This is a genomic window from Methylobacterium nonmethylotrophicum (assembly GCF_004745635.1).
In the GTDB taxonomy this organism is placed as follows: domain Bacteria; phylum Pseudomonadota; class Alphaproteobacteria; order Rhizobiales; family Beijerinckiaceae; genus Methylobacterium; species Methylobacterium nonmethylotrophicum.
The window spans coordinates 166991-257564 of record NZ_SRLB01000012.1 but is presented as its reverse complement, the minus strand read 5'-3'; the positions used below and the strand labels follow the sequence as shown (position 1 = coordinate 257564).

Genomic DNA, 90574 nt, shown 5'->3' with positions numbered 1-90574 from the left:
TGCGGCAGTACCGGATCATCAGCGACAACGCCCGCACGATGCTGGGGACGATCTACCTGCCGGCGGGACGGCTCATCGTCGACAGCAGCAAGCCGGTCGCCGACCAGTCGGCCTATACGGTGATCGTCGCCCGGCAGATCAACCTCTACGAGGGCCCCAACCTCTACCTCAACGCGAATTACGGTGCGACCTCGGTCCCGGTGCCGGACGGCGTTGGACCGAAATCCGGGACAGCGGCCTTGCGTAGCTGAGGCGCACTTCAGGCGACGCCCGCCGTTCCTCAATCGTCCGGTGGATCCGGTGCCACGATAGACAGATAGCCCGATCTTTCCTCATCCACATCGGAACTGCTCGACCCCACAACCGTTCTTACTTACAGTCAAGCAGTTTGTTTCCCTCAGCACCGAACGCCCGCCAAGGTACTAACCCTCCGGCGGGCGTTCTGCTGCCAGAAACACTGCTCTCGACCCTGAGGAGCCAATTGATACGCCATGAACTAAGGACTGCTAGCCGAAGAGAAGCAGGCGTTCATGATCTCTGCAAGCATTACTAATTGGTTTTATGCTCTCTGGAACACGCCATTCAAATATAACAGTGAGCTTAGCACGAATTGCGACTGAAAATCCATTTACGTTTGCTGTTCCCGAAGCGAGAGGGGCTTGCGCGCCGCCAGATCGCGTGTGCGATGTCCATCCGGATCCGCAAAAGCCAGGACTGAAAAAGCTAGGCAGCCACCCTTAGGTTGGGGGACAGCTTGCCCTCGAACATGCGCACGCAGTTGCGCCCGCTCGACTTAGCCGCGTAGAGCGCTTCATCCGCACGCTCGATCGCGCGATCAATATCGTCGTCCGCCAAGTCAGCGCAGGCCACGCCTATGCTGATCGTCGCCGTGAGGCACTGACCATCCGGTTCAAATACGGTGCTGGCGACAGTCTGGCGGATCCGCTCCGCGAAGATCGCCGCACCCTGCATATCGGTCTCACGGAGCAAGACCACGAATTCCTCGCCGCCAAACCGTGCCACCTTGTCGGTGGTCCGGATCGCGTCGCTGATGATCTGGCCGACCTGGCGAATGACCTGGTCACCCGCCGCGTGGCCATACAGATCGTTGACGCGCTTGAAATGATCAATGTCGATCATCAAGACGCAGATGCCACGCTGGTAGCGCTTGAAGTAGTTCATCGCATCGTTGGCCAGGGGCATGAACGCCCGCCGGTTGAGCAGGCCCGTAAGGCCATCCGTGTCTGCCAGGACCTGCATGGCGTGGAGATCAGCGCCGAGGCGCCGAACACGGTCCTCTGCAGCATGCACAGCGTCCGATGACTCGGCCCGGATCTGCCGCACGTCTTCCTCGGCCGTGCCGATACGCCTGAGGAGTGACCGAACCGTGGTAGACAGGCGCAGAACCTCGGGAGAGCCGTGCACACGGTGCGTCATTCGCGCGTCTGGCTCCCGTCCAACGCGGTCGACTGCTTCCGTCAGCCGCGTCAGGGGCCGGCTCAACCGCCCGGCGATCAGCCCCATCCCGACCATGCCCAGCACGGCAGCGCAGAGGCCGAGCAGAAGGATCAGGAGCGTCAGGCGGTTGGCGCCCGCCAGCGCCGTGTCGACTGGCTGCAAGGCGACGACGATCCAGCCGAGGCCTACGTAATCGCCCCGACCACGGGTGGAGGCTGCCGTAGCAAGCCGATCACTGCCCACTCGACGATCTATGAAGCGACCGGAGGCAAGCTCCGCGGCAGTATAGGGTGTTGCTCCAAGGTCTGGTCCAAGCAGAACTCGGCCAGAACGATCAAGAACGATGATGTCTTCCTTCAGCTCCGGCTTGCGGGACGACAGCACTTCGCGCCGAACAACTTCGGCCCAGCGCCAGCTAAGATGGGCCCCAAGCACGCCGACGATCCGGCCCGAGCTGTCGCTGACTGGGGCCGCCACATCGACAAAGCGGAATGGCGCGCCATCGGCGTGCGGCTTGAGCAAGGACTCCAGCAGGACTGCCGCGTGAACGTCCTCGACAGCGGCTTGCCGGATGCCGTTCAGGAACCAGGGGCGGCTTCCGACGCTCGCCCCTTCAAGGATACCGCCGGTGGCCGCGCGTACCCGGCCATCACGTTCGGCAAACCCGATCCAGGCATAGTCCGGCAGCGTCCTCTGCATCGCGTCGAGCACATTGCGCAGGCTGCCGGTGTTCTCCAGCCAGTGCGGCTGCAGGGGTTCGAGAGCTGCGACGTTACGGATCTCGCGTAGGCGTTCGGCCATGTCCTGGTCGAGGCGGTCAGCTACGGACCGCGCCACCTGTTGAAGGGCGTCCTGAGCCATGACGATAGCCTGCCCGCGGGCGAGCAGGGCGGACCCGACGGTCGTCACGCCTACGATCGTGAGGCCGATGACCCCAGCCAGCAGGCTGATTTGACGTTTGAGTGGAACTCTGTCGGCAAGCCGAAGCATCTGGGGCGCTCTCATCAACGATGCTCGTATGCTGCGATGGGTGAAACAGTGTAAATTTCTTCAGTTAAAATTTTCTAAACGTTGGCCTCGATACTGATATATGGGGTTATTAGATGTATAGATTCACATATCAACGATGGTGTTTTTGTTATTAATCATAATTATATGACATATCGTACTGAAAACAGAGATCATTTGATGAAACTATTGTTTAATATGAAGATATTTATTATACATAAATTTTAAACATCACTTTGCATCAAATAAAATGCCGATTAGACGCTAAATTATTGTAACAACAAGTAATATTTTGTAGCGTATGTTAATTTACGAACATGTTTCCGCACTATTATCTAGCCAAGACGCGAATTTTGCAGTCGTTTAAATTGGAATGGCGGTGAGCAGGCATCAAGATTGCAGCCACGGATTTATGAAGACGTCATTCTGGAGCTTTCAGCCCACCGCGGGCTCCACTCAGAATGCTATTTCTCTAACCCTCAGCAGTTCTTCGCAAAATCAAGCTTACTAGGTTTCAACCGTAGCGGTCGAAGGCATTCTTCGCAGCCGCCACCTTCAGGCAGGCCCGGTGTCGGCGGCGGTCGAAGGTGCGGCGGTTCCAGCCCATCTCCCGGCAGAACGCGGCGATCGACCCGCCGATGTCGCCCTCGGTCACGATCGCCCGGGCCCAGACGAGGAGCGCGCGGCGCTCGTCCGACCGGTCGCCGAGCACCGTGCCCGTGAACGCGATCATGTCGAAGGTGGCGCTCGGGACCCTCTTCGGATCAGCCGAGGAGAGAGTGTTGCCTCGCGGCGCGTAGATGGGCGTGAACGGCATCTGCCTGAACGCGACCTTGAGCCAGCGCTCCACGTCGCGACAGGTCCAGCCGGGCGGCTCCGGACCACCCAGTGGTGCGGAAGGCTCCTCGCCCGTGCTACGCCCGGGATCGTCGTCGTCCTGGTCCAGCACGCGCGAGGAGGCCTCCCAACCCTCTACTCGGTCTTGCCTCGCCGGGCCGGCTTGCTGCTGACCGCGGTGTCCCGGCTTGCGCGGGCAGCCGCAGCGCGGGCGCGCGACTGGCCGAGGCCGCTGCTCTTGGCGAGTTCGGACCGCTGCGCCGCGTAGTTCGCCGCCACCATCGGGTAATCAACGGGCAGGCCCCATTTCCGCCGGTACTCGTCGGGCGTCATCCCACGTCCCGCCAGGTGCCGCTTCAGCGCCTTGTAGGGCTTGCCGTCCTCGAGGCTGATGATGTGGTCCGGGGTGACGGTCTTGCGGATCGGGACCGGCGGCTCGAGCTTCACCGGCTCTGGCTCAGCCGGCGAGCCGAGGTGCGTCAGCGCGGCGTACGTCGAAGCGATGAGCCCTGGCACTTCGGCGGCCGGCACGGGGTTGTTCGCCACGTAGGCGGACACGATGTCGGCGGTGAGGGCCGTAAAGTCGTGATCGCCCGTCTCGGTCATGTCGGTCATGGGAGGCCTCCGGTTAGCTGGGGGTTAAAAGGGAATATCGTCCGTGATGTCGATAAAATTTTTGCCGTCGAACTCGTGTACACGCTTGGTTGCGGTCTCGACAGCATACTCAGAGCCGAACACGTAGAATTGTACGCCTGGGTTAACCCGTGATAGCCGGTTTGCCTCGGCTCGCGCGGCTTCGACTGTGTGATGCCGCTTGGTCGGCACGCCTCGGTCCATCCCGTAGACCATCCAAAATCGGCACGGCTTTTCGGCAACCGTCATGGCTGTGCTCTCCTCACGCTGCGGGCTGGCCGCTGGTGCGGCGTGCGGGACTGGCCGGCAGGAACCGCCCGAGCGCAGCCGCCCCGAGCGCGCCGGGCTTGATCGGCGGGCCGGCGAGGATGGCCTCGCGCTCCCGCTCCTCGGCGTCGGCCGCGCGGCGCTGGTCGTGCTGCTCGCGCATCAGCTTGCCCGCGATGGCGTCGCGAGCGGCCTGCCGAGCGCGCTCTACCGCCTCGGGGTCGGGGGTCGGCAGGATCTCGGCGTCTAGGACGTCCCGGATCTGGATCTGCTGACGCCGCAGGTCAGCCAGCCCCTCGCGCACCTCGTCGGCGAACTCGGGCGGGGTCGGCCGGAAGGCCTTGTTCCAGGTCAGCAAGGTCTCGCCGGTGCGGAAACGGTCGGCCGCCTCCATGATCGCCCAGAGCGGCAGGCCTTCGAGCGCTGTCAGGTACTCGCCGTTCCGAGCTTGCGTCGCCTGCGCGTTCTGCCGGCCGTTCTCGAACCCGAGGAGGAGCTTCCCGACCGCAGCCTCGACCATGTCGGCATCCGTGCAGGGCGCCAGGGCCGCGAGGATCCGATCGCGCCACACCGCCATCGCCCTACGCTCGGCCGCCGTAGGCGCGTCGGTCTGCAATAAGCAGTACCTCAGCGCTCGGCCGGGCATCGTCGCCAGACGTCCATGGCACCGGCTGACCGCTGCCGTAAGAGCCTCGGGTGCCGTAAGCACGGCGTTGGCTCGGCTGAGAGCCGGAAGCGCCATCGGATCCTCCCTGGAAGTTCGAAGCGAGCTGGGCGAGGCGGGCGGCCTGGCCGGTGAGCGGGGGCTGTCGGCCGGGTGCGACCAGCGGCGCGGGGCGGTCCTCGTACCGGCGGTCGGCGAGGAAGGTGTCGGAGCCGAGCCAGTTGCGATCGTTCGGCTTGGCAGCGACGTACCGGGCGATTCCCTCGAGGATGTCGTCGAATCGGGTCTCGCCTTCGGCCTGGATCTGGCGAAGCAGGTTCAGCGTCGCTCGAAGCCGAACCAGGTTCGGATAGGCCCCCTGGAACCGCTCCCAGAAATCCTGCGGCCACGGGCCGGCACGCGAATCCGGTTCGTTTGACGGTTCCTGATGGAGGTTAGATGGAGGTTCAAACGTAGTGGGGGCGGAACCACGTTCCGCCTGTGAGGAATGACGTTCCGCCTGTTGGGAATACGGTTCCGCCTGTGAGGAACCACGTTCCGCCTGTTTCTCAGCCGGCGGAACCGTATTCCGCCTGTCCACCCAGGCGAAGTTCAGGAAGATGATGTCGGCTGCCTGAGTGCCGTCCTTCCGGCGCTGCTCCTCACGGGAGATGAGCCCCATCTCCTCAAGCTCCATGATCGCCTTGCGCACGCCGCGCACGGTGAACTCGGTGTCCTCGGCGAGTCGGGCCTGAGACGGCCATGCCTTGCCGTCCATGTCGGCGTACTCGGCGATCGCGCGCAGGACCGCCTTCCGGGTCGGGCTGCCGGTCTTGACCGAGCGAGCCCATTCGAGGGCCTTGAAGCTCATGCCGCCCTCGCTGCGCTGAACAGGTCCGACTGCGCCGCCGGCGGAGGCTCCGGCTGCGGGGCGATCACCGGCACCGGCGTGTCGTGGTAGGCGTCGCGCCACCACGCCTCGACCGCGGCCCGGCAGGCGGGCTTGTCGCAGGACCATCGCTGCCCCTCGGGGCGCTGCTGGCCGACGCCGGGCTGGCCGTAGCCGCGGCTGGCGCCGAAAGAGCCGCACTCGTGGCAGGTGCGCTCGAGGGCGGCGCGCGCGGCGCGCTCCTCTTCGCGCAGGTGCGGCGGGGTCTGGCCGAAGTGCAGGCCGGTCCCGGGGTGGCGGCCGGTGAAGACCGGTTGGCGGCCGGTGAGGCGCGGGCGGGCCATGGCGCTACTCCGCCGCCAGCGGCAGCGCCGCCGTGTCGAACTTCCCCGCCTCGTTGCCCCAGACCTCCCAGCCCGGCCGGCTCTCGCGCGAGAACAGCTCGAGGTGCGGGCCCGGGCAGAAGCGACGGATTCGCTCGTACGCCGCGTCCGGCTTGCGGCTGTGCTCCCGGATCGGCGAGAGGATCACCTCGTGGATGTCGGCCGCCTGGCGCTGCGGGGCGCCGCGCCGGAAGAGGAGGCAATCCTCGGCGTTCTTGCGGGTGGTGTAGCCGGTGCCGGTGTGGAGGCCGTCCCGCGGGAAGACAATCAGCGGCTCGGCCGGCGCGCGCTCCGTCTTGATCCAGACGAAGGCGCGGGCCGAGTAGCGGAAGCCCCAGGCCTCCGCTATGCGGAAGGCGACCGGGAGCTTCGGACTGGTGATCCAGAGGAACAGCCAGCAGCCGTCCGGATGCGCCAGCTCCTCGACCGGGAGGCGGGCGAGTTCGCGGTCGGTCATCCGGGCGTAGTGCTGGGGTCGGCCCTTGGTGCCACCCGAGAACGCCCAGGGCGGGTCGGCCGAGATGGCGCGGAACGAGCGGGCGGGGAGGGTGCCAAAGGGCCACGTCATGACGGCGCCCGCCAGGTCTGGGCCAGGGCGTCGGCGAACAGGCTGTCGCCACCCGGCCGGATCCGATGCTCCCGGATCGCGCGATCGGCCACATCCGCGCGCACGACGCGGTTCGAGGGATGGAGGCGGTACACCTTCGGCGCCTCCGTCTCTCCGGTGAAGGTCAGCACCAGGATCTGACCGGTCTCTTGGCGGGCCAGGAGCTTCTTCACGCCGCGCGTCATGGGCGTGGCTCGTCGCGGGGGGGGGCCGGGCATGGCGCTAAGCCATCCCGAGCGCCTGGAGGTACAGCTCCAGGATCGCCTCTTCTTCCTGCCGCTCAGAATGGTCCTTCTTGCGCAGGCGCAGGATGGTGCGCACTGCCTTGGCATCGAAGCCGCGGCCCTTCAGCTCCAGGAAGACATCCTTGATGTCGCCCTGGAGGCCGGTCTTCTCCTCTTCCAGGCGCTCGATGCGCTCGATGAACTGCTTCAGTTCTGCCGCCGCGACGCCGGACGAAGCAACGTCCGCATCCGGCATGGATGCACCTTGCGGAACGGGACCATCTGCGGGCATGATGGAGGCCTCCAAAGGTTGTCGAGATCGCGATCCGCCCGGGCTCCTGCTGCACAGGCCCGGGCGGTGTCGTTTGGGCATCAGACCGGGTGGTGCGGCACGTCGGCCGAGCTGGTGACGGAGGCGGCGCCCTCGACGCGGAAGGCGTCCTTCAGCCCCGCCACGCTCGAGAGCGTGTTGCCGCCGCTGAGGCGGTCGCGCAGCAGGAAGCCGAACATCGGCCAGAGCTTCCGGAAGGCGTTGTCGAAGGCGTAGCGCTCGCCGACGGCAGCGTCGTAGTTCGCGGGATCGGCCGGCGCGCTCATGCCGTCACTGAAGAACCCGTTCTTCAGGGTGATGACGCAGATCGTTAGGTGGCGCAGCTTGGCGTACTCGACAGTTGCGATCTGCTCCCGCATGAGGTCTTCGGTGATCCGAGGCGCCGTCTTGGTCGCCACAACCGCCTGAGCTTCCGGCAAGGTGAGCGCCGGCAGGCCGGTGGTGAGCACGGGCTCGGCCTCGATCGTGAACTGCTCGGCGATCCGGCTGGCGACGATCGGATAGAAGTCGTCCTCGGCCGACTTCGCGACCCAGTCACCCCGATTGACCGGAAGGACGCCGCTCGGTGTCTGCACCAACACCGTCAGCGCACCGCCGTCGGCCGCCTCGGTGACCTTAATGAAGCTGCCGCCGAACGAAGCCACGCGCGCAGCGCCGGCCGGCGTCCCATCGAACGGCTCGGCCTGGAGCTTCTGGGCCTTCCTCACGAGTGTGGGCATGCTCTCTCTCCTCTGCTGCTCGGCCGTCAGCGCGGCGCGGCGGGGTGCTGCCACAGCGGCAGGTCGTTCAGTTCCAGGGAGGCCTGGGCCGGGCCACGCGTGCGAGGTGACGCGAAGGCCAGTGCGGGTGCGGGAGGCCGCGCTGGACGGATCGGAGCCGCCACTTCAGCCGCGGGAGCGCTCGCCACGCGCGCAGCAGGCGCGCCAGCAACCAGAACAGCGGCATCGATCTGCTCCTGCACGAGGGCGTTGCGCGCCTCGGCGGCATCGGCCGCACGAGCGACCCGGACGCAGAGGCGGTCGTGGAGGTCGCGAAGGCGAAGGGCGACGTGGTGATCGACGCGGATGGACTCGCTACGCCCGGCGAGGCGGCGCACCCAGCGTTCAGATGCTTTGATCCGACCCCCGATCCACCGGTAGGTGGCCATCTTCGAGCCGTGCAGCGGCTTGAGAGCCTCCGTCAGCTCGCGCACGAAGCGGTTCTCCTCTTCGAACGCGTACCCTTGCGTAGTCATTGAACCGTGCGCCTCGTCTTTGGCCGCGCAAGACCGTCGCCGTGCCGCATAAGACGAACATCAGCACGGACAGGGCGCGGGAAATGGACAGGATTACGCACGATTACGCAGGCGGGATCGACTGCTTGCGGGCGACGACGATCACGCGAGAGGGAGCAGCCCGGCCGGGAGGCTTTGCGATGACGCCGGCCGGGCGCCTCAAGCCGCGATCCTACGAAGGCGCGGCGAGGGGAGGGCACATCAATCGCGAGCGCGGACCAGCACTCGCTCGGACGGCTAACCCATGTTACCGCACAAATTGGGGCACTGTGAGCATGAATGAGCATGCCATTCTTCGGAACAGCCACGCTCATGATGCCCGGACCAGAAATAACCTGTCCGTACCTTCGCGATTTGTATATCGCTATGGAGATGAGCTTCAGCGACGATGCGCTGACGCAGGCAGAGAGCCTGTTCAAACGTCTGCAGCTTCTGGAGAAGCGCGCCGAGGAGAATGGAGCCCCCAAGGAGACGCTCGCTACGATTGCCGCAGCGCGGAAGGCCGCTGGCTTCGCAGCGCAGAAGCCACGTCCGCAGAGTATCCGCTGACACTGACGGGCTACCGTGCGGGTCAGATAAATCGACTGCATCGCGTAACGCCCCGCATGCATGGCGATCGCACGGGCGACCTCAGCCGGCGCGATGGCGAGCGTCTCATTGAGGCTCCTGAAGGGCAGGCCAGCAGCGAGTGGGAGGGCGGTCGCGCTCACCGGGTGATCTCCGTGAGCATGAGGGCAACCGGCCGATCTGCCGTGCACAGATCGGCCGGTGCCGCTACCTTGGTCGATGCAAAGCGAACCAAGGAGCCAAGAGGATGTCTGACGTCGCAGTGCCGACGATCACTACCCAAGCAGTCGAGCGGGCAACTAATCCCGCTACAGGGGAGAGCGAAGTCCGACTGCGCCTCGCCGTTCGATCGCCCAATGGCTACGAGTGCGAGTGGGCAATCTGAATACCGAAAGAAGACGACTTCCGAAAAGCCGAAGAACTGGCGCGGGCGGAGCTTCATCGGATTAGCTCACACATTGCGAGCGTGTCGCTATCACAGCCCTCAACTGCTCCTGAAGAACAGCTTCCTTCCGAGCCAGAGCAAGATCGATCTCCCGGTGAAGAGCGCGAGCGGAAGTGGCAGCAGAACCAGCGCGGTCCGTGGTCGTGGGCATAGCTGGGCCTGCATCGGGAGCCCGCTCTCGCCCTGCGGCCTCGAACGCGACCGCCAGGAACAGGGCGTCACGCTGACCGTGCGTCGCGCAGACGTAGGCCGAGACCACGTCCGCGTAGGCCTGGGAGCAGGGGCCGCCGTACTCGTGAAGGGCGCGAGCGACGATCCCTTCTTCGGGCTGCTCAGACTCCACTCGACCGACCGCGCGAAGCTTCGAGGCGACGGCGTTGGCTGTCGCCTCGATCTCGCAACTGGCGCCTTCTGGCAGCGTTGCCGCCAGATCAGCGATGAGGCCGCGGACCTCGTCTCCGGTCAGAAGAACGGCAATGCCGCGCACGCGATCTGTGATGTGAGCCTCGACGGAGATCTCCGTCATGCCATCGCGGAGGGCCGCGACATGGAGGGGCGCTGTGATCGGACGCGAGATCATGCCGCGCTCTCCTCCGGGAGAGGGGCGGGGGCTGGCGACTGCGGCGGACGCACGATCTCCTCGGGCCATGCCACGGAATCGGGCCAATGATCCGAGAAGAACTGCATGGCGCGCTCGAAGCGGCCGAGGAGGAGATCTCGACCACCCGCGATGACGTCGAGCTTGTTGGTGTCCTGGAACAGGCGCCAGCTGACGGTGGTACGCTTCAGGCCGAGCGCGCCGCCGTACAGGTCCGCCAGCCTGAGGATGTTCTCTCTGCCATTCATGCGAAGGGGTCCGATCTCACTTCCGCAAGATCGGTAAAAATACCGGGCAAGTCAATGGCCTTCTTACCGGTATCCCGGCTGAACCGTAGCGGTCAGATTACCGCCATGGAGTTGGCCGACATTCTCTCCCGCATCGATCGCCGCCTGCAGGCTCTGGGCATATCCGAACATGCCGCAGGGATAGCGGCCGGGAAGCCGGACGCCATCCGCAATCTGCGCCGCGCGATCGAGAAGGATGGGCGGCAAGGCATGAGCACGGCCACGCTGAACGCGCTCGCACCCGTGCTACGCACGACGCCTGTCTGGTTGTTCGCTGGGGTCGGCAGAGAGGATTTGGACGCAACAGTAGGAAACAAGCCGTCCAGTCTCGCTCCGGTGGAGGAGATTGTCTCCGTCGACCAGAGGAGCGTTCGTGTCCTCTATGGCGGCTTCGTGGAAGCCGGATCATTCCGTGAGATTTCGGAGTTCACGGATGTTGATCCAGAAGAAATATACCTTCCTCCGAACAAGGATCATCCTCGAGTTCAGCAGGTCGCCTTTGATGTAAAAGGCGACTCCATGAACGATCTCAAGCCGCGTCCGATACTTCCTGGAGATCGGGTGATAGCTCTTGATTATGAGGGGCTCGGCGGACGCGTCGCGCTGCACACTGGAATGATCGTGGTTGTTCAGCAGTCGCTTGAGGGCGGCCACTTAGTTGAACGGTCCATCAAACAGCTTGAGGTCTACGAAGATCGATATGAATTTCACCCGAGATCATCGGTGAAGCGTTACAAGCCTATAATCGTAAAGCACGATATGGAAGCAGATGACGGGCGCGGGGTTCGGATCCTAGCTTGGGCTAGGAATGTGCTGAACTCTTTGTAGCTCTTCTTCACGACCAGCGGCAGTTTCAAAGTACGAAAGCAGACGCGAGACCTTACCAGAGCACATTTCGCACTCGAAAGGAATGTTCTTCGCCATATGTTTCACACGTTTGTCGATCTCCGAAATATTTTGGCGAATGCACCCAAGCGTAATTATAGGGTTAGCTTCTGAGAAGCATCCAACACAACGAACCCTGAGCTTGAGCCGGACTTCTGACAGGCCACCAGCATCCTGCGGTGCTCCCCACATCATCAATGCCTCAACGTTAGATGTTCCCATTACGTTCCATTTCGAGAGCGTGTGTCAAGGTGGCGTGCGCAACTTTCCCGTTCAGCCTGATCCATATCATTTTACGTCCAGTTTTTTTACCGGATCGGCTTGACGCGGTATAAATACCGAATCAATCTCCCTCCATCGCCTCCCGCGATGGAGCCGCCCCGTGCAGACCCCCACCTACACCCACGTCGTCGAGACCTCCGCCGGCCAGTTCTTCCAGGTGCGTCAGGCCGGCTCGGCCGACCTCGACCACGTCTGGAACGGCGTCGAGGTGAAGAAGGCCAAGGGCGGCTTCGTCCCCAAGGCCCGCGCTCGCGAGATCCTGGTCCGCAAGATCGGGTCCCGCGTCGTCGCCGCCCTCGCGTCCTGAGGGGAGGCGTCGATGCTGCGCCCAGCCCCACTCCCCGCGGCCTACGACCGCCGCACCCATCCCGCCCCGCGCGGGCCCTTCCTCGTCGAGATGCGCGAGATCGGCACGCCCGAGACGGCTTGGATCGAGGAGACCAGCATCACCGGCACGCTCGCCGAGACGATCCGGTTCCTGGCCGGCGACGAGCGGCCCGGCGCGGAACTCGTCGAGGTCTACGAGCTGAACGTCGCCGACCGGCTCGCCCCACAGGTCACCAACGTGACACCCCTCGTCCTCGGCATGATCGTCGATCGGATCGACCGGGACGACGAGGCGGACGGCCTGCCGGCCTCCCTCGAGGACGCCTGCCGGCGCCACCGCGTGCCTGGCCCGGCCGAGAAGGCGCCCCGCGTCGAGATCCCCTTCGACCGCCTGACGCCCGCGTGCGTCGGCATCCGGACCGGGTGGTGAGGGCGCCATGGCCGCACACGACACCACGCCCGAACCGATGGTCCGCTTCTCGACCCTGATCGAGACTCAGCAAGCCGTGCTCCGGGTCATCCGCGACATGGTCAACTTCGAGCGCGATGCGCAGGACCTGCGCCGGGCTCTCGAGACCGCAGCGGCCGACATCGCCCGCGGCGAGATCGCCTTTCGCGACGTCCTCGCTGCCCGGCCGGATCAGGTCCGGCAGATCGCCGATGAGGGCGCCCGGGCCCTGCGCGCCGCTCATCGGGCTGCCCTCGCGCGCATCGAGGAGATCGACCGCATCTCGGCTCGGCAGCGCGAGCAGTCACCCGCCGCGAACGTCGTCCCGTTCCCCGGGAGGCGCGCGTGAACGAGGCCAGCACTCCGGAGACCGGCGCCGAGCGCGTCACCCGCGAACTCGCCGAGGCCCTGGACCGGGTCACGGCCGGCGCCGCCGACGAGGCCGACGCCCACGCCCGTTTCACCGCCGACATCTCCGCCACCATCGCCCGCCTCAAGGCGCGCGAGTCCTCGACCACCGAAAGGACCGCCTGATGTCCGTCCCCGCCACCCATCACGCGCCGATGCCGGCCGAGCAGGACCGGCACGCATCGCCGGTCACCGCCGAGGCCGCTGCGATCCTGTCCCTCGTCGAGCGGGCCGCCCGCGATCCCTCCATCGACCTCGACCGCATGGAGCGGCTGATCGCGATGGGCAACGAGGCCCGGCGCCAGGCGGCCGAGCGCGAGTTCAACGCGGCCCTCAGCCGGGCGCAGGCCGCGATGCCCCAGGTCTTCCGGGCCGCCACGAACGCGCACAACAACTCGCGGTACGCCCGCCTCGAGGACATCCACGCCGCCATCACGCCGGTCATCACGGCGCACGGCTTCTCCCTCTCGTTCGACACCGAGCCGTGCGACGTCGCGGGCCACTACCGGATGGTCTGCACCGTTGCGCACGCCGGCGGGCATTCTCGCCAGCACCGGGCCGACCTGCCGTCCGATGCGGCCGGCGCCCAGGGCCGCGCCAACAAGACCGCGCTCCAGGGCTTCGGCTCCACCATGAGCTACGGTCGCCGCTACCTGACGCTGCTTATCTTCAACGTCGCGCTGACGAACGAGGACAACGACGGGCAGCCGATCAAGCCGCGTGCGCCCGCTGGCTGCGTCACCGAGGAGGAGGCGTCCTTCCTCGCCGAGCTGGCGCAGGAGGTCGGCGCCGACCTGCCGGCCTTCCTCCGCCACATGGGCGTGCCGAGCCTCGCCGACGTGCCGGCCGACCGCTACGACCAGGCCGTCGCCGCGCTCGAGGCGAAGCGCCGCCGCGCCGCCACCCCCGGCACGGGAGCGCGGTGATGGCGGAGATGATCCAGGGCACCGCCGCGTGGTTCGAGGCCCGCTGCGGCAAGGTCACGGCCTCGCGTGTCGCCGACGTGATCGGGCGGCTCAAGGGCGGCGGCTGGCGCGGCGAACGCGCCCGCTACCGCGACCAGCTCGTCGCCGAGCGGCTGACCGGCCAAGTCGCCCAGCACTACGTGACGGCCGAGATGTACTGGGGCACCGAGCAGGAGCCCCGCGCCAGAGCCGCCTACGAGTTCCTGTTCGACGCGAGCCCGGTGCAGGTCGGGTTCGTCGACCACCCGGCGATCGCGATGGCCGGCGCCAGCCCGGACGGGCTGGTGGGCGATGTCGGGCTCGTCGAGTTCAAGTGCCCGAAGACCACGACCCACCTCAGCTACTGGCTCGCCGGCACGCTGCCGGAGGAGCACCGACCCCAGATCCTCTGGCAGCAGGCCTGCCTCCCGGCGCGCGCCTGGACCGACTTCGTGTCCTACGACCCGCGGCTGCCGGCCGACCTGCAGCTGTTCCGGGTCCGCGTGCCGCGTGACGACGAGGCGGTCGCGGCGATCGAGCGCGACGTCACGGAGTTTCTGGCCGAGGTCGACGCGCAGGTCGCGCAGCTGCGGGCGCTCTGCCGCCGGGAGGCAGCGTGATGTCGGCCGCTCCCCTCTGCTGCGGGCAGCCGGCCCGCCTCACCACCGGCGCCGAGGTCTACCCGCACCGGCCGGACCTCGCCGACAAGCCGATCTGGCGCTGCGACGTGTGCCCCGACGCCTATGTCGGGTGCCACCCGGGCACCACCGACCCACTCGGCACCCCGGCGGGCCCCGATCTGCGCCGCGCCCGCCGCCTGCTCCACGAGCGGATGATCGACCCGCTTTGGCAGACGGCCGACCGGAGCGGCGCCTACGGCCCGCTCGACGAGGAAGGTCGGCGTGTCGTGCGTCAGGCTGCGCGGGGCCGCGTCTACGGCTTCCTCGCCGAGCGCATGGGGCTGACCCGCGACGAGACCCACACCGGCCTGTTCGACCTGGAGCAGTGCCGCGCCGCGTGGCGGGCGCTCTCCGGCGTGACCTACCCCGAGATCCGCCAGTGGGCGCAGAAGCGCCCCTCCAGCTCGAAGAGGAGGGCCGCGTGATGCCCGCCATCTCCGAGGCACGCAACCTCGCCCGACCCGGCTGGACCGAGGAGCACGAGGCTACCGTGCGCACCATGGCGGCCGAGGGCGCCTTCGCCAGCGAGATCGCCCGCCAGGTCACCGAGGACGGCTTCCCGGTCTCCAGGAACGCGGTGCTCGGCAAGGCCATGCGCCTCGGGGTCAGCCTCGGACGCCCGGTATCCGTTGAGCCCGAGCCGGAGCAGGTCGGGGCAGTGGCGCCGCCGGCCGCCCCGGAGCCGGATCCCGAGCCGGCCGCCGAATCGGTCCTCGCGCTCGCCTTCGTCCCTCCCGCGGGCCGGCCGCTCGTCGAACTCGGGCCGTTCACCTGCCGCTACGCCGTCGGCCAGGACGACACCGGCCGGCACCTGTTCTGCAGCGAGCGGGCCACGCGGAAGAGCTGGTGCGCGGACCACGCCGCCGTCGTCTTCGTCGCCCGTGACATCGCCGGCATGACGCTCGCCCAGGCGAGAGCGTCGGGGCGGGTCAGGTCATGACCGCCCGCGCCCCGAAGCCCCTCCCGCCCCCGACCATGCAGGAGCGCGCCGCCGCGGCGATCGCCGCCCAGGCTCTCCGCGCCGTCATCGCCGACCACACCAAGCTCGGGACCCGCAGCGTGATGCACGTCGACATGAGCCGCCCGCGCAGGGGTGTCTGGATCGAGTGGTGGTCCGGCGTCCCGGGCTTCCGCCGTGAGAACGGGCGGTACGAGCACGACCTCCTGCCGGGCTGGTCCTACACCCGGGCCGAGATCAAGGCGGAGATGATCCCCGACCTCGAGGCCCTGGCCGAGCGCGGCGAGCGGCCGACCGTGGCGACGAGCGGGGAAGGGTCTCGCTGATGGCTGACCGCAGACCTAATCGGGAGCCGCTAACCCTCAGCCTTACTGCGCTGCCCCTGCTTCGCTCCGCCATTTGGGTCGGTCGCATCCTCGCCGGCAGCTTCCGGGTTCTCGCGTCCCTGTGGGGTCAGACGGGGAGCGGAGATGTCGGCCTCAGTCGCCTGAGACTTGGGCTTACCCTTCCCAGCGTCGTAGGTGGACTCGGCCATCTTTCCATTGTCCGTGTTCATGGCGTCCCTCTTGCTGGAGGCACGCCAACGCTCTTGGCCTGTTCTAGTTCAGGTCGGGCTCAGGCCACCTTTCTCAACCCTCGCCAACATCGACAGCCTGCCGGAGCCGGTGGCGGGAGGGCGGGCGTGATGGCCGCGGCTCCCAACCTCTTCGCCGCCGGCGCCGAGCGGCTCGCCTATGGCCTGGCTCGAAACTTAACAGTTAGCCGAAATCGTCTCCTCGGCTGTCCCATTCGATCAATTCCGCTGAACATCACGGGATCCAAGCGTGGCCAAACGGCGAACGCGGCTCTCGCCGAGGCCCTGGTGGCTGCGAACTACCGCGAGGCCAATGTGCGCCCGCACCGCCGGCTCGCCCCCAACCTGCCCCTCTTCGCCGCGGAGTGAGTGCCATGCCTGAGACCGCACCCAAGCCCTTCATTTCCACCGACCTCGGCGAGTTCCGCAACATCTACCGCCGCGCCGACGGCACCGAGCGCCACGGCTGCACCTGGCGCGACCGCGCGACGGCCGAGGCCATGCGCGAGGTGCTGCCCGGCGAGACGTTCGTCGAGCTGCGCGACATGCGGTTCGCGTCGGACCTGAGCCCGACCGGGACCGCTCCGGCGGGGAGGCTTGAGCGATGAGCGGGATCGACTTCATGTTCGTTGAGCGGCGACGGGTCCACGTCTACCGCCTGCCGGATCGGCTCACCCACGGGTACTGCTTCGGCGGGGGCCATCCGATCGCATTTCAGAACGTCGATTGGTTCGATGTTCCTGCCGGCGAAGATCGGGGTCATCTCGTCAGCTTCATCAAAGAGAAGCCCTACTATCGCCCCGACGCGCGCTTCCTGGTGCTTGGCGACGTGCCGGAACTGACTTTCGTCGTCGAGCGAGAGGCCCGCGTATGACGCTCGCCCCAGACCACCCCCGCATGATCCCGCTGGCTGGAAACGACCCGGCCGCCGAGCGCGCCGCCCGCTGGGCTCGCACCAGCGTCACGGAATTGGAGAAGGAGCACGCGGACCTGAGCCGCACGTGGCCGACATGCCCGATCCTGCCGGAACTCGAAGCCGCGATCTCCGCGGCCCGCCAGCGTGCCCGCGTCTACGAGACTGAAAAGAGCCCGGAGGTGACAGCGGCGAAAGAGGGCGGGAGCGATGCTTGACCTGCACACCCCCGACCTGCTCGGCGACACCTTCGCCGCCACGATCAAGCGCTCCGCCACGCTCTCGCGCTGCGGGGCCTACCGCTTCACGCTCACCCGCACCTGGGGCGAGGGCGAGCACGTCTGCTTCATCGGTCTGAACCCCTCGACGGCCGACCACCGCAAGAACGACCCCACCGTCTGCCGCTGGATCCGCTTCGCGCGCGGCTGGGGCTACAGCGGCTTCACGGCGGTGAACCTCTACCCATTCCGCTCGTCCTCGCCGGCCGAGTGCCGGGCGTGGTCACGCTGGCAGCACAACGGGCCGGACTGGCACGCGCGCGACGTCATCCAGGAGAACCTGGGCGCGGTCGTCGAGGAGGCGAAGAGCGCCGCCGCCGTCGTCGCGTGTTGGGGCGCCGGCGCCTGGGATCCCGAATGGGTCGAGCACCTATGCGAGCAGGTCCAGACCGGGGAGGCGCCCTGGCCGGACCTGATGTGCTTCGGGATCACCGCGGACGGCAGCCCGATCCATCCGCTCGCCCGCGGCCGCGCCCGGGTGCCGGATGGGGTCGCGCTCAAGGTGTGGCGGAAGGGGGAGGGGTGACGTGGAACGGACACAGATCCCGGGCGCATGCGAGATCCTCGGCGTGTCCGCGCGGACCATCCAGCGGCTCGCCTCGTCCGGCCAGTTGCCGAGCGCCGTCAAAGTTGGTCGGGTGTGGACGTTCGACATCCAGGTGCTTCGGACCTGGCTCGTCGAACAGGAGGTGAAACCATGCCAGCGGATCGAAAGAAGCAAGCCCCGGAGGGCTGCTACTGGCGGGGCGAGGTCTTATGGGCCCGCTTCGTCGTCGGAGGGAAAGAGTACCGTTTCAGCCTCAAGACAGGCGATCCGGGCGTTGCGCGAAATCGCGCGGCAGCAGAGCACGCCAAGATAGTGGCGGCCCATAGCTACGGGGAGGACCGCAAGCTATGGGCCGACGCCGTAACTGCCTGGGGGCAGTACATGGTGGCGCAAGTCGGCAGCCGGACGTTCGATCGGTATACCAACTCACTCGACACCATAGACGATCACTTGGCCGGGCTCCACGTCGATGAGGTGTCCGACGACACGGTGGCGGAGATCATCCGTGCCCGGCGCGCGGCCGGCGTGTCTACGGCCACGATCCGACGCGACCTGACGGCGCTGTCCAGCGTGCTCGGCTTCGCGGTCGACGAGAAGTGGCGGAAGGGCAATCCGGCGCTCGACGCGATGCGCAGCCGCCGGATGAAGGAGCGCCGCGATCCGATTGTGCTGCCGGAGGATCGCGACATTGAGCGCGTGATCTCCCGCGCCCCTGGTCTGTTCAAGCACCTGATCCGGGCAGCGCTCCTGACCGGCTGTCGGCAGGACGAGTTGGTGACGCTGGAGCGGCGGCACGTCGACCTCGCCCGCCGGGCCATCAGGGTCCGAGGCAAGGGCAACAAAGCCCGGGAGGTGAGCTTGACGGACGAGGCTGTCGCCCTGTTTGCCGACATCCCAGCCAACCTCGCGACCCGGGCCGTGTTCTGGCATCCAGGCACGAAGGGGAAGCCCAGCGACCGCGCGAGGGATCAGCCCGAGCCGGGGCCGTTCCTCAACGCCGCGAGTCGTTTCGGGCTCTACTGCCGGGACGTGGTCGCGGCCGAGGCCGAGGAGATCGCCGCGGCGGTCAAGCGGGGACTGAGGATCGAGCCGACCTTCCGGCGCTTCCGGTTCCACGACCTGCGCCACCGCTTCGCGGTCGACTACCTGCGGTCCGGCCGGGGCGGGATCTACGACCTGCAGCAGGAGATGGGGCACACCAGCATCAAGGTGACCGAGGCCTACCTGGCGTTCCTGACCGCCGAGGAGAAGGGCAGGGCCAAGAATGCACCCGCACAAAACACGGCACAGGTGCATCGGTTTCCCGGCTCGACGGGAGCCTAAGATATTGCGACACCTATGGAAAAGATGAGTTAGGCTTTTGTGATCTACTGGTTTTGTAAACCGAAGGTCGGGGGTTCGATCCCCTCCGCCGGCACCATCTCAATCACTGGAGAATCGGCGGACGAGGGTGTGTCAGGGGCGCCTCCAGGCACTGGATGCCCTCTTCGTCGGCACGAAGTCCGGCACAGCCTGTTCCGCACTCGTTCCCGTCTCCCTTCGAGGAGAGCGGCAGGCTGGTTCCGGGCTCAAATCCGGGGCCGCACGCAATCCGGCACGGCACCATGCCTCGCACAACCCCAACCGTCTGACATCACATCGTTTGCTGGATAAGACGGTGAGCTCGCCACCGCGCCCGGCGAGAGCGCGAGCCGCCATGCCTCGTCGTCGGGCGGAATGTCCCGTGGACGAAGGGTGGGGCTGAGGCAGGGCCTAAGAGAACCGAAGCCAGGACAGAGGGGACCTTGCGCCGATGCTGCTTCAAGACCTCCAACGGGCCGAGTTGATCCAACCACCGAAAGGGCTGGTCGACAATTGCCAATACCTCACCATCATGGGATCGGTGTCCTATGGCGTCTCTTCGGACACGTCGGACATGGATCTTTACGGCTTCTGCGTGCCACCAAAGGACATCGCGTTCCCGCACACGACAGGCGCCATTGAAGGCTTCGGTGAGCCGCCGCAGAAGTTCAACGTGTGGCAGCAGCATCACGTCAAGCGAAAAGACTCCGCGCAGTTATATGATTTTCAGATCTATTCAATAGTATCGTATTTCCATCATTGCATGCAAAACAACCCGAACTTGATTGACTCGTTGTTTACGGCGCCAAATCTTGTGGTTCATGCAACGCCGATGGCGCAGCGCGTCCGGGAAGCCCGTCGGGAGTTCCTGCACAAGGGGGCGTGGCACAAGTTCAAGGGGTACGCCTTCGCTCAAATGCACAAGATTGAGGCCAAGACGAACTCCTCAAATCCGAAGCGCGCCGAGACTATTGCAAAGCATGGCGTTGATACGAAGTTTGCATATCACGTCGTGCGGCTCCTGGGAGAGGTGGAGCAGATCATGGTTGAGGGCGACCTTGATCTCATGCGCAACCGTGAGCAACTGAAGGCCATCCGCCGTGGCGACATGACCCTTGATGAGATCAAGGCGCACTTCGTCGCCAAGGAAAAGGAGTTCGAAGCGGTCTACCTCGCCTCGAAACTCCCGCACCGACCCGACGAGGCCCGCATCCGTTCGATCCTGCTGGAGTGCCTGGAAGCGCATTACGGCTCGCTGGACAACCTCGTCGCCCGGGACGCCTCTGCCGGAGCACTGGTGCGCGACATCGAGGTCGTTCTCGCCCGCTACCGTGACAGGGTTTGACTGCGCGAGTCGGCGGGCGTTGCGGACCGGATAGCCTGCGCTCAGAGAGAGCCTCGGCTACCGGTTTCCATAGGCGACAGCCAGATAAATTGATATTTCGAGACGAGATATAATAATTCTGATTATAAACCAATTCAATTACTTGAATATTACACTCAACCGGATGCTCCTGCTTTCTCAGAATTCTGGACGAGGCATGACGACATTGGCCTGGCCGATGAGTGGTCTGGATAGCTTGCAAGGAGTCATGCGGAGCCATTTTCGGAGAGTGGCTTGACCGGGCTGCAGTCTCTTGTGAGAGCATACGCGACAAGTCGGACGACATGGCCGAAATGCCCCGCTCGGCGGCTGCCGGCGGGGCTGAAGGTCGGGTCTCGGGTGCCGACGGAGGATGCCGATCCGCCAAGAGGTCGGCGTCGGGCGCGGGAGGTTGGCATGGTCAGGTGGGTGATCGGGGCCGTCGCCCTGTGCCTTGCGGCGTCCGTCCGGGCGGACGTCTTCCCGGTCGGGGCCGGCACCGAGGGCCGCCGATGGCTGCCGGAGGCGCCGACCGCCGAGAACCCGATCAGGCGCTACCCCATCACCCTCGAGGACGGGGTGATCGTGACCGCGCGGGACGGCGTGCGGCTCGAGGGCCGCCTGTTCCGACCCGCGCTCGCCTCGGGCGAGACGGCGACGCCCTGCGTGCTGATGACCGACGGCTACGGACGGGCGAGCAACACCGGCGCGTCCTTCGACGGTCCGCTCTTCGACATCGCCAGCCGCGGCTACGCGGTCCTTCACCTGTCGCTGCGCGGATCGGGGAAGTCCGAGGGCAAGGCGGACCTCTACGCCCATTTCGGCGAGGACGGGTACGACGCCGTCGAGTGGATGGCGGCGCAGCCCTGGTGCAACGGCCGCGTCGGCATGGTCGGCCCCTCGCTCCTCGGCATCAGCCAGTGGCTCGCCGCCAAGGAGGCGCCGCCGCACCTCAGGGCCATCGTCCCGGAGGTCGCCTGCGGCGACTGCTACGGGGCGCTGTGGTATCCGGGCGGCATGCGGCCCGGGCCGGGGCGGGAGGCGCGCAAGCTGTCGCCGGGGGCGGAGGCCGAGTACGCCACCGCCATCGCGCATCCCGATTTCGACGCCTGGTGGAAGGCCCGCACGACCCTGGCCGAGGCGGCCGCCGAGATCGGGAAGCGCGGGGTCGCGGTCTTCGTCGCGGGCGGCCAGGACGACTACATCTCGCCCGCCGCTCTGCGCCTCTACACCCAGCTCGGCGCGGGCGCGCGGAAGCGCCTGTTCTTCGGCCCCTACGCGCATGGCTGGCATATCGGGCTGATCCAGGAACTGCAGGTCCAGTGGCTCGACCGCTGGCTCAAGGACGCGGCGAACGGGGCCGACACGGGCGCGCGCGTCATGCTCTACGTCAAGGGGGCGAACCGCTGGCGCTTCGAGGCGGACTGGCCGCTGCCGGACGCCCACCCGACCCGGCTCTTCCTCTCGGGCCAGCGCAGCGGCTCCGCGCAGAGCCTGAACGACGGCTCGCTCACGACGCAGCAGGCCGCCGGCGAGCCGGTCACGGTGGCCTATTCCCCCGAGACGGGCCCGTTCCTGCCCGTGCTGCTCAGCGCCACCAAGGGCCGGTCGGTGCAGGACCAGCGCACCGTCGAGGCGAAGGTCGCGACATGGACGACGGCACCGCTCGCGGCGGCGACCGAGGTGACCGGCTATCCCCGCATCTCGCTCTGGGCGAGCGCGAGCGCGCCGGATGCCGACCTCGTCGTCAGCCTCAACGACGTGGCGCCCGACGGGACGTCGCGGCAGGTGATGCAGGGCTACCTCAACGCGCGCCACGCGCCCGACCTCCAGGCCGCCCCGACGCCGCTCACCCCCGGGGAATTGAGGCGCTACGACCTCGACCTCTATCCGGTCGCCTACGTGTTCGGGGCCGGGCACCGAATGCGGCTGGCGGTCGCCGGCGGGGCGGAGCCGCCGGCCGGGCTGCCCTTCCCGCAGGGACCCGGCAAGAACCCGGTTCCCAACACCTGGTCGATCGCGATGGATGCCGAGCACGCCGCGACGCTCGACCTGCCGGTCATCGGCACCGGCTGGCAGGACCTGCGGTAGACGCCCGTGACCGGGGGAGGGATATCGGGTGACCGGGCGCACGGAAGGCCGCTCGCGGCGATGGTCTGGCCTTCATCCCCGGAAGCGGCCTCCACGTCCGCGGGCGTGGCGCCGGGCGCGCCCCGGACCTGGTGTCGAAGATCCTCGTCCACGTCACTCCACGTTGCACACTCAGAACAGGTGCCGATCATGAACAGAACAGCGCTCGCGGCCTTGATCTTCCTGTCCGGCACGGCCTCCGGACTGGCGCAATCCTGCGACGAGTTCTGGTATCAGCGAAACATGATCTACAAGGAGGCGGGTTACTGCTTCAAGACCGCGAGGGCGATCCGGAACTTCGGCAATGCCGGCTGCCGGTACGACGATGCGGCCGACCTGCCCCTGTCCGCCCGGGACAGGGCGGAGGTCGCCAGCATCCGGTCGATGGAGCGGGCCATGAACTGCCCTCCGTAAGGAGCGCCCCGGGACCGGCGCGGCGGGCGGCAGGATCGCGCCGTCCAGATGCCGGCTCAGGGGAGGCCGTCGGCCTCGTCGGAGGTCAGGCCGACCGCGGGACCCGGGCGCGTCGCGCTCTCGATGATGGCCTCCCAGGACTTTCCCTGTCCCCTCAGGAGGTCGATCGAGGGGCCGTGCGGGTTTCCGTAGACCCGGACGGTCCGCTCGACGATCCGGGTCCGGACCGGCTCGGGCGTCAGGGCCTTGAAGTGGGCGGAGAGGCGTCGGCGCTCGGCGTGCACCGCGCGCGCGATCGCCTCGGCGGGCAGGCCGGCGCGCCGCATCCCGGCGGCGCGCTCCGCGAGGGCGCGCACGGCATTCTCGTAGCGGGCACGCAGGGTCATCGCCGGGGCCACCGTGTCACGCTGGCCGGAGGATCGCGCCGGCGGCGTCACCGTCGGGGCCTACCGCGGCGCCGGCACGCTGGTCACGGCCTGGATCACGGGAGCGGGTCGCAGCGCCCGCTCCAGGCGCGCCTGGGCGTCCCGGTCCGCGATGCCGGTGATCGCCAGGGTGATCAGGCCGATGCCGATGGCAGTCAGGATCGCGGCGCGCAGATTCTGCATGGAGGAGGCCCTGGATCGGTTGAAGCGCAGCGATGGCCGGGCAGGGTGGCCGCCATATGGCCCAGTTCGGGCCGAGTCATGGCCATCCCGTCATGGCCGTCGCGTCATGGCCATCCCGTCTCCGGACCGCGCCGCCGGGCATCGCGGCCGGCTCGCGCGCGAGCCGCACCGTCACGGCCGACCCTGCGCCGGGGCGCGCAAAACCGAACGGCCCCGCTCGCGCGAGGCCGTTCGGTGATGGAGCGTCGTCCGATCGCGTCGGAGCGCCGGCCCTGATCGGCGGCCGGCACCGGCCGTGCACGGCCGGCGGCAGGCGCCTCAGAGGCCGCGCCCGCCCCGGCGCGGCGGCAGCGGCTGCGGGTTCAGGCCGCCGGAGGCCCGGGACAAGGCCGCGTCCGCGAGGGCCGGCGCGTCGGACGCCGGCTTGCGGTCGGACGATGCCTTCCTTGACGATCTTGAGCATCGCCAGTCTCCGCGGCCGCCTGTGCCGTTGACGGGGCCATCGGTACGACGGCTCCCGCCGGACGGATGTGCCGGGCCGCGCGGGGCTGCCCGCGCGGACGCGGCCCGTCGGCCGGCCCTACAGGAGCTGGCGCTCGGCGAATTGCGCGAAGACGCCGGGCGCGGCGCTGAGCTCCGCGTAGCGGCCGGACTGGACGATGCGCCCGTTGACCAGGACCACGATCCGGTCCGCCTCCCGCACGGTGCTGAGCCGGTGCGCGATGACGATCCGGGTGACGTTGAGCGCCCCGAGGGACGCGCTCACCACCGCCTGCGAGGCGTTGTCGAGGGCGCTCGTGGCCTCGTCGAGCAGGAGGATCCGCGGGCGCCGCGCGATGGCGCGGGCGATGAGGAGGCGCTGGCGCTGGCCGCCCGAGAAGGTGTTCACGCCCTCCGCCACCATCGTGTGCAGGCCCATCGGCAGGGCCTGGATGTCGGCCTCGAGCCCGGCGAGGCGGGCGGCCTCGAGCGCCTGCTCCATCGGCAGGGGCACGCCGCCGCAGATGTTCTCGTAGAGGCTGCCGGTGGTGAGCCGCCCGTTCTGGAGCACCACGCCGAGCTGCCGGCGCACCGTGCCGACGTCGAGCGTGTCGAGGGCCTTGTCGTCGTAGAAGACGGCGCCGGCCTCGGGGCGCTCGAAGCCGAGGAGCAGGCGGAACAGCGAGGACTTGCCGCCGCCCGACGGGCCGACGATCGCCACGTACTCGCCCGGCGCCACGCTGAGCGACACGTCGTCGAGGACCGGCGGGCCCGCTGCGCCGTACCGGAACGTCACCCGCGACAGCTCGACCGCCCCGGTGAGGTCGCCGGCCGGCTTGCGGTCCTCCGCCACCTCGGGCTCGGCGGCGAGCAGCGGGCGCAGGCGCGCGACGTGCGGCACCGCCACCAGGAGCTCGCTGATCCCGCTCGCCCAGGCGCCGATCCGCGCCATGGCCTGGCCGAAGGCCGCGAAGAAGGCCAGGAACGCGCCGAGATCCCGGGTCAGGCTGCTCCCGCCCTGCATCGCGGCCGCGAAGATCGCGAGCGTCGCCAGGGTCGGGAAGGCGGCCTCGACGGTGGCGAGGCGGTTGGCGACGCGCTGGGCGGCGACGTGGTGCGCCTTCTGGGCGGCAAACAGCTCCGACCAGACGGCGAGGGCCCGCGTCGCCGCGTTGGCCACCCGCAGCTTGGGGATGCCGGCGAAGAGCTGCAGGATGAAGCCCGATTCCCGCCCCTGGACCTCGAAGTGGCGCCCCTCGTGCCGCAGCCGGAACCCGGCCGCGGCCGCGATGAGAAGGCCGCGCAGGAGCGCGAGGCCCAGGCCCACGAGGGCGAGCCGCGCGTCGTAGTAGAGCATCAGCCCGATGCTGATCGCGCAGGACAGGCCGGCGAGCAGGTTGCGCAGGGTCTGGCCCGTGAGCACGCGCCGCACGGCGTCGATGCCCATGACGCGGCCGACGAGGTCGCCGGCGGTGTAGTCGCGAAACAGCTCGGCGCGCAGCCTGAGCATCCGGTCGATGAGCGCGGCCTGGAGCGTCCAGTCGATGAGGCCTTCGAGGCGCAGCATCGCCAGGGTCTCGGCCGCCTGGATGGCGGCGCTCGCGATCGCCGCGACGGCGAGGGCGGCGGCGCAGACCGCGACCTGGTCGAGCTGGCTGCGCGGGACGGCCGAGTTGACCAGCACCTCGGTGATCAGCGGCACTACCAGGGCGAGGGCGGCCAGCATCAGCGCCGCGAGGGCGATACGGGCGATGTTGCCGCGGGCGGGGCCGGCCGCGAAGGCGAGGAGGTCGGTGAGCCGCAGCACCCGGGCCGGCAGCGTCGCGTAGAAGGTCACGGCCTCGGGGGCGATCCCGGCCGCGAGGCTCGGGTCGACGCGGCGCCGGTGCCCCCTCGCGGGATCGACCATCACGTAGCCGCGGCGGTCCGGCAGCAGCGCGACCGGATCGGCGGCCTCCCCGTGCCAGGCGAGGAGCGCGCCCTGATCGCCCCGCCACCACGCCCCACGCAGTAGCGTCCGGCGCACCCGCAGGCGCGAGGCCCGGGCCAGCTCGAGCACCGCCGCGAAGGGATCCTCGGGCTCCTCGGGGCGCCGCGCCCGGCCGGCCCGCCGCGCCAGCCGGGCCGGCAGCGTCGCGGCGACGAGGTCGCAGGCGGCCAAGAGGGCGTCGCCGTGGAAGTGGGCGTCGCCGCGGGCGTCGCCGCCGTCCCGGAGCGGGCGGCCCGCGGCCCGCCGGCGCACCACCAGCCCGGCGAGCCGCTCGAGGAGGTCGGAGGCGCGCGCGGCGTCGACCTGCCGGCGGCGCGCCAGGCGAGCCCGCTCCGCGGCGAGCCGCGCCGCCTCGGCCTGCGCGAGGCCCGCGAAGGCGCAGGCGTGGAAGCGGTCGAGCGCCTGGTGCAAGGCGGGGCCCGTCGGCGGATCGGCCTGCGCGAGCGTGCAGCCCTCGTCGCCGGCCTCGAGCCAGAGGCCGGCCGCGAGCGGGATGCAGGGGTCGCCGGCCTCCGCATCGGGCCCGCACCCCATCGGCCGCGCCGTGCCGGCCGTGACCGCGACCCAGCGCACCGACCGGGCCGGGCCGCGGCGGCGCTCGCCCGGCTCCAGGCGCTCCGGCGCCCCCGCGATCTCGCGCATCTCCCAGGCCGGATGCAGGCCGACGACCAGGGCGGAGACGCGCAGGATCCAGGCCTCGAGGCGGTCCTCCGGCAGGGCGTCGGGCTCCTCCGCCAGGGTGCCGGGGACGCCGAGGGCCACGATCCGGCTCGCGCCGTCGGGCCAGGCCGGCAGCGGCGGGAGGAGGTCCCCGGCCTCGGCGCGCAGGAGGTGCCGGCGCGCCTCGCCGGAGGCCGGGACCAGGAAGACGTCGGCGTGGCCGCGGGCGATGACGAGCGGCCGGTCCCGCCCGTCGAGCCGCTCGGGCCGGCGTCCGTCGAGGGCGATCCGGGCCGTGGGCGCGGCGGAGGGCGCGGCGGGTTCGACAACCCTCTCGTTCATCGCTGTGCGACCAGGTGGGCGTAGAGGCCGGCCTGCGCGATCAGGTCCTCGTGGCGGCCGCGCTCGGCGATCCGGCCCCGGTCGAGGACGATGATCTCGTCGCAATCGCGGATCGTGCTCAGGCGGTGGGCGATGATGATGCAGGTGCAGCCGCGCCGGCGCAGGTTGTCGTCGATCCTCCGCTCGGTCACCGGGTCGAGGGCGGCCGTCGCCTCGTCGAGGACGAGGACCGCCGGGTTGCCGACCAGCGCCCGGGCGATCTCCAGCCGCTGGCGCTGGCCGCCGCTGAAATTGGCGCCGCCCTCGATCGTGGGGCAGTCGTAGTTGCCCGGCCGGGTCACGATCTCGGCGTGGATCGCCGCGTCCTTCAGCGCCTCGGAGAGGTCGGCCTCGGAGACCGTCGGGTCCCACAGCGTCAGGTTGTCCCGCACCGTGCCCTCGAACAGCACGATGTCCTGGTCGACATAGGCGACCGAGTTCGCGAACACCTCGGGCGGGATCGCCTCGAGGGGCCGGCCGTCGAGGAGCACCTGCCCGGACCAGGGCCGGTTGAGCCCGCAGATCAGCCGCCCGAGGGTCGACTTGCCGCTGCCCGAGAGGCCGACCAGCGCCACGCGGGTGCCGGGCTCGACCGTGAGCGACAGGTCGGTCAGGAGCGGCGGCTGGAGCGGCGCGTAGCCGAACGACACGCCGACGAGCTCGACGCGCCCGCCGAGCCGCGGCGCGGAGGGCTCGGCCGGCGATGCCGGGGGGGCGTCGACCGGGTAGTTGTAGACGTCCTCGAGCCGCTCGAGGCCGCCCCGCACCACCTGGATGGCGCCCGCCTGCCCGACGAGGGCGCCGATCGGCTCGGAGAAGCTCGCGGTGAGGGACTGGAACGCCACGAGGCCGCCCAGCGTCAGGGCGCCCTCGATCACCCGCACGCTGCCGAATCCGAGGATCGCCGCGGTGGTCAGGCCGGTGAGGAGCGCGGGGGCGACGTCGAGGAGCGTGGACGCGGTGCCGAGCGCCTGCTCGGCGTTGAGGGCCCGCGCCTGGATCCCGGTCCAGTGGCCGAAGGCATCGTCCTCGAGGCCGTTGGCCTTCAGGGTCTCGATGCCGCGCACCGCCGCGACGGTGCTCGCCACGAGCTTGCCGCGCTCGACCGCGAGGCGGCGGCTCAGGTCCTCGCGCCGGCGCCCGATCAGGCGCAGGACCACGAGGTTGAGGAGGGAGAGGCCGACCGCGATGCCGGCGAGCGGCAGGTCGTAGGCCGCCATCGCGGCGGCGAAGAAGGCGACGGAGACGAGGCCGAGCACCTGGCCGGCGAGCCCGCCCGAGAGCAGGCGGGCGACGTCCTCGTTGACCCCGTTGCGGCTCGCGATGTCGCCGGCATGGCGCTGGGCGAAGAACGCCATCGGCAGCCGGGTCACGTGCCACAGGAACCGGCTCGTCATCACGACCGCGAGCTTGGTCTGCAGCCGCAGCGTCAGCGAGAGCTGCAGGGCCGTCACCCCGGCGCGCAGGAGGGCCGTGAGGCCCATGCCGATCAGGAGGGGCACGAGCCAGCCCGTCGCGCCCTGGATCAGCACCTCGTCGACGAAGACCTTGGTGAGGCCCGGGATGACGATGCCGGGGACCACCAGGGCGAGGCTCACCGCCGCGACGAGGCCGAGCGCCGCGGTGGAGCCCCGCAGCTCGCGCAGGAGGAGGCGCCAGCCCTGCGGCCGGCGGCCGACCCGGCGGAACTCCGCATTCGGCTCGAAGGTGAGGACGACGCCCGTGAAGGCGAGGTCGAGCTCCTCGGCGCTGACCCGGCGGCGCCCCTCGGCCGGGTCGTTGATGAAGGCGTGGGCACCGCGCACGCCTTCGAGCACGACGAAGTGGTTGAAGTTCCAGTGCAGGATGCAGGGCATCGGCAGCTCCCGCAGGGTCGCGGGCTCGCGGCGGAACCCCTTGGCGGTGAGCCCGTAGCCGCGCGCGGCCCTGACGATGTTGCTCGCCGTGCTGCCGTCGCGCGAGACGCCGCAGGCGACGCGCAGCTCCTCGAGCGGCACCCAGGCGCCGTGGAAGGCCAGCACGATGGCCAGGGCCGCCGCGCCGCACTCGACGGCCTCCATCTGCAGCACGCCCGGCGTCGCCCGCACCGGGGTGCGGCCGAGGAGGAGCGCGTCGCGCGGGGCGCGCGCGCCGGCCGGGTGGTCGGTGGCGCCCGGCACGGCGTCAGCCGGACAGGCCGGTGAGGCGCCGGAGCATCGGCAGCGCGAGGTCGAGCGGCCGCTGCTCGCGGGTCGTGATCTCGGCCCGGGTCAGGGTGCCGCTGCTCAGGCGCTGGTCGGGGCCCTGGCCGACCGCCCAGCGGTAGCCGCTCGCGGTCGCCGGATCCGGCTGCAGGCGGATCAGGGCGGCATAGGGCGCCCCCTCGCGGGAGAAGCGCGAGACCAGCGTGTCGTTGTGGAGCACCGCCAGCATGCCCTGCGGGGTGATCGGGAAGTCGGAGATCGACATCACGGTGCCGATGAGCGTGCCGTATTCCTCGCGCTTGACGGTGCTCGGCTCGAGCCTCGCCTCCATGCCGGGCCGGATCTGCTTGCCCTTGTCGGCCGGGATGTAGACGATCGCCTCGAGGGAATGGCCCTCCGTCTCGACCGCGACGACCGGGGTCCCGACGCCCAGGACGGAGCCGGGCGAGACCTTGATCTCGAGGATGCGGCCGGCGATCGGGCTCACCACCCGGGTGTTGCGCCCGAGCTCGGCCCCGACCTGCTCCATCTGCCGGCGCGCCTCGTTGAGGCGGAACTGCGACTCCATCAGCTCGCGCTCGCGCTGCGTCTCGAGGTCGGTCTTCTGCGCCCGGAGCTTCAGGAGCTCGTTCTGGGCGTCCTCGCGGCGCTGGCGCGCGTCGATCAGCTCGCGACGGCGGTCCTCCACCGCGCGGCGGGTGGTGATGCCCTTGGCGAGCAGGCCCTCGAGGTTGCGCACCTCGGTCGACAGATAGTCGATCCGCTGGTCGGTGGCCTGCACGATCTGGTCGAAGGCCCGCTCGACCTTGACGAAGTTGGCCGCCTTGGTCTTCAGCTCGCCGGCGATTTTCGCCTTCAGGTCGGCGTGGTCGCGCTCGCGCTCGCGATACACCTCGGTTGCGCCGCGGTAGCGCTGCTCGATCTCGTTCTGGACGATCTCGGCGATGGGCTGGCCCTGCGCCACGCGGTCGCCGACCGCGACCGCGATCGCGCCGAGGCGGCCGCCGGCGCCCGAGACGGCATCGACCACCTGGCCGCCGACGCCGACCAGGATTCCCTCGCCGGCGGCGCGGGTCGGGATCCGCCCGACCAGGCTCCAGGTCACCGCGGTCGCGAGCACCAGGGCGATGACGGCGGCCAGCACCCAGTCGGCCGGCCGGGTGACGCGGACGAGATGGTCGAGCTGCTCGGGCGAGGCCATGCGCTCGAGGGCGCGGGCCCGGAAGATCGGCTGAGGGGATGAACTCATGCGATCTCCACCCGGACACGGTCGCAAGGCTCTTACGAATGGGACGACCCGACTGGCAAGCCGCGCGGCAAGTGTATTAGAAACACTCGCGAAGGCCAGCACGGTGCGCGGCCGCCGGATGCGGTCCGTGCCCGGTCCTCGACAAGTCACCGCGATGCCGATCGCACGCCGTCTCCCCCCGGTCGCCGCCCGCCTCGCAGGGCCGCCTCCGTCGTCGGTCTGGCGGCGCCTGGTCGCCGCCGCGGCGGCCGCCGCGCTGATGCTTCCCGGACCGCCGGCCTCGGCCCGCATCCTGAGCCAGGCCGACCGGGCCACCATCGCCCAGATGAAGCCCCGCTACGCGGAGGTGGTGGGCGACGTCGCGCGGACCGCCGAGCGCGCCGATCTCCCGGCCGCTGACGGCGAGTGCGTCCGCGATACCCTGCGCGCGCTCACGCAGATCTCGGACGAGCTCGGCGGCTACGAGTCGCTCATCACCATCGAGGGGCAGCTCGTCGAGACGGGCGACGACGCCGCGGTCAAGGACGCGATCCGCTTCGCGGTCGCGAACGCGCTCAAGATCCTCGACATCGAGCAGCGCCGGCTGGACGACCTCTCGACCCGCTGCGCCCGCCTGCCGCTGGCGGCCGAGAAGGTCCGGGCGGCGCTCCGCTTCATCGAGAGCACCGCCGCGATCCTGCGGGCCGTCCAGCCGCAGCTGTGAGGCGGGTTTCGCTTGGACGGGTCATGTCGGTCTCGAGCAGATCTCCGCTCTCCCGCACGGATCAGGGTCTGCAGACTAGCGGACTCACACAATCTATGCTTAGCGCGATTAAATAAATATTGAGCGCGTCTCTCCTCTCCAGGCGATCCCGCGTTCTATCTTTATCGAATTAGATCGAGCGGAACGCGTATCAGAGCGTGTTTGACGCGCCCGACAGGAACGACACCCACTGCGTCGTTCCGGGGCCGCGCAGCGGAGCCCGGAATAACCCGGTCGGCATGATATCGTCGGGCACCAATCGAACAGGCCGCCAACCTGAACGACAGCCCGCCCCGACGGCGATCGCCCGGCGTGTGACCACGCACATCACCGCGATGTCCATGCGTCTATACAGAGCATGCCCATCGCGGGCGTTCCTCCTCGACTTCGGCCGCTCGCAAGAGCGGCCTTTTTGTTGTCCGGGAGGGCAGGGACGGCGCCTCACACCTTCTCGAGCGCCATCTCCAGGAAGCCGAGCGCGTCCTCGACGGCGCAGCGCCGGACCTCGGAGCGGCCGAGGTCGCCGTAGCGGCGCTCGATGTGCCGGGTCGCCCGGCCGGCGGCGACGAGGCCGAAATGCACGAGGCCCACGGGCTTCGCCGGCGTGGCGCCGCCCGGCCCGGCGATGCCGGTGATGGCGAGCGCCACGTCGGCGCGGGAATGCGCGAGCGCCCCCTCGGCCATGGCACGGGCTACCGGCTCGCTCACCGCGCCGTGGGCCGAGATCAGGTTGAAGTCGACGCCGAGGATCTCGGCCTTGGCCTCGTTGGAATAGGTGACGAAGCCGCGCTCCACCACCGCCGAGGAGCCCGCCACCTCGGTGAGCAGGGCCGCAACCAGGCCGCCGGTGCAGGATTCGGCGGTGACGAGGCGGCGCTTGCGCTCGCGATAGGCGGCGATCAGCACGCTTGCGCGGGTGATGAGGGCGGTGTCACCGATCATGGGGCGCCTCCGCGGGCAGCCGGACGGTCGCGGCGGCCTGGGCCGCCAGGCCCTCGGCCCGGCCGACGAAGCCGAGTTTCTCCGTCGTGGTCGCCTTGATCGATACCGCCGAGAGCGGCACGCCGGCGATCGCGGCGATCCGGGCCCGGATCGCCTCCCGGTGGGCGCCGATGCGGGGCGCCTCGGCCAGGACCGTGATGTCGAGATGGTCGATGACGCCGCCGCGCTCGGCGACCCGCCGCACCGCGTCGGCGAGGAACCGGTCGGAGGAGGCGCCGCGCCAGCGCGGGTCGCTCGGCGGGAAGTGCACGCCGATGTCGCCGTCGGCGAGCGCGCCCAGGATCGCGTCGGTGAGCGCGTGCAGCACCACGTCGCCGTCCGAATGGGCGAGCACGCCGCGATCGGCCGGGATGCGCACGCCGCCGAGCCAGACGTGGTCGCCCTCCGTGAAGGCGTGCACGTCGAAGCCGGTGCCGAGACGGGTCAGAAGGGTCATGGTGTCGTCCTGGGCGCCGGAATCGGGCGAGAAGGCGCGGTCCGCCTCGACGAGGTCGGCGGCCTGGGTGATCTTGCGGTTGCGAGGATCGCCGGGGAAGACCGCCACGGGCAGGCCGGCCCATTCGGCGAGCGCCCCGTCGTCGGTGAAGCCGTCGAGCCCTTCCGCGGCGGCCCGCCCGTGCGCCTCGCGCAGGAGCGCGAAGCGGAAGGCCTGCGGGGTCTGCACCGCGCGCAGATCCTCGCGCTTGGGGGTCTCGCGCACCCGCCCGTCCGGCTCCACCACCTTGATCGTGTCGCTCACCGGAACGCCGGGCACGGCGGCGCCGTGGCTCTGCGCCGCCGCGATCGCCCGGTCGATCAGGCCGGCATCGACGAAGGGGCGGGCGGCGTCGTGGACCAGCACCAGGTCGGGCTCGCGTCCGCCCCCCAGCGCCTCGAGGCCGGCCCGCACCGACGCCTGGCGGGTAGCCCCACCCTCCGTCGGCCGGGCGAGCTTGACCCGCGCCTCGGGCGCGAGGTCACCGAGGCACTCGTCGTAGAAGGCGGCGGCGTCCGCCGCGATCACCACCTGGATCCGGGTGATGCCCGGATGGGCCGCGAGCGCCGCCAGGGTCCGGGTCAGGACCGCCTGGCCGCCGACGCGGCGATACTGCTTGGGCGTGTCGCCGCCGACGCGGATGCCGCGCCCCGCGGCGACGACCACCGCGGCGATCTGGGGAAAGGTCAAAGAGGTCGCTCCCGGGGTTGCCCGCTCCTTAGCGGCGGCGGACCGGGGAGGCAAATGCACCGGGAGAGGGGCGGTGCCGCGTGGGAAGGACGGAGCCATGGTCGTGGGGGAAGGTCGGTGCCTGCTCCAGCGGCAGCCGGGATCCGGGGTTGCGCGCGGCGCATGACGCGGCCTCATCTGATCTTCGCAAAACCAGGATGTCGCGGGATCCCTTCTTCCGTCCGGGAGAGAGGCAGGGGTGAGGGCGATACGGTTCTAATCCAAGCTTTAAACGGACCGTTGCCAGCACGACGGTTTGCACTTGAATCAGAACCGTATCACCCTCAACCCCCAGCCTCTCTCCCACACGGGAAAGGGGAGGTGATATATCTACTCAATTCAGTGCGACCCGAATCGATTGTTTTGCTGATTATCGATTCGAACCAAGCCCTGATCACTCGGGCGCTCTGAGAGAGCGCCCACCCGGGCAATCTCGGCCCACGACCATCCCGCAGGGCAGCAAGACACGATCCCCGCCGCTTCCATTCCGTCGCAACGCCCCGCTATCCTGCCTGGACAGGCCGTAACCGGCGCGGGACGTCACCGCGCGCGAGAGACCGCCGGCGCCGCCCGGGCGCCCATCGGCCCGGGGCAGGGCCCGACGCACCGGTCATTCGTGGGCAATTCGGGGATCAAAGGCCGAACGGCGCTTGCGTATGACGGCGTTTTGGCTATTTGCTGTGCACAATGACGACTGACCATTATTTGAGCGCCGAGGCGCCGGGGGCCGAGCCGGCAGCGCTGCCAACAGCACGGGCACCGGGCACGCCCCTGCACGTGCAGGGTGCGCTGCTCGCGCCGCTCTCGGGCGTGCACGGGGCACTGCTCGCGCCCCTTTCGGGCGTCACCGACCTGCACATGCGCCGCATCGCCCGCCGGCTCGGCGCCACCGCGACCGTGTCGGAGATGGTGGCGGCGGAGGATTTCGCCCGCGGCACCGAGGAGGCTCGCTTGAGGGCCGAGGGCGAGGGGGTGCTGCCCCACGTGGTGCAGCTCGCCGGCTGCGACCCGCGCTGGATGGCGGAGGGCGCGCGCCTCGCCGAAGCGAACGGCGCCGACGTGATCGACGTCAACATGGGCTGCCCGGCCAAGGCCGTCACCGGCGGCCAGGCCGGCTCGGCGCTGATGCGCGACCTCGACCACGCCGAGCGCCTGCTCGCCGCGGTGCGCGCGGCCGTGTCGGTGCCGGTCACCGTCAAGATGCGGCTCGGCTGGGACGACGCCACCCGCAACGCCCCGGACCTCGCCCGGCGCGCCGAGCGGCTCGGCTACGCCGCCGTCACGGTGCACGGCCGCACGCGGCAGCAATTCTACACCGGCCGCGCCGACTGGGCGGCGATCCGCGCCGTCTCGGAGGCCGTGGCGATCCCGGTCGTCGCCAACGGCGACGTCGCCGGCCTCGACGACGCCCGGGCCTGCCTGCGGGAGTCCGGCGCCGACGCGGTGATGATCGGGCGCGCCGCGGTCGGGCGGCCCTGGCTCGTCGGGGCGGTCGCGGCGGGGCTCGCCGGCGCGGCGATCGCGGAGCCGGATGCGGCCGCGCGGGCCGAGCTCGCCGCCGAGCATTACGAGGGCCTGATCGCCCTCTACGGCGCCCGGATGGGCGTGCGCCACGCCCGCAAGCACCTGGCGGCCTATGCCGACCATGCCGGCGGGCTCGACCCGTCCGAGCGGGCCCGGCTCGTCACCACCACCGACCCGGCCGAGGCCGCGCGGCTCCTGCGGCGCGCCTTCGAGGCACCGGTCGCCCGGTCTGCGCAGCAGGCCGCACGGCCTGAGTCTCAGGCCGCACGGCCCGCAACGCGGGCCGCATGAGGATGAGCGATGCGCCCGCACCCCCTGCCTCCCGCGCCCGTCCCGGGAGAGCGCCGGCCAGAAGCCCGAGCAAGAGCCCGAGCCCGATGAGCGCGCCGACGAGCGAGATGATCATCAACGCCCTGCCGCTGCCCGTCCTGACCATCGGCCCGGACGAGCGCATCCTCCAGGTCAACATGGCGGCGGAGCACTTCTTCGACTACTCGCGCCGGATGATGCAGCGCCAGCGCCTGCGCGACATCATCCCGTTCTCCTCGCCGATCATCGCCCTCGTCAACGAGGTGCGGCGGCGCCGGGCCAGCGTCAGCGAGTACCGGGTCGAGCTGGCCTCGCCCCGCACCGGCATCGAGCGCAGCGTCGACGTGTTCGCGACCCATCTCGACGACGACCTCGTGGTGCTGATGCTCCAGGAGCGCACCATCGCCGACAAGATGAACCGCCAGCTCACCCATCGCGGGGCCGCGCGCTCGATGGTGGCGCTCGGCGCCATGCTCGCCCACGAGATCAAGAACCCGCTCGCCGGCATCCGGGGCGCCGCCCAGCTCCTCGAGCAGTCCGGCACCGAGGACGACCGGCTGCTGACCCGGCTGATCTGCGACGAATCCGACCGCATCGTGCGCATCGTCGAGCGGATGGAGCTGTTCGGCGACGAGCGCCCGGTCGAGCGCGGGCCCGTCAACGTCCACGGCGTCCTCGATCAGGTGAAGCGCTCGGCCCAGTCGGGCTTCGCCCGCCACATCCGCTTCGTCGAGAACTACGACCCGTCCCTGCCGCCGGTGCTCGGCAACCGCGACCAGCTGATCCAGGTCATCCTGAATCTCGTCAAGAACGCCGCCGAGGCGATCGGCGCCGACGCGGTCGACGGCGAGATCACCCTCTCGACCGCCTTCCGCACGGGGCTTCGCCTCCAGGTGCCGGGCTCGCGCGAGCGGGTCAGCCTGCCGATCGAGGTCGCGGTGCGCGACAACGGCCCGGGCGTCTCGGCCGAGCTGCTGCCGGACCTGTTCGACCCCTTCGTCACCACCAAGGCGCAAGGGTCGGGCCTCGGCCTCGCCCTCGTCGCCAAGATCGTCGGCGACCACGGCGGCATCGTCGAATGCGACCCCGCCCCCCGCCGCACCACCTTCCGGGTCCTCCTGCCGATGTCGCATGCCCGCGACGGCCGCGAATCCTCCGCCGACGCCGAGTAGCCCCCGCCAAGTGAGCCTCGCACCAATCCAGCCTCGTACCGAGTGAGCACATGCCGAACGGACACATCATCGTGGCGGACGACGACGCCGCCATCCGCACCGTGCTCAACCAGGCGCTGTCGCGCGCCGGCTACGAGGTGCGCTCGACCGGCAACGCCGCCACCCTGTGGCGCTGGGTGGCGCAAGGGGAGGGCGACCTCGTCATCACCGACGTGGTGATGCCGGACGAGAACGCCTTCGACCTCCTGCCGCGGATCAAGCGGGTGCGGCCAGACCTGCCGATCATCGTGATGAGCGCGCAGAACACCTTCATGACGGCGATCCGCGCCTCCGAGCGCGGCGCCTACGAGTACCTGCCGAAACCCTTCGACCTGAAGGAGCTGACCGCGATCGTCGGACGCGCCCTGTCGCGCCCGCGCGGCCACGCGGCCCCGGGCGCGGCGCCCGAGAACGAGGACATCCCCCTCGTCGGCCGCTCGCCGGCGATGCAGGAGATCTACCGCTCGCTCGCGCGCCTGATGCCGACCGACCTCACGGTGATGATCACCGGCGAATCCGGCACCGGCAAGGAGCTGGTGGCGCGCGCGCTGCACGATTACGGACGGCGCCGGGCGGGTCCCTTCGTGCCGGTCAACATGGCGGCGATCCCCCGCGACCTGATCGAGTCCGAGCTGTTCGGCCACGAGAAGGGGGCCTTCACCGGCGCCACCGCGCGCTCGGCCGGCCGGTTCGAGCAGGCCGAGGGAGGCACGCTGTTCCTCGACGAGATCGGCGACATGCCGATGGAGGCCCAGACCCGGCTCCTGCGCGTGCTGCAGCAGGGCGAGTACACCACCGTCGGCGGCCGCGTGCCGATCAAGACCAACGTCCGGATCATCGCGGCGACGAACAAGGACCTTCGGGTCTCGATCCAGCAGGGCATCTTCCGCGAGGACCTGTTCTTCCGCCTCAACGTCGTGCCCTTGCGCCTGCCGGCCCTGCGCGAGCGGGCCGAGGACGTGCCGGACCTGGTGCGCCACTTCTTCGTGCTGGTCGAGCGCGAGGGCCTGACGCGCAAGCAGCTCGACGGCGACGCGATGGAGAAGCTCAAGCGCTACCGCTGGCCCGGCAACGTGCGCGAGCTCGAGAACCTGGTCCGGCGCCTCGCGGCGCTCTACCCCCAGGAGACGATCACCGGCCCGGTGATCGAGGCCGAGCTCGACACCCTGCCTCTGGCCGCGCCGGCGCAGGGCGGCGCCCGCAAGGGCGGGGGGGAGGCCGAGGGGCTGTCGGCGGCGGTGGAGCGGCACCTGTCGGAGTACTTTTCCGGCTACCGGGACACCCTGCCGCCGCCCGGCCTCTACCACCGGGTGTTGCGCGAGATCGAGGGCCCGCTGATCGGCGCGGCGCTCGCGGCGACCCGCGGCAACCAGATCCGGGCCGCGGAGCTCCTGGGGGTGAACCGCAACACCCTGCGCAAGAAGGTGCGCGACCTCGACCTCCAGGTCTTCCGTACCCCCCGCTGAGCATCGCGCCCCGGGCCGGGCGGTGCCGGCTGGAGCGTGGACAACCGATCCCGGCACGTGCGGCATTTCCGCACATCCGTGCGTGCCGCCCTCCTGCCGGCGGCGTTCTGCGGGATACTCACAGGACAATTCGGCAAGGACGACGCGGCAGCGGGCCGGACTGGTCCGTTTTTGGCCTGCCGGACGGCGCGGCCGCGCGACCCGGCGCGCCCCCTTCCTGCGCCGCACCGGTGCCCGAACGCGGTCCCGGGCGACAGCATCCCCGATGTTGCAGGGAATTCGCAGCCAACCAGGATGTTCTTCCGGCGTCCAATCCATTTGAATCATAGTCATACCGAGCGTATTTTTGCGTTAAATATTTCGCATTACGCTGATAAACTGCTGAACGTCTCTGCACGGCGTGCCGCGCCGATCCGATCGCTGCGCCGCAAGAAGCTTACTGACGGTCAAGGCCGGTCGCGCCGGGTGGCACGCGGATGCCTGGATTGGTTGTCTGCGGGCCGGACAGCAAGGGGGGAACGTATTGGATCGCAGTTTTTAGTCATTATTAAGTGATGATCGACGGGGCACCCCGCGCCCCGGCGGGCGGCCCGAAATCCGGGCCGACGGCGCGCCCCGCAGCGCCGGCTTCCGGCGCAAGGTCTTGTCGTGAAAAGATCTTTTCGGCAGCATGGCGGTGCCGCGGTCCGGCCCGGCGCCGGCGGCCGGCCGCCACGGCGCGCCGAACCGCCCAGAAACAATGACGTTACGGAACCAGGGCCGCCTAAAGCAGATCCGTCTCTTATGTTAATCCGGACACCTTGCGGTTGACGGGAACTGGCGTAACATCCATCACCTCGGACGGGGGCCCGCACTTATCGAGGACCGCAATGAGTTCAGCTGACCACGTCGAAACGCCTCAGATGATTGGCTTGGTGTCCGACATTGTGTCGGCCTACGTGTCGAACAACAGCGTGCCGGTCGGCGAGCTGTCGAGCCTGATCCGCAGCGTCCACGAGGCGGTGGCCCGCCTCGGCACGGCCGCTCCGGCGGAGCCGGAGCGGCTGACCCCGCCCGTGCCGATCAAGAAGACCGTCACGCCCGATTACCTGATCAGCCTGGAGGACGGGCGCCGGTACCGGACGCTCAAGCGCCACCTCGCCGGGCGCGGGCTCACCCCGGAGGCCTACCGCCAGAAATGGGGCCTGCCGCCGGACTACCCGATGGTGGCGGCCAACTACGCCGCCCAGCGCTCCGAGCTCGCCAAGAGCATCGGGCTCGGCCAGAAGCCCGTGATCCGCCGTCCGCGCTCGACGCAGGCGGCCTGAGGGCGCGCCGCGCGCGGGGCTCCCGGCCGACCGGCCGGGGGGCGACGCGGCGAGCCGGAGCGGGCCCGCTCGCCGCCGGCGACCCTGCGCGCGGCCGGCGACACTGATTGCCGCCGCGCCGGCATCCGTATTAATTTCGCCACACTGTAGTGGCCTTGCACCACGGATGCTGTTCACACGACGCCCCCGGGATTCGGCGCTTCCCTCCGGCGCGGCCGGCCCAGGTTCCGGATCGGTCCCGCCCGGATCGACCCGGCCGGGGCCGGTCCCGGACGCCCCGCCGCGGGGTCCGGGCTGGTTCGGCGCCCTGACGGTCATCGTCGCCCTGGCGCTGGCGCTCGCCACCTTCCTGATCCTGGTCGGCGCCACCGCGATCGCGCCGACCCACACGGTGGTGGTGGCGCTGCTGCTCAGCAACGTCGCCCTGGTGCTGCTGCTCGTCGTGGTCATCGCCTGGGAGGCGCGCGTCTTCCTGCGGGCGCGCCGCACCAACGCGGCCGTCGCCCGGCTGCACACCCGCATCGTCGGCCTGTTCAGCCTGATCGCCACCCTGCCGACGGTGCTGCTCGCCGTGGTGGCGTCGATCACCCTGGAGCGCGGCCTGTCGCCCTGGTTCTCGGACCGGATGCGCAACGTCGTGCTGATGTCGGTCGACGTTGCCGACGCCTACCTGACCAACCAGTGCCAGAGCCTGGCCCGCGAGGCCCGCATCCTCTCCGACGACCTCACCCGGGCGCGCCCCGCCTTCGACGTCGAGCGGGCCTGGTTCGAGAGCTTCCTCACCGCCCGGGCCGCCTCGCTCGGCCTGCCGATCGCCCGGATCATGCGCTCGCCGACCGAGACGGTGGCGCGGGCCAATATCGACGTGCTGAAGGACCCGCCGCTGCCCTCGGCCAGCGACTTCGAGGAGGCGGCGAAATCCGCCGACGCCACCTGCCTGCTGCCGCGGGAGGGGCGGGTCTTCGGCACGCTGATGCGGCTGCCGGCCTACGACGACGCCTTCCTGCTGGTCGAGCGCGAGGTGACGCGGCTCGCGGTCGAGTTCCCGGGCGTGTCGCGGGCCGCCGCGACCGAGTTCCTGACCATCGATGCCGGGCGGCGCAGCGTGCAGATCGCCTTCGCGACGATGTTCGCGCTGATCGCGCTGATCGCGCTCCTCTCGGCGGTGTGGTTCGGGCTCAACTTCGCCAACCGCTTCGTGGCGCCGATCCGCCGGCTGATCAACGCCGCCGACCAGGTGGCCTCCGGCAACTACTACGCCCAGGTGCCGTTCCGGAAGACCGAGGGCGACCTGCAGCACCTCGGCGAGAGCTTCAACAAGATGACGCAGGAGCTCAGCCGCCAGCGCGCCACGCTGATCGAGCAGAGCGAGCAGATCGACAGCCGCCGCCGCTTCACCGAGGCGGTGCTGGCCGGGGTGCCGGCCGGCGTCATCGGCGTCGACGGGCGCGGGGTCATCACCATCGCCAATCCGTCCGCCGAGCGCGTGCTCGGGCGCGCCGCGGCGGACCTCGTCGGCAGGCCCCTCGAGGCGGTGATGCCGGAGCTCGGCGCCCTGCCGGGGGATTCCCGCGCGCGCCCGACCCAGCAGCAGATCCAGATCGCCCGCAACGGCCGCGAGCGCACCATCGACGTGCGCACGACGAGCGAGCAGTCGCCGGACGGCGACCGCGGCTACGTCGTCACCCTCGACGACATCACCGACCTTGTCACGGCCCAGCGCACCTCGGCCTGGGCCGACATCGCCCGCCGCATCGCCCACGAGATCAAGAACCCGCTGACCCCGATCCAGCTCTCGGCCGAGCGCATCCGCCGCAAGTACGGGAAGGTGATCACCGCCGACAAGGAGGTGTTCGAGCAGTGCGTCGCCACGATCGTGCGCCAGGTCGACGACATCAAGCGGATGGTGGACGAGTTCTCGTCCTTCGCCCGGATGCCCAAGCCGGCGATCGCCCGCAACGACCTGACCGAGATCGTGAAGCAGAACCTGTTCATGATGCGGGTGGCCCATCCCGACGTGACCTTCACGCTGGAGGAGGGCGACGCCCGCGTCAGCGCCGCCTTCGACACCAGGCTCCTGTCGCAGGCGGTCACCAACATCCTCAAGAACGCCGTCGAGGCGGTGCAGGCGGTGCCGGAAGACACGCGCGGCGAGAGCCTGGTGGCGGTGCGCCTCTACGAGGAGGGCGAGGCCGCCGTGATCGAGATCACCGATACCGGCAAGGGATTTCCGGCCGAAGGGCGCCAGCGGCTGCTCGAACCCTATATGACGACCCGCGAGGGGGGCACCGGCCTCGGATTGGCGATCGTGAGCAAGGTCTTGGAAGAGCACGGCGGCGGCATCGAGCTGAACGACAACCCGCGCGGGCGCGGCGGGCAGGTGCGGATGCGGGTCCTGAGGGAGGTGCGCCGCGACGAGCCGGCGGGCGGCGGCTCGGCCCGGCCGGTGCGGCCGGCGCCCGCGCCGGAGCCCGCCGCGTGAGGGGCCCGGCCCGCCGCCGGGACCGGCACCCGCGACGCCGCCACACGCGTCACCGCCCGATTCGACACAGCCACATGCGACACAGCACGGGGTGCGGGGCCGTCAGGCCTGCCACCCGCATCGCGGGGAGGCCCTGAGCCATGAGCGCCGACATTCTCATCGTCGATGACGAGGCCGACATCCGCGAGCTCGTCGCCGGCATCCTGGACGACGAGGGCCACCGCACCCGCACCGCCGGCTCCTCCGACGAAGCCCTGGCGGCGATCGAGGCGCGCCGTCCCCACCTCGTCTTCCTCGACATCTGGCTCCAGGGCTCGCGCCTCGACGGGCTGCAGGTGCTCGACGTCATCAAGGCCCAGGCGCCCGACCTGCCGGTGGTGATGATCTCGGGCCACGGCAACATCGAGACCGCGGTCTCGGCGATCAAGGCGGGCGCCTACGACTTCATCGAGAAGCCGTTCAAGGCCGACCGGCTGATCCTGGTGGCCGAGCGGGCGCTCGAGGCCTCGCGGCTCAAGCGCGAGGTGCGCGACCTCAAGGCCCGCTCCGGCCAGGCGAGCCGGATCGTCGGCGCGTCCGTCGCCGCCAACCAGCTGCGCCAGACCGTCGAGCGGGTGGCGCCCACCAACGCCCGGGTGATGATCTCGGGGGCGCCCGGCTCCGGCAAGGAGCTCTCGGCCCGCACCATCCACGCCGCCTCCTCGCGGGCGAGCGGGCCCTTCGTGGTGATCAACGCCGCCACGATCACGCCCGAGACGATGGAGGCCGAGCTGTTCGGGGTCGAGGCCCAGGACGGCCGCCCGCGCCGGGTCGGGGCGCTGGAGGAGGCCCATGGCGGCAGCCTCTACATCGACGAGGTCGCGGACATGCCGCGCGAGACCCAGAACCGCATCCTGCGGGTCCTCGTCGACCAGAACTTCCAGCGCGTCGGCGGCACCACCCGGGTCCATGTCGACGTGCGGATCATCTCGTCCTCGTCCCGCGACCTCGCCGAGGAGATCGCCGGCGGCCGCTTCCGCGAGGACCTCTTCCACCGCCTGAGCGTGGTGCCGATCCGGGTGCCGTCGCTCGCCGAGCGGCGCGAGGACGTGCCGGAGCTGATTTCGTTCTTCATGGAGCAGATCTCGGCCGCCACCGGCCTGCCGCAGCGGCGCATCGCCGCCGACGCCATGGCGGTGCTGCAGTCGCACGACTGGCCCGGCAACGTCCGGCAGCTGCGCAACAACGTCGAGCGGCTGATGATCCTGACGCAGGGCGACCCCGAGACCGAGGTCACGACCGAGATGCTGCCGAGCGAGGTCGGCGCGCTCGTGCCCACCACCCCGAGCGGCGCCGGCGGCGAGAAGCTGATGAGCCTGGCGCTCCGCGAGGCCCGCGAGATCTTCGAGCGCGAGTACCTGGTGGCGCAGATCGCCCGCTTCTCCGGCAACATCTCCCGCACCGCCGAGTTCATCGGCATGGAGCGCTCGGCCCTGCACCGCAAGCTCAAGTCGCTCGGCATCGGCGCGTGAGGCGGGTCGTCGCGGGCAGGAGACCGGGGCCCGGCATTTGAGGGTGCCAAGCGCGGGGCTCGTCTGCTAGACGGGGCTGTGGCCGGGACGCGACAGGATCGCGGGCACGGCCGGACGCGGCAGGTTTCGCGGCCCGGGGATCCCCCCGCGGCCAGTCTGCCCTTGCGCCCGGGCGAGCTTCACCGTGTAATGGGGCGGCCGGTTCCCGGGGCGGCGCGCCGCGCCTCCCGCAGCACAACAACACGGACCGACCCGTCAACAGGACTGGCAGCGGGTTCAAAGGACAAGAAGAATGGCGGGCGAACGCGCTCAGAATCTGCAGGACACCTTCCTCAATCACGTTCGCAAGAACAAGATTCCGTTGACGATCTTCCTGGTCAACGGCGTGAAGTTGCAGGGTGTCGTGACCTGGTTCGACAACTTCTGCGTGCTTCTGCGGCGCGACGGGCACTCGCAGCTCGTCTACAAGCACGCGATCTCGACGATCATGCCGGGCCATCCCGTGCAATTGTTCGAGCAGGGCGAGGAGGGGGCCGAGAAGGCCTGATTCGGCCGAACGCGCGACGCATCCGCCCGCGCGGCTCCCAGACCTGCGGGATCCAGGCCCGCACCCATGCCAGTGTCCAGGCCGCCCAGAGCGGCCTGTTTTTCCAGCGGCCTGCTTTTGGCGGCCTGCTGCTGAGCCTGTCTTTTGACGGCCGGGACCGCGATTCCCGGGCCGGGCGCGCGTCCCGCCGCTTGATTCTCGCACACCCTCATCCAACCTCTGTCCGATGGACTCCCGGATCTGCGGGAGCAGCCGGAGACACGATGGAACCGCGGACACCGGGCGAGATCCGCCTGCAGCGCCAGGCCGAGCCGGAGGCCGCGATCGCGGCCGAGACCCGCACGCTGGTGATCGGCCCCTACCAGACCCGGCGCGATGCCGGCGAGCCCCGCCCGCCGGTCGCCCGCCTCGACGAGGCGGTGGGCCTGGCCGCCGCGATCGAGCTCGACGTGGCCGACAGGCTCCTCGTCGCCATCCAGCAGATCCGGCCCTCGACCTATCTCGGCAAGGGCCGGGTCGAGGAGATCGGCGGGCGCATCGAGGCGGAAGGGATCCGCCTCGTGGTGATGGATTGCGCGCTCTCGCCGGTGCAGCAGCGCAACCTGGAAAAGGCGTGGGGCGTCAAGGTCATCGACCGCACCGGCCTGATCCTGGAGATCTTCGGGCGCCGCGCCTCGACCCGCGAGGGCACGCTGCAGGTCGAGCACGCGCATCTCGCCTACCAGCGCAGCCGGCTCGTGCGCTCCTGGACCCACCTCGAGCGCCAGCGCGGCGGCTTCGGCTTCCTCGGCGGCCCGGGCGAGACCCAGATCGAGGCCGACCGGCGGATGATCCAGGAGCGGATGACCCGGATCGAGCGCGAGCTCGAGACCGTCACCCGCACCCGCGGCCTGCACCGCCGCTCCCGGCGCCGGGTGCCGTACCCGATCGTGGCGCTCGTCGGCTACACCAATGCCGGCAAGTCGACCCTGTTCAACCGCCTGACCCAGGCCGAGGTGCTGGCGGAGAACATGCTGTTCGCCACCCTCGACCCGACCGCCCGGGCGATCAAGCTGCCGCACGGCGAGACCGCGATCCTGTCCGACACCGTCGGCTTCATCTCGGACCTGCCCACCATGCTGATCGCCGCCTTCCGGGCGACGCTCGAGGACGTGATCGAGGCCGACATCCTGCTCCACGTCCGGGACATCGCCCACGAGGACGCGGAGGCGCAGGGCGCCGACGTCGCGCAGGTGCTCGCCGAGCTCGGCATCGCGCCCGATGCCGGCCGCATCATCGAGGTCTGGAACAAGGCCGACCTCCTCGACGAGGCGGAGCGCGAGCGCCTGCTCAACCTGAGCCGGCCGAACGGCGACGGGACGAAGGCGGCGCCCAAGCCGGTCCTGATCTCGGCGCTGACCGGCGAGGGCATGGACCGCCTGATGGCCCGGATCGAGGCCCGCATCGCCGAGAGCCGCACGAGCTTCGCGGTGATCCTGGAGCCGGCGCAGGGCGCGGAGCTGCACTGGCTCTACGAGAACGCGGAGGTCCTCGACCGCCGCGAGGACGCCGCCGGCGCGCTGCATCTGGTGGTCCGGGTCGCGCCCGAGAAGGAGCCGCGCTTCCTCAACCGGTTCGGGGCGGCGCGGCGGTTGCGGGGGAGCGCGTAGGCCTCCCGGGCGGTCGCGATGGGTCGCCCTCTAGCCTGCCGGACGACGTTCGAGTGTCGGACGGCGAACGAAATTCCTGTTTTGTGAACGTGACGCGCGTAAGCTCGCGATCGTACGGTGGCGATGTCCATCGCCACCGATTCGGGGAACGAGCACCGCGCATGACCATCCTCGGCCAATGGCCGCTCATGATCGTCACGGCGGGACTGTGCGTGAGTGCCGGCGCCTGCAGCTTCCTCACGAGGATGGAAGGCATCTCCGCGAGCGGCCGGCCGCTCTCGGGCTGCCTCGATGGCTCGTGGATCACGTTCAAGGCGAAAGACGGCCTCGAATGTCGCGGTTCGTACAAGCATGGATTCTCTGGCGGCGAAGGCAGCGTGCGCTGCTCCGACGGCAGGACCGGGACCTTCTCGATGGCATCAACCCAATCGCTTCTCGGCCCGGGTCACAGCAAAGGACGCGGCGAAGGGATGATCGGCGATGAAAGGTTCGCATTCACCTACTGATCCGATGTCCTGTGCGCGACGCGGTGAAGGAGAGTCGCAGTTCCGCGATCTCGACGGCGTCCTGGTGACCATCCCCGTCACGACCGGCGACGGCGACGCGATCCCCGCCGGAACCGAGGGCACGATCGTCGGCATCTGGCGCGACGGCGCCGCCTGCGAGGTCGAATTCGCTCAGCCGCCCGGCGCCCTGGCCACGGTGGCGGCGGACGGTCTCACCCTCGTCGTGCCCTGAGGCGACGGCGAGCGCCCGTGCCCATCCACCGCCTCGCCGTCTCCGGCTACCGCTCCCTGCGCGACCTCGTCCTCGGCCTCGACCGGCTGACGGTGGTGACGGGGGCGAACGGCAGCGGCAAGTCGAGCCTCTACCGTGCGCTTCGGCTCCTCGCCGAGGTTGCGCAGGGGCGGGCAATCCCGTCGCTCGCGCACGAAGGCGGCTTCTCCTCGGCCCTGTGGGCGGGGCCGGAGACGTTCGGGCGCCAGGTCCTGTCCGGCGCCCGGCGGGTCGAGGGCACGGTGCGGCGCAATCCCGTAGAGCTGAAGCTCGGCTTCTCGGACGACGATTACGGCTACGCCATCGCGCTCGGCCTGCCGGCGCCGTCCGACGCGGGTACGTTCTTCTCGCACGATCCCGAGATCAAGGCGGAGTCCGTCTGGACCGGGCCGCTCATCGGGCGAGCGAACGTCTTCGCCGAGCGCCGCGGGCCCCTGCTGCGCCTGCGCGACGGTACCGGCACCTGGACCGAGGCCCTGCGCGATCTGCCCGCCTTCGACAGCCTGATGACCCACGGCGCCGATCCCCGCGACGCCCTCGAGGTGCTGGTGCTCCGCGAGCGGATGCGGGCCTGGCGCTTCTACGACCATTTCCGCACCGACCGGGACGCGCCGGCCCGCCGGCCGCAGATCGGCACCCGCACGCCGGTGCTGGCCGGTGACGGCGCCGACGTCGCGGCGGCGATCCGGACCATCATCGAGATCGGCGACCGCGACGCCCTCGAGGAGACCATCGCGGAGGCCTTCCCGGGCTCGACCCTGTCGGCCGCGAGCAGCGACGGCAGCTTCTCCCTCGAACTGCGCCAGCACGGGCTCCTGCGCCCGTTGCGCGGGGCCGAGCTCTCGGACGGGACCCTGCGCTACATCCTGCTGGCGGCAGCGCTCCTGTCGCCGCGCCCGCCCGACCTGATGGTCCTCAACGAGCCCGAGACCAGCCTGCACGCCGACCTCTTGGCGCCGCTCGCCGGCCTGATCGCGCGGGCCTCGGAGACGACGCAGGTCCTGGTGGTGTCGCACGCCGCGGCCCTGGTGGCGGCCTTGGAGCGGCAGGGCGCCGCCCGCGTCACCCTCGAGAAGCGGCTGGGCGAGACCCTGGCCCCCGACCACGACCCGCCGTCCTGGTCTTGGCCGAAGCGGTAGAGTTCTTCCGAAGCCGGCTCGACTGGTTTCCTTCTCCCACCCTCGACCTCATCCTGAGGTGGAGCGTGGGAGGCAGAGGATGCTCCCGATGCCAGGCCCCGACGTCACGCCGCCAGGGCCTCGAATCGACGCTCCCGCAGATGCGCGGTCATCCGGCGCCGGACCAGGCAGAACGCGCCCGAGACACCTAAGCAGTAGACGCCCATCCCGGTCACGATCCCGGTGAAGGGCACGCCGGCATCGATGAGCAGGCCCGACAGGCCGGGGCCCAGCGCCGTGCCGAGCACCATGATCGCCACGATGGCGCCGCGGATCGCCCCGAGATGGCGGGTGCCGTAGACCTCCGGCCAGAGGGCGCCGAACAGGGTGAGCGAGATCCCGTCGGTGACGCCGTAGAGCAGCATGAAGGCGAAGGCGGCCCACGGCGCCCCGACCCCGCCGAGGATCAGGCAGGCGAGCCCGAACGGCACCAGGTAGACAGGCAGCAGCGCCAGAGCCGAGAACCGGTCGACGAGGCGGCCGGCCACCAGCAGGAAAACGAGGGTCGCGGCCGCGTAGGGCGGGAAGGCGGCGGCCAGCACCTCCGGCGGCCAGCCCCGGCTCTCGGCGAGGTGCACCTGGTGGAAGAAGATCGTGTTGCTGATGAAGGAGGGCGGCAGCATCGCCAGCAGCAGCCCGTAGAGATACGGGTCGGCGAGGGCCTGGGCGCGCGTCGCCGACCGCCCGCTCTCGCCCGGGCCTGCGGGATCCGTCGCCGCCGGCACGCGTTCGCGCCGCACGAGGTGCCGGGCCAGCGGCAGGGCGACGAGGACGAGGAGCATGGCGATCCCGAGCCAGGCGCCGCGCCAGCCGAGGAGTGAGGTCGCCGCCACGAAGGCGAGGGGCAGGCAGGCCTGGCCGGCATTGAGCCCGGTCGCCGCGAGCGACACCGCCCGCCCGCGCTCGGCCGAGAACCAGCGCCCGAGGAGCGTGTAGGCGGTCTGGAGCATCAGCCCCTGGCCGGCGAGGCGGAGCAGGAAGAGGCTCGGGGCGAGGACCAGGAGGTTCTGGCTTACGCCGAGTCCGGCGGCGCCGGCCGCCAGGAGGCCGGCCGCGAGGCTCACCACCCGCGACGCCGGCCAGCGGTCGAGCAGGCCGCCGAGCCCCGCCAGCGCCGCCGCCGAGGCCAGGGTGACGCCGGCATAGAGCGTCCCGAACGCCCCGTCCGACAGCCCGAATTCCCGCCGGATCGCCCCGCCCGACAGCGCGACCACGAAGGTCTGGCCGAAGCAGCCACAGAACAGGAGCAGGAACCCCGCCGCGAGCCAGCGGGCATTGGCCTTGAGGAAGGGGGTCATGGCGGTGGAGTAGCGGTGTGAGGTGAGCACGGCAACGGCGGTCTCCCGGGCCGGGAGAGATCGTGCGATCCTGTCAAACTCACCGGGTCCGCGCCTCCGCTGCGCGGCCCCGGAATGACGCTGCGGATGTCAGTTCTGTCGAGCCTGTCGAGCGATCGACATCAATCGTGACGGGAGCGCCCCATGGCGATCGAACTGGAAACCGACGACCTGCTCCCGCCGCTCCATCCAGGGGAGATCTTACGCCAGGAATTCACGGTGCCGCTCGCGCTCACCGCTTACGCCGTCGCCAAGGCCTGCGGCGTGCCGCGTACGCGGATCGAGCGGATCGTGCGGGAGGAGACACCGGTGACGGCCGACACGGCGCTTCGGCTCGGGCGCTGTTTCGGCATGAACCCGCAGGTGTGGATCAACCTCCAGGGCGATCACGACCTGCGGTGTGCGCAGCGGCGGATCGGGGCCGCGATCGATCGCATCCGGCCCCCGGCGCGGGAGGCGGCGTAGAGGAAACGCGCGGCCCGGGCGAACCCGGGCCGCGCTCCCGCTCACTGCGAGCGGCGCCCGAACGAGATCGCGTAGGCCTGCACCCGAGCGTCGATCAGCGGGTCGTCCGAGACCTCGACGCCGTCCGGCAGGTTGTTGGGCATGAACAGGAGCGCCTTCTCGGCGCTCTCGCTGTCGGGCACCGCCTGGGTCAGGGTCAGGGTGCCGAGATCGACGAGGCGGCGGTCCTCCGGCCAGGGGATCGTCGAGTCCTTGGTCGCGTCGCCGGCCTGCGCGATCTGGGCGAGCACCCGGAACGCGACCGGGCCCTGGGCGAGGCGGGCCGGCATCTCCTCGAGGAGGTAGTTCGGGCCCTTGGCCTTGGCGTCCTCGGCGCTCAGGAGCTCCTCGCCGGCCACCGGCACGATGCGGTAGCGGAAGGGATTGCGCTTTCCGGCGGCGTCCACCAGCACGAAGGCGTTGACGCCGTTGTAGGTCTGGCGGCCGAAGCTCGACGGGGTCTTGGCGGTGGCCAGCGCCTTCGGGGCCGCCGGGTGCGCCGCCATGAACTGCTCGACCGGGGTGGGCTTCTGTGCGTCCGGGCCGCTCCGGGTGATCGCCACCAGGAGATCGCGGAATTCCTCGCCGGTCGCCACGGGGAAGAACTTCAGGGAGTTCGTGACGACGTCCATCTCGGAGCCGTCGGCGGGCTTGAACTTGATCGCCAGGCCGTGCGGGTTGGCGTCGGGCGCGCCGTCCGGGATCTGCGGCACGCCGGTCGAGTCGGAGAAGCGCGCCGTCACCGGCACCGCGGCGCCGGAGAAGACGCTCGCCTTGCTCAAGGAAGCGGCCTCCTTCGAGGCGGTGAAGCGGCCCTCCACCACCACGCCCTTGGCGTGGTTCGAGCGCTTGCCCGGGTGGTCGCCGAAGATCTTGGTCATCGTGGCGATGGTCTGCTCGGCCGTGGACGCGGCGTCCTGGGGCGGGGCGCCCTGCGCCGAAGCGGGCGCGGCGGCGGCGAGCAGCGCGGCGCCGAGGAGCGCGCACCCGCTCAGGGAGCGCCGGACCTTGGTCTGGACCTGGGTCTGGATTCTGGCGTGGGTCATCGTCGGTCATCCCCTGGTACGAGATCCGATCGACCGCTGTTCCGGCGATCACGGCGTGATCGCTGTTCCGGCGATCACACGGTGATCGCTGGTCGGCGATCACGCGGCGATCGCTCTTGCGATGCGGATTTCGGCTTCGCTCACACGCCGCGCCGGCCCGTGACACCGATTCGGCCGACACGAGGGTGACACCGGAATTCGATTGCGCGCAAGCGATCTGCCGTTCAAACTTTTGTCAGGGCACGGTCCGCCGGTCGGCTCACGGTCGCTTGTGCATGAAGGTGCAAGGCTCCGGCACGCCCCCGGCGAGCAGGCAGAGCCCGGAACCCCGCCGGTGACGGCGTAGCCGAGGGGTTTCGACGTCGACGGCCGGGTCGGATCGGCCGCCCCCTCATCGGTGCGCCGCCCTCAGCCCTCGCGCCGCTTCACCGCGGCCCAGGCCGCCTCCATGGCGGCGAGCCCGGCTTCCGGCAGGGTGCGGCCGTCCTTCGTCACCTCCGCCTCCATCGCGGAGAAGCGGCGCTGGAACTTCCGGTTCGCCCGCCGCAGGGCCTCCTCCGGATCGACGCCCGCGTGGCGGGCGAGGTTGGCGACCGAGAACAAGAGGTCGCCGATCTCCTCGGCCACCGCCTCCGGGCCCTCGCCGGCCAGCGCCTGCGCCACCTCGTCGGTCTCCTCCCGCACCTTGGCGATCACCTCCGCGGCGTCCGGCCAGTCGAAGCCGACCGAGGCCGCCTTGCGGGAGATTTTTTCCGCCCGGGAGAGGGCGGGGAGCGCGAGCGGCACGCCGGACAGAGTGCCCTGCGGCGCGCTCCGGCCGGTCCCGGCCTGCGCGGCGCGCCTCGCCTTCTCGGCGCGCTCCTGCGCCTTGATCGCCGCCCATTGCGCGTTCACCGCGGCCTGATCCAGGTCGCGGGCGTCGCCGAAGATGTGGGGATGGCGGCGCACCATCTTGTCGGCGATGGCGGTGGCCACGTCGTCGAACCCGAAGGCGCCGGCCTCCTCGGCGATCCGGGCCTGGAACACGACCTGGAACAGCAGGTCGCCGAGCTCGTCGCGCAGGTCCTCGGGGTCGCCGCGCTCGACCGCGTCGGCGACCTCGTAAGCCTCCTCGATCGTGTAGGGGACGATGCTGGCATGGCTCTGCGCCAGATCCCAGGGACAGCCGTCTTGCGGGTCGCGCAGGCGCGCCATGATCCCGAGGAGCCGCGCGATCGGGGTGGTGCTCATGTCCGGCCGTTCCGCCCGCGCCGCGTCCGCCGGCGCCTCAGGCCCGCTCATAGGCGCCGCCACGGTCGCGGGAAAGCTCCCGTCCTGGCAGGGCAGGGGCCTGATATTCCTCGTTTATTCCCTATATTCCAGAACTCTGGCGATTGTATCCAATCCGCCCCGGATGTGCGGCCCTTCGTTCTTCAAAACGAACGTCCTCTCGGCCTATAGGTGACTTATCAGTCATGGATTCTCAGAGAGTCAGTTATGTGGATTATATGGAGAGGCGAGTTCCCTCGTTCTGACAAGGGTTTGCGGGGTGCTTGCGCATACGGTTCTGCGTGGACCGGCATACGACTCTGCGGGGACGCGCATCGGATTCTGCGGGGATTCCGGGGGTTCGCGCATCGGATTCGGCGTGGCCGCGCATCGGATTCGGCGATCATGCGCCGCCAAGCCCTCGGAATCCGGCCGGTTTCGGATCGCCCCGGCGTATCGGACTCTGCGCGGCCGGCCGGCCCGCGAAACGGCCCCGTATCGAACTCTGCGCCGATCCGCCCACCGGCTTTCCCCCGGCCCGTCCGCGCCTCGCCCACAGGCCCGGTCCCGGACCGGCCACAGGCCTGTCGCCGGGCGGCCCACAGGGCCGTGCACAGGCCGCCCACAGCCGCGAGCGGGGGAGGGCGGTCCCGTGGCGGGCGCTGGCTCTGGCGGTCCTCCTGGCGCTCCGTGCCGGCCTCGCGCCGGTGGCAGGCCCGGACACCGGCGCGGGATAACCGGCGGGATAACGGGCGGGAAAACGGGGATGAGTCGTGGGAATCTTGGGATAACCCGCCCCGGCCCCGGAATCCCGGGAGCGGAATCGTGCATGAAGGCTTGAGGCATCATCCGGGCCCGCCGCGGGCGGGGCGCGTCACCGCCTCAAGCGTCAGGCAAGTTCTTCGGGCATGAGCATCGAGGCCAAGATCGCGGCGATCCACGACGAGGACCTCCTGGCCGAGCTGGAGGCGGCCCGGGGCGGCTTCCTGTTCGGGGTCATCGTCGAGCACATCGCCCACCGCCAGGCCCTGCGCGACGCCGAGCGGGCGGAGGCCGGCCGCCGGCAGGAGACCCGCGCCGCGATGGGGCGCGACCAGCGCCGGCGCGACGCGGTCCGGATGGTGATCGAGGCCGAGCCGGTCACGCCCGACACGATCCAGCACATCCATTCCGTGCTGGCGCTCTGCGGGCTGCCCTACCGCGACCCCGGCGAGGAGCGGGAATTCTTCCGGGAATACGGCCGCAACACGCTCAGCATCCTGGCCGGGCGGCTCAAGAACCCGGCGACCGGCCAGATGGAGCTGCAGGGCCTGCCCTACGGCCCCAAGGCCCGGCTGGTGCTGCTGCATCTCTGCACCGAGGCGGTGCGCCAGCGCAGCCCGACGATCGAGGTCGCCGACAGCCTGTCGGGCTTCATGCGCGAGATGGGCTTCGCCGTCACCGGCGGCGAGCGCGGCACCATCCGCCAGTTCAAGGAGCAGCTGCATCGCCTGGCCGCCTGCACGATGCAGATCGGCCTCTGGGACGGGCAGTCGCGCTCCTCGACCCTCACCATGCCGCCGTTCCGCCAGCTCGACCTCTGGCGCGGCGGCGGCCAGGACGGCCTCGCCTGGTCGAAGACGGTGCAGTTCCACCAGGATTTCTACGACAACCTGGTCCAGCACGCCCTGCCGGTCGACATCCGGGCCGCCCGCGCCTTCTCGGGCTCGGCGCGCAAGCTCGACCTGCTGTTCTGGATCGGCTACCGCCTGCGCAGCCTGCAGCGCCCCTTGCGCCTGAGCTGGGACACGGTCCATCGGCAGTTCGGCGCCGACAATGCCTCCCTGCGGAGCTTCCGCCAGGCGTTCAAGGCCGACGTCGCCCACGTCAAGGAGGTCTTCCCGAAGCTGCCGATCAGCCTCGACGAGGCCGGCCTGCAGCTGATGCCGACCGACCCCGGCGCCCTCCTGGTGCCGCCGAAGCCCGCCCGCCGCAAGGCGGCCGCCGGGGCCGGGGCGGCCTGAGGGGAGGGCGCCCGCACCGCCGACCGGCCGCGCCGTCCAGGGTTCTCCGCCCCCGCGCCCCGGAACCAGGAGGGTCGTCGAGAATGGCATGTTTTACCGATGGAATGTTTCGCATTCATTCCATGGCCGCCGAAAGTGGGCCCGGGGCGCCGCATCCGTTTTCCCGACAAAATTGAAGCCTCAGGCGCATTCCGGGGTGGCGCACCGGGGCGCGGAGTGCCGCAGGCAGGCCCGGACAGCGGGTGAGAGGCGGATGAGGCGACACGAGGTTCGACCGATCCCTGTGAGGCCGTCGTTCTGGATCCCGGGCTCCGCTGCGCGGCCTTGGGATGACCGGGAGGGTACGGGAGCCGTCGGACACCGCGAACGGACCGGCACCGACCCGCCACAGGTGAGGGACGATCACCCGACGGCCGCCGCGCGGTGGAATGCGCACGGAATGGACGAGATCGGGCTTGCACTCTGACGGAGCATTCCTATTCTCGACAATCCGGCGTCAACGGAATGGATGCCGGGAATATGGACTATTCCAAGGGGGCGGCATGTTCCTGTCGGAAGCGGAGACGGAGGCCCGGCTGGACGACCTGCGGCGCCAGCGCGCCGCCCTCGACCGGGCCATCGCCGAGCACGAGCTCTACCTCGATCTCGGCCGGCGCCTCGCCCGGCCGGGTCAGGCCCCCGTCGCCGAACCGGCCCGGACCGCCCCGGGGGAGCCGCCGCGCCCGGATCCGGCGTCGCGGGCCTGGTCCGAGCCTCCGCAGGAGGAGCCCGCCGCGGAGCCCGTGCCGGTCCGGCCCCGGGTCGATCCGCCCGCGCCCGCCGGCGCCGCCGCGCGCCGGGAGGGCCGCCGGCTGATCGCGGCGGCCGAGGAGATCCTGGCCGGGGCCGGGCGGCCGATGCACGCCGCCGAGATCTGGGAGCGGCTCGCCGCCCGCGGCCTGACCCTGCCGGGCCACGATCCCGTCGCCGCCCTCAACACCCGGCTGTGGAAGCGGGCGCAAGGCAGCGGCAGCGTGTTTCGCCGCCTCGGCGACGCGGTCTACGGGCTCGCCTCCTGATCCCGGCACCGATGCGAACAGCCGATCTGTCAGGTTCTGGGCGATGCTGCTTGCGCATCGACCCATTCAGCCTTTGACTTGGACCTCCCGCGCCGCGTTCCCCAGGCTCCCGTCCCGAAAGGCTCTTGCCCAGAGACCCCTGCCTGAACATCGCCCGCGGGAGGGCTGGGCGCGGACGAGAACGCCGTCGCGGCCCATCGCGGTCCGCCCGGGAGGGAGCACGATGAGCGCAGACCTCGGCCTCGCGGCCGCGAAGCGGGTCCCGATCGTGTCGGGCGTGCCGCTCCCGATGGCGACCGCCGCTCTCCGCAGGGTCACCAGGGGCAGGGGCATCGGGGCGCTCGGCCGGGCGGTGGTCTCGGACACCGCGCCGAGGGAGGCGGGGGGTCGGGGCGGCGGGCTGTCCGACACCGTCGGCGACCTCGCCTGCATCGCCGCGCCGCTCGCCGTCGGGGCGACCGTGCAGCAGACCGGCGCGAACGGTGGCGCCCCGGTCTTTGCCGGCCTCGACGCCCCGGCGGGCCTGTGCGACCTCGTGGCGGTCGGCGAGAGCCGCCGGGTCGCGCTGCGGCCCTGACCGCCATGCCGGGCCGCGGCCTGATCCGCCTCCTCGTCGGTCTCGTCCTCGCCCTCGCGGTCCTCCGCGGGGGCATCGCCGTGCTGTCGCGCGCGCAAGCCCTGCAGGCGAAGCCCAGAGCCCTGCGGGCAAAATCCCACGGGTTCCTTATGCCGGCGCCGCACCGGCCGCCTCGATCCTTGACGGCGCCCGGGACACCTTGAGGGGGCGGCCACGGGATGGCCGCGCGAACCCCATTCCCCCGATGTCCCACCTGGACGCCACCCGGCCGGCCCCGGCCCGTCTCCCCCTCGCCTTCCTGGTCGGCCAGAGCCCCGAGGGCCACTGGCTCGCCGTCGAGACCCACGGCCTCGGCGGCGGGATCTTCCGCACCTGCCGCGACGCCCTGCATTACGCCGCCGGCGAGACCGGCCGCCGGCCCGACGCGGTGCGCCTCGCCAGCGCGCCCCTCTCCCTGGCCCTCGTCCGGTGACCGGGGCGCAATCCCGCCGCCTCGGCGGCGCGCTCACCGCCCTCGTCACGCCGTTCGCGGCGGGCGGGACCCGCCTCGACGAGCGGGCCCTGGGCGACCTCGTCGCCTGGCAGGTCGGGCAGGGCACCGAAGGCCTGGTGGTCGGCGGCCCCACCGGCGAGGGGCCGACCCTGACGGAGCAGGAGCGCGACCGCGCTCTCCGGGTCGTCCTCGAGGCGGCAGGGGGCCGGGTGCCGGTGATCGCCGCGGCCGGCAGCAACTGCACCCGCACGGCCATCGGCCTGACCCGGGCGGCGGCCCTCGCCGGGGCCGACGCCGCCCTGATGGTCACGCCCTCCTACAACCGGCCGATGCAGGAGGGCCTCTACCGGCATTGCGCGGCGATCGCCGGGGCGGTCGCCCTGCCGCTCCTCCTCCACGCGGACCCGGCCCGCACCGGGATCGAGTGCCGGCCCGAGACCCTCGCGCGCCTCGCCGCCCTGCCGGGGATCGTCGGCCTCGTGGACGCGACCGGCGACCTCGCCCGGCTCGGGCTCGCCGAGCAGGCGGCGGGCCCCGGCTTCCGGCTCCTCTCCGGCGACGACGCCACCGCTGCGGCCCATGCGGCGATGGGCGGGCAGGGCTGCGTCTCGGTCGTCGCCAACCTGGCCCCGGGGCCCTGCGCCGCCCTGCAGCGCGCCGCCCGGGCCGGCGACCACGCCGGCGCCCGGGCGATCCAGGCCCGGCTGAGGCCGCTCGTCGCGGCGCTCGCCCGCGAGAGCGATCCGGGCCCGGTCAAGCTCGCCCTCGCGCTCCTGCGCCCCGGCTGCGCCCCGGACCTGCGCCTGCCCCTGGTGCGGCCGCGGCCGGAGACCGAGGCGGCGATCGCGGCGGCTCTGGCGCTCCTCGATCCCCGCGCGGTGGCCGCATGACCGAGGCGCGCGTGATGGCCCTCGGCCGCGCCCTCGCCGCTTCGCGCCGCGCCGGCACGGCGGTCGAGCCGGGCCTCCTCGACCCGCTGCCCGAGGGCCTGCGCGACGACCCGGCGGCGGCCGAGGCGGTGCAGGCCGAGGCCGTGCTCGCCTGCGGCGAGGCGGTTCGGGGCACGGTGCTCTGCGCCACCGCGCGGCGCACCGCCCGCCTGCTCGCCTGCCCGGGCCCGGTCCACGCCCCGCTCCTGGCCTCCTCGCTCCGCGAGGACGGTGCCGTTGTCCGGACCTCCCGCTTCGTGCTCGGGGTCGGGGCGCAGTACCTGGCCGTGCTCGGGCGTCCCTTCCCGGGGGAGAACGAGGATCCGGGCGACCCCGCGGCGCTCGCCGGGGCGATCCTGTCCTGGCGTATCGGCCTGCAGGTGCTGGCCCGGCGCCTGCCCGATTGCGTGCCGCTCGGCCCCTGGAGCGCGACGGCGGATTTCGGGCTCGACGCGGCGGAGCTGCGCGGGGCCGCGATCCCGGCCCGGGCCGAGGCCGACCTCGCCGACGCCCCCGTGACCCTGCGCCTCGACGGCCACGCGGTGGCGCGAGGGTCCGGGGCCGAGATCCTGGAGGCCCACCCCCTCGCCGCCGTCGCCTGGCTCGCCCGCGCCCTCGACCGCGTGGGCCGCGGCCTCGAGGCCGGCGACGTGGTCGCCACGGGCAGCTGCACCGGGCTGATCCGGATCCGGCCGGGGCAGCGGGTCGAGGCGGAGTTCGGGGCCTTCGGGCAGGTGGGGCTGGAGGTGGCGTGAGGGCCGTCGGCGATCGGCGTCGCCGCGGATCAGCCGGGCGCGTCCGTCCCCGGGGCACCGGCCGCGTCGTCGCGCCGCCAGCCGCGGACGTCCGGCGGCCCGCCCGGTCCACCGCCGTGCCGCACCCCCCGCATGCGGCCGGAGGATGCCGCCGGACCGGCCCTCGTCAATCCGCCGCCCGCATCCGGTAGCCCACCCCGGTCTCGGTCAGGATGTAGCGCGGGCGCTCGGGCTCCGGCTCGAGCTTCTGGCGCAGCTGGCGGACATAGACGCGCAGGTATTGCGGGTCGGCCGCCGTGCCCCAGACCTCGCGCAGCAGGTGGGCGTGGGTGAGCACCTTGCCGGCATGGTGCACGAGGAGCCGCAGCACGTCGTATTCCTTGGGCGAGAGCTTCACCTCGCGCTCGCCCACCCGCACGATCCGGCGCACGAGATCGACCGAGAGGTCGCCGGCCCGGAAGACCGGGCGCTCGCCGCCGACCGCGAGCTGGTGGCGCAGGGCGTTGCGCATCCGGGCCAGGAGTTCGTTCATGCCGAAGGGCTTCGTCACGTAGTCGTCCGCCCCGAGATCGAGGGCCTCGACCTTGCCGGCCTCGTCGTCGCGGCTCGACAGCACGATCACCGGCAGGTCGGGCTTCAGCCCGCGGATCTGCGCCAGGAGGTCGTGCCCCTTGATGTCCGGCAGGCCGAGATCGAGGATCGCCAGGGCGACCTCCTCCCGGGCGAGGAGGTCGAGGGCGGTGCGGCCGCTCGGGGCCTCGATCACGGCGTAGCCCTGGCTGGTCAGGCCGACGCGCAGCAGCCGGCGGATCGGCGGCTCGTCGTCGATGACCAGGATGCGGGGCTCGTTGCTCACGCGGCGTCCTCCAGGGCGGCGCGGGGCACCGGCAGGGTCAGGGTGAAGGCGGCACCCGGGAAAGCGGGATCGTGCCGGTCGCCCCGGTTGCGGGCGGCGATCCGCCCGCCCATCGCCTCGACGAAGCCGCGGGAGATCGCGAGCCCCAGGCCGGTCCCGGCCCGGACCCGGTCGCTCTTCCTCACCCGGTAGAAGGTGTCGAAGATCCGCTCCTCGTCGCCCGCCGGGATGCCCTCGCCCTCGTCGAGGATGGCGAGGCACACCGCGTCGCCCTCGCGCCGGCTCTCCCGCCATCCCTCGATCCGCACCAGGGAGCCCTCGGGGGCATACTTGGCGGCGTTGTCGAGGAGGTTGAACAGCACCTGCTCCATCAGCACCGCGTCGAGGCGCAAGGGCGGCAGGCCGGGGCCGAGGGCCAGCGCGATCCGGTGGCCGGAGAGGATCTTTCGAGCCCGCTCCAGGGCCGTCCCGACGATCTCCGCGAGGTCGTGCGGCGCGAGGTTCGGCGCCACCGCGCCGGATTCGAGCTTCGTCATGTCGAGCAGGTTGGCGATGAAGCGGTTCAGGCGCTCGGCCTCGTCGATGACGGTGGCCAGGAGCTCTCCTTGCGCCTCCGGCGGGAGCGAGGCTCCGAGGTCGCGCAGCGTCGTCGCCGAGCCCAGCACCGCGGCGAGCGGGGTCTTGAGGTCGTGCGAGAGCGAGGAGAGCAGGGCCTGGCGCAGCCGGTCGGTCTCGGCCGAGCGGCGGGCCCGGTCGAGATCCTCGACGAGGTGGACCCGCTCGATGGCGAGCGCCCCCTGGTCGGCGAGCGCGTCGAGGAGCCGGCGCTGGTCGGGGGTGAGGAGCGGCCCCGGCTTGTCGCCGTCGAGACCCACCACCCCGACCATGCCGCGGCCGGTGCGCAAGGGGAGGAAGAGGCGCTTGGCCCCCGGCAGGGTGTCGGCGCCCCGTCCCGCCGGGCGGCCGTGGTCGAAGGTCCACTTGGCGGCCGCGAGGTCGGCCTCGTCGAGCGCGTCCTCCGGGGGATAGCCCGCCATCACCGTGACGGTGCCGTCGTTCGCGCCTCCCTTCTGCGGCAGCAGCAGCACCACCCGCAGGCGCAGCATCAGGGCGATCTGGTAGGCGGTGGCCCACAGCACGTCGTCGAGGGTGCCGCAGCCCGCGAGCTTGCGCGAGAAGCCGTAGAGCGCCTCGGTCGCCTTGCTGCGCGCCCGCGAGATCGTCGCCTCGGCGCGCACCCGGGCCGCCAGGTTCGAGACCACCACCGCCACCAGGGTGAAGAAGAACAAAGCGACGACGTTGGTCGGGTCGGCGATGGTGAAGGTGTAGAGCGGCGGCAGGAAGAAGAAGTTGTAGGCGAGCGAGGACGCCACCACCGCGGCCAGCGACGGAGTGAGCCCGAAGCGCACCGCCACCGCCACCACCGCGGTGAGGAAGACGAGGTCGGTGCTCTCGTGGCCGAGGGAGGGTTGCAGCGCGAGCCCGAGGCCCAGCGCGCCCGCGACCGCCGCGAGCGCGGCGGCGTAGGGCAGGGCGCTCGGCCGCGGCGGAGGTGCGGTGCGCACCCCCTTGTGGGGCGAGGGCGCGCCCGGGATCTCCTCGCCCGCCACGACGTGGACGCTGATCGGGCCGGAGCGGCGCACGAGGTCGTGCACCACCGAGCCGTGCAGGAGCTCGAACCAGCGCGAGCGGGTCGACTTGCCGATCACCACGTGGGTGACGTTGTGCTCGCGGGCAAAGCCCACCACGTCGTCGGCGATCCGGCCCTGGCTCGGCAGGGTCGCGGTCTCGGCCCCTAAGCGCTCGGCGAGCCGCAGGGTGTCGGCGATGCGGTCGCGCTCGGCCTCGCTCAATTGGGCGCTGCGCCGGCCCTCGATGGTGAGCGCGGTCCAGGGCGCCCGCAGCCGGTCGGCCAGCCGCTTGGCGTAGCGCACCAGGCCCGCGGAGCGCGGATCCTCGCTGACGCAGACCAGCACCCGCTCCCCCGCCGCCCAGGGGCCGGGGATCGCGTGGGCCCGCATGTGGGTGACGAGCTGGTCGTCGACCTGCTGGGCGGTGCGGCGAAGCGCGAGCTCGCGGAGCGCCGTGAGGTTGCCGGGGGAGAAGTAGTGCCTGAGCGCCCGCTCGGCCTGACGCGGCAGATAGACCTTGCCCTCGCGCAGGCGCTGGATCAGGTCGCCGGGGGAGAGGTCGATCACCTCGATGTCGTCGGCCCGGTCGAGGATCGAATCCGGCACCGTCTCGCGCACCCGGATCCGGGTGATCTGCGCCACCACGTCGTTCAGGCTCTCGACGTGCTGGATGTTGAGGGTGGTGTGGACGTCGATGCCGGCCTGGAGCAGCTCCTCGACGTCGAGGTAGCGCTTGGGGTGGCGCGAGCCCGGGGCGTTGGTGTGGGCGAGCTCGTCGACCAGCGCCAGCTTCGGCTTTCGCGCCAGCAGCCCGTCGAGGTCCATCTCGTCGAACGTGCCGCCGCCATACGGGACGCTCTTGCGCGCCAGCACCTCGAGCCCGGCGACCAGCGCCTCGGTCTCGGGCCGGCCGTGGGTCTCGACCACGCCCACCACCACGTCGACGCCCTCGCGCCTGCGGGCATGGGCGCTCGTCAGCATCTCGTAGGTCTTGCCGACCCCCGGCGCCGCCCCGAGGAAGATTTTCAGGCGCCCGCGCCCGGGCGCCTCCCGGCGCGCCTGCGCCAGGAGGGCGTCGGGCGAGGGCCGCAGGTCCTCGCGCGAGGGCCTGCCGTCCCTCATCGACCCTGCGCGTCGAGGGCGCGGTTGAGGGCGAGCACGTTGACCCGCCGCTCGCCGAGGACACCGAGGCTCGGCTCCTGCACCTGCCCGGCGACGAGGGCGCGCACCGCATCCTCGGACAGCCCGCGGGCCCGCGCGACCCGGGGCACCTGGAACAGGGCGGCCTCGGGCGAGACGTCGGGGTCGAGGCCCGACCCCGAGGTGGTGACGAGGTCCTGCGGCACCGGGTCGGAGGGGTTCTCGGCCTTGAGGGCGGCCACGTCCGCCTTCACCCGGTCGATCAGGGCCGGGTTGGTGGGCCCGAGATTGGCGCCGCCGGAATTGGCGGCGTTGTAGGGCGCCGCCACCGTCTTCGAGGCATCGGCCGGATCCGGCGCCACGGTGGCCGAGGGGCGGCCGTGGAAGTAGCGCTCGCTGGTGAACGCCTGGCCGATCAGGGCCGAGCCGACGAGCGTGCCGTCCGGGTTGCGGACCAGGCTGCCTTGCGCCTGGGCCGGGAAGAGCGCGCCGGCGATCCCGGTCATCGCGAGGGGGTAGGCGAGGCCGGTGACGAGCGTCAGGGCGGCGAGGAGCACGAGGGTGGGGCGGAGGTGCCGGAGCATGGCGATGGTCCCGTTCAAGCCAGGTGGAGGGCGCTCACGGCGAGGTCGATCAGCTTGATGCCGACGAACGGCACCAGGATCCCGCCGAGACCATAGATCAGGAGGTTGCGCCGCAGCAACGCGGCGGCGCCGACGGCGCGGTAGCTCACCCCGCGCAAGGCGAGCGGGATCAGCGCCACGATGATCAGCGCGTTGAAGATGATCGCCGACAGGATGGCGCTCTGGGGCGAAGCGAGCCGCATCACGTTGAGCGCCTGGAGCTGCGGATAGAGCCCGACGAACATCGCCGGGATGATGGCGAAGTACTTCGCCACGTCGTTGGCGATCGAGAAGGTGGTGAGCGCGCCGCGGGTCATCAGCAGCTGCTTGCCGATCTCGACGATCTCGATGAGCTTGGTCGGGTCGGAATCGAGGTCGACCATGTTGCCGGCCTCGCGGGCCGCCACCGTCCCGGTGTTCATCGCCACGCCGACATCGGCTTGGGCCAAAGCCGGGGCGTCGTTGGTGCCGTCGCCGCACATCGCCACGAGCTTGCCTTGCGCCTGCTCGCGCCGGATCAGCGCCAGCTTGTCCTCGGGCGTGGCCTGGGCGAGGAAGTCGTCGACGCCAGCCTCGGCCGCGATCGCCGCCGCGGTCATCGGGTTGTCGCCGGTGATCATCACCGTGCGGATGCCCATCCGGCGGAGTTCCGCGAAGCGCTCGCTGATGCCGCCCTTGACGATGTCCTTGAGGTGGACGACGCCGAGCAGCTGGCCGTCGCGGGCCACCGCCAGCGGCGTGCCGCCGGCCTTGGCGATCTCCTCGGCGATGGCCCGCACCTCCTGCGCGGTGGCGGGATCGAGGCGGGGCTGCAGCACCCGGGCCGCGGCGCCCGCGCCGACGAGGGCCGGGGCGGAGTCCAGGCTCGCGATCACCGCCTCGACCGCCCCTTTGCGGATCGACGACCCGTCGAGGTCGATCCCCGACATCCGCGACTGCGCGGTGAAGGGGACGAAGGTGGCGTTGAGGCTCCCCATGTCGCGGCCGCGGATGCCGTAGGTCTCCTTGGCCAGCACCACGATCGAGCGGCCTTCCGGGGTCTCGTCGGCGAGCGAGGCGAGCTGGGCCGCGTCGGCGAGCGCCTCGGCGGTGACGCCGTGCACCGGGCGGAACGCCGTCGCCTGGCGGTTGCCGAGCGTGATGGTGCCGGTCTTGTCGAGGAGCAGCGTGTCGACGTCGCCCGCCGCCTCGACGGCCCGGCCCGACATGGCGAGCACGTTGAAGCGCACCAGCCGGTCCATGCCGGCGATGCCGATCGCCGAGAGCAGCGCCCCGATCGTGGTCGGGATGAGCGTCACGAACAAGGCCACCAGCACCGCGAGCGGGATCGCGCCGCCGGCATACGCGGCGAAGCTCGGGATCGAGCCCACCGCGAACACGAACACGATGGTGAGGCCGGCGAGCAGGATGTTGAGGGCGATCTCGTTGGGGGTCTTCTGCCGGGCCGCGCCCTCGACCAGCGCGATCATCCGGTCGATGAAGGTCGAGCCGGCGGCGGCGGTGATCCGCACCCGGATCCAGTCGGAGAGCACCTGCGTGCCGCCGGTCACCGCCGAGCGGTCGCCGCCGGATTCGCGGATGACGGGGGCGGATTCGCCGGTGATCGCCGCCTCGTTGACCGAGGCGATGCCCTCGATCACCTCGCCGTCCGACGGGATCACGTCGCCGGCCTCGACCAGCACCACGTCGCCGACCTTGAGGCTCGCCCCCGGCACGGTCCCGTAGTCCTCGCGCGGACCGCCGATCGCGGCGGCGGGGCCGGCCAGCCGCTTCGCCGTCGTCTCGGTGCGGGTGCGGCGCAGGGAATCGGCTTGCGCCTTGCCGCGCCCCTCCGCCACCGCCTCGGCGAAGTTGGCGAACAGCACGGTGAACCACAGCCAGAGGATGATCTGGCCGGTGAAGGCGAGGTCCTGGCCGCCCGAGACGAGGTCGCGGACGAACAGCAGGGTGGTGAAGGCCGCCACGACCTCGACCACGAACATCACGGGGTTCTTCACCATCTGGCGCGGGTCGAGCTTCGTGACCGCGCCCAGGCAGGCCGGCCCGATCAGGGCGGCGCTGAACAGGGAGGATTTTTGGGTCTGGGCCATGATCCTGGGATCCGGATGAGGCGAGAGATCGGAGTGGGCGGCTTTGGCAGCCGCACCAAGAAGTTACGTGTCGAATTTCGAGCGGAGAGGGCCGTCTTTTCTGCGATCAAGCAGATCGATATCAGGCCCATCATCTCCCACTCGCGACGTCATCCTGAGGTGTTGGCGATCGGAGATCGCACACGATCGAAGATCGACTGACCTCGAAGGAGGCTTCCAGGAGTCCTTGTGATTCCTGGAGGCCTCCTTCGAGGCTCGCTGACGCTCGCACCTCAGGATGAGGTCGCGAACGGGAGGAGTTCTCTTCGCTCGAGCGAGTCCTCAGGGCGCCAGCGCCGCGCCGCCGAGCATGATCGCCGCCCAGATCGCGCCGGTGCCCAGCAGCGCGAGGCCGGTGAGCGCCAGGACGATGTCGCAGGGCCGCAAGGCGGAGCGGTCGCGCGGCGGGCCGGAGCGCGGCCGGTGCCGGGAGAGCCCGCGGCGGATGCGGGCCGCGTGGGTGGCGCTCATGGTCAGCCCCCCGCCGCCGCGAAGGTCTGGCCGGCGGCGCCCGCCAGGTGCTCGACGATGGGTCCCAGCGCCAGCGACGGGAAGAAGGTCAGGCCGCCGACGATCAGGATCACCCCGACCAGCAGGCCGACGAACAGGCCGCCATCCGTCGGGAAGGTCCCGGCGGAGGCCGGCACCGTCTTCTTCGCCGCGAGCGCGCCCGCGATGGCGAGGGCCGGGATGATGACGAAGAACCGGCCGACCAGCATGCCGGTCCCGAGCGTCAGGTTGTAGAACGGGGTGTTGCCCGAGAGGCCCGCGAAGGCCGAGCCGTTGTTGGCCGCCGCCGAGGTGAAGGCGTAGAGGATCTCCGAGAAGCCGTGCGGGCCGGCATTGGCGGGACCGCTAAGGCCCGCCGGCAGCACGGTGGCGAGGGCGGTGAAGCCGAGCATCATCAGGGGCAGGCAGAGGATCGCGAGCATCGCCATCTTGACCTCCCGGGCCTCGATCTTCTTGCCGAGATATTCCGGGGTGCGCCCGACCATCAGGCCGGCGACGAAGATCGCCACCACGACGAAGACCAGCATGCCGTAGAGGCCCGCGCCGACGCCGCCGACGATGATCTCGCCGAGCTGCATGTTGACGAGCGGGATCAGGCCGCCCAGCGCCGTGAAGGCGTCGTGCATGGCGTTGACCGCGCCGCAGGAGGCGGCGGTGGTCACCACCGCGAACAAAGCCGAGCCGGGGATGCCGAAGCGGATTTCCTTGCCCTCGAGGTTGCCGCCCTGGAGCCCGAGGGCGTTCAGCAGCGGGTTGCCCGAGCCCTCGGCCCAGTAGGTGACGACGGTGCCGGCCAGGAACAGCACCCCCATGGCGGCGAGGATCGCCCAGCCCTGGCGCTCGTCCCCGACCATGCGGCCGAACACGTTGGTGAGCGCCGCGCCCAGCGCGAAGATCGACACCATCTGGACGAAGTTCGACACAGCGGTCGGGTTCTCGAACGGGTGCGCGGCGTTGGCGTTGAAGAAGCCGCCGCCGTTGGTGCCGAGCATCTTGATCGCCACCTGGCTCGCCACGGGGCCGAGGGCGATGGTCTGCTTCGCGCCCTCCAGTGTGGTGGCCTCGGCGTAGGGCGCGAGCGTCTGCGGCACGCCCTGCCAGACCAGGAACAGCGTGTAGACGACGCAGAGCGGCAGCAGCACGTAGAGGGTGCAGCGGGTGAGATCGACCCAGAACGAGCCCACCGTGCGGGCCGAGGCGCGGGAAAAGCCCCGGATCAGCGCCACGGCGAGCGCGATGCCGGTCGCCGCCGAGAGGAAGTTCTGGTGCGTCAGCCCCAGCATCTGCGACAGGTAGGAGAGGGTGCTCTCGCCGCCGTAGTTCTGCCAGTTGGTGTTGGTGACGAAGCTCGCCGCCGTGTTGAAGGCGAGGTCCGGCGCCACCGCGCCCTGGTCGGCGGGGTTGAACGGCAGGAGGCCCTGCAGCCGCAGGATCGCGTAGAGCAGGACGAAGCCGGCGGCGTGGAAGACCAGCATGGCGCCCGCGTAAGCGAGCCAGTGCTGCTCGTGCGCCTCGTCGATGCCGGCGAGGCGGTAGAGGCCGCGCTCGACCGGGCGCAGCAGGGGGGAGAGGGGGGTGCGCGCGCCGGAGAAGACCCGGGTCATGTAGAGACCGAGGGGCTTCACCAGGGCGAGGACAGCGGCGCAGAACAGCGCGATCTGGATCCAGCCTGCGAGGGTCATCGGAGCGCTCCTCAGAACTGCTCGGGGCGCACGAGGGCGTAGGCGAGGTAGGCGAGCAGCCCGAGGGTCATCAGGCCGCCGAGCCCGTAATCGAGGGTCATCGCGGGCCTCCTCACAGGCGTTCGCACAAGGAGACGTAGCCGAGCGACAGGGCGAAGAAGCCCAGGCCGGCCGCCAGCATCAGAAGATCGAACATGGGTGTCCCCATCGGGCGGCGCGCCACGCGCCGCATCGGGCCGCCGAGCCGCGGCCCCGCCCTGCCAGATCCTCCCGATCGCGTAGGGATTCGAGAGGGCCGCGGGGGCCGCGATGTTAAGGCGGCATAAAGACGGGCGGGTTTCAGGGCCGCATTCAGGGCCGTCTCGCGGCCCGGACCGCCTCCTGCAGGCCGGCGCAGGCCCGGGCGACGCCACAAGCCCCGGGGGTGCCGGCCTCGCGGCAGGCCGCGCGCAGCGCCCGGCCTTCGACCTGCAGCACGCAGGTGGTGCCGTTGAGAAAGCCGCGGATTGAGAAGCCGCAGAGCCGGCAGGCGGCGCGCACCCGGCGGAGCGCCAGCTGCCCGCCCCGCGTCGCCGTCGCCCCGCCGACGCAGCGGACGACGTCGGCCGACGCGCGCCGGCCGTGACCCCCATCCATCGCGCTTCACTCCCCGGGCGACGCCACGCACCCAGGGTCTTTGCGTCCGGCGACAGGGGGAAACGATGCGGCTGGCCGGGCCGCGATATCAGGATTCCATCAACGCGAGCGGGAGGCAGGGCCGGGCGGCCGGGCTTCGCCTCGAGCGGAGCCTCGCGAGAGACCCGGTCAGGGGGCCAGGATCAGGGCGCCAAAATCAGGGGGCCAAGATCAGGGGGCCAAGATCAGGGGGCCAGGAGCTGCCCGCCCTTCTCGACGATGACGTCCCGCACCTTGCCGGAGAAGATCCCGAGCAGCAGCGGCAGGTTCACCTCGGCGCGGACGGCCTCGTCCTCGACCGCGATGGTGCCGCTGACCGTCTGGCCCAGGGCGCCGACCAGGAACGAGAGGGTGTCCCCGTCCCAGACCGGGTCGTCCATCGAGAGGCCGGCCTTCTGCACCATGTCCCGGCCCTGCCCGATGCGGGCGTCGATGCGCCGGCGGGCCTCGGCCCGGCCGAGCTGGTGGGGAATCACGACGACCAGGGGCTTCGCCATCACCGTCTCCGCGCCCCGCCGCGCCCCCTCCGGGCCGGCTCCGGGCATGATGGTCCGGCCTTGCCGAATCATCCGTGGTTGAAATTCACCATGACGCGGTGGAATTCAATCGGTGGTGGGCGCGGAGGGTTAACGTCCCGGTCGCGGCTCCCCGGACCGACCGTTGCAGCGAGGGGCTGTCCAAGAGCCGCTGTCCAAGAGCCGCTGTCCAAGCCGGCCGGTCTGGCGTAGAGGGACGTCGGGGCGCGCGACGCGCCCTGCGAGCGGAGGCCGGTCTTCAGCGTGATCGAGCGGGGAATCCTCGGCGCCGTCGCCGTGTGCATCGCGGCCACGGCCGCCCTGTGGCTGCTGGCGATGCCGGACGAGCCGGTGCGGGCGCTGCAGGACGGCCTGGGCGCGGCGGCGCTCGCCACCATCATCGCGGGCGCGGCCGCCCGGCGCTCGGCGGAGTGAGGGCGGGACGCGTGCCGCCGGTCCTCCCGCGCCTGCTGCGCTGGCTCGTCGCCGGCCTCGTCGCCGTCGCGGTGCTCTGGATCGCCGTCCACCTGCGCTGATTGATATTTCGAATCATCTCATCTGTGCAGTGCCAGTTTCACGTCTGGTAATAGAAATGCAGCTATAGCCAAGGAAGATAGTAGATATCCTAAATCTCTAATCAGTAGACCTCTTTTTGTTCTCTGTCTCAAAATTTCTACCGCAACTATTAATAGTACAAAATAAAAAAACAAGAATAAAAACTCTTCAATTTTTGAGTTATAGCGGTAGCTATTGCTTGTATATAAGACGAAAATTACATAAGGTAAAAATACGAATATGAGACATTGTATTTGTACTCGAAGCAAATCAAGCATAGTATGATTCATGCGACCAACTCTTTCCGATAGTATAATATATGAAATCTTCAAGTTTTTACTTTCCCTAAAAATCAATATATTAAATACTGAAATAACATTAAATCCAAGGAATATGCTAAAATATATTATAATTATCAATAGTATATTATCGCTTATCTTGTTCTTGATAAAGTCGTTTCGAAATATATCGGCAAAAGAATATATAGCTCCCAAAGTCACGACTGGAATCGAAAATAGTTCGTACAAATTCGCTAAATTTTTTAAAAAGGGCCTTATTTTTGGATATTTAATTCCAATAAATCCTTGATCAGATATTGAATGTTTTACCTTGCCTGCTCCAGTCAATAGTACTACAAGCGCAAAAAATGAAAATGTCAGACCATAAACTATAAGCTTGTAAGTATGAATTACAAAGTCCATCTCAGCGCCTATTTCAAATATAATTCCTTAGCCGTCAGGATACAATGGACAAACACCCAGTCAATACCGAAATTTCTTACTGTATAAATATTTGTGTTGGGCACTCGCGAGGTGAATATGAACAATGAAAGAAACTATTGTAGATTTGCATTCTTCAATATATGCTGCTTAAAAAATAATATATTTAAACTTTAATTTACAATAAAACCTATGTGCCGATCTAAATATTATTCCATATAACAAAGATCTCTTCCCTAAACATCACCCCTCACACCGCGAGCGGCGCGGGCCGCCGGAGCCGCGCCGCCCGGTGCCGCCGCAGCACCGCGCAGGCGCCGCCGAGGACGAACCACATGTACCAGGTCGGCACCAGGTAGTAGAGCATGTTGTCCGAATAGGCCATCGACAGGTAGCCGGCGGTCATCGCCAGCGGCATCCACGCCCAGGACGCGCCCCGGGCGATCAGCCCCCACACAGCGGCGACGGCCCGCGCGTAGAGCCAGAGATAGGCCAGGAGGCCGATCAGCCCGGTCTCGAACAGGAGCTGCACGTAGACGCTGTGCGACTCGATGCTGTCGTTCTCGAGCGGCAGCGGGAAGAACTGCGCCACGTAATGCGGGAAGCTCGACAGGCCCCAGCCGAAGAGCGGGCGCTCCCAGAACCAGGTCATGGCGCCCTGCCACAGCAGCATCCGGAAGGCGTAGGAGTTCATCCGCTCGTAGGCGTCCGTGGTGTTGCCCTGCTGCAGGTCGGCGAGGCGCTCGGTGATGTCCGGCATCGCCAGGAGGACCAGCGGCAGGCCCAGGAAGGCGAGCAGGACGCGCCGGTCGAAGCGCAGGCCGTAGACGAGCAGGATCAGGCCGGTGCCGGCCCAGGCGCTGCGGGTCTTGGTCAGCACGATCAGGGCGAGCAGGACCGGCCCGTAGAGCGTCAGCGCCCGGCGCAGGCGCGGCGTCAGGCAGAAGCCGTCGCCCGCCAGCAGCGTCAGGACCACCGCCAGCACCGTCATCAGGTAGAAGGCGTAGATGTTGGGATGCGTGAAGCTGCTCTGCACCCGGATGCCGTCGTCGCCGAACACCGCCCAGCCCATGGCGAGCTGCAGGCCGGCATAGAGCGTCGGCACGACCGAGCCGGCGACGATGAGCAGCAGGAAATGGCGCAGGTCGGCGAGGTCGCGCACGAAGGTGAAGGCCAGCAGGCAGAAGGCGGCGTGGGTCGCAAGCAGCATCATCAGCCGGATCGCGGCCCCGGGATCGGGCGCCACCAGCCGCGACGAGACCAGGCAGACCAGGAGGAGCGGCAGCCAGAGCGCGAGCGCCGGCGCCGGGCTCATCCGCGGCCGGGTCACCACGCAGGCCCCCACCACCACCAGCACCGCGAGGTTGACCGCCGCGCCGACGCCCATGTCGTCGAGGCCGTTGATCTTGGTCAGGGTGAAGAGCGGGTCGCAGGCCGAGCGGGTCAGGATCACGCCCTCGACGAAGCGGCGCGGCCCGACGAACCAGGCCAGGAGGATCAGCAGGGCGCTCGCGGCGATCAGCATCGGCGTCACAGGCTCCTGGCCCGGCCCCGACGGGCAACCGGGCCGGTGCCGGCCGGCCCGACAGCCCGGCCCTGGCGGGAAACCGGCCCGGTGCGCCCGGGCCGCAAGCGCCCTGCTTAGCCGCCCCCCGTGCCGGAGGGAGCGCCGCAAAAGGGAGAGGCCTTGCGCCGCAAGGCGTAGGGCCGTGCCGGCTTCCTCGTGCGTCAGGTGTCGCCCCGGCCCGGCGGTGCTGCTAAGCTCGGGCCGCCCGAATCCGGACATCCTCGATGCGCCTCTCCCTCGCCTCCCTGCTGCTCCTCGGCGCGCTCGCCGCCCCGGCCCACGCCCAGACCTCCGCCCCGAACCCGTTCGGCCCCGGCGCCCCGAAGCCGGCCCAGGCCCCGCCGCCCAACCCGCCCGCCATCCCGGCCAAGCCCGCGGCTCCGGCCCCCGCCGGCCATTCCACCACCGGCCCGTCGGCGGCCCCGGCCGCCGGCGCGATCTACCCCACCGCGATCGCGCCGAAATACGCCAAGGAGCCGGCCGGCACCGCCCGCCAGAACACCTGCCTCGACCAGTACAATGCCAACAAGGCGGCCGGCGGCGCCGGCAACGGCGGCATGAACTGGATCGAGAAGGGCGGCGGCTACTACTCGGAGTGCAACAAGCGGCTGAAGGGCTGACGCCCGCGGGGCATCGCCCCCGTCAGGCGCGCGCCGGCCCCGGGGCCGGCCGCGCCGTCAGCGCCAGCGCCACGCCCAGTCCCGCGGCGGCGAGGCCCGCCAGCACCGCCCAGGCCGGCCAGGCCGCGGCCGCGCCCTCGGCGAGCGCCGCCTGGTAGGCCTCGATCGCCCAGGCATTGGGGGTGAGCCAGCCGAGGCTCTGGAGCCAGGGCGGCATCAGGAAGCGCGGCACCATGCTGCCGCCGACCGCCGAGAGCAGCAGCACCCCGAAGGTCGAGACGAGGTGGGCCTGCTGGCGGCTGCGCGAGGCCGCGCAGGCGGCGAGCCCCAGGCCCGCCGCCATGGCGGCGACCAGCACCCCGGTGACGAGCCAGGCGCCGAAATACGGCCCGACCGAGACGCCGTAGACGAGGGCCGCGGCCCCGAAGATCAGCGCCCCCTGGGCGATGCCCTGGAGCACCAGGAACAGGAACTTGCCCAGCACCACCACCGGCAGGCCGCCCGGCGCCGCGGCGAGGCGGTCGGCGATGCCGGACTGGCGCTCCTCGACCAGGGACAGGGCGCCCTGCATGGCGGCGAACATCAGGAACACCGCGGCGATCGCCCCGGCATAATAGGCGACGCGGGCATTGCCCCCGTCATGACCATGGCCCTCCGCCGTCGAGGTCCGGGCCACCAGGGCCGCGAAGGAGAAGGCCTCGCGCTTCTCCCGGCTCTCCGCGAAGGCGCGGTCCAGGAAGGCGCGCTCGTCCGGCCCGATCCTGCCGGTGCGCTCGACGTCGGCGACGACCCGCGACAGCACCACGTCGGGCAGGGCCTCGTTGAGCACCCGCTGCACCTGGCCGAGGGCGATCGGGGTGGCCAGCGCCCGGGCCGGGCTCTCGACGACGAGGATCGGCGCGTCGGCGGCGCTGCTGCCGGCCGCGAGGTCGCCGCGCAGCACGAGCGCCACGTCGACCTCGCCCCGGCGCACCGCCGTCACGGGGTCGTCGTGCAGGAGCGTGGTGCGCAGGGCCGGGTCGGCCTGGAGCGCCGCCACGAGGCGCGCCGTGGTGGCGGTGCGGGCCTGGTCGAGGAGCCCGACCTGGATGCGGATCCGCTCGCCGACGGCGCCGGAGAAGATCGCCGCGAAGACGCAGAAGATCACGGTCGGCAGCACGAAGGCCATCACCAGGGCGGCCCGGTCGCGCCAGAGGGTGAGCAGCATCACCCGGAACGCCGCGACGATCATGCCGGGACCCCCGCGGGGAGGCGGGCGGGACCGGCCGGAGGTTCCTCCGCCGTCACGTCGCGGTAGAGCACGTCGAGCCCCGGCTCGCGCACCCGGATCTCCCGCACCGGCACGCCGTGGCGGCGCAGATGGGCGAGGAGCGCGGCGCCGTCGCGCCCGCCCGCCATGGCATGCCCGGCCCGCCACATCAGGGGCGAGGCCGGGTGGAAGCCCGCCTGGCGCAGGGCGGCGGACGCCGCCGGGCCGGCGGCCTCGGCGAGCGCCACCTCGTGCTCGGGGGGACCGGCCCGCAGGCCGGCGAGGAGATCGGAAAGGCGCCCGTCGAGGCGCAAGGATCCGCCCTGCAGCAGCACCACCCGGTCGGCCAGGCGCTCGGCCTCGGCGAAGTCGTGGGTGGCGATCAGCACGGCGGCCCCGGCCTCGGGCAGGCGCTCGAGCACCCCGTGGATCGCCGCCCGGGCGGCCTGGTCGACCCCTTGCGTCGGCTCGTCGAGGAGGACCAGGGCGGGCTCGGCGAGGAGCGCGGCCGCGATGTTGGCCCGGCGCTGGTAGCCGCCGGAGAGCACGCCGACGAGGCGGGACGCCACCTCCTCGAGGCCCGCCCGCCCGAGGGCGCGGGCCACCGCCGGCCCCCGCGCCGCCCGGTTCAGTCCCATCAGGCGGGCGAAGACCTCGAGGTTCTCCCGCACGGTCAGGCGCGGGTAGAGGGCGATCTCCTGCGGCACCCAGGCGATGGCGCGCCGGACCGCCGCCTCGCGCGCCGGATCGCCCCCCGCCACCCGCACGCTGCCCCGCGACGGGACGAGGCGCCCGGCCAGGAGCCGCATCAGCGAGGTCTTGCCCGCCCCGTTCGGGCCGAGCAGCGCCACGGTCTCGGCCCGCGCCAGGGCGAGGTCGATCCCGTCGAGGACGGGCTGGTTCCGGTACGAGAAGGCGAGGTCGCGGACGACCGCCGCTTGGTCTGGCATCATGCCGTCACGACAGCACGGCTTTGCGGCATTCCGAGGAACGGTCCCTGTCCCGGAGGGCGAGCATGGGCCGGCACGCGCTACCGGGCCGGCAGCGCGCGGGTGAGCCGCACCCGCACGCTCGTTCCGGGCTCCGCGAGGCGGAAGGCGGCGGCGGAAAAGTCCGGGCGGCCGCGGCGGCCGGCGCCGTTCGAGAAGCCGTAGGGCTCTGTCGGCAGGCCGAGCGGCGTGCGGCCGAGGCGGCCGTCGCCGTCGAGGTCCTGGAACGCCGCCACCGCGTAGGTGCCGGGCGGCACGTCGGCGAAGCCGAAGCCGAGGACCGGGCCGGCGGCCGGGCCGCTCTGGCCGATGCGGCAGGCCTCCTCGGCCAGCGACCCGATGCAGAGCGCGACGAAGACCCGGCCGGCGCCGGGCTCGACCCCGTCGACCTCGACCGAGAGGCCGGCCGCCGCCGCCGGGCCCGCCAGGGCCGCGCCCGTCGCGAGGACCAGGAGCGCGCGTCTCACGACGAGGTCGCGCCTCACGAGGCCTCCCCGAGGCTCGGGGCGGCGCTGAGCGGCAGCCCGCGGGCGGGGACCCTCTGCACGGCCAGGTCCTCGGCCATCAGCCGCGCGGTGATGCGGGCGCCCTCGTAGATCACCGGCAGGCCGGAGCCCGGATGGGTGCCGCCGCCGACGAGGTAGAGCCCGGGCCCGAAGCGGTTATGGGGCCGGAAGTACAGCATCTGCCCGAGGTCGTGCGACAGGTTGAACGTCGCGCCCTCGTGCACCGCGAAGTCGTCGCGCCACTGGGTCGGGTCGACCACGCGCTCGTAGCGGATGCGCGACTCGATGTCGTGGAGGCCGAGCTTCTCCAGGCGCTTGAGCACCAGCGCCCGGTAGGACGGGCCGACGCTCGCCCAGTCGATCCCGGCGCGCAGGTTCGGCACCGGCACCAGCACGTAGAGGCTGGTCTGGCCCGGGGGCGCCATGCCGCCGTCGGTGTAGCCGGCATGCTGGACGTAGATCGAGGGCTGCATCGGCAGCACCCCGTCGGAGACCTCGCGGATGTTGCGGGCGTAATCCTCCGACAAAAGGATGGTGTGGTGGCCGAGACTCTCCGGCATCCGGCCCTCGATGCCGAGATAGAGCATGTAGGTCGAGCAGGAGAGGCGGGCCTTGGCCACCTTGGCGTTCCGCCAGCGCGGCCGGCGAACTTCCGGCACCAGTTCGGGCACCACCTTGGCGAAGTCGCCGTTGATCACCACCGCGTCGGCCGCGAGGCGCTCGCCTCCGGCCTCGACCCCCACCGCCCGCTTGCCTTCGAACAGCACCCGGTCGACGGAGGTGCCGAGCTTGATCTCGACGCCGAGGCGGCGGGCGAGCCCGGCCATCGCCTCGGAGACCGCGCCGCAGCCGCCCACCGGGTGGTACACCCCGTGCTCGTATTCGAGGAAGCTCAGGATGGTGAACAGGCTCGGGCACCGGAACGGCGACATCCCGAGGTACTTCGTCTGGAACGAGAAGGCGAGGCGGACCCGCGGGTCCTTGAAGTAGCGCTTCAGGTCGCGGTCGACGGTGGCGTGCGGGCGCAGGAGCGGCAGGGCCGCCAGCATCGCCGGCGAGACGAAGCTGCGGATCGAGTCGCAGGCCTGCTGCAGTACCGGGATGAAGGCCGCGAGCTTGTTGCGGTTGTCGTCGAGGAAGCGGCGCACGTTCCTCGCGTCGTCCGGCGCGATGCGGGCGATCTCGGCCTCGAGGCGTTCGACGTCCGGCGTCGCCCGGATCTCGCCGCCGCCCTCGAAGACGAGATGGTACTGCGGATCGAGCCGCTCGAGGGTGAGGTGGTCCTCCAGCCGCTCGCCGCAGGATTCGAAGATGTCGGCGAGGATGCGCGGATAGAGGAAGAAGGTCGGCCCGATGTCGAACCTGTAGCCGCCCGGCGCCGTCACCGTGCGGGTGCGCCCGCCGACGCTCTCCTCCTTCTCGATCACCGTCACCTGCACGCCGTCGCGGGCGAGCATCAGCGCCACCGCGAGGCCCCCCGGCCCGGCACCGACCACGATCGCCCGCCGCCCCGACAGGGTGCGGTACCCATCCCGCGGCTGCAACAACGCTCCACCTCCTGCCTGACGAGAGACACACCTTCCCGTACGCCTTCCCGTGCGTACAGCCTAGTTGTGGTGCACAGCGGTGAGCCGGCAATGGCTGCGCATTGTCGCGGTGGGGTGGGTGGGGGCTTTTTCAGCGGAGTGTGGCGGGTTGGACCGTCGCGTTGTCGTTGGGCCGGATCCGGCCCCATTCGTTGTGGCGAGAGGACGTGGGCGCGACGTGTCGGGCAGCCCTTCGAACCGGGCGAGCCGGCGCGACGAAGGGCCGGCGACGGCCTTGAGCTGATGAGGGGTTTAGGGTTTGATCGTGCTCTCCAGGGTATCACCGGGTCGAAGGACGCGCGCTATGCGGACCACCCGGCCCCTCAGCATCACCCTGCCCCACGAGATGGCGCAGATGGTCAAGGACAAGGTTGCGGCGGGAGAATACGCAACGGAAAGCGAGGTCATACGTGATGGCCTGCGCGCCCTCCTAGCTCGCGACGCGGCGATGGAGCGCTGGCTGCGCGAGGAGGTGGTTCCGGTGTTCGATCGAGTGGCCGCCGGAACGGAGCCGCTGGTGCCCGCCGACGAAGTCCTGAGCGGGGCAGCTCGCCGTTACCAGGCGCGCAAGGCAGAGACCGCCAAAGGCTGATGCCGCCCGGGATCCTGTTCTCGACCCAGGCGCAGGCGGATTTCGACGACCTCTATGCCGAATCGCCGACAGCGCGGGGCATGCGACCGCGTATGCTTGCACCGCTCGGCTCGACCGCAACCTGCGCTCGTTCGGCGAGTTTCCGGAACGGGGTACCCGCCACGATCACGTCCGACACGGCCTGCGCATCACGGGCTTCGCGCGCCGTGTGACGATCGCGTTCACGGTGCGCGAGGACGCGGTCGTCATCCTGCGGCTGCTTTATGCCGGGCGCTCCCTGGTGTTGCCGCCGGAATAGAGCCCCGCCAGCCGCCCCCCGCCGAGCCGGTGCAAAGCCACGGCGCCCGCCACCGCGACGTTGAGCGAATCGACTCCCGGCGCCATCGGGATCGCCACCCGGCGGGCGCGGGCCATCAGGGCCTCGGGCAGGCCGGGGCCCTCGGTGCCGAGCAGCAGCAGGGCGCGGGGCAGGGGCGGCAGCGCCGCGATGTCCTCGCCGCGGGGCGAGAGGGCCAGGGGCACGAGCGCCTGGCGCTCGCAGAGATCGAGGAGGGCGTCGCCGGTCGGCACCCGGGCGAAGGGGACGGTGAGGCTCGCCCCGGCCGAGACCCGGATCGCCTTGCGGTAGAGCGGATCGCAGGTCGCCGCATCGAGCAGCACCGCGTCGGCCCCGAAGGCGGCGGCGTTGCGCAAGAGGCCCCCGACATTGTCGTGGTTGGCCAGGCCCACGAGGCCGAGGAGCAGGGCCGGGCCCGCCGGCACCAGGGCGTCGGGGGCGGGATCGGGCCCGCGCCGGCCCAAAGCCAGCACGCCGCGATGGATCGGGAAGCCCGTCACCGCCCCCATCACGCCCTTGGCGGCGAGGTAGACCGGCGCGTCGAGCCCGGCCAGCGCCGGCGCGAGACCAGGCAGGCGCTCGGGGGAGAGCAGCACCGACTCGACCCGGAACCGGGCGGCGCTGGAGAGCAGCACGCGCAGCACCACCTCGCCCTCGGCGACGAACCGGCCCTCCCGCCCGACGAGGTCGCGCTCGCGCATCCGCGTATAGGCGTGAAGGCGCGGGTCCGCGGGGTCGTCGATCGGGATGGGCGTCATCTCAGCCCTTGCGGGCGGCGAGCGGGTCGGATTCGGCCTTGGTCGGCACCTTCACCAGGGCCTCGCCGTCGAGCACCGTCTCGCCGTTGACGGCGCAGATGCAGGTCAGGCGGGCGCGGCGGCGCTCCGGCACCAGCTCGGCCACCTCGACGGTGACGTCGACGGTGTCGCCGATGCGGACGGGGGCGCGGAAGTTGAGGCTCTGGCTGATATAGACCGCGCCAGGGCCGGGCAGGCGGGTGCCGAGCACCGCCGAGATCAGCCCGGCAGTGTAGAGGCCGTGGGCGATGCGGGTGCCGAACGGCGTGCGGGCGGCGAAGTGCTCCGAGAGGTGGATCGGGTTGCGGTCGCCGGTGATCTCCGCGAAGCCGACCACGTCGGAGGCCGCGATGGTCTTCGACAGCGTCTCGGACAGGCCGACGCTCAGGTCCTCGAAGTACAGCACGCGCAGTTCGGGCATCATCGGCGTCTCTCCCGGTCAGGTGGGTGCCGCGACCGACGGACGGCCGAGGGCGCGCGGCTCCGCCCCGGCCCGGATCCCCGGGGTCGCACGGGACGGGGGCGGAAATCCAGTGGCGAAAGGTCGGGGGCGGCGCCCGTCGCCGATTGCCGGACCGGCGCCGTGGGTAGACCGGCTCTGTCGATGCGTCTCGTCCGCGTCCGGGAGTATGTCCGGCTGGACATCGCCCTGTTCCCTGGCGCAAACGACCCACCGGTCGCGCATGTTCGTTCAGTCCGCCCCGCGCAGTCGGACGCGGCCAGATCCGTCAGGTCGGCGCTGCGCAACTCCAGCGTTGTGGCGACAGGCAGGGCCGGATTCTCGCGCTGGGTCTTGCGTCGGTGCAGCAGATGACGCTCGAGCCTGTCCGCCAGGCCGCTCCGATCCCGCTCACGACTCCACAAGCCTCCCCGCCGATCAGGAACGCCTGAAGCCAGCCCTTCGTCGCTCGCCAACAAGACGCTTTCAAGGAGACAGATGGCGATGGCTGAGCCGTGATAAAAAATTTTCATTCAATATATGATTCTGGTTAGTTTCTAGAAAAATTACCAAAATCTGTCCATTCCTGCCAATCTTACCATGGGTCACTTTTAAAGGAATGATTTACTAGCGACTGATATCCATCCGGGAGACCTCGAAACGAAAGGGATTTCCATGTTGTTCGGCAAGAGGATCGTCGTTGACAAAATGGGCGCGGTCGATCGGTCTCAGGCAGTCGTCGAGTTCGACCTTTCGGGAAACGTCACGGCAGCGAATGAGAATTTCCTTCGGATCTTTGGCTACACGCTCGACGATATTCGGGGCAAGCCTCACGCGATGTTCGTCGATCCGGCGGAGCAGGGGGCCGAGTACGAGCGCTTCTGGGCCTCCCTGCGCCGGGGCGAGTTCCAGCAGGCCGAGTACAGGCGCATCGCCAAAGGCGGACGCGAGGTCTGGATCCAGGCCACCTACAACCCGGTCCTCGATGCCTGCGGGCGCCTGACCAGGGTGGTGAAGTTCTCCACCGACATCACGGCCCGGAAGCTGCGTAACGCGGATGTCGAGGGCAAGCAGGCGGCCCTCGACCGCTCGCAGGCCATCATCGAGTTCAACCTCGACGGCACCGTCCTGACGGCCAACGAGAACTTCCTGGCGGTGCTCGGCTACCGGCTGGAAGAGATCCGCGGCCAGCACCACCGGCTCTTCGTCGACCCGGCGGAGCAGGGGGCCGAGTACGAGCGCTTCTGGGCCTCCCTGCGCCGGGGCGAGTTCCAGCAGGCCGAGTACAGGCGCATCGCCAAAGGCGGACGCGAGGTCTGGATCCAGGCCACCTACAACCCGGTCCTCGATGCCTGCGGGCGCCTGACCAGGGTGGTGAAGTTCTCCACCGACATCACGGCCCGGAAGCTGCGTAACGCGGATGTCGAGGGCAAGCAGGCGGCCCTCGACCGCTCGCAGGCCATCATCGAGTTCAACCTCGACGGCACCGTCCTGACGGCCAACGAGAACTTCCTGGCGGTGCTCGGCTACCGGCTGGAAGAGATCCGCGGCCAGCACCACCGGCTCTTCGTCGACCCGGCGGAGCAGGGGGCCGAGTACGAGCGCTTCTGGGCCTCCCTGCGCCGGGGCGAGTTCCAGCAGGCCGAGTACAGGCGCATCGCCAAAGGCGGACGCGAGGTCTGGATCCAGGCCACCTACAACCCGGTCCTCGTTGCCTGCGGGCGCCTGACCAAGGTGGTGAAGTTCTCCACCGACGTGACGAAGGCCGTGATGGAACGGCTCGAGCGCGCGCGCATTCAGCGGGGCATCGACGACGATTTCGGGGGCATCGCGCTCTCGATCTCCCAGGCGTCGAAGCAGGCGATCAGCGCTGCCACCGCGTCGGAGGAAGCCGCCAGCACCGTCCAGAGCGTCGCAGCGGGTTCGGAGGAACTGGCGACGTCCGTGGGCGAGATCAGCCAGCAGGTCCAGCGCGCCATGCGCGTCATCGAACGGGCGGTCGACCAGGCCAATGCGACCTCGGCGGTCGTCGGCGGTCTCGCGGCCGCGGCGCAGCGCATCGGCGAGGTGGTCGACATGATCGACAAGATCGCCGGGCAGACCAACCTGCTCGCCCTCAACGCCACGATCGAGGCGGCGCGGGCGGGCGAGGCCGGCAAGGGCTTCGCGGTCGTCGCGGCGGAAGTGAAGAGCCTGGCCGCGCAGACTGCCAAGGCGACGGAGAGCATCAGCGCGCAGATCGCCCAGACCCGGGTCGCGGCGAACGAAGCCGCCGCCGCGATCGCTGGGATCGGCTCGACCATCGAACAGGTCAACGAGATCTCGTCGGCCATCTCCGCGGCCGTCGAGCAGCAGGCCGCCGTGGCACAGGAGATGTCGACCAACATGCATGCGATGACGGCCGCAGTCAGCGAGATCAGCCACAGCATCGGGGTGATCGCGAGTTCGACCCAGGAGGTCGACCAATCGACGCAGCATGTCCGCGAGGCCTCCCGGCGCATGGTCGGCTAAACGAAAATTCGCGATCCGGGGCAAGACCAACGGCCCAAGGTGCCGACGCACCAGGCCATCGACCCATCTCGGATCATCGACGGTCGTCCTCCATGACCGTCGGTGTCATACCGCCGCGCCGTCGAACGGATTCGTTCGAAGGCGCGAGGCAAGCCCGAATGGGTGCCGGCGCTGATGCGCCGGATGCCTTCGTATCGACGTGTCGATGCGAAGGCGCGAGGATGTAGGTCCTTGACGCGGTCCGCCGCGACGCAAGTGTGTGCACGCGGGGCCGCGGAAGCCGGTGAAGGACGCGAGCGATCACCCGGAGATGGAGACGACGGCCTGAGCCGGAACGTCCGGGAGACGGGCACTGGACAGCCAGGCCGTCGTCGGCCGCCCCGTTGCGGCCGCGACGGAGCATCCTCGCGGCGCGGCCTGCCCCGGCCGGCGACCGGGCGGTCCTCGGCTCGTCTGGCCAGGCGCACCCGACCGGGGCATAGACGCTCTGTTCTCCGCTCCGCGAGGTTCCGTGACCGCCTCCCACACCGATCCGACCCTGCGCGCCACCGTGCGGCGCGTCGCCCTGCTCAATCTCGGCTATTTCGGGGTCGAGGCCGCGGTGGCGGTGGCGATCGGCTCGGTGGCGCTCGTGGCCGACAGCGTCGATTTCCTGGAGGACGCGGCGCTCAACCTCCTGATCGTCGCCGGCCTCGGCTGGGCGGCGGCGGCGCGGGCGCGGCTCGGCACCGCCATGGCCTTCATCCTGCTGCTGCCGGGGCTCGCCGCCCTGTGGACCGCCTGGCAGAAGTTCGGCGCCTTCGCGGCCCCGGCGCCGGTGCCGCTGACCCTCACGGGGCTCGGCGCGCTCGCGGTCAACCTCACCTGCGCCCTGATGCTGGCCCGCCACCGCGAGGGGCGCGGCAGCCTGACCCGGGCGGCCTTCCTGTCCGCCCGCAACGACGCGGTCTCCAACGTCGCCATCGTGGCGGCCGGGCTCGTCACCGCCGCCCTGCTGCCGGTCCGGCCCGATCTCGCCCCCTGGCCCGACCTCGTGGTCGGCCTCGGCATCGCGGCGATGAACGCCGACGCCGCCCGGGAGATCTGGCAGGCCGCCGCCGCCGAGCGCCGGGCGGCCCGCGAGGCGGCCTGACCGCACGGCCGGCGCTACGGGAACGTGTCCGCCGGGTCGTCCGGCACGGTGTCAGTCGTCCGGCGGGCGCTCGGCCTCGCGCCGGATCAGCGCCCGCAGGGTCGCCCCGGTGGGGCCGGCGAGCACGTCCGCCAGGGTGTAGCGGTCGAGCTCGCGCACGAAGCTCCGCTCGGCCGCGTCCAGGGCGTGCTTCAGGATGCAGCGCCCGGCGAGCGGGCAGGGGCCGCGGGCGCACGCGACGAGGCAGCCGATCCCCTCGAGCTCCGCCACCACGGCGCCGAGCCGCACCTCCTCCGGGCGCCGCGCCAGGCGCACGCCGCCGGAGCGGCCCTGGCGGGCCTCGATGTAGCCCGCACCGGTGAGCCCGCGCGCGACCTTCTGGAGGTGGTTGAGCGACACCCCGAAGGTGCGGGCGACGGCGGGCGTCGTCGTCCAGGCCTCGCCCTCCGCCGCCCCGAGATAGAGCAGCAGGCGCAGCGACAGGTCGGTGTAGAGCGAGAGCCTCAGGGCGTCGTCCTTCCTCAGGGAAAATCCGCCCGGGTCGCACGCCCCGGCCTTCGTGGTCACGCGGCCGCCCGTCCGCCCGGTCGCGGCACGGTCGTCGCCCGGACCCTACAGCATGTCGGGACGCGGAAGAACATCGCGCGCGCGATCGGATCGCAATCCGCCGGATCCGGCCGGCCCGCAGGCCAGCGCGTCGCACCACGCGCAGTTCCGCTGCGCATGCCAGTAAATGGCGGGTGGATACGTGGTAATTGTAGTGCGTGTTTGCTGCGTCCTCAAATCGGCGTCGAATAAACATTTGCGAGAGCGACCTCTGCCGCAGCGTCGTAGACACCCTCACCGCGGCCCCGATCAGCAGGGCCGATCGGGGGGCTGGATGCCCGGTCCGGACGCCCTCGCAAACTTTTGGGGCAACCCGTGCCGCGCTACTTCTTCGACATCAACGATCACGACCTGTCGCATCGCGACGACGAGGGCAGCGAGTGGCCGACCCGCGACGCCGCCCGGGCGCATGCGATGCGGGTCCTGGCCGACATCGCCCGCGACGAGGCCCGCCGCCAGGACCGGCTGCACCTGTTCGTCACCATCCGCGACCAGAGCCGGGCCGTCCTCGCCATCGCCTCCCTGGCCGTCGCCTGCACGTGGCTCGACTGAGCTCCGCCGGCTCGACTGAGCTCCGCCGGCTCGACCGGGACCCGGTCGGCCGTGGTCCGGTGCGGCGCAAACCGTCGCGCCCCGAAACCGGGATTCTGACGGCACGTTACCCTCGCGCTTTAACGTGTGTTGCAGCGAGGCGACGTGACGGACCGGCCGATCGAGGATTATGCCGTCATCGGCGATACCTGCACGACGGCGCTCGTCGCCCGGGACGGTTCGATCGACTGGCTGTGCTGGCCCTGCCACGACAGCCCGGCCGTGTTCCTGCGCCTCCTCGACGGGGACAGGGGGGGCTTCTGCGACCTCGTCCTCGATTCCTTGCGCGAGACGCAGCGCCGCTACCGCCCCGGCACCACCATCCTGGAGACCACCTTCGTCACCGCGACCGGCCGCGTGACGCTCACCGACTTCATGCCGCTGCACCCCCTCGCCGCGGTGCCGGACGAGGGGCCGGACGGCGACCCGCGCGGCCGGATCGTGCGCCTCGTCTCCTGCGAGGCCGGCGCGGTGGCGGGGCGCTTCCGGGTGCGCCCGACCTTCGACTACGCCCGCGACGGGGCCTCCCTCGAGGCGCAGGACGACGGGACGGTGCTGTGCCGGCGCCTCGGCGAGGCGGAGGGCGTGCGCGTCGCCGCCTCGGTGCCGCTCGCGGTCGCCGGCGACCGGGTCGAGGCGGCGTTCCGCTTGAGGGCCGGGGAGGGGGCGTCGCTGGTCCTCGCCCACCGGGAGGACGACGACGGCGACGTGGAGAATGCCGCTGCGAGCCTCACGGCGACGGAAACCTACTGGGAGGAATGGTCCGGGCGCTGCACCTATGACGGCCCCCACCGGGACAGCGTGCTGCGCAGCGCCCTGGTGCTCAAGCTCCTGACCCATGCGCCGTCCGGCGGGATCATCGCGGCGGCCACCACCAGCCTGCCGGAGGCGGTGCCGGGCACCCGCAACTTCGACTACCGCTACGTCTGGATGCGGGACGCGAGCTTCACCGTCACGGCCTTCGTCAACCTCGGCTACGTCCGCGAGGCGGCGGAGTTCCTGCGCTTCCTGCGCGACGCCGACGGGACCCGCGGCCGCGACCTCAAGCTCATGTACGGCATCAACGGCCGGGTGCCGGCGGAGGAGATCCTCGATCACCTGCGCGGCTGGCGCGGGGTCTCCCCGGTGCGGATCGGCAACGCGGCCTCCGGCCAGCACCAGTACGACATCTACGGCGAGTTCCTGGTGGCGCTCCACGCCTTCCTGGACGCGGTCGACTACGACCCGCCGGTCAAGGTCAACGACCACCTGGCCGAGGTGCTCGGCCACCTCACCGACCACGTCATCCGCTGCCGCCACGAGCCCGACCACGGCATCTGGGAACTGCGCGGCGGGACGCGCCAGATCCTGCACACCAAGGGCATGCTCTGGGTCGCCCTCGACCGGGCGGTGCAGATCGCCGAGGCCGTCCCGGTGGCGAGCCCGGAGCGGGTCGAGGAATGGCGCCGGATCGCCGCCGAGATCCGGGCCGAGTACCACGAGACGGGCTGGAACAGCCAAGTCGGCGCCTATACCCAGGCCTACGGCTCGGACGACCTCGACGCCGCGGTCCTGCGCACGGTCCTGTTCGGCGCCTTCGATCCCCGCTCGCCCCGGGTCGCCGCCACCCTCGCGGCGGTGAGCGCCGGGCTCGGCGACGGCGACCTGATCTACCGCTACCGCAACGCCGACGGGTTCGCGCATCCGGAGGCGACCTTTTCGGCCTGCGCCTTCTGGCGCGTCGGCTGCCTGGCGCTCGCCGGGCGGACGCACGAGGCCGAGCCGCTCTTCGCGCGCCTGCTGGCGCGGGGCAACGACCTCGGGCTGTTCGCCGAGGAGATCGACGCGAGGTCGGGCGAGCAGCGCGGCAACGTCCCGCAGGGCTTCACCCACATGGCGATCATCAACCACGCGGTGCGCCTCGACCGGGCGGCGCGGCACGCGCAAGCCCGCACGGACGAGCCGTGCCGATGGGCGGCGGGGGCCTGAAGCGGGGCGGGAACCGCACTGGAGGGGTGGGCACCGCCGCCCGAATTTGCTCTAAGGCTCGGACGGGCGCCGCCCTGCCGGCGGCCCGGCCGTTCCGAAGCCTTCATACCGGGAACCCAGTCGTGGCGGGCGAGCCGTACTTCATCAGCACCGCGATCTCGTACCCCAACGGGGTGCCGCATATCGGGCACGCCTACGAGGTGATCGCCGCCGACGCCATCGCGCGCTTCAAGCGCCTCGACGGCTACGACGTGTTCTTCACCACCGGCACCGACGAGCACGGCCTCAAGATCCAGCAGACCGCCGCCAAGGCCGGGATCAGCCCGCGCGCCTTCGTGGACGACATGGCGCCGCGCTTCCGCGCCATGGCCGAGCGGCTCGACTGCTCGTTCGACCGCTTCATCCGCACCACCGACGCCGACCACATCGCCGCCTCGCAGGCGCTGTGGCGCCGGATGGAGCAGAACGGCGACATCTACCTCGCCAAGTATGCCGGCTGGTACTCGGTCCGCGACGAGGCCTATTACGACGAATCCGAGCTGGTCACGGCGCCGGACGGCAGCCGCCGGGCGGAGAAGACCGGCACGCCGGTCGAGTGGGTCGAGGAGGAGAGCTACTTCTTCCGGCTCTCGGCCTATGCCGAGCGCCTGCTCGCCCATTACGAGGCGCATCCGGACTTCATCGGGCCGGAGACCCGGCGCAACGAGGTGGTGAGCTTCGTGCGCTCGGGCCTGCAGGATCTCTCGGTCAGCCGCACCACCTTCGACTGGGGCGTGCCGGTGCCGGGCAACCCGGCCCACGTGATGTATGTCTGGGTCGACGCGCTGACGAACTACATCACGTCGTGCGGCTTCCCGGACGAGGCCGACCCGCGCTGGCGCCACTGGCCGGCCGACCTCCACGTCATCGGCAAGGACATCATCCGCTTCCACGCGGTGTACTGGCCGGCCTTCCTGCTGTCGGCCGGGCTGCCGGTGCCCGAGCGCGTCTTCGGCCACGGCTTCCTGCTCAACAAGGGCGAGAAGATGTCGAAGTCGGTCGGCAACGTCGTCGACCCGGTGAGCCTCGCCGACACCTACGGCGTCGACCCTTTGCGCTACTTCGTGCTGCGCGAGGTGCCGTTCGGCCAGGACGGCAGCTACTCGCACGAGGCGATCGTCAACCGGCTCAACGCCGACCTCGCCAACGACCTCGGCAACCTCGCCCAGCGCTCGCTGACCATGATCGCCCGCAATTGCGGCGGCCAGGTTCCGAGACCCGGCGAGCCGTCGGCCGCCGACCGGGCGCTGCTGGCGCTGGCCGACGCGCTGCCCGGGAAGGCGAGGGCGCTGATGCAGGACCTCGCCCTGCACGCGGTCCTGGCCGAGATCTGGGCCGTGGTGGCGGAGGCCAACCGCTACTTCGCCGGCCAGGAGCCCTGGTCCCTGCGCAAGACCGACCCGGCCCGGATGGAGGCGGTCCTGTACACCACCGCCGAGGTGCTGCGGGCGGTCGGCATCCTGGTCCAGCCCTTCATCCCGGGGGCCGCCGCCCGGCTCCTCGACCTGCTGGCGGTCCCGGTCGAGGCCCGCAGCCTCGCCGCCATCGGCCCCGGCGACCGGCTGGCCCCCGGCACCGCGCTTCCGGCCCCGAGCCCGATCTTCCCGCGCTACGTGGAGCCGGAGGCGTGAGCCTGGTCGACAGCCACTGCCACCTCGACTCGCCCGGCCTCGCCGAGCGGCTGCCCGAGGTGCTGGCGCGCGCGAAGGCCGCCGGGATCGACCGGATGGTGACGATCTCGACCCGGGTCTCCCGGTTCGAGACCTACCGGGCCCTGAGCGAGGCGCATCCGGAGGTGCTGTTCACGGTCGGCACCCACCCGCACCAGGCGGGCGAGGAGCCGGACGTGCCGGCGGAGGAGATCGTCGCCCTGTCGCGCCACCCGCGCTGCATCGGCATCGGTGAGGCCGGGCTCGACTACCACTACGATCACGCGCCCCGGGACGTGCAGCGGCGGGTCTTCCGCACCCACATCGCGGCGGCGCGGGAGAGCGGGCTGCCGCTCGTCATCCACGCCCGCGAGGCCGACGACGACGTGGCGCAGATCCTCACCGAGGAGATGGCGCACGGGGCATTCCGCGCGGTGCTGCACTGCTTCTCCTCGGGGCGGCGCCTCGCCGAGGTGGGCGTGGCGCTCGGCCTGTTCGTCTCGTTCTCCGGCATCGTCACGTTCCGGAACTCCGACGAGAACCGGGCGATCGCGGCCGCCGTGCCGCGCGAGCGCCTGCTCGTCGAGACCGACGCACCCTACCTGGCGCCGGTGCCGCACCGGGGCCGGCCGAACGAGCCGGCCTTCGTCGCCGACACCGCCCGGGTGCTGGCTGAGACCGTCGGCCTGAGCACCGAAGACCTGGCCGCGCTCACCACCGCCAACTTCTACCGCCTGTTCGACAAGGCCGCCGCCCACCGCTGAGGGTTTACGAACGCATGCCGACCCTGACCCTTCGCATCCTGGGCTGCGGCTCCTCGGGCGGCGTGCCGCGGGTCGGCTACGGCTGGGGCGCCTGCGACCCGGCCGATTCCCGCAACCGGCGCCGGCGCTGCTCGCTGCTGGTGCAGCGCCGGGAACCGGAGGGCGAGGCCACCACCGTGCTGGTCGACACCTCGCCGGACTTGCGCGAGCAGCTCCTCGACGCGGCCGTGACGCGCCTCGACGGGATCCTGTTCACGCATTCCCACGCCGACCACACCCACGGCATCGACGACGTGCGCCCGCTGGTGATCCACATGCGCCGGCGCATCGCGGTCCATGCCGACGCCGAGACCTCCGAGCTGCTCAAGGCCCGCTTCGCCTACTGCTTCACGGCGCTTCCGGGCAGCCTCTACCCGCCGATCCTCGACCTGCACGCGCTGGAGACCGGGGCGCCGGTGACGGTCGCGGGGCCGGGCGGGCCGGTGACCGCCACCGCCTTCGCGATGGAGCACGGGCCCGAGCGGGCGCTCGGCTTCCGCTTCGCCGACGCGGCCTACGCGCCGGACGTCAGCACCATGCCGGAGGCCGCCAAGGCGAACTTGCGCAACCTCGACCTCCTGATCATCGACGCGCTGCGCGACACGCCGCACCCGACCCACTTCTCGGTCTCGGACGCCCTGGCGCTGATCGAGGAGGTCGGGCCCCGCCGCGCCATCCTGACCAACCTCCACACCGACCTCGACTACGAGACCTTGCGGCGGCGCCTGCCGCCCGGGGTGGTGCCGGCCTATGACGGGCTGTCGGTCGAGGTCGACGGCTGATCCGGGGGCCGAAGGTGGACCGCGAGCCAGACCGTCGGTTCGTCGGGGCTCGTCCACGCGACCCGGTGGCGCAGCCGCGCCGGGATCAGCAGGTAATCGCCGGGCGCGAGGCGCCGCGGCTCGGGCTCGCCGTCGAGGCGCAGGTCGGCGCGGCCTGCGAGCAGCACGACCCACTCGTCCCAGGGCTGGTCGTACCAGAAGCCCGGCGGGCTGGCCTGGCCGGTGGAGACGATCCGCTCGATGCGGGCCCCTGGGCCTTGCGCCAGGAGGTCGACGATCTCGTCGGCCTGGGGCATGGCGGGCAGGCCGGCGAAGAGGGTGGCGGTCCGCGGGAATGCGCGCGGCGCGTCGCTCGTCATGGCGCGTCGCTCGTCATGGCGCGTATGGTCGGGTCGTCCGTCGGCCGCCCGATCCTGGGATGCGCCTTCAGCGTCTCGATCGCCGCCCTGATCCGTTCGCGGACACGCTCGTCGGTCGCGAAATCGCCCCGGGCTGCTGCTGCCTTCGACATCGCGATGCCGATCCGTTCGCTCTCGATCAGGGCGACAGGTGTCGTGGCATCGCCCGCGAGATGCGGCAGGACGCGGGCGAAGTCGTCTTGCGCCGCGGGGGGAACGCGCGGACGCGCGATGGCTCGTTCGAGAAGGTCGGTCATGCGGCGATGATGCCCCGGATCAGTGCCGGCCAGAAGGGAGTTCGCAGCGCCCGGTCCGGGCGCGGCAGGCCTGCCGGACGCCGCCTCCGGACCGTCTCGCCCGGCTCCCTGGTTCCATAAGATCCCTTATGCGAATCGTGTCCGTCGGCGCGAAGTCGGAATGTCCCACCTGAGCCAAGAAGGAATGGCGGCAGGCCCACCGGCTCATCCGCGCCTGCCGGCAGGACGGCGCGGCGGTGCGCCACAAGGGGCACGGACGGCGTTCGCCCGGCCACGGCCAAGATCGCGCAGCATGGTCGGCGTGACGGCCGGGTCCAGTCAGGCTTGATGGACAGGACTGTGGCGGCGAGGATGGAGCGTCCCGGAGGTCGCTGATGATCCGCTCCGTTGTCCCCGCGCTCACGCTGCTCCTCGCTGGCCCGGTCCTCGCCCAGACCGCGCCGCAACCCTACGCGGCCCTGAAGGACCGCCCCGTGAAGGCCCTCTCCGAACAGCAGCTATCGGACCTCCGGGCCGGGCGCGGCATGGGCCTCGCGCTGCCCGCAGAACTGAACGGCTACCCTGGTCCCTCCCATGCGCTGGAGAGCGCCGATGCGCTTTCTCTCACGCCGGATCAGCGGGCGCGAACCAAGGCCCTGTTCGAGGCCATGAAGGCTGAGGCCGTGCCGCTGGGCGAGCGCCTGATCCGCGAGGAGATGGAGTTGGAGCGCCTGTTCGCCACCAAGGCCGTGCAGCCGGCCAGCTTGGATGCGGCCACGACCGCCATCGGCGCGACGCAAGGCCAGCTTCGGGCCGCACACCTGCGCTACCACCTCGCCATGATGGACGTTCTCACGCCGGCGCAGGTGCGCCGCTATGGCGAGGTGCGTGGCTACGGCGGTGCGGACGGGCATCGGCAGCACGGGCACGGAGCGCACCGGCCCTGAAGAACCGGAACGCGATCACTTGGGGCAGCAAACGGCGACACATCTCCCTTGCAGGCCGGTGTGACCTTTCAGAGTCGACGCCATCGCTGCGCGATCGCGACGGTCACCGGCCGAGGTCGTCGCCGACGCTCTGGAACACGGCCATTCGCCCACGTCGCAGGAGCAGTTTCTGGACAAGGTGGCTGCCGGGATCGCCGCGGCCGATGCGGGTCAGTTCGCCAGCACGACCGATGTCGCCAGGATGCTGAACACCTACCGCCCGACCTGATGCGCGTCGTCTGGACGACCTCCGCCCTGGCGGACGTGGACGCCCATTCAGGATGTCATCGCGCAACATAGCCCGGCGCCGCCCATGCGCTGGCCACCGACATCCTCGAACGGACGGGTCGTCTCCTGTCGAACGATCCCATGACCGGCCGAGCCGGGCGGATTGCCGGGACCCGTGAACTGGTCGTGTCGGGCGCGCGCTCCCTCGTGGCATGCCGGCTGCGGGATCAGAGCGAGGTGCTGGCCGTGGTGCATGGCGCCCGCGAATGGCCCGACACGATCGACTGATCTCCAGCGTCACGGGCGATGGATCGGGCCCTGCCGCGCCAAGTCGGCGCGACAGGACATCCAGGTCAGTCGGGTCCGGCCTCCGCGGCCTGTCGCCCGCCGGCGAGCCCGTCGAGGGCCCGCATCGCATCGTCCGGCAGCGCCAGGTCCGCCGCCGCCAGGTTCTCCCGCAGGTGTCCGCGCGAGGACGTGCCGGGGATGAGCAGGAGGTTGGGAGACCGGCGCAGGAGCCAGGCCAGGGCCACCTGCATCGGCGTCGCGTCGAGGCTCCGGGCGACCGCCGACAGGTCCTGCGACTGGATCGGGCTGAAGCCGCCGAGCGGGAAGAACGGCACGTAGGCGGTCCCGGCGGCCGCGAGGTCGTCGATCAGCGGATCGTCGGCGCGGTGGACGAGGTTGTAGTGGTTCTGCACGCAGGCGATCTCGGCGATCCTGCGCCCCTCGGCGACCTGGGCGGCGGTGACGTTGCTGAGCCCGATCCGGCGGATCAGACCCCGGCGCTGCAGGTCGGCGAGCACGGAGAGCGGTTCCGCGAGCGAGCCCTCGGCCGGCCCGTGCACGGCGAACATCGCCCGCAGGTTGACCACCTCGAGCACGTCGAGGCCGAGGTTGCGCAGGTTGTCGTGCACCGCGGCGATCAGCGCCTCGGCCGAGAAGGCCGGGTTCCACGACGCATCCGCGCCGCGCCTGGCGCCGACCTTGGTGACGATCACGAGGCCGTCCGGGTACGGGTGCAGGGCCTCGCGGATGATCTGGTTGGTGACGTGGGGGCCGTAGAAGTCGCTGGTGTCGATGTGGGTGACGCCCTGCGCCACCGCCTCGCGCAGCACCGCGATGGCCTCCTCGCGGTCCTTCGGCGGCCCGAGCACGCCCGGGCCGGCGAGCTGCATCGCGCCGTAGCCGAGCCGCCGCACCGTCCGGTCACCAAGGCGGAAGGTCCCCGCCGTCTCGATCCCGCTCATGATCCGTCTCCTCGGTCGATGACGCGCCGGATCTAGCCGCCGCTCCGCTGCGTGATAAGACGGTGCGATCCGGACGGGCTGTGCGGGATCGCGAACAATGGCGGCGGATCTGAGCGACTTGTCGGCCCTCCTGGCGGTGGCGGAGGCCGGCGGCTTCCGGGAGGCCGCGCGGGCCGGCAACACCAGCGCCTCGTCCCTGAGCGAGGCGGTGCGCCGGCTCGAGGCGGGGTTCGGCGTCCGGCTCCTCCACCGCACGACCCGCAGCGTCGCGCCGACCGAGGCCGGGGCGCGCCTGATCGAGCGGCTCAAGCCCGCGCTCGGCGAGG

General features: G+C 70.6%; 96 protein-coding genes and 2 pseudogenes (1 of these 98 only partly in view). 54 read left to right on the top strand and 44 right to left on the bottom strand.

Annotation, left to right across the window (positions count from 1 at the left end):
* Window positions 1-251, top strand: a pseudogene (locus tag EU555_RS18275) (hypothetical protein); the annotation flags it as partial.
* Between the two features lie 472 nt (window positions 252-723).
* Here EU555_RS18275 and EU555_RS18270 read toward each other — a convergent pair.
* The 12 genes from EU555_RS18270 to EU555_RS36255 form a co-directional block, all read right to left on the bottom strand.
* Window positions 724-2448, bottom strand: coding sequence for a sensor domain-containing diguanylate cyclase (locus EU555_RS18270; protein WP_135416545.1), 1725 nt, complete (start codon window positions 2446-2448; stop codon window positions 724-726).
* 532 nt (window positions 2449-2980) lie between these two features.
* On the bottom strand, window positions 2981-3415 hold the full coding sequence (locus EU555_RS18265) for a hypothetical protein (protein ID WP_245524353.1): 435 nt from the start codon (window positions 3413-3415) through the stop codon (window positions 2981-2983).
* A gap of 23 nt (window positions 3416-3438) precedes the next feature.
* The gene (locus tag EU555_RS18260) at window positions 3439-3918 is read right to left on the bottom strand and encodes a Ros/MucR family transcriptional regulator (RefSeq protein ID WP_135416543.1); all 480 of its coding nucleotides are present in this window, start codon (window positions 3916-3918) and stop codon (window positions 3439-3441) included.
* Window positions 3919-3942: 24 nt separating this feature from the next.
* A complete protein-coding gene (locus EU555_RS18255; protein WP_135416541.1) occupies window positions 3943-4185 on the bottom strand; it encodes a hypothetical protein in 243 nt (80 codons plus the stop codon).
* A 13-nt stretch (window positions 4186-4198) separates the two neighbouring features.
* Window positions 4199-4780, bottom strand: coding sequence for a hypothetical protein (locus EU555_RS18250; RefSeq protein ID WP_135416539.1), 582 nt, complete (start codon window positions 4778-4780; stop codon window positions 4199-4201).
* 4 nt (window positions 4781-4784) lie between these two features.
* A complete protein-coding gene (locus EU555_RS18245) occupies window positions 4785-5717 on the bottom strand; it encodes a helix-turn-helix domain-containing protein (protein WP_167858596.1) in 933 nt (310 codons plus the stop codon).
* Window positions 5714-6079 (bottom strand): hypothetical protein, encoded by a 366-nt coding sequence (locus EU555_RS36260; RefSeq protein ID WP_167858595.1) that lies wholly within the window; start codon window positions 6077-6079, stop codon window positions 5714-5716. The genes EU555_RS18245 and EU555_RS36260 overlap by 4 nt, the downstream gene beginning before the upstream one ends.
* Window positions 6080-6083: 4 nt before the next feature.
* Window positions 6084-6686, bottom strand: a complete 603-nt coding sequence (locus tag EU555_RS18240) for an MT-A70 family methyltransferase (protein ID WP_135416535.1) — start codon at window positions 6684-6686, stop codon at window positions 6084-6086.
* Window positions 6683-6910, bottom strand: coding sequence for a hypothetical protein (locus EU555_RS18235; protein ID WP_135416533.1), 228 nt, complete (start codon window positions 6908-6910; stop codon window positions 6683-6685). The genes EU555_RS18240 and EU555_RS18235 overlap by 4 nt, the downstream gene beginning before the upstream one ends.
* 37 nt (window positions 6911-6947) lie before the next feature.
* Window positions 6948-7205 carry a DUF2312 domain-containing protein gene (locus tag EU555_RS18230; protein ID WP_135416590.1) on the bottom strand — a complete coding sequence of 86 codons (258 nt, stop codon included), beginning with the start codon at window positions 7203-7205 and terminating at the stop codon, window positions 6948-6950.
* Between the two features lie 116 nt (window positions 7206-7321).
* Complete coding sequence (locus EU555_RS18225) at window positions 7322-8053, bottom strand: Gp49 family protein (protein ID WP_135416531.1); 732 nt, start codon at window positions 8051-8053, stop codon at window positions 7322-7324.
* Window positions 8026-8472, bottom strand: a complete 447-nt coding sequence (locus tag EU555_RS36255) for a hypothetical protein (protein WP_167858594.1) — start codon at window positions 8470-8472, stop codon at window positions 8026-8028. The genes EU555_RS18225 and EU555_RS36255 overlap by 28 nt, the downstream gene beginning before the upstream one ends.
* Before the next feature lie 360 nt (window positions 8473-8832).
* Here EU555_RS36255 and EU555_RS18215 point away from each other — a divergent pair, with 360 nt between their 5' ends.
* Complete coding sequence (locus tag EU555_RS18215; protein WP_135416527.1) at window positions 8833-9102, top strand: hypothetical protein; 270 nt, start codon at window positions 8833-8835, stop codon at window positions 9100-9102.
* Between the two features lie 464 nt (window positions 9103-9566).
* On the opposite strand, the gene EU555_RS18210 is transcribed toward EU555_RS18215, so the two are convergent.
* The gene (locus tag EU555_RS18210) at window positions 9567-10145 is read right to left on the bottom strand and encodes a hypothetical protein (protein ID WP_135416525.1); all 579 of its coding nucleotides are present in this window, start codon (window positions 10143-10145) and stop codon (window positions 9567-9569) included.
* Window positions 10146-10231: 86 nt separating this feature from the next.
* Here EU555_RS18210 and EU555_RS18205 point away from each other — a divergent pair, with 86 nt between their 5' ends.
* From EU555_RS18205 to EU555_RS18170, 10 genes are all read left to right on the top strand, one after another.
* Window positions 10232-11278, top strand: coding sequence for a S24/S26 family peptidase (locus tag EU555_RS18205; protein ID WP_135416523.1), 1047 nt, complete (start codon window positions 10232-10234; stop codon window positions 11276-11278).
* A gap of 439 nt (window positions 11279-11717) precedes the next feature.
* Window positions 11718-11924, top strand: a complete 207-nt coding sequence (locus EU555_RS18200) for a hypothetical protein (protein WP_135416521.1) — start codon at window positions 11718-11720, stop codon at window positions 11922-11924.
* A gap of 12 nt (window positions 11925-11936) precedes the next feature.
* Window positions 11937-12374 (top strand): hypothetical protein, encoded by a 438-nt coding sequence (locus tag EU555_RS18195; RefSeq protein WP_135416519.1) that lies wholly within the window; start codon window positions 11937-11939, stop codon window positions 12372-12374.
* A 7-nt stretch (window positions 12375-12381) separates the two neighbouring features.
* Entirely contained in the window at window positions 12382-12741 is a 360-nt protein-coding gene (locus EU555_RS36250) for a hypothetical protein (protein ID WP_167858593.1), read from the top strand.
* Entirely contained in the window at window positions 12738-12926 is a 189-nt protein-coding gene (locus EU555_RS36245) for a hypothetical protein (RefSeq protein ID WP_167858592.1), read from the top strand. The genes EU555_RS36250 and EU555_RS36245 overlap by 4 nt, the downstream gene beginning before the upstream one ends.
* Window positions 12926-13726: an ERF family protein gene (locus EU555_RS36240; RefSeq protein WP_167858591.1), complete on the top strand. Its 801-nt coding sequence runs from the start codon at window positions 12926-12928 to the stop codon at window positions 13724-13726. The genes EU555_RS36245 and EU555_RS36240 overlap by 1 nt, the downstream gene beginning before the upstream one ends.
* Window positions 13726-14364: a lambda exonuclease family protein gene (locus EU555_RS18185; RefSeq protein ID WP_135416515.1), complete on the top strand. Its 639-nt coding sequence runs from the start codon at window positions 13726-13728 to the stop codon at window positions 14362-14364. The genes EU555_RS36240 and EU555_RS18185 overlap by 1 nt, the downstream gene beginning before the upstream one ends.
* A complete protein-coding gene (locus EU555_RS18180) occupies window positions 14364-14849 on the top strand; it encodes a zinc-finger-containing protein (protein WP_135416513.1) in 486 nt (161 codons plus the stop codon). The genes EU555_RS18185 and EU555_RS18180 overlap by 1 nt, the downstream gene beginning before the upstream one ends.
* Window positions 14849-15364 carry a GcrA family cell cycle regulator gene (locus tag EU555_RS18175; protein ID WP_135416512.1) on the top strand — a complete coding sequence of 172 codons (516 nt, stop codon included), beginning with the start codon at window positions 14849-14851 and terminating at the stop codon, window positions 15362-15364. Before EU555_RS18180 ends, EU555_RS18175 begins: the two co-directional genes overlap by 1 nt.
* The gene (locus tag EU555_RS18170; RefSeq protein ID WP_135416510.1) at window positions 15361-15708 is read left to right on the top strand and encodes a hypothetical protein; all 348 of its coding nucleotides are present in this window, start codon (window positions 15361-15363) and stop codon (window positions 15706-15708) included. The genes EU555_RS18175 and EU555_RS18170 overlap by 4 nt, the downstream gene beginning before the upstream one ends.
* A gap of 29 nt (window positions 15709-15737) precedes the next feature.
* On the opposite strand, the gene EU555_RS37060 is transcribed toward EU555_RS18170, so the two are convergent.
* A complete protein-coding gene (locus EU555_RS37060) occupies window positions 15738-15917 on the bottom strand; it encodes a hypothetical protein (RefSeq protein WP_245524358.1) in 180 nt (59 codons plus the stop codon).
* A gap of 150 nt (window positions 15918-16067) precedes the next feature.
* Between EU555_RS37060 and EU555_RS18160 the strand changes: the two genes are divergently transcribed.
* The 10 genes and pseudogenes from EU555_RS18160 (at window position 16068) to EU555_RS18115 (ending at window position 22942) form a co-directional block, all read left to right on the top strand.
* Window positions 16068-16325, top strand: a complete 258-nt coding sequence (locus EU555_RS18160; RefSeq protein ID WP_135416506.1) for a hypothetical protein — start codon at window positions 16068-16070, stop codon at window positions 16323-16325.
* 5 nt (window positions 16326-16330) lie between these two features.
* A complete protein-coding gene (locus EU555_RS18155) occupies window positions 16331-16564 on the top strand; it encodes a hypothetical protein (protein ID WP_135416504.1) in 234 nt (77 codons plus the stop codon).
* A complete protein-coding gene (locus tag EU555_RS18150; protein ID WP_135416502.1) occupies window positions 16561-16830 on the top strand; it encodes a hypothetical protein in 270 nt (89 codons plus the stop codon). The genes EU555_RS18155 and EU555_RS18150 overlap by 4 nt, the downstream gene beginning before the upstream one ends.
* Window positions 16827-17087 carry a hypothetical protein gene (locus tag EU555_RS18145; RefSeq protein ID WP_135416500.1) on the top strand — a complete coding sequence of 87 codons (261 nt, stop codon included), beginning with the start codon at window positions 16827-16829 and terminating at the stop codon, window positions 17085-17087. Before EU555_RS18150 ends, EU555_RS18145 begins: the two co-directional genes overlap by 4 nt.
* Window positions 17080-17673, top strand: a complete 594-nt coding sequence (locus EU555_RS18140; RefSeq protein ID WP_135416498.1) for a DUF1643 domain-containing protein — start codon at window positions 17080-17082, stop codon at window positions 17671-17673. The genes EU555_RS18145 and EU555_RS18140 overlap by 8 nt, the downstream gene beginning before the upstream one ends.
* Window positions 17633-17812 (top strand): annotated as a pseudogene (locus tag EU555_RS37735) (helix-turn-helix domain-containing protein); the annotation flags it as partial. The gene EU555_RS18140 and the pseudogene EU555_RS37735, both read left to right, overlap by 41 nt.
* Window positions 17813-17844: 32 nt before the next feature.
* Window positions 17845-19017, top strand: a complete 1173-nt coding sequence (locus tag EU555_RS18130; protein WP_135416494.1) for a tyrosine-type recombinase/integrase — start codon at window positions 17845-17847, stop codon at window positions 19015-19017.
* Window positions 19018-19486: 469 nt separating this feature from the next.
* The gene (locus EU555_RS18125; protein ID WP_135416492.1) at window positions 19487-20380 is read left to right on the top strand and encodes a nucleotidyltransferase domain-containing protein; all 894 of its coding nucleotides are present in this window, start codon (window positions 19487-19489) and stop codon (window positions 20378-20380) included.
* 435 nt (window positions 20381-20815) lie between these two features.
* Complete coding sequence (locus EU555_RS18120) at window positions 20816-22489, top strand: CocE/NonD family hydrolase (protein ID WP_135416490.1); 1674 nt, start codon at window positions 20816-20818, stop codon at window positions 22487-22489.
* Window positions 22490-22678: 189 nt separating this feature from the next.
* Complete coding sequence (locus EU555_RS18115; protein WP_135416489.1) at window positions 22679-22942, top strand: YARHG domain-containing protein; 264 nt, start codon at window positions 22679-22681, stop codon at window positions 22940-22942.
* A 56-nt stretch (window positions 22943-22998) separates the two neighbouring features.
* On the opposite strand, the gene EU555_RS18110 is transcribed toward EU555_RS18115, so the two are convergent.
* The 5 genes from EU555_RS18110 to EU555_RS18095 all read right to left on the bottom strand — a co-directional run bounded on the left by EU555_RS18110 (window position 22999) and on the right by EU555_RS18095 (window position 30493).
* Window positions 22999-23328, bottom strand: coding sequence for a cell wall-binding protein (locus tag EU555_RS18110; RefSeq protein ID WP_135416487.1), 330 nt, complete (start codon window positions 23326-23328; stop codon window positions 22999-23001).
* Between the two features lie 60 nt (window positions 23329-23388).
* Entirely contained in the window at window positions 23389-23550 is a 162-nt protein-coding gene (locus tag EU555_RS36235) for a hypothetical protein (RefSeq protein WP_167858588.1), read from the bottom strand.
* 580 nt (window positions 23551-24130) lie between these two features.
* The gene (locus EU555_RS18105; RefSeq protein WP_135416485.1) at window positions 24131-27022 is read right to left on the bottom strand and encodes an NHLP bacteriocin export ABC transporter permease/ATPase subunit; all 2892 of its coding nucleotides are present in this window, start codon (window positions 27020-27022) and stop codon (window positions 24131-24133) included.
* Window positions 27019-29121, bottom strand: coding sequence for an NHLP family bacteriocin export ABC transporter peptidase/permease/ATPase subunit (locus tag EU555_RS18100; protein ID WP_135416588.1), 2103 nt, complete (start codon window positions 29119-29121; stop codon window positions 27019-27021). The genes EU555_RS18105 and EU555_RS18100 overlap by 4 nt, the downstream gene beginning before the upstream one ends.
* Window positions 29122-29224: 103 nt before the next feature.
* Window positions 29225-30493, bottom strand: coding sequence for an NHLP bacteriocin system secretion protein (locus tag EU555_RS18095; protein WP_135416483.1), 1269 nt, complete (start codon window positions 30491-30493; stop codon window positions 29225-29227).
* A 154-nt stretch (window positions 30494-30647) separates the two neighbouring features.
* Between EU555_RS18095 and EU555_RS18090 the strand changes: the two genes are divergently transcribed.
* Entirely contained in the window at window positions 30648-31196 is a 549-nt protein-coding gene (locus tag EU555_RS18090; RefSeq protein ID WP_135416481.1) for a hypothetical protein, read from the top strand.
* A gap of 480 nt (window positions 31197-31676) precedes the next feature.
* Here the strand turns inward: EU555_RS18090 and EU555_RS18085 are convergent, their stop codons facing one another.
* Both EU555_RS18085 and EU555_RS18080 read right to left on the bottom strand, forming a co-directional pair.
* Complete coding sequence (locus tag EU555_RS18085; protein ID WP_135416479.1) at window positions 31677-32177, bottom strand: CinA family protein; 501 nt, start codon at window positions 32175-32177, stop codon at window positions 31677-31679.
* On the bottom strand, window positions 32167-33387 hold the full coding sequence (locus EU555_RS18080) for a bifunctional 2-C-methyl-D-erythritol 4-phosphate cytidylyltransferase/2-C-methyl-D-erythritol 2,4-cyclodiphosphate synthase (RefSeq protein ID WP_245524357.1): 1221 nt from the start codon (window positions 33385-33387) through the stop codon (window positions 32167-32169). The genes EU555_RS18085 and EU555_RS18080 overlap by 11 nt, the downstream gene beginning before the upstream one ends.
* 741 nt (window positions 33388-34128) lie before the next feature.
* On the opposite strand from EU555_RS18080, the gene dusB reads away from it, so the two are divergent.
* The 11 genes from dusB to EU555_RS18025 all read left to right on the top strand — a co-directional run bounded on the left by dusB (window position 34129) and on the right by EU555_RS18025 (window position 47363).
* Window positions 34129-35256 (top strand): tRNA dihydrouridine synthase DusB, encoded by a 1128-nt coding sequence (dusB, locus tag EU555_RS18075; protein WP_135416475.1) that lies wholly within the window; start codon window positions 34129-34131, stop codon window positions 35254-35256.
* Between the two features lie 86 nt (window positions 35257-35342).
* Entirely contained in the window at window positions 35343-36446 is a 1104-nt protein-coding gene (locus EU555_RS18070) for a two-component system sensor histidine kinase NtrB (RefSeq protein ID WP_135416473.1), read from the top strand.
* Between the two features lie 50 nt (window positions 36447-36496).
* The gene (ntrC, locus tag EU555_RS18065) at window positions 36497-37951 is read left to right on the top strand and encodes a nitrogen regulation protein NR(I) (RefSeq protein WP_135416471.1); all 1455 of its coding nucleotides are present in this window, start codon (window positions 36497-36499) and stop codon (window positions 37949-37951) included.
* 869 nt (window positions 37952-38820) lie between these two features.
* Window positions 38821-39258, top strand: a complete 438-nt coding sequence (locus EU555_RS18060) for a Ros/MucR family transcriptional regulator (protein ID WP_135416469.1) — start codon at window positions 38821-38823, stop codon at window positions 39256-39258.
* Between the two features lie 166 nt (window positions 39259-39424).
* The gene (locus tag EU555_RS18055; protein ID WP_135416467.1) at window positions 39425-41740 is read left to right on the top strand and encodes a sensor histidine kinase NtrY-like; all 2316 of its coding nucleotides are present in this window, start codon (window positions 39425-39427) and stop codon (window positions 41738-41740) included.
* A 140-nt stretch (window positions 41741-41880) separates the two neighbouring features.
* Entirely contained in the window at window positions 41881-43251 is a 1371-nt protein-coding gene (gene ntrX / locus EU555_RS18050; protein ID WP_135416465.1) for a nitrogen assimilation response regulator NtrX, read from the top strand.
* Between the two features lie 292 nt (window positions 43252-43543).
* Window positions 43544-43798, top strand: coding sequence for an RNA chaperone Hfq (gene hfq, locus EU555_RS18045; RefSeq protein WP_048429571.1), 255 nt, complete (start codon window positions 43544-43546; stop codon window positions 43796-43798).
* 263 nt (window positions 43799-44061) lie between these two features.
* Entirely contained in the window at window positions 44062-45447 is a 1386-nt protein-coding gene (hflX, locus tag EU555_RS18040; RefSeq protein ID WP_135416463.1) for a GTPase HflX, read from the top strand.
* Window positions 45448-45608: 161 nt separating this feature from the next.
* Window positions 45609-45953 (top strand): hypothetical protein, encoded by a 345-nt coding sequence (locus tag EU555_RS18035; RefSeq protein ID WP_135416461.1) that lies wholly within the window; start codon window positions 45609-45611, stop codon window positions 45951-45953.
* 64 nt (window positions 45954-46017) lie between these two features.
* Window positions 46018-46185, top strand: coding sequence for a hypothetical protein (locus tag EU555_RS18030; protein ID WP_245524351.1), 168 nt, complete (start codon window positions 46018-46020; stop codon window positions 46183-46185).
* 17 nt (window positions 46186-46202) lie between these two features.
* Window positions 46203-47363, top strand: a complete 1161-nt coding sequence (locus EU555_RS18025) for an AAA family ATPase (RefSeq protein ID WP_342636481.1) — start codon at window positions 46203-46205, stop codon at window positions 47361-47363.
* Between the two features lie 104 nt (window positions 47364-47467).
* Here EU555_RS18025 and EU555_RS18020 read toward each other — a convergent pair whose 3' ends face one another.
* Entirely contained in the window at window positions 47468-48730 is a 1263-nt protein-coding gene (locus tag EU555_RS18020) for an MFS transporter (RefSeq protein ID WP_245524350.1), read from the bottom strand.
* A gap of 153 nt (window positions 48731-48883) precedes the next feature.
* Between EU555_RS18020 and EU555_RS18015 the strand changes: the two genes are divergently transcribed.
* Window positions 48884-49204 carry a HigA family addiction module antitoxin gene (locus EU555_RS18015; protein WP_135416457.1) on the top strand — a complete coding sequence of 107 codons (321 nt, stop codon included), beginning with the start codon at window positions 48884-48886 and terminating at the stop codon, window positions 49202-49204.
* A gap of 41 nt (window positions 49205-49245) precedes the next feature.
* On the opposite strand, the gene EU555_RS18010 is transcribed toward EU555_RS18015, so the two are convergent.
* Window positions 49246-50289 (bottom strand): catalase family peroxidase, encoded by a 1044-nt coding sequence (locus EU555_RS18010; protein ID WP_135416455.1) that lies wholly within the window; start codon window positions 50287-50289, stop codon window positions 49246-49248.
* Between the two features lie 408 nt (window positions 50290-50697).
* Window positions 50698-51519 carry a nucleoside triphosphate pyrophosphohydrolase gene (gene mazG / locus EU555_RS18005; RefSeq protein WP_135416453.1) on the bottom strand — a complete coding sequence of 274 codons (822 nt, stop codon included), beginning with the start codon at window positions 51517-51519 and terminating at the stop codon, window positions 50698-50700.
* 926 nt (window positions 51520-52445) lie between these two features.
* Here mazG and EU555_RS18000 point away from each other — a divergent pair.
* The 6 genes from EU555_RS18000 (at window position 52446) to EU555_RS17975 (ending at window position 57352) form a co-directional block, all read left to right on the top strand.
* On the top strand, window positions 52446-53540 hold the full coding sequence (locus EU555_RS18000) for a replication protein RepA (RefSeq protein ID WP_135416451.1): 1095 nt from the start codon (window positions 52446-52448) through the stop codon (window positions 53538-53540).
* 542 nt (window positions 53541-54082) lie between these two features.
* Window positions 54083-54598, top strand: a complete 516-nt coding sequence (locus EU555_RS17995; RefSeq protein WP_135416449.1) for a winged helix-turn-helix domain-containing protein — start codon at window positions 54083-54085, stop codon at window positions 54596-54598.
* Window positions 54599-54821: 223 nt separating this feature from the next.
* A complete protein-coding gene (locus EU555_RS17990; protein ID WP_135416447.1) occupies window positions 54822-55175 on the top strand; it encodes a hypothetical protein in 354 nt (117 codons plus the stop codon).
* 244 nt (window positions 55176-55419) lie between these two features.
* Window positions 55420-55647: a hypothetical protein gene (locus tag EU555_RS17985; protein ID WP_135416445.1), complete on the top strand. Its 228-nt coding sequence runs from the start codon at window positions 55420-55422 to the stop codon at window positions 55645-55647.
* A complete protein-coding gene (gene dapA, locus EU555_RS17980; RefSeq protein WP_135416443.1) occupies window positions 55644-56558 on the top strand; it encodes a 4-hydroxy-tetrahydrodipicolinate synthase in 915 nt (304 codons plus the stop codon). The genes EU555_RS17985 and dapA overlap by 4 nt, the downstream gene beginning before the upstream one ends.
* Entirely contained in the window at window positions 56555-57352 is a 798-nt protein-coding gene (locus tag EU555_RS17975; protein WP_135416441.1) for a 2-keto-4-pentenoate hydratase, read from the top strand. Before dapA ends, EU555_RS17975 begins: the two co-directional genes overlap by 4 nt.
* Window positions 57353-57518: 166 nt before the next feature.
* Here the strand turns inward: EU555_RS17975 and EU555_RS17970 are convergent, their stop codons facing one another.
* The 9 genes from EU555_RS17970 to EU555_RS17930 form a co-directional block, all read right to left on the bottom strand.
* Window positions 57519-58208, bottom strand: a complete 690-nt coding sequence (locus EU555_RS17970; protein WP_135416439.1) for a response regulator transcription factor — start codon at window positions 58206-58208, stop codon at window positions 57519-57521.
* A complete protein-coding gene (locus tag EU555_RS17965; protein WP_135416437.1) occupies window positions 58205-60961 on the bottom strand; it encodes a sensor histidine kinase in 2757 nt (918 codons plus the stop codon). Before EU555_RS17965 ends, EU555_RS17970 begins: the two co-directional genes overlap by 4 nt.
* Window positions 60958-61563 carry a K(+)-transporting ATPase subunit C gene (locus tag EU555_RS17960; protein ID WP_135416436.1) on the bottom strand — a complete coding sequence of 202 codons (606 nt, stop codon included), beginning with the start codon at window positions 61561-61563 and terminating at the stop codon, window positions 60958-60960. The genes EU555_RS17965 and EU555_RS17960 overlap by 4 nt, the downstream gene beginning before the upstream one ends.
* A 14-nt stretch (window positions 61564-61577) precedes the next feature.
* Window positions 61578-63692 (bottom strand): potassium-transporting ATPase subunit KdpB, encoded by a 2115-nt coding sequence (gene kdpB, locus EU555_RS17955; protein WP_135416434.1) that lies wholly within the window; start codon window positions 63690-63692, stop codon window positions 61578-61580.
* A gap of 321 nt (window positions 63693-64013) precedes the next feature.
* Window positions 64014-64202, bottom strand: coding sequence for a hypothetical protein (locus tag EU555_RS17950; RefSeq protein WP_135416432.1), 189 nt, complete (start codon window positions 64200-64202; stop codon window positions 64014-64016).
* A gap of 2 nt (window positions 64203-64204) precedes the next feature.
* Window positions 64205-65923: a potassium-transporting ATPase subunit KdpA gene (gene kdpA / locus EU555_RS17945; RefSeq protein WP_135416430.1), complete on the bottom strand. Its 1719-nt coding sequence runs from the start codon at window positions 65921-65923 to the stop codon at window positions 64205-64207.
* An 11-nt stretch (window positions 65924-65934) separates the two neighbouring features.
* A complete protein-coding gene (locus EU555_RS17940; protein WP_135416428.1) occupies window positions 65935-66024 on the bottom strand; it encodes a K(+)-transporting ATPase subunit F in 90 nt (29 codons plus the stop codon).
* A gap of 250 nt (window positions 66025-66274) precedes the next feature.
* Window positions 66275-66559, bottom strand: a complete 285-nt coding sequence (locus tag EU555_RS17935; protein WP_135416426.1) for a hypothetical protein — start codon at window positions 66557-66559, stop codon at window positions 66275-66277.
* Window positions 66560-66783: 224 nt separating this feature from the next.
* Window positions 66784-67095 carry a polyhydroxyalkanoic acid system family protein gene (locus EU555_RS17930; RefSeq protein ID WP_135416424.1) on the bottom strand — a complete coding sequence of 104 codons (312 nt, stop codon included), beginning with the start codon at window positions 67093-67095 and terminating at the stop codon, window positions 66784-66786.
* A 282-nt stretch (window positions 67096-67377) separates the two neighbouring features.
* Here EU555_RS17930 and EU555_RS36230 point away from each other — a divergent pair, with 282 nt between their 5' ends.
* Window positions 67378-67548, top strand: a complete 171-nt coding sequence (locus EU555_RS36230; RefSeq protein WP_167858587.1) for a hypothetical protein — start codon at window positions 67378-67380, stop codon at window positions 67546-67548.
* Between the two features lie 1089 nt (window positions 67549-68637).
* Here EU555_RS36230 and EU555_RS17925 read toward each other — a convergent pair.
* The gene (locus tag EU555_RS17925; RefSeq protein WP_167858586.1) at window positions 68638-69912 is read right to left on the bottom strand and encodes an O-antigen ligase family protein; all 1275 of its coding nucleotides are present in this window, start codon (window positions 69910-69912) and stop codon (window positions 68638-68640) included.
* A gap of 266 nt (window positions 69913-70178) precedes the next feature.
* On the opposite strand from EU555_RS17925, the gene EU555_RS17920 reads away from it, so the two are divergent.
* Entirely contained in the window at window positions 70179-70574 is a 396-nt protein-coding gene (locus EU555_RS17920; RefSeq protein WP_135416421.1) for a hypothetical protein, read from the top strand.
* A 22-nt stretch (window positions 70575-70596) separates the two neighbouring features.
* On the opposite strand, the gene EU555_RS17915 is transcribed toward EU555_RS17920, so the two are convergent.
* The 4 genes from EU555_RS17915 to EU555_RS17900 form a co-directional block, all read right to left on the bottom strand.
* Window positions 70597-71805, bottom strand: a complete 1209-nt coding sequence (locus tag EU555_RS17915) for an ABC transporter permease (RefSeq protein WP_135416419.1) — start codon at window positions 71803-71805, stop codon at window positions 70597-70599.
* Window positions 71802-72773 carry an ABC transporter ATP-binding protein gene (locus EU555_RS17910; RefSeq protein ID WP_135416582.1) on the bottom strand — a complete coding sequence of 324 codons (972 nt, stop codon included), beginning with the start codon at window positions 72771-72773 and terminating at the stop codon, window positions 71802-71804. The genes EU555_RS17915 and EU555_RS17910 overlap by 4 nt, the downstream gene beginning before the upstream one ends.
* An 80-nt stretch (window positions 72774-72853) precedes the next feature.
* Window positions 72854-73279, bottom strand: coding sequence for a DUF2141 domain-containing protein (locus EU555_RS17905; protein WP_135416580.1), 426 nt, complete (start codon window positions 73277-73279; stop codon window positions 72854-72856).
* Window positions 73280-73293: 14 nt separating this feature from the next.
* Complete coding sequence (locus tag EU555_RS17900) at window positions 73294-74865, bottom strand: phytoene desaturase family protein (RefSeq protein WP_135416417.1); 1572 nt, start codon at window positions 74863-74865, stop codon at window positions 73294-73296.
* 343 nt (window positions 74866-75208) lie between these two features.
* Between EU555_RS17900 and EU555_RS17895 the strand changes: the two genes are divergently transcribed.
* Window positions 75209-75496, top strand: coding sequence for a ribbon-helix-helix domain-containing protein (locus tag EU555_RS17895; RefSeq protein WP_135416415.1), 288 nt, complete (start codon window positions 75209-75211; stop codon window positions 75494-75496).
* A 261-nt stretch (window positions 75497-75757) separates the two neighbouring features.
* Here EU555_RS17895 and EU555_RS17890 read toward each other — a convergent pair whose 3' ends face one another.
* Both EU555_RS17890 and croR read right to left on the bottom strand, forming a co-directional pair.
* Window positions 75758-76591 (bottom strand): TrmH family RNA methyltransferase, encoded by an 834-nt coding sequence (locus tag EU555_RS17890; protein ID WP_135416413.1) that lies wholly within the window; start codon window positions 76589-76591, stop codon window positions 75758-75760.
* A gap of 1 nt (window position 76592) precedes the next feature.
* Complete coding sequence (croR, locus tag EU555_RS17885) at window positions 76593-77054, bottom strand: 3-hydroxybutyryl-CoA dehydratase (protein ID WP_135416412.1); 462 nt, start codon at window positions 77052-77054, stop codon at window positions 76593-76595.
* A 690-nt stretch (window positions 77055-77744) separates the two neighbouring features.
* On the opposite strand from croR, the gene EU555_RS17880 reads away from it, so the two are divergent.
* Window positions 77745-79580, top strand: coding sequence for a methyl-accepting chemotaxis protein (locus EU555_RS17880; protein WP_205820948.1), 1836 nt, complete (start codon window positions 77745-77747; stop codon window positions 79578-79580).
* Between the two features lie 511 nt (window positions 79581-80091).
* Window positions 80092-80712 (top strand): cation efflux transmembrane domain-containing protein, encoded by a 621-nt coding sequence (locus tag EU555_RS17875; RefSeq protein ID WP_135416409.1) that lies wholly within the window; start codon window positions 80092-80094, stop codon window positions 80710-80712.
* A 51-nt stretch (window positions 80713-80763) separates the two neighbouring features.
* Here EU555_RS17875 and EU555_RS17870 read toward each other — a convergent pair whose 3' ends face one another.
* Window positions 80764-81279: an RrF2 family transcriptional regulator gene (locus EU555_RS17870; RefSeq protein WP_245524349.1), complete on the bottom strand. Its 516-nt coding sequence runs from the start codon at window positions 81277-81279 to the stop codon at window positions 80764-80766.
* 354 nt (window positions 81280-81633) lie between these two features.
* On the opposite strand from EU555_RS17870, the gene EU555_RS17865 reads away from it, so the two are divergent.
* The 5 genes from EU555_RS17865 (at window position 81634) to EU555_RS17845 (ending at window position 87150) form a co-directional block, all read left to right on the top strand.
* Complete coding sequence (locus tag EU555_RS17865) at window positions 81634-81870, top strand: DUF6894 family protein (RefSeq protein ID WP_135416407.1); 237 nt, start codon at window positions 81634-81636, stop codon at window positions 81868-81870.
* Window positions 81871-82014: 144 nt separating this feature from the next.
* Window positions 82015-83877: a glycoside hydrolase family 15 protein gene (locus EU555_RS17860; RefSeq protein WP_135416405.1), complete on the top strand. Its 1863-nt coding sequence runs from the start codon at window positions 82015-82017 to the stop codon at window positions 83875-83877.
* A 122-nt stretch (window positions 83878-83999) separates the two neighbouring features.
* A complete protein-coding gene (gene metG, locus EU555_RS17855) occupies window positions 84000-85547 on the top strand; it encodes a methionine--tRNA ligase (protein WP_135416403.1) in 1548 nt (515 codons plus the stop codon).
* Window positions 85544-86329 (top strand): TatD family hydrolase, encoded by a 786-nt coding sequence (locus EU555_RS17850; protein ID WP_245524348.1) that lies wholly within the window; start codon window positions 85544-85546, stop codon window positions 86327-86329. The genes metG and EU555_RS17850 overlap by 4 nt, the downstream gene beginning before the upstream one ends.
* Window positions 86330-86343: 14 nt before the next feature.
* Window positions 86344-87150 carry an MBL fold metallo-hydrolase gene (locus EU555_RS17845; protein WP_135416401.1) on the top strand — a complete coding sequence of 269 codons (807 nt, stop codon included), beginning with the start codon at window positions 86344-86346 and terminating at the stop codon, window positions 87148-87150.
* On the opposite strand, the gene EU555_RS17840 is transcribed toward EU555_RS17845, so the two are convergent.
* Together EU555_RS17840 and EU555_RS17835 are read right to left on the bottom strand one after the other, a co-directional pair.
* Window positions 87117-87509: a cupin domain-containing protein gene (locus tag EU555_RS17840; protein WP_205820946.1), complete on the bottom strand. Its 393-nt coding sequence runs from the start codon at window positions 87507-87509 to the stop codon at window positions 87117-87119. The two genes, EU555_RS17845 and EU555_RS17840, sit on opposite strands and share 34 nt — an antisense overlap.
* Window positions 87506-87805: a hypothetical protein gene (locus tag EU555_RS17835; RefSeq protein ID WP_205820945.1), complete on the bottom strand. Its 300-nt coding sequence runs from the start codon at window positions 87803-87805 to the stop codon at window positions 87506-87508. The genes EU555_RS17840 and EU555_RS17835 overlap by 4 nt, the downstream gene beginning before the upstream one ends.
* 374 nt (window positions 87806-88179) lie before the next feature.
* On the opposite strand from EU555_RS17835, the gene EU555_RS17830 reads away from it, so the two are divergent.
* Window positions 88180-88731 (top strand): Spy/CpxP family protein refolding chaperone, encoded by a 552-nt coding sequence (locus tag EU555_RS17830; RefSeq protein ID WP_135416399.1) that lies wholly within the window; start codon window positions 88180-88182, stop codon window positions 88729-88731.
* A 408-nt stretch (window positions 88732-89139) separates the two neighbouring features.
* Complete coding sequence (locus EU555_RS37055) at window positions 89140-89286, top strand: hypothetical protein (protein ID WP_245524347.1); 147 nt, start codon at window positions 89140-89142, stop codon at window positions 89284-89286.
* A 65-nt stretch (window positions 89287-89351) separates the two neighbouring features.
* On the opposite strand, the gene EU555_RS17815 is transcribed toward EU555_RS37055, so the two are convergent.
* Complete coding sequence (locus EU555_RS17815; protein ID WP_135416397.1) at window positions 89352-90248, bottom strand: aldo/keto reductase family oxidoreductase; 897 nt, start codon at window positions 90246-90248, stop codon at window positions 89352-89354.
* A gap of 97 nt (window positions 90249-90345) precedes the next feature.
* Here EU555_RS17815 and EU555_RS17810 point away from each other — a divergent pair, with 97 nt between their 5' ends.
* Window positions 90346-90574: the start of a LysR family transcriptional regulator gene (locus tag EU555_RS17810; RefSeq protein ID WP_135416395.1), read on the top strand. It continues 674 nt past the right edge of the window; the window shows 229 of its 903 coding nt (coding positions 1-229); its start codon is at window positions 90346-90348; its stop codon lies off the right edge, out of view.

Excerpts from the sequence above, each read along its gene's own strand:
- EU555_RS17940 (WP_135416428.1), bottom strand. The coding sequence starts at position 66,024 with ATGACCCTCGATTACGGGCTCGGCGGCCTGATGACCCTCGGGCTGCTC.
- EU555_RS18110 (WP_135416487.1), bottom strand. The coding sequence starts at position 23,328 with ATGACCCTGCGTGCCCGCTACGAGAATGCCGTGCGCGCCCTCGCGGAG.
- EU555_RS18085 (WP_135416479.1), bottom strand. The coding sequence starts at position 32,177 with ATGATCGGTGACACCGCCCTCATCACCCGCGCAAGCGTGCTGATCGCC.
- EU555_RS18195 (WP_135416519.1), top strand. The coding sequence starts at position 11,937 with ATGCTGCGCCCAGCCCCACTCCCCGCGGCCTACGACCGCCGCACCCAT.
- EU555_RS17925 (WP_167858586.1), bottom strand. The coding sequence starts at position 69,912 with ATGCTGATCGCCGCGAGCGCCCTGCTGATCCTCCTGGCCTGGTTCGTC.
- EU555_RS17990 (WP_135416447.1), top strand. The coding sequence starts at position 54,822 with ATGAGCGCAGACCTCGGCCTCGCGGCCGCGAAGCGGGTCCCGATCGTG.
- kdpB (WP_135416434.1), bottom strand. The coding sequence starts at position 63,692 with ATGGCCCAGACCCAAAAATCCTCCCTGTTCAGCGCCGCCCTGATCGGG.
- EU555_RS37055 (WP_245524347.1), top strand. The coding sequence starts at position 89,140 with ATGACCGGCCGAGCCGGGCGGATTGCCGGGACCCGTGAACTGGTCGTG.
- EU555_RS18000 (WP_135416451.1), top strand. The coding sequence starts at position 52,446 with ATGAGCATCGAGGCCAAGATCGCGGCGATCCACGACGAGGACCTCCTG.
- EU555_RS18145 (WP_135416500.1), top strand. The coding sequence starts at position 16,827 with ATGACGCTCGCCCCAGACCACCCCCGCATGATCCCGCTGGCTGGAAAC.
- EU555_RS18235 (WP_135416533.1), bottom strand. The coding sequence starts at position 6,910 with ATGACGCGCGGCGTGAAGAAGCTCCTGGCCCGCCAAGAGACCGGTCAG.
- EU555_RS17895 (WP_135416415.1), top strand. The coding sequence starts at position 75,209 with ATGCGGACCACCCGGCCCCTCAGCATCACCCTGCCCCACGAGATGGCG.
- EU555_RS17840 (WP_205820946.1), bottom strand. The coding sequence starts at position 87,509 with ATGACGAGCGACGCGCCGCGCGCATTCCCGCGGACCGCCACCCTCTTC.
- EU555_RS36260 (WP_167858595.1), bottom strand. The coding sequence starts at position 6,079 with ATGGCCCGCCCGCGCCTCACCGGCCGCCAACCGGTCTTCACCGGCCGC.
- EU555_RS18125 (WP_135416492.1), top strand. The coding sequence starts at position 19,487 with ATGCTGCTTCAAGACCTCCAACGGGCCGAGTTGATCCAACCACCGAAA.
- ntrX (WP_135416465.1), top strand. The coding sequence starts at position 41,881 with ATGAGCGCCGACATTCTCATCGTCGATGACGAGGCCGACATCCGCGAG.
- EU555_RS17915 (WP_135416419.1), bottom strand. The coding sequence starts at position 71,805 with ATGATCGTCGCGGCGTTCCGGGTGATGCTGCTCACCCTCTGGCGCGAC.
- EU555_RS17920 (WP_135416421.1), top strand. The coding sequence starts at position 70,179 with ATGCGCCTCTCCCTCGCCTCCCTGCTGCTCCTCGGCGCGCTCGCCGCC.
- EU555_RS18095 (WP_135416483.1), bottom strand. The coding sequence starts at position 30,493 with ATGAGTTCATCCCCTCAGCCGATCTTCCGGGCCCGCGCCCTCGAGCGC.
- ntrC (WP_135416471.1), top strand. The coding sequence starts at position 36,497 with ATGCCGAACGGACACATCATCGTGGCGGACGACGACGCCGCCATCCGC.
- EU555_RS18255 (WP_135416541.1), bottom strand. The coding sequence starts at position 4,185 with ATGACGGTTGCCGAAAAGCCGTGCCGATTTTGGATGGTCTACGGGATG.
- EU555_RS17975 (WP_135416441.1), top strand. The coding sequence starts at position 56,555 with ATGACCGAGGCGCGCGTGATGGCCCTCGGCCGCGCCCTCGCCGCTTCG.
- EU555_RS17890 (WP_135416413.1), bottom strand. The coding sequence starts at position 76,591 with ATGACGCCCATCCCGATCGACGACCCCGCGGACCCGCGCCTTCACGCC.
- EU555_RS18035 (WP_135416461.1), top strand. The coding sequence starts at position 45,609 with ATGACCATCCTCGGCCAATGGCCGCTCATGATCGTCACGGCGGGACTG.
- EU555_RS18100 (WP_135416588.1), bottom strand. The coding sequence starts at position 29,121 with ATGGAGGCCGTCGAGTGCGGCGCGGCGGCCCTGGCCATCGTGCTGGCC.
- EU555_RS36240 (WP_167858591.1), top strand. The coding sequence starts at position 12,926 with ATGTCCGTCCCCGCCACCCATCACGCGCCGATGCCGGCCGAGCAGGAC.
- EU555_RS18210 (WP_135416525.1), bottom strand. The coding sequence starts at position 10,145 with ATGATCTCGCGTCCGATCACAGCGCCCCTCCATGTCGCGGCCCTCCGC.
- EU555_RS37060 (WP_245524358.1), bottom strand. The coding sequence starts at position 15,917 with ATGGCCGAGTCCACCTACGACGCTGGGAAGGGTAAGCCCAAGTCTCAG.
- EU555_RS18250 (WP_135416539.1), bottom strand. The coding sequence starts at position 4,780 with ATGGCGGTGTGGCGCGATCGGATCCTCGCGGCCCTGGCGCCCTGCACG.
- EU555_RS18105 (WP_135416485.1), bottom strand. The coding sequence starts at position 27,022 with ATGAACGAGAGGGTTGTCGAACCCGCCGCGCCCTCCGCCGCGCCCACG.
- EU555_RS18010 (WP_135416455.1), bottom strand. The coding sequence starts at position 50,289 with ATGACCCACGCCAGAATCCAGACCCAGGTCCAGACCAAGGTCCGGCGC.
- EU555_RS18090 (WP_135416481.1), top strand. The coding sequence starts at position 30,648 with ATGCCGATCGCACGCCGTCTCCCCCCGGTCGCCGCCCGCCTCGCAGGG.
- EU555_RS18115 (WP_135416489.1), top strand. The coding sequence starts at position 22,679 with ATGAACAGAACAGCGCTCGCGGCCTTGATCTTCCTGTCCGGCACGGCC.
- EU555_RS17815 (WP_135416397.1), bottom strand. The coding sequence starts at position 90,248 with ATGAGCGGGATCGAGACGGCGGGGACCTTCCGCCTTGGTGACCGGACG.
- EU555_RS17995 (WP_135416449.1), top strand. The coding sequence starts at position 54,083 with ATGTTCCTGTCGGAAGCGGAGACGGAGGCCCGGCTGGACGACCTGCGG.
- EU555_RS17930 (WP_135416424.1), bottom strand. The coding sequence starts at position 67,095 with ATGGCGAAGCCCCTGGTCGTCGTGATTCCCCACCAGCTCGGCCGGGCC.
- EU555_RS17960 (WP_135416436.1), bottom strand. The coding sequence starts at position 61,563 with ATGCTCCGGCACCTCCGCCCCACCCTCGTGCTCCTCGCCGCCCTGACG.
- EU555_RS18055 (WP_135416467.1), top strand. The coding sequence starts at position 39,425 with ATGCTGTTCACACGACGCCCCCGGGATTCGGCGCTTCCCTCCGGCGCG.
- EU555_RS18155 (WP_135416504.1), top strand. The coding sequence starts at position 16,331 with ATGCCTGAGACCGCACCCAAGCCCTTCATTTCCACCGACCTCGGCGAG.
- EU555_RS18180 (WP_135416513.1), top strand. The coding sequence starts at position 14,364 with ATGTCGGCCGCTCCCCTCTGCTGCGGGCAGCCGGCCCGCCTCACCACC.
- EU555_RS18140 (WP_135416498.1), top strand. The coding sequence starts at position 17,080 with ATGCTTGACCTGCACACCCCCGACCTGCTCGGCGACACCTTCGCCGCC.
- EU555_RS18170 (WP_135416510.1), top strand. The coding sequence starts at position 15,361 with ATGACCGCCCGCGCCCCGAAGCCCCTCCCGCCCCCGACCATGCAGGAG.
- EU555_RS18160 (WP_135416506.1), top strand. The coding sequence starts at position 16,068 with ATGGCCGCGGCTCCCAACCTCTTCGCCGCCGGCGCCGAGCGGCTCGCC.
- EU555_RS18245 (WP_167858596.1), bottom strand. The coding sequence starts at position 5,717 with ATGAGCTTCAAGGCCCTCGAATGGGCTCGCTCGGTCAAGACCGGCAGC.
- EU555_RS17965 (WP_135416437.1), bottom strand. The coding sequence starts at position 60,961 with ATGAGGGACGGCAGGCCCTCGCGCGAGGACCTGCGGCCCTCGCCCGAC.
- kdpA (WP_135416430.1), bottom strand. The coding sequence starts at position 65,923 with ATGACCCTCGCAGGCTGGATCCAGATCGCGCTGTTCTGCGCCGCTGTC.
- EU555_RS17835 (WP_205820945.1), bottom strand. The coding sequence starts at position 87,805 with ATGACCGACCTTCTCGAACGAGCCATCGCGCGTCCGCGCGTTCCCCCC.
- EU555_RS18175 (WP_135416512.1), top strand. The coding sequence starts at position 14,849 with ATGCCCGCCATCTCCGAGGCACGCAACCTCGCCCGACCCGGCTGGACC.
- EU555_RS36250 (WP_167858593.1), top strand. The coding sequence starts at position 12,382 with ATGGCCGCACACGACACCACGCCCGAACCGATGGTCCGCTTCTCGACC.
- EU555_RS18185 (WP_135416515.1), top strand. The coding sequence starts at position 13,726 with ATGGCGGAGATGATCCAGGGCACCGCCGCGTGGTTCGAGGCCCGCTGC.
- EU555_RS17830 (WP_135416399.1), top strand. The coding sequence starts at position 88,180 with ATGATCCGCTCCGTTGTCCCCGCGCTCACGCTGCTCCTCGCTGGCCCG.
- EU555_RS18060 (WP_135416469.1), top strand. The coding sequence starts at position 38,821 with ATGAGTTCAGCTGACCACGTCGAAACGCCTCAGATGATTGGCTTGGTG.
- hflX (WP_135416463.1), top strand. The coding sequence starts at position 44,062 with ATGGAACCGCGGACACCGGGCGAGATCCGCCTGCAGCGCCAGGCCGAG.
- EU555_RS18215 (WP_135416527.1), top strand. The coding sequence starts at position 8,833 with ATGAGCATGCCATTCTTCGGAACAGCCACGCTCATGATGCCCGGACCA.
- EU555_RS17845 (WP_135416401.1), top strand. The coding sequence starts at position 86,344 with ATGCCGACCCTGACCCTTCGCATCCTGGGCTGCGGCTCCTCGGGCGGC.
- EU555_RS17950 (WP_135416432.1), bottom strand. The coding sequence starts at position 64,202 with ATGAGCGCCACCCACGCGGCCCGCATCCGCCGCGGGCTCTCCCGGCAC.
- EU555_RS17935 (WP_135416426.1), bottom strand. The coding sequence starts at position 66,559 with ATGGATGGGGGTCACGGCCGGCGCGCGTCGGCCGACGTCGTCCGCTGC.
- EU555_RS17910 (WP_135416582.1), bottom strand. The coding sequence starts at position 72,773 with ATGCCAGACCAAGCGGCGGTCGTCCGCGACCTCGCCTTCTCGTACCGG.
- hfq (WP_048429571.1), top strand. The coding sequence starts at position 43,544 with ATGGCGGGCGAACGCGCTCAGAATCTGCAGGACACCTTCCTCAATCAC.
- EU555_RS18260 (WP_135416543.1), bottom strand. The coding sequence starts at position 3,918 with ATGACCGACATGACCGAGACGGGCGATCACGACTTTACGGCCCTCACC.
- EU555_RS18150 (WP_135416502.1), top strand. The coding sequence starts at position 16,561 with ATGAGCGGGATCGACTTCATGTTCGTTGAGCGGCGACGGGTCCACGTC.
- EU555_RS18205 (WP_135416523.1), top strand. The coding sequence starts at position 10,232 with ATGATCCGAGAAGAACTGCATGGCGCGCTCGAAGCGGCCGAGGAGGAG.
- EU555_RS18070 (WP_135416473.1), top strand. The coding sequence starts at position 35,343 with ATGAGCGCGCCGACGAGCGAGATGATCATCAACGCCCTGCCGCTGCCC.
- EU555_RS18130 (WP_135416494.1), top strand. The coding sequence starts at position 17,845 with ATGCCAGCGGATCGAAAGAAGCAAGCCCCGGAGGGCTGCTACTGGCGG.
- EU555_RS18230 (WP_135416590.1), bottom strand. The coding sequence starts at position 7,205 with ATGCCGGATGCGGACGTTGCTTCGTCCGGCGTCGCGGCGGCAGAACTG.
- EU555_RS36235 (WP_167858588.1), bottom strand. The coding sequence starts at position 23,550 with ATGCAGAATCTGCGCGCCGCGATCCTGACTGCCATCGGCATCGGCCTG.
- EU555_RS18240 (WP_135416535.1), bottom strand. The coding sequence starts at position 6,686 with ATGACGTGGCCCTTTGGCACCCTCCCCGCCCGCTCGTTCCGCGCCATC.
- EU555_RS17985 (WP_135416445.1), top strand. The coding sequence starts at position 55,420 with ATGTCCCACCTGGACGCCACCCGGCCGGCCCCGGCCCGTCTCCCCCTC.
- croR (WP_135416412.1), bottom strand. The coding sequence starts at position 77,054 with ATGATGCCCGAACTGCGCGTGCTGTACTTCGAGGACCTGAGCGTCGGC.
- EU555_RS18270 (WP_135416545.1), bottom strand. The coding sequence starts at position 2,448 with ATGCTTCGGCTTGCCGACAGAGTTCCACTCAAACGTCAAATCAGCCTG.
- EU555_RS18120 (WP_135416490.1), top strand. The coding sequence starts at position 20,816 with ATGGTCAGGTGGGTGATCGGGGCCGTCGCCCTGTGCCTTGCGGCGTCC.
- dusB (WP_135416475.1), top strand. The coding sequence starts at position 34,129 with ATGACGACTGACCATTATTTGAGCGCCGAGGCGCCGGGGGCCGAGCCG.
- mazG (WP_135416453.1), bottom strand. The coding sequence starts at position 51,519 with ATGAGCACCACCCCGATCGCGCGGCTCCTCGGGATCATGGCGCGCCTG.
- EU555_RS18015 (WP_135416457.1), top strand. The coding sequence starts at position 48,884 with ATGGCGATCGAACTGGAAACCGACGACCTGCTCCCGCCGCTCCATCCA.
- EU555_RS17880 (WP_205820948.1), top strand. The coding sequence starts at position 77,745 with ATGTTGTTCGGCAAGAGGATCGTCGTTGACAAAATGGGCGCGGTCGAT.